Origin of the sequence: Paenibacillus sp. FSL R10-2748, from assembly GCF_038005565.1 — a bacterium.
Classification (GTDB): Bacteria; Bacillota; Bacilli; order Paenibacillales; family Paenibacillaceae; genus Paenibacillus; species Paenibacillus polymyxa_B.
In genome coordinates, this window is sequence record NZ_JBBOTK010000009.1 from 57672 (window position 1) to 173014 (window position 115343).

Genomic DNA, 115343 nt, shown 5'->3' on the forward strand with positions numbered 1-115343 from the left:
TTTCTGATGCATGGGATGAGAGGAAACAGGTTCACTACGCTCGATCGCTTCCGATCGGTGCACTAGGATCAGCATTTCCAGCAGTAGATGCTGTACGCAACGGTCATGCAGAGGCTGCTTATTCCTGCATTCGGTATTCATCTGTAGGAATAAACGTTCAACCTCCACTTGCTCTCTCGCAGGTAAGCGAAGCAACGCGGATTGCTGATACGGCGGCAGGTCAAGAATGTCATGATCCTGCTGTGGGAGAAACGTCGGAGAAAAATGAATCAAGATGCGCTCTGTTTCCTGCAATTGCGTACTGGCGGTAGAGTGCAAGTCATGAGGAAGGATGAATATCAGATCTCCCTTGCGAGCGGTGTATACCTTGCCATTCATAAAATAGATGCGTTCGCCTCGCAGTAAGAGATACAGCTCATAGTTCTCGTGGACATGAGGCCGGGGCATAACTGTGAAACCGGTACGATAGATGTGATGAATGGAGAATTGTTGTTCGCCAATGACATATTTATCTTCTTTCATTTCATTCATGTGCTTCTTCCTTTACAAATTAAGATAAGTAAGCGCATTCATATACCAACAGTATATATGACAACCTGCCAATGATAAAAGCAGAAAAGATTGATGAAAGGAGGTGAAGGCGCTTCTGAACGTCTCGGATCGTGTTTTTATAAAAATATGCGCTGATGTGGAAGAAAATCTTAGGGAGGAAACAGAATATGAGCAAGCAGCGTACATGGAAAAAGGTGCTATGTAATGTGGTTGTGGGTTCATTGTTGTTGACCTTGTGCCCACCACTAATCCAAGCGGAGACTGCGGTAGGAACAGAGATCGCAAAGGTGGCAAAAGTGGCGACGGATATTCCGGCGTTTCCGGGGGCTGAGGGTGGCGGTAAATATGTTACTGGTGGACGCGGAGGTGAAGTGTATGAGGTCACCACGCTGGCAGACTACGGCAAAGGGGAACAGATAATACCCGGATCTCTTCGCGCAGCGGTCAGCTCCGATAATCGGACGGTCGTATTCCGGGTGGGTGGAACGATTCATCTCAAGGAGCCACTTAAAATCTTGGGAAACAACCTGACGGTTGCTGGTCAGACAGCTCCTGGCGACGGTATAACTGTAAGCGATTACACAACAGGGATTGATGCAGATAACGTCATTCTCCGTTACCTGCGTTTCCGATTGACCGACCGTTACCCCAGTGAGGATGACGCGTTAGGGGCCAGATACCATAAAAACATAATGATTGATCACTGTTCCTTTAGCTGGTCGGTGGATGAGGTACTGAGCCTGTATGACAACGTCAATACAACGGTACAATGGTCCATTGCGTCCGAAAGTATGCTAATGACCACTCACCAGAAAGGTCGCCACGGCTATGGCGGCATATGGGGCGGACGAAATTCCACCTATCATCATAACTTGTTGGCTCACAATGCAAGCCGTAATCCGCGTTTTCCAACCGATAAAAAACAAATCGACGCTGTGGAAATGACCAATAATGTCATTTATAACTGGGGATTTTTCTCTTCGTACGGCGGCGGTGAAGGATCGTATAATGTGCTAAATAACTATTATAAGTATGGCCCCAACACATATCAGGACGTTCGCGGTCAAATCTTTGTGGACGTGGGTAGTAAAAAATATAAAACACGCATCTTTATTGGTGGTAACTACATGTACGGCAATGACTCGGTTACGAAAGACAACTGGCAGCTTGGAACATCCATTGGGTCAATTATTGATCCTTCCACCCGTTTGGCGGAGCCGATTGAAGTTAGAGGGGAATACGACAACGGAATCTCACCAGATGCGTATGGTCCATATCAAGCGACAGATGCACAAACCGCATATACTGAGGTGCTTGCCGGCTCAGGAGCCACGCTGCCAAGAAGAGATGCGGTGGACGCCCGAATTATGAATGATGTGAAGAATGGAACGGGTGCGTTTATTAACTCTCCGCGTGAAGCAGGGTGGATTTATGACGATTATAACGTAACGACGACGGAGCTTTCTGACAGTGACCATGATGGAATGCCGGATGAATGGGAACGTGCCAATGGGCTGGACCCCAATAATGCAGATGACCGTAACGGTCAGGGGCTTGCCGGTACAGGGGCGTATGCTCATTTTGCCAAGGGTTATACGAATCTTGAGGTCTATTTAAATGATCTTATTGAGAAGCTAGCGAATGGAAATGAGGTGGATAATCCAGAGGCCGTCGTTCAGGTGTCGGATGCAAACGGACGTTCACTAAAGCATAACGATATTTTGGAAGCAGGCCGGGATGCGACCATAACAGCAACAGCCAAGGATAAAGATGGTATTGCTCACGTTGAATTTATCATTGATGGCAAACTTGTTGGTAAAGTAGAGACCGCACCTTATCATCTCGATTGGAATCATGTAACAGACGGTACCCACAATATTATTGTACGGGTGACCGACCGCAAGGGGACTGCTGTATTTTCCAATCCTGTTACCATTCACGTCAATACGACTGCGCCATCGGGAAGTTGGCTCAGCGAAGAGATTGGCTCTGAGGGCAACGATGGTTATATAAAAGGGCATACTCAGGTCTTAAAAGAAGATGCAAGCGGTAGGAGCATACGACTGAAGTCAGCGGGAGACGTTGACGGTAAGGCAGATATTTTCCATTATGCTTATCAAAAATGGGAAGGTGACACTGAGATCACAGCCCGTGTGGAACAAATTACCCCGGTGGATGATAATGCCGAAGCGGGTGTAATGATTCGTGAATCGCTGAAGCCTGGATCAAAAATGGCTTTTATGTCTTTAGCATTTGTTAAATATGGCAAACAGGGTATTCTTATCAGTCGTGATCAAACGGATGGTAAGACGAAACGTGCGTCAATGGAGGCTTTTATTACAACGCCATATTCGGTTCGTCTTGTACGACAAGGACAAAAGGTTACCGGCTGGGTATCCGCAGATGGTGTGGCGAACTGGGAGAAGGTTGGTGAAACTGTTATAGATGTGCCGGATAATCAGCCGCTATTGATCGGGTTGGCTACCGATGCATCCAAACAACAAAACGATGTATGGAATTACAATACTTCGGAATTCAGCAATGTCACCATCCGCAACCTGACAGACTCAGGAGGAACTCATCCCACTAGTGTGGTGGTAGCAACCTATGGCCCTGCTGACTTTAGATCTCTTCAGGCAGCTATTGACGCAGTCCCTGACGACAGCAACACAAGGACAGTTATCCATCTCAAAAACGGTACGTATCGTGAAAAAATAAAGGTGAATTCCTCCAAAAAAAATCTGAGCATTATCGGAGAAGATCGCGACAAAACGATCATTTCTTTTGATGATACGGCCAAAACCGTGGTGGACGGAAAAGAATTAGGAACAAGCAACAGCTATACAATGCGTGTGCAAAGTCCCGATTTTGTGTTGGAGAATGTCACGGTTGCCAATACAGAAGGAACTGGGCAGGTGCAGGCTGTAGCGTTATATGCCGAAGGCGATCGTGGTAAGTATCACAATGTCAAAATTACCGGCCTACAGGATACGTTGCTTGTGAACCGTGGCAGACAGTATTTCAAGGACAGCTACATCAGTGGCAGTGTAGATTTTATATTTGGCAATGCACCTGCCGTGTTTGATAATTCGATCATACACAGCCTGCGTGCTGGATATGTGACAGCAGCTTCAACAGAAGAGAACAAGCCGGGCTTTGTATTTATTCAATGTCGGCTGACAACAGAAAATGGCTTGACAGGCAAGGTGGATCTCGGACGGCCATGGCGCCCTTACGCTCATGTTACTTTTTTGAAGACCTATATGGATGACCATATCAAGCCGGGCGGCTGGAACAATTGGGGCAAGGAATCCAATGAGCAGACCGCAAGATTTGGAGAGTTTGACAACTTTGGGCCAGGTGCGGAAAGTAGCGGGCGTGTACCTTGGGCCAAACAGCTTACCGCCGATGAAGCAAGCCAGTACACCGTTGAAGCTGTTCTGAGCGGGACAGACCATTGGGATTGGCGTCTTTAAATTTGATGTTCAATGGTTAAGCGGGGCAAGCGCTTCTAGCGTTCAGCCTCGCTTATTTCTATAGTTTGAGTAGAGGATACATACTTAATTTTCGGTGTTGAAAATACTTGTTTATATGGTAAATGTTTGCTATGTTAAAAGTGCATTTATTTCAAATTGTAATTTATTATTGATTTGGAGGTGTAAGGTATGGCACGTGTGTTAGTAGTGATCACGCCTGCTGAAGGCCATGTTAATCCGACACTAGGATTAGTGAAAAGGTTGGTAGACAGTGGGGAGGATGTTGACTATGTGTGTACGGAAGAATATCGTACGAGAATTCAACAGACAGGAGCACAGATGATCACCTACCCTTTTGTTGATGATGCTTTTTCTAAAGACTCTGATTTAAAGCCAGCAGAATACAAACATCATTATCAATTTGTGTACATGATGGTAAAAGGTATGATTCTTCCGATTATTCCAGAGGTTTTGAGAGTTATTGAAAACAGAACCTATGATTATTTAATCTATGATTCTTTGATGGGCTGGGGAGGCACGATTATTGCAGAGAAGCTAGGAATCCCTGCTGTGTGCTCCATCGCTTCTTTTGCTTTCGTAGAGCCATTGGGATCGGGGCAAGGCATGAATGACAATGATCCGGAGGTAAAAAAGTTGTACACGGCTACGATGCAAATAACGCATCAACTAGCTAATGAGCTTCAGGTTGACGCTCCGGCTATAGAAGAGATTGCTCCTCATGGCGGGCGCTTAAGAATAGTTTATACAAGCCGCTATTTTCAACCGCAAGCCGAAAAACTGGATCACAGTTTTATTTTTACAGGTCCTTCTATTGTACCGCGGAAAGATGCTCCATCTTTCCCGTTCGAACAACTTCGTGTTCTGCATCCACAGGCGGTTTACATTTCAATGGGTACTATTTTGAATAAAGACTTGGAATTTTATAAGCTTTGTTTTGCAGCATTTCGCGATTTGCCTGTGCAGTTTGTGCTGTCTTCAGGCAATTATACAGACATGGAGCCATTGGCCCCGTGTATCCCTGACAATTTTATAATCAAGCCTTATATTCCGCAATTGGAAATGCTTCAGCATGTGGACGCTTTTGTTACACATGCGGGGATGAACAGTACAAGTGAAGCCCTATATTACAATGTACCGCAGGTCATGATTCCTTTAACATCGGATCAGCCGATCGTAGCCAGTCGGGTGCAGGAACTGGGAGCGGGTGTTGTTGTGGATAAAAATGAGCTTACACCCGCTAGTTTGAGAGCTGCCTTATTAGAGGTATTGAGTCATCCAACCTATAAAGAACAGGCTCATGTGATCGGCGAATCATTACGCCAGGCTGGTGGGTATAGACATGCTGCAGATACAATTATGAGTCATTTCTCCACCATAGAAAAATAAGCGCAGTCTATATACTGTGATTCCTTTCTTTTAAAGCAGCAGATTTTTCAAACTCTAATTTCTTCGAAATTGCCAGGAGACCAAGGGAGCAGATGATTAGGGCCAAACATACCCAATAGGTGTTTCGGTAACCAATCCATTGAGCGGTTAATCCGCCCATCAAGCTCCCTACCAGTCTTCCGATGGTTGTCGCATTGGAATATAGCGTCGATGCGTACCCTGGAAGAGAGGGCAACAAATCCTGCATGTAACTAATGCCAATGGCAGAAATCACTGCAACAAAGAAGGCTAGAAGAAGTTGCCCCACGAATAGCTGCCACATCTCCGTAGACATAATAACAAGGATATAATAGACAACTCCTGTTAATGCCCCTAAAAATACAAGCAAACGGTTGGAGTATTTAGCTGCTAGTACGCCTAGCATGAGCATCAATGGGATTTCCAAAATCGCACAAATACTGGATACTAGAGCAACGTCACTCGTGTCACCTTTTAAATTGTGAATGATGAACAAAGAAATATTTAAACTGTTCATCCAGTGAGACGTATAGAGCAGAGTAAGAACTAAAAAGGGGATCAGAATCTCAATATTTTTATGTAATGTAATGTTATGAAGTGAAAGTTGATTCTTATGTTTAAGCTGAGCGGGAGGCTGCTGGATAAAAAAGAATAAAAGAACAGCAATAAGAACAAAAATAGAGGTCGTTCCCATAAAGATACCCTTAAAGCCCGTATGTGCAATCAAAAAGGAACCAAAAAGCGGCCCGGTAATAAAGCCAAGAGAAAACATAGACCGAAGCGTTGAATTAGCAAAGGCGTGATCCGCAGATTTACTGCGATCTACTGCTTCACGTGCACTGGCAAATAACTGCGGCATCCCAGGAGCACCAATGGCCGTAAAGATCGTCATATAAACAAAAAGTACATAAAAATTTTGGATTACAAGATATCCTGCAAATGCTACGGCATTAAATAACGTACAAATCACCAAAATTTGTTTACGATCTAATCCGGTATCAGAACGTTTGGCAATCAGAGAGCTTATCCATATGCCACAAATCAAAGTCACCGCTGTAAACACACCAAAGGTTCCCACAGATACGCCAAGTGTACTTGTAAAATATACAGCTAAAAAAGGTGCGCTGATGGATATAGCCATGCCTTGCAATAACATGCAGATCATGAACAATGGGTAGTTAGGGATAACGAAAAGATTTTGAATACGCTTTAGCATTTCTTTTTTACACCCCTTCGGATTTAGTAGCAGAAACATTTCTATCCTTCCTAAACTATATATGATTTTAGTATAAAATGTATATTCACATGGGATAAAACTATATTTTTAGAGTGGATGCATAGGTGTATATGGATTTATTCGTAGGGTTGGCCTCAGTGGTTAAAAGCGATCTACGAACTGCTTGATCAGTTCATTCAATAATCCGGCGGCCTTCGTAGGAAGGCGATGATCAGCTTTCTTAAGGAAAACCAGCTCACTATTTGGTAATTGTTGATGCAATATTTTGGCATAGGGATGAAAGTGCTTATCTTCTTCACCATAAACGAGCAGGACAGGAAGCTGGATTTCCTTGAGCCGAGAGGTGCAGTTGTACTTCAAGCTGTAACGGTAATATTGTTCGACATTCCTGGGATTTCCCTGCTTCGCATCGTTGAATAACTTACGGAACAAAGATAGCTGTTTCGTTTGTGACCAAGCAATAGAAAGGGCAAGCGTACCGACTGCGCCGATTTTGGAAAGAGCAAGGCCCAAAGAAATTTTGTTTCTTAGTCGCCATTCGTTTACTTCCGACATTCCACTGATAACAATGCCTCCCCATGCCCGATCTGGATAAGTCAAGAGGAACTCAAGTACTATCGAGCCTCCGGTAGAATATCCACACAAAAATACTTTATCTAAGCTCATCCGGTCCATCAAATGTTTAATATCCAGGGCGATGAGAGGATAAGTAACCGTTTGTTCGGAAGGCTGACTTTTACCGTGTCCTCTGATATCAAAAGCTATAGTTCGAAAATCGGATGATAATCCTTGGAATTGGTATGTAAAATTTAAGCTTGTGAGTACTGGAGGGTGAATGAATAGGATGGCCATTCCTTCACCAGAATCCATGTAATGCATAGAGTATTCGTTTATGTTTGTAGTAGCCATGGTTATGCTCCCTCCCTGAATGGTTTGATCTTAAATTTGGCCTATTAGATCCAAAAAATTCATGGAGGCGTAACTTTAATTGCTTGTATGAAATACCTTTGTCCCGATGATCCAATACAGGAATAATATTTTTAGTACAAGAAAAAAATAAGAGGATCAAGTTTTTCTAAGAAAGGGACACATACATGGGCATGAAAAATAAAGTTACCATAGCACTAGTGCTAAGTTTATTGTTGATGATCTTGGGCTGTAGAGCGGACTCCAGTCAACAGCTAAAACAACAAAGTGTGAAGTCACCTATCATAGTAAATCAAATGGGCAAAAAACCTGTCATTGTGATCTTGATTGATTCATTAATGGATAAGCCTTTGCAAGATGCGATTCAAGAAGGCCGTGCACCCGCAATGCAATATCTCCTTCATCAAGGGCAATATTTCCCGCAAGTAGTGAGTTCATTTCCCACGATGTCTGTGACAATCGACAGTACATTATTAACGGGAACGTATGCAGACCAACATCATGTGCCCGGACTCGTTTGGTACAGCGACCAAAAGAAACGCATGATTCTCTACGGCAATGGTGCCAAAGAAGCCTTGAAGATAGACCAACTGCAAGTATTCTTAGACGCAATTTACCAATTAAACCAAGTTCATTTGAATAAAAAAACGAAAACCATACATGAGGAATTGGCTGACAAAGGAAAAGAATCCGCGTCCATCAATGCTATTGTCTTCAGAGGGAAAACGAAACATGCCTTAAAAGTGCCTGACTTCATAGCGAATAGCAGCAGGGTGCCAGAAAAAATGATAGTAACAGGGCCTAAATGGTTATCTTATGCAGCTTTGGCACAATTGAATCCGAAAAATAGCTGGAATACTCCTTTGTGGAAAAAATTTGGGATGAACGACGAATTTTCCGCAAAAGATACCGCTTTTCTAATAAGCCAGAAGAAACTTCCAGACGTAACCATCACATACTTTCCAGAGAATGATAATTTAGCGCATAGAAAGGGCCCGACTCAACTGGAGGGAATCGAAAAAGCAGATCAAGCACTGCAAACTGTGTTGAATGCATATGGTTCGTGGGAACAAGCTGTAAACAATGCGATATGGGTTGTCATGGGTGACAGTGCGCAAAGCGCTGTTTATGATGATCGACAGGTTGCCGCTGTTGATTTAAAGTCGCTTTTGAATCATTACCGTATTGCAAAATTAAATCAACCTGTAAGAAGTGATGACCAAATCGTGATTGCCGCTAATGAACGGATGGCCTATATCTATGCGATAAACGATAACGTAGAGCTGTCCAACGTGGCGAAGCTTTTACAGCATGAGGACAAGCTCGACATTATCGCTATGAAAGATGGTAAAAACAATATTCATGTTACAAAGGGAAAAAAGGGTAAGCTGTTTTCTTATCATCCCGGTGGAAAATTCATCGATGAATATGGGCAATCGTGGACCTTGTCGGGCGAAGAGGACCTTGTGGATATTACGGTGAATAACAACCGGATCCAATATGGAAAATATCCAGACGTTTTGGCGAGGCTACACGGGGCAATGAATTCACATGAAGGAAGATATGTTGTCGTCACGGTCCAACCTGGATATGAACTCGTCGGCGAAAGTTCCCCTACTCACATCGGAGGGGGAGCTCATGGATCGCTGCATGAAAAAGATTCCCTTGTCCCATTAATTATTTCCGGAACGAATACACGTCCCAAAACACTGCGAATCGTGGATATAAAAGACTGGATTATGCAATTGGTGAACGAATAAGTATTATTCGTGCTTGATATTAAAACCGTACTCCATTAGTATATAAGCATATAGTTATATAAATGGAAGGGGGGCACACCTTGGATCAACTTGGTTATGTAGCCGATCATTTAAAGCTATTGGGGGATAAAACTCGGCTGGCCATGCTTTCCCTGCTAAGAGAGAGAGAATGGTGTGTTTGCGAATTTGTAGATATCTTTGATATGTCGCAGCCAGCCATTAGCCAACATTTGAGAAAATTAAAGTCGCAAGGGATTGTAAAAGAAGAACGACGAAGTCAGTGGGTATACTATTCCTTAAATGTAGACGACAAGCCGCATATTCAAGCTGTTCTTGAGAGTATGCCAGACTCTAAGCAGATTTTAAAATGGCTGAATAAAGAGGAGCCGATCGCATCTTGTGGACCGGATTCATCGGCTTGCTGCTCATCCTAAAGGCTGCTCCGTTTAACTCCTTGCAGGGATAAAGATGTTTTTAATATAAGTATATGTTTATAAGGTGATGTAATGGAGGTTTAAAACATTGATTTTGTTGGCATGCATTATATTCTTAGCCACTTTAGTGTTGGTGATCTGGCAGCCTAAAAATTTGTCCATAGGATGGTCTGCCTGCGGCGGTGCCATACTCGCCTTGCTGGTGGGTGTCGTCGATTTGCATGATGTTTGGGAAGTTACTCATATTGTCTGGAATGCGACACTGGCTTTTGTAGCCATTATTCTGATTTCGTTGGTGCTTGATAAAATAGGCTTCTTCGAATGGGCGGCGCTTCACATGGCACGAGCTGCGCGAGGAAGCGGAACCCGGATGTTTGTTTATGTGACCATTCTTGGCGCCGTTGTTGCTGCTTTTTTTGCGAATGACGGTGCGGCCTTAATACTGACACCGATTGTACTGGCGATGGTTCGGGCACTTAAATTGGATGAGAAAATGGTTTTTCCTTTTATCATAGCGAGCGGTTTTATTTCAGACACGACGTCGCTTCCGCTTGTGGTCAGCAACTTGGTTAATATTGTGTCAGCCGATTTCTTTGGTATCACCTTTATGGAATATGCGAGTCGCATGATTATACCTAATTTATTTTCTTTAGCAGCCAGTATAGGAGTACTGTATCTCTTTTTTCGTAAAAGGATTCCGAAAACGTTTGATGCGACACAATTAATCAGGCCTGCGGAAGCGATTAAAGATCCAAAGATGTTCCGTATGTCCTGGATCGTTCTCGCGGTTTTGTTCATTGGCTACTTTGCATGCGAATTTTTTAATATTCCCGTTTCGGTGGTGGCCGGTATTATTGCTATCTTTTTCTTATTGATGGCGCGTAGAAGCCCTGCAGTGCCGATGAAAGAAGTCATCAAGGGCGCTCCATGGGCTATCGTATTTTTCTCCATCGGAATGTATGTTGTGGTGTATGGTCTGCGTAATGCCGGTTTGACGGATCTGCTGGCCCATGTGATTCAAGCGGCTGCCGATCAAGGTATGTTTGTGGCCACCATGGGCATGGGTTTTATTGCGGCGATTATCTCGTCGGTCATGAATAACATGCCTACGGTCATGATTAATGCGCTTGCCATTGATGCCACCCATGCAACCGGTATAGTCAAAGAGGCGCTGATTTATGCTAACGTCATTGGGTCGGATCTCGGGCCGAAGATAACTCCGATTGGTTCATTAGCCACGTTGTTGTGGCTGCATGTGCTTCGTTCGAAAAACGTGAAAATTTCTTGGGGGGCTTATTTTAAGACAGGCATTGTCTTAACCATTCCTACACTTTTTATGACCCTACTCGGCTTATACCTGTGGTTAGTCATTTCATAGGGCTATAGTATTTCAAACAAGCACGCTTCCTTAAAGAGGTGGTGCTTGTTTGGCGTTTTTTTCCTTCACAGTATACTCTTCCAGCACCTTTGTTTTATCTCCATAGATCCTATCCAAATGATCTTCTCCCCATAAGCAAAAACGATCAAGCAGATCTTTAAAATCCCATCCATATTCACTAAGCTCGTACTCCACTTTGGGTGGAACCTGGTTATAAATGATACGGTGGATGATTCCATCCTTTTCAAGCTCTCTAAGCTGTTGGGTGAGCACTTTTTGGGTGATTTTGGGAATGAGTTGACGAAGTTCGTATGTACGTTTTCTGCCGCTGATTAAATGGTGTAGGATGATGCCTTTCCACTTTCCACTGATGACCTCCAAAGTTGCCTCGATCCCGAGCATATAGGTTTTGGCGTTGTCTTCCATAAACTTTCCCCCTCCAATTTGTAGTTCTAAAAGCACTAAGGAACCTTAAAGTACCTACGGTACAATGAAGTGCGTACTTCACACTTTCACATATATCAACCATAATAGCATCTGTAAACAGGGTACACCAATCACGAGGAGAAAGAAGGTTACGGATACATGAAAGTTCTATTGGTCGTCACGCATCCTAGAGAAGATTCACTTACCCTTGCGGTCATGAATCGTTTTGTAGAGGGATTGAAAGAGAATAAGCACGAGGTAGATATTTTGGACTTGTATCGGGATGGGTTTAATCCGGTATATAGCGCGGCAGATGAGCTGGATTGGAATACGCCTCATAAACAATATGCTCCTGAAACACGGAGAGAGATGGACAGAATTGCTGCTGCGGATGCTCTGGTCTTTGTGTTTCCTCTATGGTGGTACAGTGTTCCTTCCATGCTAAAAGGGTACCTGGATAAAGTGTGGAACATAGGTTTACTTGAGGAGTTCAAGACAAAACAGGTCTTGTGGCTGTGCTTGGCGGGAGGAACGAAAGAACATCTGATCAAGTATGAATATCACGATTTAGTTACTAATTATTTGAATAAAGCCATTGCTGGTTACGCAAGAGTAAGAGAGTCCAAGGTGGAGTTCTTCTATGATACTTTGTCCGAATCGAAAGAATACATTGAAGGTTTACTGGAGCACGCTTATCAATTAGGTCGGGCATATAAGTGAATTTTATTCTGATAACAATGACAATTTAATATTATTGAGAATTTTGCAAAATCCTGATTATTGAAAAAGGGTTAAGGCTCGTTAGACGGCACTTAACCCTTTTTTATTTTATAGACGAGACTCTATCCTTTTATAGGCTCATGCATAGGTGCTGATGGTGCCCCTTGCATAGATAACCCGCCGCCAGTTGAGCTTGCTGGAACAACGGGATGTGGTGATCCCTTTTCAGAAGCATTGCCAGCAGTTTGCTTGGCCAGCTTTTGTTTTTCCCACAGTGCTCTGGCGATAACCAGCATGGAGAGTACACCCACATATAGTAACAGAGAACCGAGTTCGGGAAGCATCTCTTGCAAAGGTGCACCACGCAGACCCATGGTACGAAGGAATTTGTACATCCATACAAAGGGGAAGAAATCACCGATTTGAATCGCTAAAGGTGGAAACAGTGATCTGGAAAGAACAGCCCCTGATAAAACAAAAGCAGGCATGAGTATCATCACCATTCTGCCGATGGCTATTCCTGGATGTGCAGCGCCCCATGCAACCAGGACATTGATACAAACGGTACCGAATACATACAGGACAACCGGAATTATAAAGAGAATCGGATTGGCCTCGAAACGGCCTCCTCCAAACACTTTAAGCATCCCGAGAGAGAAGATTAAGCCAGCCGTCGAAAACAGCGTATAAGGAAGCACACGCAGTAGTATGTTGAACGGATTTTGCAGCTCAGCAGCCAGCCTCTTGGAAACCCGGAGTCTAGCGACCAGAGGTAAGCTATTTATATTGAGTATCATAAAAGAGAACATACAAGTGAATGCAAGTATCGTCGTATTCTGATAGTCATTCGTTGGATTAAACAGGGAACGCACTTCCAAGGCGATACCATTGAGGGCCCCTTGGGCCTGTTCTGCGTTCATCCCGGTTTTCAACATAGCTGGAACAGACAGTTCCATATTCTCGGAAACGCTAATTTCCTGCATAGCTGTACGAATCGAAGTAATAGATTGAACATTGGTATTATCGAGAATGAGACCCACGCGGCTGGAAAGGGAACGATTGTGATTATCCTCTAAACCATGCGGCAGGGAAATAACAGCCAAATATTGCTCATGATAAAAATACTGTTCAGGGTTGTCCGTATACGAAACAATCTCAGCTACGTTCATATACGGGGAAGCATCTATTTTCTGAATGAACTCACGGCTGTAAGCTGTGTTATCTTGATCCACCACTACCACGTTAGCGTCGTTAATTTGGCTGCTTGGGAGCAACAGTGAATACCCCAGTACGGCAATCAACGGGAAGATGATAGCTATGATCGGATACTTGGAGTGAACCAGATACGACCATTCATCACGAAGAGATTTCATTTGTATTCACCTCAACTGTCATGCCTGGTAGCAAAGCTGCTTCTCTTGTTACATATACACGTACCTGGAATGTAGCGGTATCTGCTTCTCCTTTTTCACGGGACATCTTCACATTAGCGAATTGTGGTGCGGCAGTTACATAGCGTACCGTACCTTTCAGGTCCTTATTGAGACCAGAGATATGAGTTTTAATTTCTTGATTGGCCTTGAATTTCCCCGCTTGTTCTTCATTCACATAGAGATCGTAATATAAATCATTGGTTTCCAGGGTAATCACAGGAGCCCCTTGCGCCACATTTTCGCCGACTTTGGTACTAATCGAAGTAACCTTGCCATCCTGTGGTGCTTTTAACACCAGGCGTTCTTTTTTGAGCAGCAACGTTTTAAGCTGAACTTCCTGTGTGTCTTTTTGTTGCTTTAAGAGGTCAATAGCCAGCTTCTGATCTGCCAACTGTTGACGACTCTGCTGAATGGTTTCCAGTTGGGTCTTGGAACGATCGACGGACAATTGGGCACCGCGAATTTCTTCCTCGGCTTGTTTTACCGAAACGGCTGCTTGTGTCGTCTGTTCACTGGCCTGCATACGTTCTTCAGAAGTGGCACCATGAAGTAGCTTTTGAAGAGACTCTTTTTGCTGGCTCAACTGATTTGTCGCTAAAGTCAAAGAGGATTCGGCATCATCCAACGCTGCTTTGGATGCACTTCCTGCATCATAGAGTGCTTTATTACGCTTATAGTTGGTTTGCGCTGTCTGAACGTTTTTGGTGGCTGAGGCTACGGCAATTCGTTGCTGCTGAACATCTTCATCCCGAGTCCCGTTATTGACCTGTTGTTCCGCAGCAGTGGCTTGACGCTCAGCCGCTTGTGCCCGCTGCAATGCGGCCTGACTTTTACTCTCAGTCACTTGAGCTTGCGCGATATCTAGCTGTGCCTGTTTTTCCTGAGTTGCTGCTCGTGTATACCCTAAATGGATGGATTGTTGCTGTTGGCTGATCTGCGTATTGAACTGGGCGATTTGTGTCCGCAGCTGCTCAATTTGCAGATCCACATCTTTGGAATCCAAAGTCATAAGGACAGTTCCTTTTTTCACCTTAGTTTCTTCTGTTACCGGGATGTTCAGGATTTTGCCGCCTACTTGTTCAAACGATACATGAATGCTATCCGCATTTAGTGTTGTGCCTTTAACAGATCGAGAAGCATTGACTTGATCTTGTCCGTTGGTCTGAAGCAGGAACCCCCCGCCGATAAGGCAGGCAATAGAAATGACAGGGATGATGAGGCTGGCGACTTGTGTGCGATTCATGAGTAATACGCTCCTTACATTCATAAAATGAGTTAAACATAGACTCGAATAAATATCCTGATATGTACATTTTATTTATTCTTTTATTTAATAATTAAAAAGTTAGTCGGCTAACTAAAACACAAAATTAAAACTTATTCTGGCTTTGCTGCTTTATATATCTCTTTTGCTTGAGGGATGCCGCTTTCTATTTTTTGGAGTAATGTCAGGAGCAGCTCTTTTTCATCGGTGGATAGGTGGCTCATCAGTGTGGAAGTGCTTGTGAAATGTGTAGGCAGCAGTCTTTCCATCATTTCTGTTCCTTGTTCGGTCAGTTTAACAATGCTCATACGGCGGTCGGAAGGGTGTACGGATCTCATAGTAAGCCCATCGCGTTCCAGGCGGTCAAGCAGACCGGTAACGGTAGGCTTGCTAACTCCTACTTTCTCCGCAAGCTCTGTAGCCAGCAATCCTGTTTGGATGTTGCGGTACAGGAGAATTAATATTGAAAATTTTCCATGAGATATACCGAACTTCTCAAAGCCCTCAAAACTGACTTTAAAAACACTGGAAGATACTCGCATAAAAAATAGCATAGCTTCTGTCGCTCTTACATCAATCTCGGGGATACGCTTAGAAAATTCTTGCAGCGCCTCACGAGTGGGCAAGTCCCGTAAATCAAAATCCATAGGGTTCTCCTTTCTTCTTACAGTATGTTCCAATCAACAAATTAGTTAGCCGACTAATCTTAATCTATTCAAAAATGAATTTCAAGCTAAAATTTGTTAATCGTCATGTATATTTTTCACTATATGGAGGTTGTTGTAAAAAGAAAATAAAGTATTAGACTGAAAAATAAAGTGTTAGACTGACGATGCTTCATTAAGCTAACTGGCAGATTAGTTACATAGAAGTCAGAATTTTGCATAGGAGTGTAGTCCACCATCCCATACTAATTGTATGGAAAAGAGTCTAGATAAACAGTATACTAGCTATAATTGTTTTTTGTTGAGGTGCATATCAAATGGATGAAATCGATGAATCAAAACAAATTGTATTACAAATCGGCGGTGTCTTGAAAAAGTACAGAAAAGATAAAAACATGAGCTTAGACGACTTAGCGGAATTAACGGGTGTAAGCAAACTTACTCTGGGGAATATCGAACGTGGCGATACAAATCCAACTTTGGCGATTATATGGAAAATTTCAAGAGGCATATCTTTACCGCTATTAGCTTTGTTGAAATCAGAAGACCCTGTTAGTTTGTATCGAGCAGGCGAAGGACTGCGGTTTTCTAATGATCAAAAAAATTGGATCATTGAACCGGTCTTTAAAAACGCAAGCAACGATATTGAAATGTGTCGGGCTTACTTACAGCCGAATAGCTCGTATCACCCTGAAGGTCATCATGTGAATACAACTGAAATTGCGACAGTAATGACTGGTTCCATTGAAATTCAAGTCAATGGAGAGATTTACACATTGAATCAATATGATACGATCAGTTTTCGTGCAGATTGTCCTCACTCTTATACCAATCGTACGAATAGCGAAACAGTGCTCCATATATCCTTAAAGTATGGTTTCTAAAAGTCGAAAATTCCACTTATTAAATACAACTCCGAATTCCATGACGGGAATTCAGAGTTGTATTTTTGTTTTTAGATGAGTTAATGTGTGTTATAAAATACTTATTGTTAAAAATAATATATTACAAAATAATTATTGTTAAAAATAATATATTATAATATACTTTTATTGTTCGCGCGGATGTTATTTCATAGTTTTTCAATCAGCAGGAAACAAATTTTACGTATGAATTTAGTAAGGAGAAATGAAGAATGTCGAACAAACAAAATATAAAAGCCGTACCATCCTCTATAGGACTGATAATTCTCGGCATTATTATTATTGCAGCTAATTTACGTGCTCCCTTAACCTCAGTCGGTCCTTTAGTGAGTCTCATAAGGGATGACGTTCGTATTTCAAATACAGTAGCAGGCCTGATAACAACGCTACCTTTGCTTGCCTTTGCTTTATTATCACCTCTAGTACCCAAATTTGGACGAAGGTATGGGATTGAACGTATCATTTTGATTGCCCTAATCGTTCTGACTGTTGGCATTGTAATACGTTCTTTATCTGGCGCAGCTAATCTATATATTGGGACAGCAATTCTTGGATTCGCAATTGCCGTATGTAATGTATTATTGCCAAGTTTAATCAAAAGGGATATCCCAAATAAAATTGGCTCCATGACAGGTGTTTACTCAATTTCAATGAGTTTATTTGGAGCAATCGCATCGGGAATCAGTGTACCGCTAGCCGTGAACGCAGGTCTAAAATGGCAGGGAGCATTGGGAATATGGGGGATTCTAAGCTTTGTATCGATTCTCTGTTGGTTACCCCAATTAAGAAATCAAACGAAGCAAACAACCACGACGAGTCAACAGATGGCCAGCAACGATGTGAATGTTTGGCGATCCCCTCTTGCCTGGCAAGTAACCTTGTTTATGGGTATACAGTCCATGGTTTTCTATGTGTTGATCGCATGGTTGCCTGAAATTTTAAAGCAGCAAGGAATTGGCTCAAACCAATCAGGATGGTACCTCTCGATAATGCAGTTAGCTCTGCTTCCATTTACCTTTATTGTCCCCGTTATTGCTGGGCGCATGTCTAGCCAACGTTTGTTAGTGGTCATCACAATCATTTTGCTTTTAACGGGAACGCTCGGACTTCTATACGGAAGCTCCAATATCATTCTGTTGTGGATTATAATACTCGGAATTGGTGGAGGCTGCGCCTTTAGTTTGTCCATGATGTTTTTCGGTTTACGTACTGAAAATGCGCATCAAGCAGCGGAACTGTCTGGCATGGCGCAATCGATCGGATATCTTCTTGCCGCAATCGGTCCTGCCCTTATAGGATTTCTGCATGATGCGACAAATAGTTGGAATCTGCCACTTTTCATTCTGCTTGGCGCTTCGGTCTTACTCTTTTTAGTCGGTATAGGAGCAGCAAGAAACCGTTTTGTAGGTAGCCGAAATAGTTACGAGCTGCCACGGAAAGGACGATAAATATGTTTGACAAAATTATTGTGGCAATTGATAAAGCTGAAATAACGAACAAACTCCTCGATGCAACCGTTGAAATAGCTCGAAACAAACAAACTCAAGTTACCTTGGTTAATGTCAGCCAGGAATATGTATCGAATGGCATGACATATTTACCAGGGCATTTCTTGGAAGAAATATTGAACGAAATGGAGAAAGCGAGTTTGGAACAGTTGCAACAAGCCAAATCCAAATTAGAATCTGCGGGGATTAACCCGGAAACACTTCATCTTAAGGGAGATCCTGCACATGAAATATTAAATTATGCAAGAGATTCCAAGCAGCAACTCATTATTATTGGAAGCCGTGGGCTAAGTGGCATAAAAGAAATGATGCTTGGAAGTGTCAGCCACAAGGTTTCACAGCTATCAAGTTGCCCAGTCCTCATTGTGCATTAACTCCTTCGGGAACCGTAAAGATGATGCATTGTTATACTAACGGAGAACTTTAGTTCAATAAAACAGCGACAGTCTAGGACTTTATTTTCTCGTCCACGGCTGCCGCTGTTTTTATAGCTGGGGCCAGTCTAATACTTTTTTTACGAGATCTGACGGTTTTATAATTCGAAATGTCGCGTGGGACCAACATATCCAGTCTAGTACTTTATTTTCTTTCTACAGTTGTTCGTGCCATGGTTCAAGCTTTTCCCTACATTGATATTTACAATGAAGTGCTTGATAATAAGTGGATATCCTACGAGACAAAGAACCTAAAAGTGAGGAATCTGGAATGACGACAAAATTATACTACACTGCTCCAAATCTTACGGAGTGGGACACTCATATTACACAGAGCATGGAAAGAGACGGAAAATATTTGGTTATGCTGGAGGAAACGGCCTTTTATCCGCATGGCGGAGGCCAGCCTTGTGATACAGGAACAATTCAGGGCGTCCGTGTATTAGATGTTGTTCTCGAGGATGGGGATATTTGGCATCAGGTAGAGCATTTGCCGGAGGATAGGAAAGTAGCCTGCCAATTGGATTGGGAGCGCAGATTTGATCATATGCAGCAGCATAGCGGGCAGCATTTGCTGTCAGCGGTTTGTCTGGAGTTGTTGGGTGCGCGTACTGAAAGCTTTCATCTGGGACAAGAATATGCCACGATTGATGTGAACTGTTCGGATGTAACACCTGCGCAGCTATCGGCAATCGAACAGGAAGTAAATCAGCAAATCTATAGTAATCGCAACATAAAAAGTTTTTTTGTAACCAGTGAGCAATTGAAGGATATTCCGCTGGTGAAAACGCCCAAAGTGACGGAAAATATTCGGATTGTCGAGATCGAGGGCATTGAATATAATGCTTGCGGCGGTACACATGTAGCTCAGACCGGGGAAATTGGAATGATTAAATGCTTGAAATGGGAAAAGCAAAAAGGGATGGCGAGAATCCATTTCAAATGTGGTGCTCGCGCACTCCAGGACTTTAATGAGAGTGTTCGGATTTTGGACGTGTTATCTACGAAGTTCAATACTGGACGAAAGGATATTTTGACTCGATTCGAAAAGTGGGAGCAGGAGCATAAGCAGCTCAAGGCGCAAGTGGAGTTCTTGCAAGAGGAAAATGCATCGTACCAGGCGAAAGAGTTGCTGTCTGCTGTACAGGGGCATGTTCTTGCTCATGTATTTGAACAAAAATCCATTCAGGAGATGCAGCAATTGGCTGCCAAGCTGACCGCTGAGCATGATCTGCTTGTTTTATTTGCCACAACAGCCGAAAACAAAATCATTCTGGCACATAATGGTACCCATTCCATTAGCTGCGGAGCGTATTTAAAGGAAAATCTGGGCGCGTTTCAGGGCAAAGGGGGCGGTAGCAACCAATCTGCGCAGGCAGCATTTTCGTCCCGCAATGACCTCTTGAATTTCTTCGAAACGGCCCAGCGGCAGTTCATTCAGGGCTGATGTAATGGAGGATTAGTGACGAAGCGGCAGCTTCCACTTTTCCTCTTCTGTAAATAAAATAAAAGAAAAAATAAGTGCAACAACAGCGCCCCAAACGGCTTTATCCCCAATCGTCAAAGTCAGAAATCCCCCCAGCAAGGCTCCTACCAAGAAGGCAGCCAGGATGACACCATAACGCATCGCTCGAATGGCAGCGTTCGTGTCCTTGGTCGTTACAGCGACATACACAGCCTCGATAGCTGATCGAAGGTTACCGGTGCTGACCGTGGAGGTGTACGGCACATCAATGAGCTTGCGGAAGGAAGTCATTTGCACGGAAGCGACGAATGAGACGATCACCACTACTACCGTATTGGGAACTCCTTGCGGAATCAATCCCACGATGAAAAAAATCGCGATTTCCAGTAAAAGAATTGCGCGGGTCCAGTCTGGAGTTAAACGGTGGGTTGATTTGCGTTTAATCCCTTCAGCAACAAAAACCCCCAGTGAAAAGGCGATCAGAGGCGGGATATAGGATAATGCCTGAATCCAGTGCCCCTGAATGACTTTAACAGCCAGCAGCACGATATTGCCTGTCTGTGCGTTGGCGAAAACACCGCCTCTTCCAACAAAGGTATATGTGTCCAAAAAGCCCCCTACTAATGATAGTAAGGCGCCCAGTCGCAACGATTCGGACGTTACCTGATGTAAATGGATTTTGCCTTTCATAAACACGGCATATAAGCCTCCTATACTAAACGTCGATTCTTTAAAGCTAACACGAAAATCCAGGACCATACAATTAAATTAATCACTTAAGCATGAAAATGGCACAAAGAAGCCGCATCGGGTCCCATACAAAAGAAAGGACGCGATGCGGCTTTTTGGAGTGCTGTTTAAAGTGCCCACCTAGAACCTCAAAGATGTGCTTATTGCAGGGCTTTGACAAGTGCTGCGCCGAAGTCCTGTGCACCATCTGGACCGTCGGCTGTAATAATGTCGCTATGCTCAACGACATGCTGTGCCACATATTCGGCTTGATGCGATTGGAGCTGGTCCTTTTGTACATCCACAGGATAACATGTAGCCGTTCTGCCGGAGAGCAGTCCAGTTTGAGCCACGGCTACAGAACCTGCGCAGATGCCAGCCAATAGTTTCTTTTGCTCATGAGTTTGTTTCAGCAGAGCTTGGAGATCCGCGTTATTCCAAAGATAGTCATTCGTTCCTGATCCGCCGATCACAGATACCACATCATAATCAGCCAGCACAGCGTCAGTAAAAACAAGATCAGCTGTCGCTTTACCGTTGTAGTCACCCGTGATTTCGCCGGTTTTTGTACTAGCTAGCGTAACAGTAACGCCTGCTTGCTCCAGCGCTTCCTTCGGTTTAAATAATTCATCCTCATTAAAGCGCTCTGGGGGTATAATAAAAAGGGCTTTTTTACTCATACTTCATTCCTCCTTGAATGTGTAACGTTACCTACTATTGTAGGATGGCATCGTCAGGCTGTGAAGAATGCACTTTCAAGTACGGAGGTTACCTGCAGGTTACTATTAGAGTGCAAGACCATGATGATTTAGAAGGAGTTAATTGATATATGTCCGATACGCTAAGAGAAGAAATACGGGAGAAGATCGTCAACGGAGACTATAACTGCGAAAAGGAACTGACCCTTTCGGTCTTAAGCGGAAAGTGGAAGGTCGTCATTTTATGGCATCTGGGTGTAGAAGGGGCGCACCGTTTCAGTGACCTGCAAAGGCTGTTTCCGAAGCTGTCGCATAAAGTGCTGACCAATCAGCTGCGGGAGTTGATGGAGGACGGTATTGTGCACCGGGAAGTGTATCCCGAGGTACCTCCAAAGGTGGAGTATTCGATGACTGAACTGGGGATGACGATTTTGCCCATTGTGGAGATGATGTATGACTGGGGGAAAAAACGGGTGCAATCCATTCGTGAGGAAATGCAACGCAGCGGTGAGGGAAACGTTTAAATAATGGAATCGATATGTAGGTGAATCAATAAAGTTCCTTCATATGAAAAATAGAACGCCTTGCACTATGAGTACAAATTGTACTTAGAGCAAAGGCGTTCTTTGGCATGTTAGCAGTCTGTGTGTTTTTATCATGTTAGTTTAGGAAAAATAGCTGTAGCCCATATGGATCATTGCTTTTCAAGTGCTGGTAGAACCTCAATCCAGCGTGTAGCCCAAGTACCGATATGGTCAAACAAAGGAGCTAAATCGCGTCCCTTATCTGTAAGAGAGTATTCAATCCGTACAGGTTTCTCAGGATAAACCATACGTTGTATGATTCCTTCTTCCTCCAGCTCTTTTAGACGGTCGGAAAGGACCTTTCCACTTAAATTAGGGATTGAATTCTCAATAGCGACGAAACGTTGCGGACCATTGGTTAGTTGAAATACGATCAACACCGTCCAACGCTTACTCAGTAGCTCCATAGCTTTTTCAAACCGTGGGCACATCTGCGGAATGTTCATGTGATCACCTCATGCTCCTATTATTAACGATCCACTGTTAAAAGTAAATGATTTTACTTTACATAAATTTATTACTTGACGAAATGGTGTGATATAAATATACTTTGTTACATAAAGTAACTTGTTGGCTTTGATACGGAGCTTGAGATATGAATACTTAAAATTTGAACTTAATTTGATATTATTTTTGATATTATTAATGATGTAATTAAATGAACAGATACGAACTAATCGTTATGGTGATGGTTTGGGCGTAGGGGGAAGTCAGATGAAGTTGGAATGTGAAGTGTGCGTAGTTGGAGGGGGACCCGCAGGAACTTTGTTGTCCTGTCTACTGGCGGCGCAGGGTGTATCCACGATATTGATTGAGCAGCAGAGCATAGCGGGAAAGGCTTTCCGCGGTGAAATCTTGAATGATGAGGGTCAGGAAGTGATCCAAAAGCATAAGCTGTTCGAACAAATTCATAAGGACTATGTTCTCGCCTCTACAAGAATCGAATATTGGGAGCATCAGCAGCAAGTGAAGACGGTCAAGCCAGCATCAGTAGATGGTAATGTGGGGGTTCATATTCCACAGCCTCGATTTTTGGAGGCTCTGCTCAAGCAGGCGTTAACCTACGAGTCCTTCCGTTACCTGACGGGTACAACTGTGACTACCTTGGAAGGTAACAGCGAGCAGGGGTACACGGGCTTGGCCGCCCGCGATAAGAACGGTCATGAGATCACGATTGACAGTTCGTTGATTGTAGGGGCAGACGGTCGCTATTCGACTGTGCGCAAGCTGGCGCAGATGCCTGTGACAAACATTCGACACGGCTATGATCTGCTATGGGCGAAAATCACAGCACCTGCTGGGTGGGAGCCCGTCACTCGTCTGGCACGAGTCAACGGAGGGCAGTTGGCTTTATTCTCGCAGGCTGAGGGCTATATTCAAATTGGCTGGAATGTGGAGAAGGGTAGCTTTCCAACCCTGTTTAAGCAATCTTTTGAACCATTTATACAACGGTTTACCGAGGCTTTTCCGGATTTGAAGCATAGTGTGCATGATCACATTCGTTCATGGAAGGACTTCGTACCGTTGGATATTTTCAGCAGTCGCAGTGACACCTGGGCGCAGAACGGACTGGTCCTTATTGGAGATGCGGCGCATACCATGACACCTACCGGAGCTTTTGGCTTGAATGCAGCGTTAAAGGATGCCGATGTGCTAGCCAGTGAGCTTCTTCGTTTACGACAGAAGAGCTATACCGCAGGAGACCTAAAGGCGTTCGAAGACGGACGGCGACAGGCTGTCACCGAGCTTCAGGGACGGCAGCTGACGATGGAATCCACGTTTCATGAACATTTCTTACAAGCCGATAATCAAAGGATATAAATCCTGACAACAACATGAATTACCGGAATTTTCATATATAGAGTTTATATAAAGGATGGTGCAGAGAGATGAACCAAAAAGATGTAGCTACGCTACTTAACGATAAAATTCAAACCGTTCGCGGAGAGCAATCTTCGACGATTTTAGTAGGACCGATCAAGCTACCAGTTAATTTGGAAGGAGAAACGGTTGTTTTTCAGTGGTACTGCTGGTTGCCTGTACGGGATGAGGAAGATCGTCAGGACTTACTGAATGCCACCGCTGAGACGATTGTGAAGCGATTGTCCACACTGGATTTGGCAGAGGGACAACAGTCAAGCGTTTTGGTGTATGGCGATCTTCAACAGTCGGAAAATGCATTAGTTCGCATGCATAGTATTTGCCATACTGGAGATATTTTTGGTAGCAAGCGTTGTGATTGCGGATTTCAACTCCATCAGTCCATGAAAATGATTGTGGAACATGGAACGGGTGCATTGTTCTATCTGGCTAACCATGAAGGCCGCGGAATCGGTTTGTTTAGTAAAGCAATGGCTTATATTCTGCAGGAAGAAGGCATGGATACTGTAGAAGCCAACCACCAATTGGGTTTTGAAGATGATACCCGCAACTATGCAGACGCCATTAGTGTGCTCCGTCACCTGAGACAAAAACCGGTAACCCTGATCACAAATAATCCCAAAAAACTGGATGCCTTGAAGAAATCGGGTATGAATGTGGCGGGTCGCATGCCGCTCTGGGGCGATGTGTCGCAATATAATGAACGGTATTTGAATACAAAAGTGGAACGATCCGGCCATTTGCGGGATTCCGATCTCAGGGAGGTTCTATGACCACTCACGAAAAATATATGCGCCTGGCACTGGAAAATGCCAGAAGTGCTAAAGGGCAAACAGAACCGAATCCGCTCGTCGGATCAGTCATTGTCAACAACGGTCGTATCGTTGGGATCGGCGCTCATCTGAAGCCCGGCGAGCCACATGCCGAGATTCATGCGTTGCGTATGGCGGGTGAACACGCTCAGGGAGCGACAATTTACGTAACGCTGGAGCCGTGTTCTCATCACGGTCGGACAGGCCCGTGCGCGGAAGCCATTGTGAAGGCAGGCATTCGTCGGGTGGTGGTTGCAGCGCTGGACCCGAACCCGCTGGTTTCCGGCAGAGGGGTACAGATTTTGAAAGATGCGGGCATTGAGGTCATTGTCGGAGTATGTGAGCAGGAATCCATCCGCATGAATGAAGTGTTCAATCAATATATTGTGAGCAAGCGTCCTTTTATTACGATCAAATCGGCAGTAACACTGGACGGTAAAATTGCAACCCGGACCTCGGAAAGCAAATGGATTACATCTGAGGCTGCACGGGAGGATGTGCATCGTCTTCGTAACGAGCATGTGGGAATCCTGGTCGGTGTACAGACGGTGATTCACGATAATCCTCAGCTTACGACTCGTCTACCAGAAGGACGGAATCCGATTCGTATCATTTTGGATAGCAAGCTTCGAATTCCATTGGATGCCCGTGTCATTACAGATGGGGAGGCGCCTACCTGGATATTCACAGGACGCGCTTATGATGAAGGCAAGCGTAGCCAGTTGGAACAGCTAGGTGTAAAGATATTTCCGACTCAGGATGAAAACAGCGATCGGGTTAACCTGCCGCAAATGCTGGATATTCTGGGGGCAGCGGAGGTGTCATCAGTGTTCGTAGAAGGCGGAGCCGAGGTGAACGCTTCCTTCGTGCAGCAAGGGCTGGCAGACAAGCTGGTGCTGTACATGGCACCAAAGCTGGTTGGAGGACGCGCAGCCCCGGGATTTCTCGGGGGAGAGGGCGTGTCTGCGATGAGCGATGCGGTGGCATTGCATGATTTGAGCGTGACACAGGTTGGTGTAGACTGGAAACTAGAAGGGTATTTTGAGCGGGAAAAATGAGTGTTGTTTGCGGGGGAGAAGGCACTCCACTAAGGGGTTGATCTTCCGATCGCTGTTGCAGTGGGATTCTTCGGATTGTATAAGACATTTAAAGGTAAGAATCCCACTGCAAAGAACGCTTACGCTTCTCCAGATTCAACCCCTTCGCTCCGCTACTGCCCACCGCAAAGTCACTCATTTTTTCGAAATGGTGTGGAGCATGGGAAAGGCAAAAGGACTCAAAAGCTCAAAAGCTCAAAAGCTCAAAAGCTCAAAAGCTCAAAAGCTCAAAAGCTCAAAAGCTCAAAAGCTTATATACTTAAAAGAACAGAGAATCTGAAGGGCTACAAGGCCTGGAGGATTCTTTTTTTATATACTAAACGTTTATTAGGGTGAATGATTAATGGGGTGAATAACTCATAGGGTAAATGTCTAATGGGGTGAATTCGAGATAACATAATTACACATGCTTGGGTTTTTCGTCCTGGTTTCTTATGTATTTTTAGAGACTTTAGCCTCGTTTAGTTAGAATATAGAAATAAAAGGATTGACCTGGAAATTGAGATCAAGCACAATGAAGTTGAAATCAACTTGGAAGAGAAGGGAAAAGCCTTGCAGTGAAAGGGATTATAGAATTCAAAGGAGGATGTAGGTTGTGAAAAAAACGTTATTATGCTTGTTAAGTGCCAGTCTGATATTTTTAGCTGCACCGGTTTCTACTAAAGCCTTTTCGGGTGAGGTCACACAAGGCGCTGGCTCATATTCAACCACACTACCTGCCGGAGCAGCAACACCGCAAAACGAGATTTACAAAACAGCGAATGTAAACAGCCCAATGCCTACCAATGACTGGTGGAGCAGCCTCGCCTGGGTACCGTACTCCGAGGCTCAATATCCGCATCCCCTTGCCTTGAAAAATCAGCAAAACGGTTTACGCATCTTTAACCCGAGTGGGAAAATTACGGTAAATCCGGGATACATCGCAGGTTGGATGGATGATGTGAACGATTTTTCCGTCGGTCATTCTGTAAGCGCTTCATTTCCTGATGCCAAGGTGGACGGTTTCAGCGACTGGTTTGTCAAATCATTATTTCAAAGCGGCAGCAATAAAATGAGTGCTACCTATGGACACGGCTCCCCCTATGTTTTTTTTGAGTTTGGCGGTGGCAATCCCAAGCTTTCATTTAATGGGGTGCCAGAGGTTTGGTCTGGGTCAGCTAGTTCCCCTGTGCTTGGCATTACGGTTAATGGCTCACATTATGGTCTGTTTGGTCCTTCCGGCAGCACCTGGTCTGGCCTCGGAACGAGTACTCTGATCAATCAATTGAACGGGAAAAACTATTTTACAGTGGCCGCTTTGCCTGACAAAGCAACCGCGACATTGGACAAATTTCAGCAATACGCCTATTCTTTCGTTACAAACTCCAAAGCACAGTACAGCTATAACGAAGCCTCTTCCGAAGTGACGACCACCTTTACTGTTGCGACAACAGCGAAGGAAGGCACGCAAAGCGGTACTATTTTTGCCTTATACCCGCATCAGTGGAAAAATTCATCACAACCCCTGCTAGGCTATACGTACAATTCTGTACGCGGTCTGATGAAAACAGCAGAAGGTGCTTCTTTTCAAACGAAAATGAAGTTTACAGGGGTACTGCCTTCCCTGCCCGACTTGGGGTCCTACGATAAAAATACGCTCAACAGTTATATAGACGAAGCGAAAGCGGAAGTCTACTCCGGCGATAGAGACACGTACTGGACTGGAAAACGTCTGGGCAAGCTAGCAGCGCTGGCGCCGATTGCCGACCAGGCTGGCAATACCGCAGCAGCGACCCAGTTCCGCAATGAGATCAAAAGCCGGCTGCAGGACTGGTTTAAGGCCAGTGACAGCTCGGGTAATCTGAAAAGCTCCAGTCTATTTGTGTATAACAACAATTGGGGGACGTTGATCGGTTATCCCGACAGCTTTGGCAGTGCGGTAGAATTAAATGACCATCACTTCCATTATGGATACTTTATCAAGGCCGCGGCCGAAATTGCACGTGTGGACAAGAGCTGGGCATCCAATTCCCAATGGGGGCAGATGGTACAGTTGCTCATTCGTGACATCGCCAATACCGACAGGTCTGATTCGAAATTTCCGTATTTGCGTAATTTTGATCCCTATGCCGGGCACACCTGGGCTTCCGGCCATGCCAAATTTGGTGATGGCAACAACAATGAATCCTCCTCGGAAGCGATGAATGCTTGGGCAGGTCTTATTTTATGGGGCGAGGCGACGGGAAATACTCAAACTCGTGATCTGGGCATCTATCTATACACAACGGAAATGAATGCGATTAACGAATACTGGTTTGATGTGCATGGCACAAACACCCCTGCAGGGATGCAAAGCGCGACGGCAAGCATGATCTGGGGTGGTAAAACCGTAGGGAATGCAACATGGTGGACCAATAATGCCGCAGAGGTGCATGGTATCAACTGGCTACCGATCACCTCGGCTTCCTTGTATCTGACGCAGTATTCAGATTATGCAGCTAAAAATTATAACGATCTGCTGCGAAAAAGCGGTGGGAATTTCAGTCCATGGGAAGATATTGTGTATATGTACAGAGCGATCTCGGACCCGTCCGATGCCAAGGCCAAATTCAGTGCACGCGTAGCGGCCATGACACCGGAAGCGGGGAATTCCAAGGCGAATGCCTACCACTGGATCTACAATTTGGATGCTTTAGGCAACATCGACCGCAGCATCACTGCTAATTCACCTATTTATGCCTTATTTCATAAAAACGGTGTAAAAACTTATGTGGCCTACAATTTTACAAACCAAGTCAAAACAGTAACCTTCTCAGATGGGCACAGTATTACCGTGCAGCCGAATAGCTTTAATACCGGAAATGGGAGCGGCGGTGGCAATCCGCAACCTGATACAGAGGCTCCATCCATCCCGGCGAATGTTCGAGCTACGACCAAAACGGCTTCGGTAGTCACTCTGGAGTGGGATGCAGCTACAGACAATGTTGGCGTTACGGGTTATATCGTTTATAAGAACGGGGCTCAGGCAGCAGAGATAAGCGGTACTTCCGCTTCAATTACAGGGCTGAATGCAGCTTCCACTTACAGCTTTACCGTTAAGGCTCGCGATGAAGCTGGTAACCTATCTGCAGCAAGCAATGCGGTAGGGGTAACGACAGACCCAGCATCTGGCGGTAATGAGGGTGGTGGAGAAACGGAGGATTATAAAGTAGGAGCTCGCTTTGTCAGCGATCATGAAGCATTGCTTCAATTTACACCCAAAACAGCCTCGGCCTATGTTGACGTGCATTATACTTTAACGGGTGGACAACAGCTCAATTACCGAATGACAAACAACGGCGGTGTCTGGGAGCAGCGGGTTACAGACCTCGATATTGGGAAGGCTGTCAGCTATTGGTTTACCTATGAAAAGGCGGGATTGCAATACGAGACCCCTTCATTCAGCTATACACACCAGCAGACCGCTTCTACAACGACAGACGTTCCACAACTTCCACTACCGAGCGTTGATCCCGTTTTCGAAAAAACATCCTAGTGGATCAGGCCTAAGATACGAACGCGACAGTTAACTATAGAAAGAAAGACACAAGGGAAGCAAATACGCTTCTCCTGTGTCTTTTTTTGTTTTTTTATAGGGTCGTAATACTTTCGCCATGTTCGTGAGTTCCAGGTTGCGCGATAATGATAAAGGCTGATACAGGAAGATATTACCGAGGCGAGGATTTCCAAAGGTCCCGCAGTGCCTGCCCTGATGGGGTCAGGTATCCTGTAATTCTGATGTATCCACCAACATTAGGGTTCAATTCCCAATCGCCTTCCACGCGACTTCTGGTAGAGTATTCGAATGATCGAATAAAAACAATGAAAAGACCCGGATAAGAGCATCCCATGTCTGGTCTCGATGACAGGTACCGGGGCGATGGCTATGCGGCCAGCGGATACCGGAGAGAGCAAGCGCCGACAGGGTTCGAGGCTTCGGGGATACAGATTCACAATCGATGTTGGGCTGATGAATTCCATCCCTAGAACACGGAAACAGGCGGTATCTTTCTTTTTCCTTAAGCTTGACCCCGCCGTCCACACCGAAGGGATGCTCTGCAAGGGTCACTAACCCTACTACAACAAATAAAAATAAAAAATCCTCATTTTAAAAATGTGTGTTTACTATAACATGCGAATCAGCGGAGCGGACCATTTGAATCTGAAGAAGCGAAGCGTTCGCCTTTCCCACTGAATTTAACCCTTTAACGGGTTTATCCATTCTAAAAATTCAGTAGCAACAGCGATCGGAAGATCAAATGGACCGTGAAGCCGCTACACGCGGAAATGTACATTTTTAAGTTGAGGATTTTAAATACTAGGAGTGATACGATGTTTAAAAAGATAACGATTAAATCTGATGAGCGCGGGCTGCTGTTCAAAAAAGGAAGCTACCACAAGTTGTTGCACCCAGGAACTTACCTATTGAAGACATTTCAGCAGGAAGCAGTTGAAATTTTGAATGTAGCCGAACCATTTTTTGTACCTGATCATGACATTCGTTTGTTTTTGACAGATCCCCTATTGCTTGAGCAATTGAATGTCATTGATGTAGAGGACCATGAATATGTGTTGCATTATGAGGATAATCGATTTGTGGAGCTACTGACGGCAGGGAAATATGCTTTTTGGAACATGCTCAAGAAACATCGTTTTGTTCGTGCAGATACTCGGCAGCCTGCGATTGATAAGGCATTGGGGCAAGCATTCTTGTCCAAGACACCGGGCTTCTGGAAGGCACTTCAGGTGGGCAGCTATGAATTGGGATTTTTATATTACGATAATGTGTTGCAGGGTGAGCTGAAACCAGGAAAATATTATTTCTGGATGTCCACAGTGAATACAGAGATCAAAACGATAGATATGCGACAACAGCAGATGGACCTGATGGGACAGGAAATCATGACAGAGGACAAAATCACGCTGCGCCTCAACTTCGTCTGTCAGTACCGTATCATCGACCCGTTGCGGGCGTTGGAATTCCGGGCATACGAGGAACAAATGTATATTATGCTTCAACTGCTGCTACGCGAATACGTTGGCACGATGAAGCTGGATGATTTGCTGAAAATGAAGCAAGAGATTGCGGAATATGTTTTGACTCGACTGAATGAGCAGAGTGGCGAATATGGAGTGACTTTTACGTCAGCTGGGGTGAAGGATATTATTTTGCCGGGGGATATTAAGGATATTCTGAATACCGTGCTGTTGGCAGAGAAGAAGGCACAGGCCAACCTCATCACACGACGTGAAGAGACGGCATCCACTCGTAGTCTGCTCAATACGGCCAAGCTGATGGACGAGAATGCCACCCTCTATCGTCTTAAAGAACTGGAATTCATGGAAAAAATCTGCGAGAAGATTGGCACGATTTCGCTGACTGGCGGAAATACGTTACTGGAGCAGCTGAACACGCTGGTTCACATGAAAGAGGGGCAGGGACTCCAATAACTGAAAATACTCCCGAACGATGAGTGCAAGCCGGCTCAAGGTTTGGGAGTATTTTGCGTTTTAGTTCGTCTTGGTGGATGCAAGAAAAGCGTCCATATCGATCACCGGAATGAGGGTACCCTGATGCTCCATCACAGTAGGGAACAACTCGCGCTGCCACTCTTCCTCATTGCTTTGTAGCTGACTGTCCTCGGCAGAAGCCGTGTCCTCTACCTGATCGACAAGCAGAGCAATCTTCGCACGGCTGAGCAAAATCATTTTGTCCTCGGCGGAATCGCTTGATGCAGGAAGAAACAGCTTTTTGCGTAAATTAAGGATCGTAAATACGTTGCCGCGAATAGTCACCATTCCTTCATGCCACGCCTCGGAAAAGGGAAGAGGCGTTCCTTTTTTGGCATTCATGACTTCTTCTACTTCCACAAAGTTTAACGCGAACTTTTTGTCCGCCAGACTGCACACAATAAATTCAGACATAGCAATTCTCCTTACATATTCAGATAAGCCATCACAGGTTGTGAATGAGCGGTAAAATGGGTTAACTATTGCGTTTTGACAGATGGAACGATAAAGTTGAGGATGCGGTAAAGTAGTTGTAGTTAATCACAGAATATCACAAACGAGCAGTTAAATCTTCCAAATTAACAACTATACGGCCAAGGCGTGGCTTCAAGTTTCCCTTCATATATAATGTTTGGGACTAAAGCTGTGTCCGCTGGCACTACATTTTAAGATAAGCGGGTTGAGGTAGAATGGATCATGAAAAGCAGCGATTAAGTATCGAGGCAGCCAGATTATACTATCTAAACGACTACAGTCAGCAAGATATCGCGGTCAGACTCGGGGTTTCGCGTCCTACGGTATCGCGGTTACTGCAGGCTGCCAAGGAACAGGGATACGTGCGGATCAGTATTGTGGACCCGATGGAGGATATGGACGCGCTCGGAGAGCAGGTGAAGAAGAAGTACGGACTGGATACCGTGTTAGTCTGTTATTCGCCGTTAAATGAATATCAGGAGATCAAGAAGCATATTAGCAAAAAAGCAGCCGATTATTTGCATGAAACGGTACAGGATGCTGATATTATTGGAGTGACATGGGGAACAACGATGCATGCCGTAGCGCTTCATCTCCAGCAAAAGCAGGTCAAGGGAGTTGAGGTGGTTCAGCTCAAAGGAGGCGTGAGCCATTCGCATGTCAACACATATGCCGTGGAAACCGTGAATTTGTTCGCAGAAGCCTTTCATACCATAGCACGGTATTTGCCGCTGCCTGTGATTTTCGACAGTCACGCCGTTAAGAAAATGGTCGAGGAGGATCGGCATATCCAGCGTATCATTGAACTTGGCAAGCAGGCGAACATCGCTGTGTTTACGGTGGGTACGGTCAAGGAGGATGCATTGCTGTTCCGATTGGGCTATTTTAACGGAGAAGAGCAGAAGCTACTGCAAAGAATCGGCAAGGGCGATATTTGCTCGCGCTTTTTTGACGCTGAGGGCAACATATGCAGTCAGGAAATCAATAGCCGTACCGTCGGGATTGATTTGCCTGATTTGCGAAAGAAGGAGAAGTCCATTCTCGTCGCTGGAGGCCAGCGTAAAGTGGAGGCCATTCGGGCATCGCTGCGTGGCAAGTATGCGAATATTTTGGTGACAGATCAGTTTACGGCACAAGCACTTTTACAATAGAGCAAGTCTTTCTCAATCCAGCAAAATACACGGTTATGGCGTTTCCCTACAGGGTAATATGAATTGTGGGTGACGCCTTGCGCATAAGCTTGAACATAATTTCAAAATGTGTTTTACATATGTTCAAAGGCGTGCTATGATGGTCTCATCACAGAGAAATAAAGGACTTTTGTCTTCACACTATTTATCTAATGAAGGAGCTTTTAGATATGAACATTGCAGCATTAATCGACCATACATTGTTGCGTGCAGATGCGACGAAGGATGAATTTACGAAATTGACTGCCGAGGCAAAAAAATATCAGTTTGCTTCTGTATGTGTGAACCCGACATGGGTAGCTTATGCAGCAGAACAGCTCGCAGGCACAGGAGTAGCTATCTGTACAGTTATCGGTTTCCCGCTGGGAGCGAGCACGTCCGCAACGAAAGCATTTGAAACGAAAGATGCTATTGCTAACGGTGCGACTGAAATCGATATGGTTATTAACATAGGCGCTTTGAAGGCACGTGATGTACAGCTCGTCGAGCAGGACATCCGTGCGGTCGTGGAGGCAGCTGCCGGTACACTGGTAAAAGTGATTATCGAAACATGCCTGCTAACAGACGAAGAGAAGGTACTGGCATGTGAGCTGTCCGTCAAAGCGGGAGCGAATTTTGTGAAAACCTCGACAGGCTTCTCAACAGGTGGAGCTACTGCGGAAGATGTGGCTTTGATGCGCAAAACGGTAGGACCTGAGATTGGTGTCAAGGCTTCAGGCGGTGTACGCAGCCTGGAAGACGTGCAAAAATTAGTAGAAGCTGGCGCAAGTCGGATCGGTGCAAGTTCCGGTGTGAAGATCATCGAGGGCGAGCAGTCTACATCTTCCTACTAAGTTTATTTTAAAGTCATGGAGGGATTCGCGATGAAGGATCAATTGATTCAGAAAGCGCTTGAGGCGCGTAAACAGGCATACGTTCCGTATTCGAATTTTCAGGTGGGTGCTGCGGTTCTCGGAAGCGATGGCACGATTTATCACGGATGTAATGTGGAAAATGCCTCCTACGGCTTATGCAATTGTGCAGAGCGGACAGCGATTTTCAAAATGGTATCCGAAGGCTGCCGTCAAATTGATTCGATTGCGATAGTAGCTGATACGGAAGGGCCTGTGTCTCCATGTGGGGCCTGTCGTCAGGTTATTTCCGAATTTGCTCATCAAGATACCAAAATTTATCTGACAAACCTTCATGGCAACACGGAAGAGTGGACGGTGGATCAATTACTGCCGGGTGCTTTTCGACCTGCGGATCTGGGGAAATAAAAAAAAGAATGCCTCTTTGGAGCGCATTCTTTTTACGGGGAATGTAAGCGCTTAATGTAATGAGGGGGAAATTAAATGAAATATGTAATCGCTCTGGTGGGACTGCTCGTTGTATTTGCACTTACTTACGTTGCCAGCAGTGACAAGCGTAAAATCAGGTATCGTCCGCTGATAGTTATGGTTGTTTTGCAAGCAGCGCTTGCTTTCGTATTGCTGAATACAGGAATTGGCGAATTTCTGGTCAAAGGCTTTGCAAAAGGTTTTAATAGTCTTTTGGCATATGCAACTGAAGGGATTAACTTTGTTTTTGGCGGAATTGCGAATGAAGGAGCAGCACCGTTCTTTATCGGTGTACTGCTGCCAATCGTGTTCATATCTGCGCTGATTGGTATATTGCAATATGTAAAAGTGTTACCTTTTATTATTAAATATATCGGGCTTGTCTTGAGCAAAGTAAACGGAATGGGTAAACTGGAATCCTACAACGCTGTAGCTTCGGCTATCTTGGGTCAATCCGAGGTGTTTATTTCCGTTAAGAAGCAAATTGGTCTGCTGCCAAAACATCGGTTGTATACACTGTGTGCGTCTGCGATGTCTACGGTGTCCATGTCGATTGTGGGAGCTTACATGCAAATGTTAAATCCCAAATATGTGGTCACAGCTTTGGTATTGAACCTATTCGGCGGCTTTATTATCGCTTCCATTATTAATCCGTACAAGATTGAGAAGGAAGACGATTTACTGGAGGTTCAGGAGGAAGAGAAGCAGTCCTTCTTCGAAATGCTCGGGGAATATATTATGGACGGTTTCAAGGTTGCTATTACGGTAGCTGCAATGCTGATCGGTTTTGTGGCGCTGATTGCCATGGTTAACGGGATTTTCTCTTGGTTGTTTGGAATCAGCTTTCAGGCGCTGCTTGGATATGTGTTTGCGCCTTTCGCTTTTGTCATGGGTATTCCGTGGAACGAAGCCGTTCAGGCGGGCAGCATTATGGCTACCAAACTCGTGTCCAACGAATTCGTGGCCATGCTTGATCTGACCAAGCAAACAGGCTTGTCGGAGCGCACGGTCGGGATCGTATCGGTATTCCTCGTATCCTTTGCTAACTTCTCATCCATCGGTATCATTTCCGGGGCTGTGAAGGGTTTGCATGAAAAACAAGGAAATGTGGTGGCCCGCTTTGGTCTGAAGCTGTTGTACGGGGCAACGCTGGTTAGCGTGCTGTCGGCAACGATTGCAGGGTTGTTTTTGTAAAAAAAACAGCGAGTTAGGAAAGGATTTTTATGATGTCTAAATTCAAACGAATTCACTTGGTGGTTATGGACTCGGTTGGTATCGGCGAAGCGCCGGATGCTGCCCAGTTTGATGATTACGATGTAGATACACTCGGTCATATTGCCCGCGAACGCGGTGGTCTAAAGATGCCGAATATGGGTAAGCTCGGTCTATCCAATATTCGTTCCATAGAAGGTGTGGCAGCGGCCGACAAGCCGCTTGCGTATTACACTAAGATGCAGGAAGCGTCCAATGGCAAGGATACGATGACGGGTCATTGGGAAATCATGGGCTTGAATATTGCTGTTCCTTTCCGTGTATTTCCTGATGGGTTCCCGGATGAGCTGATTCAGCGCATTGAGGAGCACACAGGCCGCAAAGTTATTGGCAATAAGCCGGCCAGCGGAACGGAAATCATGGATGAGCTGGGCGAAGAACACGTGAAAACTGGAGCGCTCATCATCTATACCTCGGCGGACTCTGTGCTGCAAATTGCGGCGCATGAGGAAGTTGTACCTTTGAAAGAGCTCTATGAGATTTGCGAGTTCTGCCGTAAAATCACGCTGGAAGATCCGTACATGCTGGGTCGCATTATTGCACGTCCGTTCGTAGGCGAGGCAGGGAACTTCTCTCGTACCTCCAACCGACATGATTATGCGCTCAAACCGTTTGGTCGCACCACCATGAACGAGCTGAAGGATGCAGGTCTAGATGTGATCGCCTTGGGTAAAATCTCCGACATTTATGACGGTGAGGGTGTGACGAAGGCGGTGCGTACGGTGTCCAATATGGACGGCATGGATAAGCTGGTGGCTACGCTCGATGAGGATTTCACCGGATTAAGTTTTCTGAATTTGGTGGACTTTGACGCTGTATACGGTCACCGTCGTGATCCGCAGGGGTATGGTCAAGCCTTGGACGATTACGATGCGCGTCTGCCAGAGGTTTTTGCCAAAATGACCGATGACGATCTGCTAATCATCACTGCGGACCATGGGAATGACCCGACGTATCGGGGAACGGATCACACCCGCGAATATGTACCTTTGCTGGCATATTCCCCGCGTTTTACAGCTGGGGGCAAGGAGCTTGCGGTTCGTAAAACCTTTGCTGATATTGGAGCGACCGTGGCGGATAACTTTGGTGTGAAACTGCCTGAACACGGAACGAGCTTTTTGGCAGACCTTCAGTAATCAAGGACCAGCAAGAGTACAAGCAGGATTACTAGTAACGATATAAATAACGATACAAGCATGGACAAATGGGACGGAGGAATAAAAAAACATGAGTGTACACATTGGAGCCAAACCCGGAGAAATTGCAGAAACGATTTTGCTGCCAGGAGACCCGTTACGGGCTAAGTTTATTGCTGAAACGTATCTGGAGGACGTGACCTGCTACAACGAGGTTCGCGGAATGCTCGGATTCACGGGGACGTACCAAGGCAAACGCCTATCTGTACAGGGAACCGGGATGGGGCTGCCATCTATCAGTATTTATGTCAACGAACTGATTAGCGAATATGGTGTGAAAAACCTGTTCCGCGTGGGTACATGCGGCGGAATGAAGGAGCATGTGCACGTTCGTGACGTCATTTTGGCACAGGCATCCTGTACGGATTCCGGCATGAACCGCCATATCTTTGGCGGCTACGATTACTCGCCGATTGCCAGCTTCAATCTATTGAAGGGCGCTTATGATCGCGGTGTTGCCAAAGGCTTGAACATGCATGTCGGCAATGTATTCAGCTCAGACAGCTTCTACCGTGATGACAAATCAGTGGTACAAAAGCTGATGGAATACGGCGTGCTGGGTGTAGAAATGGAAACTTCGGCTTTATACACGTTGGCAGCCAAGTTTGGTGTAAACGCACTGACGATTCTGACGGTAAGCGATCATTTGCTGACGGGGGAAGAAACGACCGCAGAAGAACGGCAAACAACTTTTAAAGAAATGATGGAAGTTGCACTGGATACAGCAGTATCTCTGTAAACGATCATACGCACAGTGAGGAGAAATGACATATGAGAATGGTAGACTTGATTGAGAAAAAACGTGACGGAAAAGAACTGAGTACAGAGGAAATTAATTTTATTATCCAAGGCTACACTCAGGGTGAAATTCCTGATTATCAAGTCAGTGCATTGGCGATGTCCATTTTCTTCAAAGATATGACTGAACGCGAACGCGCTGATCTGACGATGGCGATGGTTCATTCGGGTGATACCATTGATCTGTCCGCGATTGAAGGTGTAAAGGTCGATAAGCATTCCACTGGCGGTGTGGGTGATACGACAACGCTGGTACTGGCTCCGCTCGTAGCGGCCTTGGATATTCCGGTAGCCAAAATGTCAGGCCGCGGCCTCGGACATACCGGAGGAACGATCGACAAGCTGGAAGCTATTGCAGGCTTCCACGTCGAAATCAGCAAGGACGAATTTGTGGATTTGGTGAATCGCAGCAAAATTGCGGTCATCGGACAAAGCGGCAACCTGACACCTGCGGACAAAAAGCTGTATGCCTTGCGTGACGTTACAGCGACGGTCAACTCGATTCCGCTGATTGCCAGCTCGATTATGAGTAAGAAAATCGCTGCCGGCTCCGATGCCATCGTGCTTGATGTAAAAACAGGTGCAGGCGCATTTATGAAAACCGTAGATGATGCCAAAGCACTGGCACATGCTATGGTGAGCATCGGTAACAATGTGGGTCGCAAAACGATGGCAGTCATTTCCGATATGAGTCAACCGCTGGGTCTGGCCATCGGTAATTCGCTGGAAGTGAAAGAAGCGATTGATACGCTGCGTGGCGAAGGACCAAAAGATCTGGAAGAGCTGTGTATGGCTTTGGGCAGTCAGATGGTGTTTTTGGCAGGGAAAGCAGAATCTCTCGAAAACGCCAAAGAGAAGCTCAAAGAAGTCATTCGCAATGGCAAAGCACTTGAGAAATTCAAAGAGTTTATTGCGAATCAGGGCGGTGACGCTTCTGTAGTGGATCATCCTGAACGCTTGCCGCAAGCACAGTATCTTATTGAGGTGCCAGCGAAGCAGGACGGTGTGGTAGCTGAAATCGTGGCTGACGAAATCGGTACCGCAGCGATGTTGCTTGGAGCAGGACGTGCGACCAAAGAATCCGAGATTGATCTGGCTGTAGGCTTGATGCTGAACAAAAAGGTCGGGGATGCTGTTCAAAAAGGCGATTCACTGGTTACTATCCATGCGAACCGTGAAGATGTAGCCCAAGTGCTGGAGAAAATCTACGCCAACATCCGTATTGCGGATCACGCGGAAGCGCCAGTACTAATCTACGGAACAGTGACAGAGTAAGCGATAAGCCATATTTATAAAGTCGTGTTGAGTGTCTTTGATCAAGTTTGAAAAATATGACAGCCGGACTCATAATAGATATGAGTTCGGCTTTTTTTATTGTAAGGCCGAGGGTTGCACAGAGGGGGAGAGACATGTTCAGATTATACAGCGATGTCCGGGGAGCAGCCTATGAAAGACTGATTGATTATGCTATGGAACGGGCAGACACGTTTATGCTGGGCATACATAAATGGGCGACAGAGGATGAGAATGGAGTGATCGACCAGGATGTCCTGTTCAAGGAATTGTTACAGCAATTGAATCCTTTTATGCTGTCCACACACTCCTATGAGGAAATTAGGGGCATCCATTCCATTGCCTACACACAAGGAACATTTTACCGATACCAGTGTGCGCCCGAGGCAGGGGGATTATTAAAGCAGGCGGCGTCTAGTTTGTTTTCCTGGGTACATCCCCAATTACCTGAGGATTTGTGCTTCCAGAATGCGGAGGGAAGGGATTGGATCATTAACATAGCTCACGAACGAATAGGTGGACTAAACATGGCTACAGAAGAAGCGGATGAATTGGAGAAGCTTATACCTGGTGTGTTTATTCACAAACCTGAATATCATCAGAATATAGATATTTTTCTGGACGATGCTATTCGGCATCAACCGGATCGAGTAGAGCTTATGGGGTTTGGCTTGAGGGAGATACCGGAACGGATTAGAGAATTGTATTCCCTGAAGCATCTGACTATTTTCGAGCAGGATATACGAACACTACCGCACGCTTTGTTCGAATTGGAATCGTTGGAGTCACTGACGATACAAGTAGCGGATTTGGAAGAGCTACCCGCTGACATTGCCAAGCTGACCCATCTCAAAAACCTGAGGATCAGCTGTGGATGCTATGATCGTCCGGCCCCAGATTTCAAAGTGATTCCCAAGGCGGAGCTGGTATTTCGGCATTTGCCTCCTGAAATCGGAGAGCTGCAACAACTGGAGTATCTGGATATCCAGTATAGCGGAATCCGTACGTTGCCTCCTGAATTACAAAACCTGAAAAATCTACGCTCCTTGAACATTGTGAATGGATTCATCGAATCGGCACCCGATTTTATATATAAAATGACCTGGCTGAATCGCTTCCTTATAGAAGATAAGCCGTTCCATCTGTGCAATCACGGTGACGACTGAAGGAAAGATAAGAAGAGGAGGAAATCAAATGGTGGAGAGGAACGCAAGTTATACATCAGTATCAAGAATACAGGTAAGCAACCCATACAATACAAGCTCAATAGTGCGAATGGATTAGACTTGCAAGGTACAACGAGCGGGTTTTCCAGCCGAACGTTGCAGCCGGGAGAACGCCACGATCTGGTGTTTGTAAAGCCAGAGGGACAGGATGAAGCTGCAAATGACTCCTTAAAAGAGATGATTTTAAAAGTAAGTACGGACGATGGATCGCAAGGAAACGTTAAAACCTTCGCATATATTACACTGTAAGCTCCTTCCAGAAAGGGCACGACATGCGGTCATTAGTCTACTTATGTTACAATAGAACGGTTGAAGACTTAATGAACAGAATAGGTCAGAGCAGAAAGCAGAAAGGATGACCCGTTGTGCCCAAAAACCATGAATTCGGTAATCAAAAGATGTCACGGAGGCTGTCACTCACAGCCATTTTACTTACACTTACCTTTGTAGCACTTACTGGCTGTGGTCAGGATAAGAATGCTGAAACCATTGATACTGGAAGCAGTACAAGCGTGATCGAGAACGGAGCCGGTGGTAGTCGTAGCGGTTCAGCCCAAAGTGACAAAACAGCGAAAGAGAGCAAGAGTGCAGAAAACAGCGGTACTGATGCACAAAAATCAACTCCTTCGGCTCCATCTGCTTCATCAGATACATCTTCTTCTCCGGCAACCTCCAATCCATCGCAAAATCCATTTGAGGTAGCAGGTATTCAAGATCCTAAAGCGTTTTTGAACACGTTCAAAGCGCTGCAGAAGGCAGTTGCCGACAATGACAAGGAAAAAGTGGCCAATTATATTTTGTACCCTCTGCGTGTTAATGATAGTGAAAAGTCGCTAACGATTCCGAATAAGAAAGATTTTATGGCCAAGTATGATCAGATTTTTACGGACGCAATTCGCGAGGCGCTGGTGAATCAAAAGACAGATGATTTGTTTGTTAATTATCAGGGAGTCATGGTGGGATCGGGTGAACTGTGGTTGAGAAGAGCTACGGACAATCCGAAGCTTTTTGGAGTCTTTTCGATTAATCTTGAAACGGTTGCCAACTAAGTCGTACTTCGTGTGTAAATGACCTCTAAACGGTCGGAAACATATATAATGTTTCTGACTGCCCCCCCTTAAAGAAAGAAAAGTCCAGATGATACATACCAAAAAAAGGTTTGACATCACTCCTAAACTCTCGTATTATATCCATATAACTCATTAAACAGGTAGGAATTAAAGAATTAATGTATGATCTCGCCATTTTGGCGGAGAACCTCTAGGAACAGCAGGCAGACACTGTCCACGTGACAGGTTTGACCTATCAGGGCTGCATCAGGGAATTCTCCGCTCTTTTTTTGATTATGTCTGTCAATAACAGGCGTAAATGAATACAAATTACATAGAATTCGGGGTGTCTTGATGAAGAGGCAATGGAAAAGTGGACTTATTCTCGGACTATCTTTGGTTTTAACGATTATGCTAAGCGCTTGCGGGGCAAGCAAGGGAGGGACGCAGGCGGATGGTAGCTCTGCTGCCGGTTCCAAGGACGTGGAGTTACTCAATGTTTCTTATGATCCGACCCGTGAGCTGTATGAGGCATATAATAAAGCATTTGCCGCCCATTGGGAGAAGGAGAAAGGGCAGAAGGTTACGATCAAGCAATCTCACGGAGGATCTGGCAAGCAAAGTCGTTCTGTGCAGGACGGACTGGACGCGGACGTGGTAACTCTGGCCCTGGGTTATGATATTGATGCGCTACAGGAAAAAGGACTCGTTAAAGAGGGGTGGCAAAGTAAATATGAGCATAACAGCGCCCCGTACACTTCAACCATCGTGTTACTGGTACGCAAAGGGAACCCGAAAGGGATTAAGGACTGGGACGATTTAATCCGTGGCGATGTGCAAGTTATTACACCGAATCCTAAAACTTCGGGTGGAGCACGTTGGAACTATCTTGCAGCCTGGGCCTATGCGCTCAAGAAGAACAATAACGATGAAGCCAAGGCCCAGCAGTTTGTACAGGAGCTGTATAAGCATGTGCCGGTACTGGATAGCGGAGCACGTGGAGCGACAACGACTTTCGTAGAGCGTGGAATTGGCGATGTACTGATCGCTTGGGAAAATGAAGCACTGCTCTCGGTGAAGGAGCTGGGTGCGGACAAATTCGATATCGTGTATCCGTCGATCAGTATTTTGGCGGAACCACCGGTAGCGGTAGTTGATAAGGTGGTAGATAAAAAAGGTACACGCGAGGTGGCGGACGCATACCTGAAATATTTGTACAGTGAAGAAGGGCAGACCATTGCTGCCGAAAATTATTATCGCCCAACACTGGAGAGCGTGACGGCAAAGTTCAAGGATCAATTTCCTAAATTGGAGCTCGTGACCTTGAAGGATGTATTCGGGACATGGAAGGAGACGCAGCAGAAGCATTTCAGCGACAAGGGCATTTTTGACCAGATTTATGTACCCGGCAGTTCATAAAATAGGTGGACTGTGTAGGGATTGGGTCGGTAGCCGCAAGTGTCATAGTGAATGGATTCAGAGAGGGATGGACAGAACATGAGTCAAGTGCAAGCCACTCGAAAACGCGTACTTCCCGGGTTCGGGTTAACAATGGGTTATAGTGTGCTGTATCTCAGTCTGGTGGTGCTGGTGCCTTTATCGGCACTGCTTCTGAATTCAACTGGACTGACGTGGGAGAAATTTTGGGACGTGGCGACTGATGTCAGGGTGCTGGCTTCCTACAAGGTAAGCTTTTTGTGTGCTGCGGCTGCGGCGCTGATCGACCTGTTTCTCGGTTTATTGATAGCTTGGGTGCTGGTGCGTTATGAGTTTCCGGGAAAACGACTTTTTGATGCGGTGATTGATCTGCCCTTTGCTTTGCCTACTGCGGTAGCAGGGGTTGCTTTGACTGCTCTGTATGCACAGAACGGCTGGATCGGTTCATTGTTTGAACCGCTTGGATGGAGGATGGCGTACTCACAGACGGGGATTACGCTAGCATTGATGTTTATTGGCATTCCGTTCGTTGTACGGACAGTGCAGCCGGTGCTGGAGGAGCTGGACAAGGATGAGGAGGAGGTCGCTGCTACGCTGGGAGCTGGCAGATGGCGTATCTTCTGCAGCGTTATTGTACCGGAGCTGGTGCCACCGCTGCTGACGGGTTTTGCGCTCGCCTTTGCCCGTGGCATTGGCGAGTATGGTTCTGTCGTCTTCATCTCTGGCAATATGCCGATGAAGACGGAAATTGCTCCACTGCTCATAATGTCCAAGCTGGAGCAAAATGACTATGCAGGAGCTACGGCAGTAGCGTTGATGCTGTTGGTAATTTCATTCTTGCTGTTACTCGTGATTAACAGCATTCAGCGCTGGTCACGACGGCGTACTGCCTAAACGCAACTGTCTAATGTGACTATCTAATGTTAACATGCAGGGCTGCGCATGATATCCACGTTCTAAGGAGGGATAGATTATGTCACAAGCGATAACTGGGCAGGAGCTTGCTTCTGCACCAGTGCCTTCATCTGCACCGCCCAACAGGGTCACGACCGAGGCCGCTTGGGTGAAGTGGACGCTGATTGGTGCTGCTTTTTTAGCTTTGCTCTGGGTGCTGGTATTGCCGCTAATCGTCGTGCTTACCGAAGCACTCAAGCAAGGATGGGGCGTATACGTCGAAGCGTTACGGGACCCGGATGCCATGTCCGCATTGCGGTTGACGCTGCTGGTGGCAGCGATAACGGTACCGCTGAATACGGTATTTGGTGTAGCTGCCGCTTGGCTGATCACGAAATTTCAATTTCGCGGCAAAGGCTTGCTGGTCACCTTAATTGATTTACCCTTTGCCATCTCTCCTGTCGTCGGAGGGCTGATGTATGTATTAGTGTTCGGCGCACAGGGCTGGCTTGGACCGTGGTTGGACGAGCATGATATTAAAATTATATTTGCTTTGCCTGGTATTATTTTAGCGACGCTGTTCATCACCTTTCCATTTGTGGCGCGAGAACTCATTCCAATGATGGAAGATCAGGGACAGCAGGAGGAAGAAGCGGCGGTCATGCTGGGCGCGCGCGGCTGGCGCATTTTCTGGAAAGTGACGCTGCCAAACATCAAGTGGGGTCTGCTGTATGGCATCATTTTGTGTAATGCGCGAGCCATGGGTGAGTTCGGTGCAGTGTCCGTCGTTTCTGGACATATCCGTGGAGAGACGAATACACTGCCGCTGCATGTAGAAATTTTGTATAACGAATATCAGTTCTCGGCATCTTTTGCGGTGGCCTCGTTGTTGTTGTTACTTGCTCTGGCAACCTTGGTACTTAAAAGCTGGTTTGGACGCAAACGCGTGCATTAATTTATGATTTTGTATATGATCCCTCAGGGCCTCTCTTTGCGTCTATCGTCTGTTAACGGCGAGAAGATGGGAAGAGAGGCCCTTGTTCTAAGGTGGCTTATATGGATAATAAAATGATCATATCAAGGCACGTTGGTGTGCCCAGGAGGAGCGAAGGGAAAAATGAAACATCCGTTTCAGTCCTACCGTCAGCTGTTTCCAGTGCTATCCTCACATATCCATGTAGGAAGCTGTTCCCAGGGGGCCGTATCGAGGCCGGTTTCCGCTGCCATTGAGGAATATCATCGAAGTTTGCTGCAACACGGTCATAACGGCGATCTATCTATGGCACGTTTGGAGGAGGCCAGAGGGCATTTTGCCAAGCTCATCGGGGCGGAGTCTGACGAAATTGCGGTCCTGTCCTCAGCCTCTGAGGCGATTGCTGGGGTGGCTACAGCCCTTCCTTATGTACCGGGAAAAGAAGGCATTGTGTATGCGGACACCGACTTTCCGACGGTGGGACACATCTGGCAGGCACAGGAGATGTTCCATGATCACATCTGCTGTATCCCCTCCATCGAGGGAGAAGTGACGATAGAGCAGTATGAGGAGCATGTTACGGAGAAAACTGCGCTCGTTATGGTGTCACAAGTGAACTATACCAACGGATTTCAGCAGGATTTAAAATCCATTGCAGATATAGCTCACCGAAATCAGGCGTTGCTGTTTGTGGATGCTTATCAGTCTGCAGGGATCGTTCCAGTGGACGTTAAGGCAATGGGCGTAGATATTTTGGTCGCGGGAGCCCGCAAATATATGCTGGGAATTCCGGGCGTGGCTTTTCTTTATGTAAGCAAGGACCGAATAGACCGCTTCAAGCCCCGTCTTACAGGCTGGCTTGGGCAGGAGCCTGCTTCCCGGTTTGATATTGCTCACCCGTTTCCGGCGGCGGGAGCCCGACGCTTTGAGACGGGATTGCCTTCTTTTATTAGCATTTTTGCCGCCAATGCGGCTTTAAAGCTGCTGCTAGAGATTGGAGTCACGAATATTCAGGCCTATATGAGTGAGTTGTTGGATTTTTCCGTTGAATATGGACGGCGCAAAGGGCTACACATACGTGTACCTTACAGGGGAGGCACATTACCAAGCTTGCTCGCTGTTGAAGTAGCCGACGTGTCGGCTGTGGAGAGGAATTTGAGAAGCCAAAATATGATCGTTTCAGCACGAAAGGATGTTATCCGTGTGGCTCCTCATTTTTACAATACGGCTGAGGAAGTCCGACGGGTCATAGATGAATTGGCAGGGAGACGTTGAACGACAAAAGCCTCTTCCGAGTGAATGGGAGCATGACATGTCCCTTTTTACACAGGAGAGGCTTTTTGGGCGTTTAGAGTTCTAATTATACGATCCGTTTGCGCAGCCAGCCGGAAATCAGATCCGTCAAAATGATCAGAACCACAATGCCTAGCAAAATAACGCCTACACGGTTCCAGTTGCGCATTTGGAGTGCAAATAGTAGCGGAGTACCGATACCACCTGCACCGACCAGACCGAGCGTGGTAGCAGAACGGATATTAATTTCAAAACGGTAAAGCGAATACGAAAGAAACTGTGGAATCACCTGTGGTAGCACGGCGAAGAAGATCACCTGCCAACGATTGGCACCGCACGCGATCAAAGCTTCCTGTGGCCCGTGATCGACACTTTCGATCGTTTCCGAGAAAAGCTTCGCCAGCATGCCGATGGAGTGAATGCCGAGGGCAAGCACACCCGCAAACGAGCCGGGTCCAACGGCTTTGATAAACAAGATGGCGACGATCATTTCGGGAAATACCCGGATGACACTAAGCACAAATTTCCCGCTACCCGATAAGGGACGCAGACGGGTCATATTGCTGGACGCCCAAAAGGCGAACGGAAGGCAGACAAATGCGGATACGAAGGTTCCGAGCACTGAAATGACCAGCGTATCCAGCAACCCGCGCAGCAAATCCTCTCCTTCAGGGATGTAGACGAACGACCAGTCGGGATGAAGGAAGCCGTCCAATATAGCGACAGAGACACTTTTAGCCGTCCCCTGTAATCCTTCAAACTGCATCCCGCGAAAAGCCCAAATATAAATGATGATTAGCAGAATAGCTATCGCCCATAGGCGCAGGCGGGAGCCAATAGGTCTGCGAAGCGTAGGATCATTCATAATAATTTCCTCCGTAGCAGGTTACTGCCGTAATCAATCGCAAGGACGATGACGAGGGTCAGTAGAATAATGATGCTTGCCCGATCATATCGGAACAGCCCCAGAGAACGGTCAAGCAACAGACCGATACCGCCAGCCCCGACCAGGCCCAGAACGGAAGCTGCGCGTACATTAACCTCAAAGGTATACAGCAAGTACGACACAAAATAAGGAAGAGCCTGCGGAACCACACCAAAGGCGATGACTTGAATGCGGCTCGCGCCAACAGCGGTCATGGCTTCCAGCGGCCCGGGATCAATGGCTTCAATCGCCTCAAAGGTCAGCTTGGCTATGATGCCAAAGGAGAAGAAGAGCAGGGCGAGCATCCCTGCAAACGGCCCGATGCCGAACACCGCCACAAAGATCGAAGCAAACAGCAAATCGGGAATCGTCCGTACTAGATTCAGGATCGTGCGCATCGGCAGCGAAATCAGCTTGCGCGGCATCACATTATAGGCACACAGCAACGCGACAGGGATCGCCAATATGGCTCCCAGTGTCGTGCCAACAATGGCGATCTGGATCGTTTCCAGCATCGGTTTCCAGATGGTAGGCAAGTAGCTCCAGTCGGGTGGAAACATTTCACCCAACAATTTGCCCATCTCCGGCAAGCCGACGATCAACTGGTACGGTGTGGCATCCGTATGAATGGAGCAGGCTACCAGCACCACGATAAAAATCATCCAGGTGGCATAACGCTTGTAACGTCCTGGCAAAGGTGGCCCTGCGGGCGTCTTGCCAGGCTGCGGCGGTCCAGCATGCGGTGACGGTTGCGTCGAAGAGAGCGGCTGGGCAGTAGAGTCGGGCTTCATGATCCCACTCCCAGCAGCTCATCATGCTTGATGGCCCGGCCGTAGATCTCCGCAAAGGCCTCATCCGTAGCCTCCTCCGGTGTGCCGTCAAAGACCACTTCCCCGGCGCGCAATCCGATGATCCGCGTTGCATATTCGCGCGCGAGATCAATGAAATGCAGATTGACGATGGTCGTAATCTGCATTTCACGGTTGATCCGCTGAAGGTCATCCATGACCTGGCGGGTGGTCAGCGGATCCAGCGATGCGACAGGCTCGTCCGCCAGAATGATTTTAGCCTCCTGCGCCAGAGCACGGGCGATGGATACGCGCTGCTGTTGGCCACCAGACAGCTCATCTGCCCGGCTGTAGGCCTTTTCGCGGATGTTCACGCGCTCCAGCGCTGTTAGTGCCAGTTCGATATCTTCCTTCGGAAAGAGGCCGAGAATGGTTCGCAGCGTTGAATGATAGCCGACGCGGCCGGAAAGTACATTGCGGAGCACCGTCGAACGCTTAACCAGATTGAAACTTTGAAAGATCATGCCGATATCACGGCGAATGCGCCGCAGCTCGCTGCTTCCAGCAGACGTGACGGACCTGCCACCCACGACAATGTCGCCGGACGTAATGTCATGCAGTCGGTTAATGGAACGCAGCAGGGTAGACTTACCTGCACCGGATAAGCCGACAATGACGACCATTTCTCCCTCCTGAATCGTCAAATTAATATTGTTCAACCCTTTGGTGCCATTCGGGTATGTTTTCGATACGTTACGGAATTCGATCATATGCTCCCAACTTTCTCCCCCGATGGGGTGGAATGAAAACAACACCGCCATGAATACATGGACGGTGCTGCCCTGTCATTCGTAAAGCCTGTTTCGTAGCTGTTACTTCATTAAAGTACCTTGTTTGTTCCGATTACTTAACCGCTTGACCAACGGCTTCGGCGTATTCACGCACAGAGTCGAAGTTTTTATCGTCGCCCTTTTCATAACCTACATGGGTGTAAATCTCTTTAATGATTTCGCCGCCTGCAGGATCTTTGGCGATGTCAATAAAGGCTTGGCTGATCTTGTCTCTCCACGCTTGATCCATATCAGAACGTACGCTGACGGTATCATTTGGAATTTTAGCTGTGTAATGAATGACGCGAGTTTTTTCAAATACATCCGGGATTTCCTTCTTCACCGTGTTACGTGCATCCTGGAAAACAGCTACCGCATCAACTTGACCGTTCAGCAACGCCAGAATAGCAGCATCGTGGCCTTTGATTGTCACACCCTGCACATCCGTATCCGGGTCCACGCCAGCTTTTTTCAGCTCTGCTGCAGGGTACACGTAGCCTGCGGAGGAGGTTACATTTTGCCAGCCAACCTTCTTGCCTTTCAGATCAGCTAGACTTTGAATCGGAGAATCCTTTTTCACCACGATCATTGCTTTATAAAAGTTTACTTTTTCAGTCGTGTCCTTACCTGTAGCATCTTCAATTCCGTAGCGTTGAGCTTGCAACAGCAAGTCGGCTGCTTTACGGTTATCGTGGGCCAGTACATAAGCATTCGGCGGAAGGAATCCTACATCTACCTGTTTGGAAGACATGGCTTCCACAATCGTATTGTAGTCAGGAGATACCGTTACTTTCACCGGGATTCCAAGCTTGTCACCCAGTAGATTTTCGAGCGGTTTGGCTTTGGCTTCGAGCGTATCTGCATTTTGAGAAGGAACGAACTGTACCTTTAACTCCTTAGGAACATAGGCTGTGCTTTCGTTTTTAGAGCCATCTGTACCCGGAGTGGACGCGCTGTTGTTATTGCTTGCATTGGAGCCACAAGCGGCTAGACCCGCTGCCAGTGTGAAGGTCATGCACAAGGTCAGTGCTTTTTTGAACAAAATAATTTCCCCCTAAACATAGTGATAACGATAATAAAAAACCTGTAAATGCTGTGACAAACCAAATCTTAACAGCTAGTCCCGTAGCTAGGGTAAAAACCACTCCTGACTTTGGTAAAAATGATGTAAAATTTATCGTATGCTTAAAACCATTTTCTGGATTTATGCAAAATACTTATTTTAACATTCTCTTAACAGTGCTCTGTTAGACTTGTTCAAGCTCTATGACCGAAGCTGAGGGAGAGAACAAGATTGGATATTTTGGATATTAACGAAAAGGCAGACCAGGACAATGTAAGCCTTGTGAGAGTGAAATTCCGCATTATGGTTACAACCGATTTGCATGTCAGCTTGTGGAATTACGATTATTATACGGATCAGGAGACGCTGCATTACGGTCTGGCGCAAACAGCCAGCTTGATTCAAATAGCCCGGGCGGAGGTACCCAATCACCTGCTGCTGGATAACGGAGATGTGATTCAGGGGAATCCGATGGGAGATTATGCTGTACAGCGAATCCAACAGGACCCAGGCGCGGTGCATCCCGCCTATAAAGCTATGAATCTGCTTGGGTATGAGGCAGGCAATATCGGGAATCATGAATTTAACTATGGACTGGAATACTTGCAGACTTGCCTTCGAGGAGCGCAATTTCCTTATGTGAATGCCAACATTTATATAGCGGGAGAACAAGAACGAAATTACTTTACACCTTATCTATTGCTGGATAAGACGGTAGAGGATGAAGCAGGTGGTAAGCATCTGTTGAAGGTGGGAGTCATCGGCTTTGTCCCTCCGCAAATTATGCAATGGGACAAGGCGTGGCTGGAGGGGAAAATCATCGTCAAAGATATGCTGGAAACGGCAAGACGGTTTATTCCACAAATGAAGGCGGCGGGAGCCGATCTCATCATTGCTATGCCCCATGCAGGCTTTGAGGATATTCCCGAAACGCTTGATATGGAAAATGGGGTGCTGCATCTGAGCAGGGTGGAAGGGATCGATGCCATTGTGTTTGGTCATGCACATAAAGTATTTCCCGGACCTTCGTTTATGGGGAAAACAGGTGTTGATGTAGAGCGAGGTACCATCCACGATATCCCAGCAGTGGAGCCGGGCTTTTGGGGGGATCATCTGGGTATCATTGATCTGGAGCTGACCTTTAGTGGAGAGAAGTGGCAAGTGGCTGCATCTGCTGCCGAGGTACGCCCGGTGTATGATCCGATACGCAAGGAAGCGCTGGTACAACCGGATACTGCCATTCAGCTGGCGGTAGCAGAAGAGCACGCCGGAACACTGGAGTATATTCGTGCACCTGTAGGTCAGACGACGGTGGCGGTGAACAGCTTTTTTGCTCAGGTGATGGATGATGCTTCGGTTCAGCTCGTGAATGATGCGCAAATGTGGTATGTGAAGCAGCAGATGCAAGGGAGCGAGCACGAAGGATTGCCCGTTCTGTCGGCAGCAGCTCCTTTTAAAACAGGTGGCAGATATGGCCCATCGTACTATACCCATATTCCGGCGGGGACGTTGGCGATCAAGCATATCGCCGATCTGTACAATTTTCCGAATACGTTGCATGTCGTTCGGCTGAGCGGAACGGAAATCCGGGAATGGCTGGAGTGGTCTGCTGGACAATTCCGGCAAATTGATCCTTCAGCAGAACAAGAGCAAGAGCTGATTAATTCTGATTTTCCAAGCTTTAATTTCGATATCATCGACGGCATCAGGTATCAGATTGATGTAACACAGCCAGCCAGATATGATGCTGACGGGGGCCTAAAGGACCCAGATGCACACAGAATCATTCAGATGTCTTTTGATGACGAACCGATGGATATGCAGCGAAATTATCTGGTTGTTACGAATAACTATCGCGCGTTTTCCTCTGCGCTGGTCAATCCGGGTGGAGAGCGAATCATACTTGCTTCACCGGATGAGAACCGTCATGTGCTGACTGAATACGTGCGGCATATGAAGACGTTGACGCCAAAAGCTGATGGCCATTGGTCCCTCGCCCCATGGTCAGGGCGTCCGCATGTGACCTTCCTGACCTCACCGCAAGCAACGGATGCCGCTAATGCCTATTCGGAGTTGCTTTATGAAGGGTTAACGGTAGAGGGATACGCTAAGTTTGCCCTCGATTTCGGACGTTCACGGTAAAACTGCTAACTTGTTTTTGTCCTATAAGTCCACAGCATCAAAATAATAGAAAAAGACTGTCCCACAGAGGACGGTCTTTTTTCATAAAACAGTTTTAAAATCGTACAAAATTCGTGATTTTATATGTCCTGAGTCGTATTTAAAGTTATTGACCTCTCGTATAAATAGACATATACTTTGATTAAACAAATTTTGGTTTAAAAGGTAATGAAAAAGTCACCATCATTCGTTTGAGGGGGTGTCCCTTTGGAAAAAAACACCACGATCCGCGCAGAAATAGAAAAGTATATTCAAAGTGAAGGCATTTCAATGCAATGTTTTGCAGATGCTTCCAAGGTAAATCCGGGTACACTTAGCGGTATACTTAACCGGAACCCACCACGGCCGATCTCAGTCAATCAGCTGGATTTGATTACCGAGGCCATGGGATTGGAAGAAGGATCTTTGTTCGAGATGTATGTTGATGAATGTTTTATTCATTCCTTACCACACTGGAGAAGGTTGCGTCCGTTTCTCCTGCGTTGCTCAGAGTTGAACAAGCTGGAGTGTATACGCAGTGTACTTGGCTATTTGATGGACGATTTATCGAACGTTCCTGCTATTTTTGAGACCGCAGAAGCGATGTTTGAGGATGGCAGACATGAAGCTTCCATGCTTCTGTATGATTGTGTCATCGAGAGTGAAAAGTATACCCACTCTGAACGATTGGCGATCAGCTATTTCCGTATATTCCAGATTCAGATTAAGGATAACCAACGGAACTTGAAGGCTGCTGTACAATTCCATTTGTACCGTAGTCGTCTACCGGAAATTTACGCACTGGAAGGCTTACATATGCTATCTCAAGTGTTTGCTTTAAAAATGCAATGGTCCGAGATGGAAATGTATGCGGACGAGCTAAGAGAGCTGGCGCAGGCATTGTATCGCAATCGGAACCGTTTTGGAGATGAGCACCTGGAGCTGCTTAAGCCGCTCGTTTATTACTATGCTCAGGGGCATCTGCTCAAGGCCAGTTGCTATGAGTTTCAGGGTAGATATGAGGAATCCAAGCAATGGATTGAAGGTTATGCAGATTTGAGCTGGTTTGAGGGTTTAGACGAGGAAGGCTGGAAAGTGGTCAACCTACATCGTGTATATGCACAGGGCAACCGACTTTGTATTGAAATTAAAATGGGCAACACTTCTGCAATCTATGATTATATTACTTACCTGCGTGAGCATCCGGATGAGACACTGGAGGGCTTGAACACCTTGCTCGAATCAGCGAACCGGTTTGGTTATTTCGTGGATGCCGAACTGGGACTATTTAGTCAGCAACTCAAAAGCTTTTGGCAGCTTGCACCGGAACGATGGGACACTCATTATCGCAAGCACTTTAACGCATTTCGCTTTGCATCCTTTTGTAAGGTGTATGCGGAATACTATTTCCGAAAAGGCGATTACCCCGAGGGAGTGGGACAAACACTGCATTGCTTGCAACTGTCTGTCGATAATAGCTATACAGAACATATCATTGGTTGTATGGCTTTATTTGAGCAGCATCGGAATTTTGCTACACTGGAACAGCAGCAGTTGTATCAGAGTCTGTGCTTAGGCGTACGTGCAAATGAAAAGAATCATGCCTATGATCATAGTACCGGTGGGTATTTATAATTCTAAATTTCATTCGAATTCTTCATATAACACGTTATTGCGAGGATGTTCCTGTTTCAAAAGGGGATGTTCTCGTTTTTTAGCTACTGTCGTCGCCTGTGACTTTTAGCATAGAGAGGACCGTTTTGCGCGTTGACAAGTTTCGCGAGCGGGATTAGGATAAATGCAGCACAGAAAGTGAAGGAGAGCATGTACAAATGACGATTCCCAAAACATTAACGATAGCCGGCTCCGACACAAGCGGTGGAGCGGGTATTCAGGCAGACCTGAAAACCTTTCAGGAGCTTGGCGTATATGGCATGACCGTATTGACAACCGTAGTAGCGATGGGTCCTAAAACCTGGGATCATCTTGTATATCCTGTTGCGTTGGATGTGGTAGAAGCGCAGCTGCGTACTGTATTGGAAGGTATCGGTTTTGATGCGATGAAAACAGGTATGCTTGGTTCCGTTGAAATTATCGAGCTGGTAGCCAGTCATTTGAAAAAGCATGATCTGAAGCGGATCGTAATTGACCCGGTCATGGTCTGCAAAGGCACGGATGAAGTGCTCCAGCCGGAAAATACAGAGGCGATGCTGGAATTGTTGATTCCTGGCGCTGACCTGGTAACACCGAACTTGTTCGAGGCTTCGCAACTGGCGAAGAATGGACCGATCACGACACTGGAGCAGATGCAGGAAGCAGCTGCAACTATCCATGAGCGTGGAGCTAAGCATGTACTGATCAAGGACCGTGGCAAAATTCGCGCAGGTAAAGCGATGGATCTGCTATATGACGGAATCACTTTTGACTGGTTTGAAGCCGATGTTGTAAAAACAAACTTTACCCACGGTGCAGGCTGCACCACTTCGGCAGCGGTAACGGCTGGTTTGGCTCAAGGGCTGACTGTACGTGAAGCAGTGGATCAGGCCAAGAGATTCATTACACAGGCCATTGAAGGTAGCTTCAAGCTGAATGAATTCGTCGGTCCGACTTTGCATGCGGCACATCGTTTGCAAAATCAATAAAGCATAAAGGTCTGCGATCTTAGAAAGACTTATAAATCTCCATCAGGCTGAATATATATTAGATTGTTTTAGACCATGACTTTTTTGATATATAGAGTTAGATGAGGCTCAAGAGCCGCAATACATGGTATTGCGGCTCTTGAGGTTGTATTTTTTTGGAATTATAGCTTCCAGTTTGGTCTAAGCGTACTGTATAATAGGCATCAGATTTATTATATTTAAGGAGGAACCGAAGCAATGACATTATTCAGCCAAATGGCTTACAGCCGACCAGAGCAACCTGAAATTGAACAGCGGTTTAAAACGCTGTTGCAGCAGTTTCGTGAAGCGGACAGCGTAGAACGTCAAAATGAAGTGATTCATGCGATTAACAAGCTGCGCAGTAACGTGGAAACGCAATTGCAATTGGTGGAAGTTCGGCACTCCATTAATACGGAGGACGCCTTTTACAAAGCGGAGCAAGAGTACGCTGATGATTTCATGCCGGTTATTCAGGAGTATGTAACCGATTACTACCGTGCATTGGTGGATTCTCCATTCCGAACCGAGTTGGAGAGTCAATGGGGCAGTCAGCTTTTCAGTATTGCCGAAGTAGCACTCAAGTCGTTCCATCCGGATATTATTGAGGATTTGCAGCAGGAAAATAAGCTGACCTCGGAGTATGCTCAATTGATTGCTTCAGCGAAGATCCCGTTCGAGGGAGAAGAACGCACATTGTCGCAGCTCCTGCCTTTTGAAATGGCTACCAACCGGGAGACGCGCAAACAAGCCTCCGAGGCTAAATATCAATTTATGAGTGAGCATGAGGACGAGCTGGACCGGATTTATGATGAACTGGTGAAGGTGCGCACGCGCATGGCACACAAGCTGGGCTATGACAACTTCGTAGAATTGGGCTATGCTCGCTTGGGACGTACAGATTACAATGCCAAAATGGTAGCCAATTTCCGCGAGCAGGTGCTGAAGCACATCGTTCCTCTGGCAACCAAGCTGAAGGAACGCCAGCGCGAACGGATCGGAGTAGATCAGCTTCGCTATTATGACGAGGGCTTCAACTTCCTGTCAGGCAATCCTACGCCTAAAGGTGACCCGGAGTGGATCATTCGCAATGGAGCACGTATGTATGAGGAACTTTCAGCGGAAACACATGAATTTTTCAGCTTTATGATTGAACGTGGATTGATGGATTTGATCAGCAAAAAAGGCAAGCAAAGCGGAGGCTATTGTACATTTTTGAGCGAATATGGCACGCCGTTTATTTTCTCCAATTTCAATGGTACATCCGGGGATATCGACGTATTGACGCATGAAGCAGGTCATGCCTTCCAGGTCTATGAAAGCCGACATTTTGAAATTCCTGAGTACCATTGGCCAACTATGGAGGCGGCTGAGATCCACTCTATGAGCATGGAGTTTTTCGCATGGCCTTGGATGAATCTGTTCTTCGAAGAAGATACGGACAAATATCACTTTGAACATCTATCTTCATCGTTGCTGTTCGTGCCTTACGGCGTAGCCGTGGACGAATTCCAGCATGCCGTATACGAACATCCAGACTGGACCCCAGCCGAACGTAAAAGCGCATGGCGCTCCATTGAACGTAAGTATAAACCGCATCTGGATTATGAAGGCAACGAGTATCTGGAGCAGGGCGGGTTTTGGCACAAACAGGGTCATATTTTTCAATCCCCGTTCTACTATATTGACTATACACTCGCGCAACTGTGCGCGTTCCAATTCTGGAAACGCATGAGTATCGACCGGACAGCTGCGTGGGAAGATTATTTGAAGCTATGCCGTGCCGGGGGAAGTCGCTCTTTTACCGGATTGGTTGAGTTGGCTGGACTAATCTCGCCTTTCCAAGATGGCTGTATCGCCTCTGTAATCGGAGAAATCGAAGCATGGCTGAACAGTGTGGATGATAAAAAGCTGTAAGCATAACTAAAAAGGGCATTTCGCTTACCTGTCAAAGCTGAAAAGCTTGCAGATGAGATCCTTTTTAGAATGAAAATAGAACAGTTGCACGAAAAAAGCCGGGAACCTCTACATGATGTAGAAGTCCCGGCTTTGCGTGATTTTAGAGCAAATATAACTCTATTCATGTTTGGTGTTAAGCGGTTTGAGATTGGCTTCAATAGAGGCACGGCGTGATTCCAAAAATGGCGGTAACGCCAGCGATTCACCCAGAAACTCCAGTTCCTCATCCGTATCAAAGCCGGGTCCATCGGTCGCCAATTCAAACAGAATGCCGTTCGGCTCACGGAAATACAATGAACGGAAGTAAAAGCGATCTACAAAGCCTGAGTTGGAAATTTGCAGCTGCCCAATACGGTCTACCCACTGTTTGAGCTCTTCCTCAGTTTCAACACGGAAGGCTACGTGATGCACACTGCCACGTCCTGGTCGTTCTTGTGGCAGATCGTTGCGCTCTTCCAGATGAACTTCAGTTCCCGTACCGCCTTCACCTGTTTCATAGATGACCACATCTGGTTGTCCGGCAACGGGGGAAGGGTAAGAGCCTTTTTTGCGGAAGCCCATAACCTGTTCAAGAATGAGAATGGTATTCTCCGCTTTAGGAATGGTCAGATGAACCGGCCCAAGTCCTACAATGCCGTACTCGGCAGGGACAGGGCTTTTCTCCCAAGGCGTGCCGCCGCGCATTCCGTTATCATGTTCATCTGAAACGAGGAAGAAGCGTTGTCCTTCAAAATCCTCAAACGAAAGCGCCAAGCGTCCTGCTTGATCCGTAATTTCACCATGCTTTACATCCAGCTGCTCGAAGCGGTTTTTCCAGTAATCCAGTGCCTTGTCATTCGGTACCCGTAGGGAGAGCGCTGAAATGCTGTTATTCCCTGTACGAGTTTGTCCAGCATGTGGAATTTCAAAGAATGTGACTTCCGTACCCGCAGTTCCACGCTCATCTCCGTAAAAAAGGTGATACACACTAACATCGTCCTGGTTCACCGTTTTCTTGATCAACCGAAGTCCCAATACCTGAGTATAAAAATCAACATTTTTAGCCGCCGCCGCTGTAATCGCCGAAACGTGATGCAATCCTAATAGTTTCATGTCATTATCCTCCTTGGTTTTTATATGATTAGGTTTTTCTAAACAAAATAAACAGTCGAAAAACTTTTCTTTATATTTATTATCTTGATATTAAGATATATGTTTTTTGATTGTTTGTCAACTTAAATTACGATCTTGCTTGGAAGACTGACAAAAATAGAATTTCAAAATAATGCAAAAGCAGATACAATAAAGCCCAAAAATAGCCCAATGTAGCTAGAATGATTTTTATTATAAAAGGAGTGTGCTCCATGTATACGGATAAGGATTTGACGATTAGGCCTGTTACAGAAGAAGACCTACACGCCCTTTGGACGTTAACTTTTAAGGAAGAAGCACCGGAATGGAAGCAATGGGATGCACCTTATTATGAACATAAGCCACTTTCTTTTGATGATTATTTAAAAGAAAAGGAAAAACGAATCGGACAAGATGACTTTTGGATCATTGAAGTGGAAGGCAAGGTCATTGGATCAGTGAGCTACTACTGGGAGCATCAGCCTTCACAATGGCTTGAAATGGGGATAGGTATTTATGATTCGCGGTATTGGATCGGTGGGTATGGTACGAGGGCACTTCGACTATGGATCACACATTTGTTTAATACACTACCTCTAGTGAGAGTGGGCTTAACAACCTGGTCAGGAAACCATCGGATGATGAAGGTGGGGGAGAAGCTGGGCATGACCCTAGAAGCCAGGCTTCGAAAGTGCAGATATTATAATGGAGAGTATTATGATTCGATCCGAATGGGGCTTTTACGGGAAGAGTGGAAACTGTAGTTGTTCATACAAAGATACCTTTCTAAGCATAAAAAGATGACCTCTGAATTGATCGAGGCCACTGAAAAACTGTTGATTTCCGAAAATACAAAGATTTTAGGGGTACAAATATGTCTCCCTGAACGCGAAACGAGCCTTAGAAGCGATTCTAGAGGCTCGTTTTTCTTTGGATATTCTCTTACTCTCAACAATGGGGGACTTTTTCAGTACCTCGATATCCCCGGGATTGTCTTTATGCTCTCTTAGGTCCAAAAATCATAAAACTGATCGCGGCTAGAAGCCAGACACCAATACCGCCGTAGAGCATTATCAAGCCAAAGCCGTGCATAAGCGCCGCATGGACGACGGCTCCAGACGCATCCAGGGAGGAGAGTTCTGGCAAACTCTGCCTGAGAGATACAGTATTTCCGGCGGCTACTTTTTCGGCTACAGACCGCAATTGCACTGCACTGAGAGTCCCGGAAAGGGCACTCTTCAAATAAGACAAAATACCTGCCTGCAGGATGAATCCCATCACAGCGATATTGATGGCTAGACTGATCAATCTAGCACTCATATCTATACCGGAAGCCATGCCTGCACGGGCACTTGGAACAGAGCCGGTGGTCGTGTTGGTCACAGGCGTGTTCGTTAAGCCAAGCCCAATACCAGCCAACAAGGAGCCAGGGAGCATGGTCAACCAACTGGCGTGATCGCTGCCGCTGCCATATTTCATCAAAATGAAGCCCATACCGAGGATGAACAGACCTGATGGAATGACTATGCGCGGCTGGTAGCGGAGCGAAAAACGCTCTGCCAGAGGTGGAATTACCAAGGTGGGCAGCGCATAAGCCAAGAGAGACAGCCCGGCGGCTACGATGCCGTAACCCAGGCCACTCTGGAAATAGATCGGCAGATAGATCATGAACGGCCAGAAACTGAAGTTCATGCCGATGGAGCCAAGGAGAGCGCCGGAGAAATTACGTATCTTGAATACGGAAAAGTCAAACATCGGATGGGCGCTGAGCTTTTCCGCAAATAGAAAAATAATGAAACTTATTGCTACTGCAACAAGGATGCTGATGGATGCTCTGCTGGTAAAGCCGAGTTCCGGCCCTTGCGTGATAAAGTATGCAAGGCCAAAAACTGTCAATGAAAGCGTGACGATGCCGATAATGTCCAGCTTTTTCACCTGCGGATCTCTGGACTCTTCTATGCCACCAAAAACAAGAATCAAAGTGAGGATGGTCAACGGAACGTGGACCAGGAAAACCCAATGCCAGTTCAACACGGCCACGATTATGCCGCCGATGATAGGTCCAAAACCGAGGCCGATACCGAACACAATCCCCCATATGCCAAAGGCTTTGCTGCGTTCTTGTCCTTCCTGAAACCGATGTGAAAGAATTGCTATCTGGCAAATCTGCATCGCACCAGCACCCACCCCTTGAAGAAACCGACTGATGATCAGAACCGATGTGCTTTGCGCCAAGCCACAAATCAAGGATGTAACACCGAACAAGACGAGGCTGATAATAAAAATACGCCTCCTTCCATACCGGTCAGCCAGCGTTCCAACAGCCATCAGAACTGTGGCACATGCAATGGTATAAGCGTTCATAATCCACTGCATATCCTTAAGATCGCCATGCAATACTTTCTCCAGAGTTGGCAGTATCACTGGCACACTGGAAATTTCGAGGCCGAACATCAATGCGGACAAACATATAGCAGCCAATGCAATTATATTTTTGCGGGAGAGGGAGAGGCTCACTGAGAGGTCCCTCCAGACTTTTGTTCACGGTCTGGACATCCGGCAGCGCAACTATAATATTGCGCCTCATTAAGCGTAACTCGTATACCAGCACCAACCAGCCTTTTTTCGACAATTGTACGATCAATAGCCTCTTCAATATGTACTTCTAAATCTGCTACTGTTCCTACCTTATTAAAAACGTATTTGCTCAAGGGCAGCCATCCTCTCTATCTTTTCATGTTTGGTTCACCTTATCGATATGAGTTTTATTATATAATCTAAATCATTCATTTTACATAACGCAATCAATCCATTATGATGATTATACAAAGTAATTAAATGAATTTCTCATAAAAACGTTAAATTTAAAGGAGGGAATTCAAAGTGGATCATGTAGACAAACAAATCCTCTTTTATCTTCAAAGTCAGGCGAGAATTTCAATGACAGAGCTAGGGAAATGCGTGGGTTTATCCCAACCTGCTGTAACAGAACGAGTTAAAAGAATGGAAGAAAAAGGGATTATCAAGGGGTATCGCACTATCATCTCTCCTGAAAAAATAGGAAAGGATACGGCAGCCTATATATTGTTTCGGACTAGAGATTGCCATGCATTTCTTGATTTTGTTCATACATCTCCACATGTTGCCGAGTGCCATCGTATAAGCGGAGAACACAGTTATTTATTAAAAGTAGTGACCAGCTCGACGCGCACCCTCGAAGAGTTTAGCAACCAGTGCGATAAGTATGGAACCTACACGAGCCTGCTTGTCATGTCGTCACCGATCGATCATAGACTTCTCATTCATTCTCTGGAAGAAGCAAGTGGAGCTGCTCATTCAGAAAAAGATTAAGGATGAAAAAAAGACAACCCCGGATATCCCGAGGCCACTGAAAAAGTCCTAAACTCTAAAGCGAGACAGTTCCTCCATAACAGAGGTTACTGTCTCGCTTTTTCGGTATAATTAAAATATCCAAATAAAGGCGGGTGGTTCCGGTGCTTCCGAAACAGCAAAGCATGGTCCTAAGTCCATATATTGAACTATACAATCTGTTGATTCCCAAAGACCATCTGTTACGGAAGAATGGACGAATTGGTGGACTTTAGCTTTATTTATGAGGAACTGAACGAAACCTATTGTCACGACAAGACGAGTTCGAGTTTAACAAAGATGCGGGAATGTACGTATGTAAAGCTGGACATCTGGCGATCCGCAGAGCGCGTGAAGGCAAAAAAGTATAAAAAGCCATGAGCATTTGAAGAAGTTACGTTTCAAGAAAGCGAAAGCTTTAAAGCCAAGGCCAAAGAACGATACAAAATTGAGGAGAAGAATAGTGAACTGAAGCACAGACACGGGTACGATGTAGCTTCCTCCTCGGGTCTGATAGGTATGGAAATCCAGGGGGCTATGGCGATATTCACTGTCAATTTAAAACGAATATTGAAACTGATGGAGTAAACAAGGGCCACATGAGGCGGAGAGCAAGAGAAAAGACGACGGTTCATTCTGTGAATTCAGAATAAACCGTCGTCTTTTTGATTCGTGTTCTTGTTTTTTTCACGAAAGGCTGGTTTTTCGGTGGCCTCGAATTGATCAGGAGTCATCTTTTTATTATTCACACTGGTATTATGGACTTTCTCGGTAAATCTACTCTGATTCTCGAAGTCGTTCCACAATACTTTGTTTGTCGTTCATAGAATAGACCGCTACTGGAATAAGTATCCCAAGCAATAACAGTAAAGGCAATAAGGCTAGAAGTGGCCAGATTATAAAGTGATAGCTCAAAAGCCATAGCAAGTTGCAAAAAGGTTTCACAATCAAAATAGAAAATAGGACTGCCAATAGAATAGAGGTTAGGCTAGTAGCCCAAACATAATATAACCCTTCATAAATCAGCATTCCCCGCAGTTGTTTTTTAGTCATGCCTATGCTCTGCAGCATAGCAAATTCATTGCGTCGGGTCAGTATGCTGGTTAAAATCGCATTTATAAAATTTAAAATACCAATTAGGCCAATAATCAAGCTAAGCAGGCCGCCGATCATTATAATAGTAGTTTGCATACCTGATAAAGCGTCCCTTGATGTGATTTTGGATTCGTAGTTCATCATCGGTTCGATGGTTTCAGTGTAGCGCTTCAAAAAGTTCTGCATGGACGCTTCCTGAAATGAGGATACATTAAAGGCATAACTCATTACAACGGGCTGTTTTACAAGTGACTTGTATATATCCGCAGGGAGGTAGAAGTTATAGCCAGTATAAAGGCGATTCGAATTGGTAGATTTGATACCCACATGGCCAAGCACTGTAAAATTATGCGTTATATACTCTCTATCCAGTGGAGCATCTGCTGTTCCCACAGAACTATGCAGAGTAACGTTTTCTCCCACATTATGATGAATGCTTTCCATGTAAGGCTTGTCGTTGTCGTTCAGTTCGACTCCCTCCAGGATATACTTACCAGAAGCCAGTTTCTTAAAATCAAGCTCACCATCAATCAATTGCAGCCGATGTAGTGGTAAATCTTCCAGTCCATACACTTCTACAAGGAAGTTGCCGCGAGCGTCAGTGTTTTGGGTATCATCTATGATTCCTTTTGTATTCTCAGCAGTGAGAGCTGTTAGATCACCGTACAATCGGCCGCCTTCTTCAAAGCCCGGTTGTGCCTGTACAGCCTTAATAAAACTTTCAGTGGTCTCATTTTCATGGCCGCTGAAACTACTGGGAACCTGGAAATATTCAGCATGAGCAATGAGAAAATCGGTATCATTAAATTTGGATAAAAATTTATCCATATCAAAGCTCTGAGATAGTGTGAATACTGTATTCAGAAGAACCAAACTTAAAGAAAGACTCATAACCACTAAAACGGTGCGTTTTTTATTGCGTCCCAAATTGGAACGAGCCATGAGGTGGATTTTTGCACCTCCGGTTGATTTTTTCAGCTTACCATTGCTCTTATTTACTCCACCTGTATATCTGACTGCTTCTACCGGCGATACGGATGACGCAACTCTGCCGGGTTTGAAAGTGCTAATCATTACAGTAATGAGAGCGAACAGAGCAGATCCGACAAAAATCCATGGGTTAGGGGATACCGATATCTCGGTACCGTTAAACACACTCATATTTATGATAAAAGGCACGAGCGATTTACCAATAAAAAAACCTGCTATCAATCCGATCGGGATTCCAAGCGCTGATAGAATCAGCGCTTGTCTGCGAATAATCCGGCGGATCTGCTTGCCGCTTATGCCGATCGTCTTTAAAAGACCATAAAAACGAATATCTCGCATTACCGATATTTGAAAAATGTTATAGATGATCAAATAACCGGTAAACATGATCAGTAACAAGGCAGAAGTTAACGCTATGATTGTCTCTGTATCCATACTGAAATTGGTCGAGATGTATGACCAGTTTACATTATTCGCGATATAGTTCGGTGCATCTTCGTCAAGCGAATACCCGCTTTCGGTAATCACTTTACTGAGCTTTCCCCGCAAATCAAGGCTATTGTCGAACATCATATATGCACTAATGGTTCCTGTATAGAAGTGATCCTTTTTATAGTTGCTTTGTAATTCCTGAGCATGAGCATCGACATAGGCTTTAGAAGCGAATATTTGTCCTACGTTAACCACAGGATCGCTTTTCCACCAGCCGGATAGGATAAAATTACGCTGTACTTCTTTACCTCGTATGTCAAGCTTTAGCCTCAAAGGTGCTCCAACCTCCAGTGGAACACCCAATAGCTGCAACGTCTTGGAGTCTGCGATTACTTCATTTTCCACCGCAGGCTTACGCCCCTCTTTAAGCTCAATAAAACCAAGCTTCATCCCTACATCGTCGTAATACCAGAACTCCGTATGGCGTTTTAGAAATTTATCGTTCATAACTCGATCGCTTAATATACGGTTATAAGCTATTTCCTTGATCAATGGATGATTCTTGACATGATTAAATTCGTCATCCGTTATATACTTAAGTACGGCATGTCCATCTCCACCGACCTGTCGCATGGTCGCCCGTTGTAAGTTTTCCACAGCGCCAATCCCCATAGTGAACAGTGTTGTAAATAGCAATGAGGTTAGTGCTATGGCAACAATGGCAATAATGTTACGGGTTTTGTTCACTTTGAAACTCTTATCAGCCAGATTGCGGATTACTTTTTTGTTCTTTACCTTGATCATTTGCCTTCACCGCCAACTATTTTACCGTCCTCAATCCGGATGATCCGGTCTGCCATTTGCGCGATTTCCTCGTTGTGGGTAATCATCACTATCGTTTGGCGGAACTGTTGGCTGGATACTTTGATCAACCCCATCACATCCAGACTGGTTTTACTGTCCAGGTTTCCGGTGGGTTCATCTGCTAAGACAATTGCGGGCTTGGCTGCCAGTGCTCTGGCAATGGCTACACGTTGCTGTTGTCCACCGGAAAGATTGTTTGGCAGATTATTCATTTTGTGGTCAAGGCCCAAGGTATGTACAATTTTATCTATGTAAGTTTCGTCCGGTTCTTTACCGTCCAGTTCAATGGGCAGTACAATATTTTCGTAGACATTCAAGACAGGCACCAGGTTGTAATTTTGAAACACGAAGCCAATCTTTCGTCTGCGAAAAACGGTCAATTCTTCGTCTTTCAATGAAAAAATATCTTTGCCGTCAATCGTAACGCTTCCGCTTGTCGGACGATCAAGTCCACCCAGCATATGAAGAAGAGTAGATTTGCCGCTCCCGGACGTACCGACAATGGCGACAAATTCACCGCTTTCCACCTCCAGATTCACGCCGTCTAAGGCATGAACAGCAGTATCCCCATTACCATAATGCTTTTTTAGTGCCTGAGTTTTTAATAGAGCCATATACGTTCTCCTCCACAAAAAAATGTCTGGATCGTAGTCATCTACAGTACAGACATTAACACACTAATCTTTCTACAATCTTTCTGAAATCTAACGGTATTGAAAGAATTAAGTATCCATAGAAAGGAAAATAGAAAAGGTGGAGCCACTGCCGTAGCGTGACCGTACCTTGATGTAACCACTCTCCGCAGCGATGATTTCTCTAGCTAAGAACAGTCCAATACCGACACCTTCCTGCGTGTTTACAGTAGGGGAGCGATAGAAGCGGGTAAAGATATTCCCTTGTTCATCTTCTGCAATCCCTATGCCGTTGTCGGTAATATCAATTCGGCAAAACAAATCGTATGCCATTACTTTTATATTCATGCTTCCGCCTGTCTCTGTATATTTTATGGCGTTATCCATAATGTTATAGACAGCTTCACTCGTCCACTTTAGGTCAAAATAAGCATGGGTAACTGTGTCCTCCATAACAACTGAAATCCCTTTGGCGTCTGCTTTTGGCATCATTTGCTCCAGTGCAGCATCAAGGAGCTTTTGAACAGATTCTCGCCTTGGCGATACCGTGATAATCCCCGTTTCAAGCCGCGATGTTTTCAACAATGCCTGGATAAGAAAGTTAAGCTTTTCGGCCTGTGCAGATAGAGCTTTCACACAAGTGGAGGTATCCTGCGATAGTTCGTATTCGCTAAGTAGTTGGGAATAAAGCAGGATGTTAGCCAATGGTGTTTTCGTTTGGTGTGAAATATCGGAAATCAGCTCATTTATTTTATTCTTTTCGGCAAGCAGATTTTTGGAGGACACGGAACAAATGGAAAGAAACTTCGCAAATTTAGCTTCTATTGCAGAGAGAACGGATTCATCAAAGACATCCTCCGAGAAGCTGCCATTTATCGCGGCATCCAGCATGTTCTCAATGGTTTTCATTGTTTTATGGATGCTCCTGCGATAAAGCATAATAGCACACACAGCGGTGCATACAGCAACAACGGCAATTCCAATACATATATAGAGGAGTGTTGTCATTTCAACGCCCATGTGTAGCCCAGCCCATAAACCGTCTTAATGTATAGAGGAGAAGAGGGGGAATCCTCTAATTTATCCCGTAGCCTTTTTACTGTAACAGACAATGCGTTTTCACCTACATACTCAGCTCCATCAGTCCAGATGCTATCTATCAAATGATCGCGCGAAACGGTGTTGCCTCGATTATCGACTAGGATACGCAACAATTTTTGCTCAGTTTTACTTAGTTCAATAGGTGTACCATTCTTAATAAATTCCATTCTCTCGAATGAAAAAGAAAAATTGTCTAGCTGAATGGAGTCTGCAAGCGAGTATCTGGATTTCTTTAGCTGAACGCCAACTCTTGCTCTCAGTACCATAAGACTGAAAGGCTTGGTTATATAATCGTCAGCACCCAGCTCAAAACCAGTGACGACATCTGTTTCCATATCATTCGCAGTCAGAACGATGACTGGTAAAGTTGTTCTTTTTCGTATATGGGTTAACAGATCGAGTCCACTTCCATCCGGCAAATTTACATCAAGAATCACTAGGTCAAAGGCGGTAACGTTCAATTGTTCTTTTGCAGTAGCTATGTCATACATTTGCGTAAATACGTTGTTAGGTTCTTTAAGGGCAAGAACAATACCGTTACTCAAGGCGATATCGTCCTCGATGATTAATATGTGATTCATCATTCTCCTCCTATTTTTTTACTAACCAAAGTTAATGAACTCGGTTTCCAGAACTGCTCACCATAAACATAAAAAAGGGCTCCCAAACTCTCTATTTCCAGTTTACCGGATTTTACTCTTATTTGCTCCTTGGGTTGTCCAGGTGGGGTGTCGAGAAAGTTCTCTGCAGCTTTTTTGTCCAGCTTTAAAACCTCATCACATTGACAGATACGGTATGACTGATATAATTTATGCTAGTTGATTTTGATAATCATTATCATTATTGGAGGGGAGGACAGGGCCGAAGCTTGGTACAGGTTGTTGGAGAACAGGCTCCCTTGGTTAGAACATGAAATTGCGTTATTTAATACTGGCTTTTCTGGTACTGGCCTTCGCCTCGGTTTTTATCGGTGTTCATGATGTAACTCCACTTGATGTGTTCCACTTAACCAACGATCAGGCGCAGGTACTCCTGATTAGCAGATTCCCACGATTGATCAGTATCATTATCGCAGGGGCGAGTATGAGTATCTGTGGGCTCATTATGCAGCAGCTTACCCGGAACCGATTTGTATCTCCCACCACTGCAGGGACGATGGATGCGGCACGATTGGGTGTGCTGATGGCTATTATGGTGTTTGGAGCAGCAGGATTTTGGACGAAGATGCTGACGGCTTTCGGATTTTCTCTAGGGGGAACACTGATTTTCATGAAAATACTGGATAAAATCCGTTTCAAGGACCCGGTATTTATCCCGCTTGTCGGTTTGATGTTTGGAGGCATTTTAAATTCGGTAACGACCTTTTTTGCTTACAAATACAATCTGATCCAGGGCATTTCTTCGTGGATGCAGGGAGACTTTTCTCTAATCATGAGTGGTCGCTACGAGATGCTATATCTTAGTATTCCTTTGGTTGCGTTGGCGTACATATATGCGAATCGTTTTACAATTGCAGGCATGGGTGAGGATTTTGCGGCCAACTTGGGTGTACATTACAAGCGCACCGTCAATGTCGGTTTGGTGATCGTGGCTTTGGTTTCTTCTGTTGTCATCTTAACGGTCGGAACGATTCCCTTTTTGGGGCTGGTTGTACCCAATCTGGTCAGCATGTATATGGGGGATAATCTGAAAAAAAGCCTGGCCCATACAGCGATCTTGGGCGCCGTCTTTGTGCTGTTTTGCGATATTTTGGGACGGGTGATCATTTATCCGTATGAAATTTCTGTAGGGCTTACGGTTGGTGTGATCGGGAGCGCGTTGTTTTTGTATTTGCTGCTGAGGAGAAGGGCTTATGAATCCTAAATTAAAAATCGGAATATTAGCCGCTGCCGCGCTTGTGTTGATTGCTGCTTTCGTGTTTATAGATCTTCCGCATACCTGGCATTACGCGCTGCCACGACGATTGAAAAAGATCGCAGCCTTCATTCTGACAGGTGGCTCCATTGCTTTTGCAACAGTTATTTTCCAGACGGTAACGAATAATAAGATTTTGACTCCGGGTATTATCGGTCTGGATTCACTGTATATGCTGATTCAGACGACGATTATTTTTGCATTTGGTTCCGTACCTTTCATTTCGACCAGCAAAGAATTGAACTTTTTGATATCGGTGGGGCTGATGGTGCTGTTCGCAGGACTGCTATACAAATTAATTTTCCGCAAAGATGGACGCGGGATTTATGTACTTTTGCTGATCGGTCTGGTGTTCGGCACACTATTCAACAGTCTGTCTACCTTTATGGAGGTACTGATTGATCCGAATGAATTTGCGAAAATCCAGGACAAGAGCTTTGCCAGCTTCAGTAATGTAAACACTGAGCTGCTGTGGCTTTCTGTATTCATTCTTGTGCTCGTATTTGCTTATGCGTGGAGATTCATCAAGTATCTGGACGTGCTGTCGCTCGGACGAGAGCATGCGATTAATTTAGGTCTCCCTTATGGTTTTATTATCAAAAGGCTGCTAATTATCGTAGCGATTCTTATCTCCATATCCACGGCACTGGTCGGGCCGATTACGTTTCTAGGGTTAATTGTGGCCAATGTGGCTTATCAGGTGATGAAAACCTATCAGCATCGTTATATTATTCCGGCCTCTATTTGTGTCAGTGTCATTGCGTTGGCAGGATGCCAACTGCTGGCAGAAAGAGTATTCGACTTATCGACAACGGTCAGCGTCATTATTAACTTTATCGGGGGGGTGTACTTCCTGTACCTTTTGCTACGGGAGAATAAATCATGGTAGAAGTCAAAAACGTATTCAAACGCTATGGGAATAAAAATGTGGTGGATCAGGTATCCGTCACTGTACCTAAAGGCACCATTACCTCCTTTATTGGACCTAACGGCGCTGGAAAAAGCACCTTGTTGTCGATGATCAGTCGCCTGACTGACAGTGATGAGGGAGAAATCCTCATCGACGGGCAGGCCGTGAGCCTGACGAAAAGTGAGGAGCTAGCCCGGAAGATATCTATTTTAAAACAGACGAACGATGTCAATATCCGCTTAACCGTGAAGGAGCTGGTTAGCTTCGGCCGTTTTCCGTATTCCAAGGGCAGATTGAACAGCGAGGATCGCAAAATGGTGGAGCAGTCTATGGCTTACATGGGACTGGAGGACATGAAAGATAAGCATATTGATTTGCTTAGTGGGGGACAGCGACAGCGGGCTTTTATTGCCATGATTTTGGCTCAGGACACAGAATACATCCTGCTGGATGAGCCGCTGAACAATCTGGATATGAAGCATTCGGTTCAGATTATGAAGACGTTGCGCGGTTTGGTGGATGATCTGGGCAAAACGATTCTGGTCGTGTTGCATGACATTAATTTCGCCTCCTGCTATTCAGACTATATTGTAGGGATGAAGGATGGCAGGTTGCTAAAACAAGGAACGGCTGACGAGATGATTGATAGTCAGGTATTAAAGGACTTGTACGACATGGATATTCCGATTCAACAGATCGGTGACCATAAAATTTGCGTTTATTTCACTTAGGGGGAATGTTAAATGAAGAAAAATATGATGTTTTTAACGCTGATGCTTGCAATGGTACTGATTGTGTCGGCCTGTGGCAAAGCAGCTCCGGCAACACCGGAAGCGACTGGAAACGGCTCCTCTGCTGCAACAACGGAATCCAAAACCATCTCGGTCAAACACGCACTGGATGAAAACCCGGTCCAAGTCAAAGTTAATCCCAAAAATGTCGTTGTCTTTGATTTTGGTTCATTGGATACGTTGGATAAGCTGGGCGTTGACGTTGCGGCAGTAGCGCAGCAGGATCTTCCTACGTATTTGAGCAAATATAAAGATTCCAAATATGCAAGCGCGGGCACGCTGTTTGAACCGGATTACGAGAAAATCAGTGATCTGTCTCCTGAACTCATCATCATCGGCGGCAGACAAGCTGATGCATATAAAGAGTTGAGTAAAATTGCACCGACCATTTCGATGGCTGTAGACACCAAGGATTATATCAATTCCTTTAAGAAAAACGTTGAAACATTGGGTCAAATCTTCGACAAAGAGGATGTTGCCAAGCAGGAACTGGCTGCGATTGATAGCTCCATCAAGGCCGTACATGACAAGGCTGTAGCGAGCAAAGCTAAAGGACTGATCGTGCTGACGAATGAAGGAAGCCTGAGCGCATATGGCTCACAATCCCGTTTCGGTATCATTCATGATGCTTTTGGCGTAACCCCTGTAGATCCTGGTATTAAAGTATCCACGCATGGACAAAAGGTTTCTTTTGAATATGTACAGCAAAAAAATCCGGATTATATTTTTGTTGTTGACCGTGGGGCTGTGGTGGTCGAGGAAGGCAAGGAACAGGTTACAGGTAAACAAACCATTGAGAATGAACTGGTGAAGAAAACCAATGCATTTAAAAACGGTCATATTGTATACCTTGATCCTAACTACTGGTACCTGTCAGGTAATGGTCTGGAATCCGTATCTGAAATGATCAAGGAAATGGATGCTGCACTGTAATGAATACATTCACATCATGGGGGACTGTGTAGGATGAAAGGTCATGTAGATGAAATTCCATTAGATGGGTACCTTGTGCACGTCTATACACCTCCCGTCTCCGTGAGTCATAATGAGCTGTATCCTGTGCTGTATGTGCAGGATGGCAGCTCTTTATTTCTAAGCGGGTTGGATGAGCTGGAAAGAGGTTTTTCTACGGGAGAGTTGCCCCGTGTCGTGCTGGTAGGTATTCAGCCCGTAAATCGGCTGGATGATTATACGCCTTGGAAGGCAGATGCTTTAGTAGAAGGAAGACCTGCTTTTGGTGGTGACGGAGATGCCTATCTGGCGTTTGTGGTTACAAAAGTAATGCCGTACGTCGAGGGGAGATATCCGGTAAAAACCGGACCGGAGCATACGGGAATCATCGGCGCCTCATTGGGCGGATTAATTTCCATGTATGCCGTCTTCAAGTATAAGGACATATTCGGACGCGTCGGTTCCATCTCAGGCTCGTATTGGTATCCGGGTATGATTGGTTATATGCAATCTGCATCTTGTGCAACTGTGAGGGATGGGATACATCGCTTTTATATATCTGTCGGGACCCGTGAAGGTGAAGGGAAGACGAATGTACAAAAAGATATGGTTCCGCTGACCCTCCAGGCACACGAGGTGCTGCGGACACAGGGACTGGATGCAAAAGATATGCTCCTTGAGTTGGATCAGGATGCGGTGCATCGTGTGGATTGTTTTCAGCGTCAATTTCCTAAGGCCGTCCGATGGCTGTTCGGATAGCATGAATGGAATACGAATTTCATACAACAACCTCAAAGGATTGGAGAGCGTGGAGTCTCTATGCCTTTGGGGTTGTTTTTTTTGTATATTTTTTTTCGTATAATAGAATCAATTTCATAATACCTTGAGTAGCTTTAATAAAGAGTACATATAGATCAAAATGGTTTAATTTGTCTATATGAGGTTTACATTTCGTTAGTTTAATCATTTATGAAATTGATTCAATAGAGAAATATTAAAAATTTAAAATTATACGTTATTGGAAGTGAGGGGAGCATAAATGAAAAAAAACCGCCTGGGATCATCGGATTTGCTGGTAGGTGAGATTGGCTTGGGATGTATGTCGGTCGGTACGGAGGAGCAGCAAGGTGTTTACTTGATTCATGAAGCGCTAGACAGGGGCGTAAACCTGTTGGATACGGCAGATTTGTACCAGCACGGACGCAATGAAGAAATTGTGGGGACAGCAATCCGTGGACGACGGCAGGAGGTCATCCTGGCGACCAAGGTCGGCAACCGGCGTATACCGGGGCAGGAGGGCTGGGGATGGGATCCGTCCAAGGAATATATCCTGTCTGCTGTTAAAGAGAGCCTGCGACGCCTTGGAACGGACTACATCGACCTGTATCAGCTGCACGGAGGGACAATTGACGATCCGATAGACGAAACGATAGAGGCCTTTGAGCAACTACAGCGGGAGGGCGTCATCCGTTATTATGGTATTTCCTCAATTCGCCCTCATGTCATCCGTGAATATGTCAAACGCTCGAATATCGTTAGTGTTATGAATCAGTATAGTTTGCTGGATCGGCGTGCAGAGGAAGAGGTACTGCCTTTGCTTCAGGAGCGGGGAATTAGCGTGATTGCACGTGGGCCAGTGGCCAGTGGTGTATTGGCTGACGAAGGGGAAGGGAAGATAGCCAAGGGATATCTAGACTACAATGAAGCAGAGCTGCTGGACGTGCGTAAGCAATTAAAGGCATTTGCAGGTGCGGACCGGAGTATGGGTCAGACAGCGATCCGTTATAGCCTGTCTCATCCGACTGTCGCTGCTGTTATTCCGGGTGCAAGCTCTTTGGGACAATTGGAGCATAATATTTCTGCTGCGGATATTGCACCGCTAACCAGGCAAGAGCGGCAGACGCTACAGCAAATCAGCCGAGCCAATCGTTATGATGCGCAATACCGCTAATCAAAGCAATAATAGGACAAGTGTCAAACATGTACCCGTCCCAGTTGCAATTTATAAAAGAATCATTACAATATAGGAATAAGCCTCGGTTTATAATTCATATGTGAATATGGAGACGTTATAAATACACTCTAGGAGGGACCAACGAATGGAACGCATCGAATCTCAGCAGCAATATCAGGATTTAATTAACGGTGACGGTCTGACTGTCGTGAAATTTGATACAACCTGGTGTCCGGATTGCAAGACACTGGATAAATTTATGGACGGAATTATTGAGGAAAACGCGGATAAGCGTTTCTTTGCCCTTGATGCAGAGAAATTCCAGCCGATTGCCGAAGACAATCAAGTGCGTGGCATTCCGAGTCTGCTCGTTTTCCGTAATGGCGAAAAAATTGCTCATTTGCACAGCAAATACGCCAAAACGCCAGCTCAAATCTCGGAATATTTGACTACGCTGGAATCCAAACAATAATCAGAACGCATGATAGGGATAGTTCCAGACTATCTTTCCTTTCAGCAAAATAGTAAAAGGGATATCCAAGGCTGATCATTCAGACCCTATGGATATCCCTTTTTTTATTTATTGGTACCAAACGATGGCTTATAAAATAATGAAAAAGAACACAGCCGCCAGCACGAAGCGGTAAATGGCGAACGTAGTCAGGCTCAAGCGTTTGAGCAGACCGAGGAATGTTTTGATCGCCAGCATCCCGACGATAAAGGCAGTAATAAAGCCGGCCGCGAACACTGGGAAATCACTCATAGACAGATGATCCATACTTTTGATCATATCAATACCCGATGCACCCAGCATGACCGGAACAGATACGAGGAATGTAAATTCCGCGGCTGCCGTATGGCTTACACGTGCGAATAGGCCCCCAGACATGGTTGAGCCTGAACGGGAGAATCCTGGCCATAGGGCTAGGACTTGGAACAAACCGATCGTAAAAGCTTGTTTGTACGTGATCTCATCCAGCGTATGTGATCTAATAGGCGGATGAAATTTTTCAGCCGCGATCATGAGCAGGCCCCCGATCACCAAACTGTATAAAACCGTTTCAGGACCAAACAGGTATTGCTTAATTACATCACGGAACAGTACGCCAATTAGCCCCGCTGGGATCATGGCTAAAATAATATGTAATAGGTTTAGACGTGGCTGACTCGAGATTTTGCGTCTGAAATCAAACAGGCTCAGGAATCTGCGCCAGTATAATACGACGACTGCCAGCACAGCACCTAATTGTACGATAACCTCAAACGTTTTGACCGTATCATTCTCTGTGTTTAATCCTAGAAGATTAGCCGTAAGGATCATGTGACCCGTCGAAGAGACCGGCAAAAACTCTGTCAGTCCTTCAATAATTCCCATAATAATAGAAGATAAAATATCCACTTTACTAGCTCCTCCTTACACGCGTGCAGGGCAAACGACCTAAGCCGTTTGCCCTGGGAATATGTCATTTCAGTAGGAGTGAACACAAGTGTCAAGTGCAAAGATAAACGCTCAGGTCACACGGTTCACTCCCGGGAAGAAGTGTCCGATTCTGCTTCCAATTCAGATGCGGGGGATGTGTGGTGTAAAATAATCTCCACCCGACGAATACGATTTTTACCCATTTCACGAATGATAAATTTCACATTCTCTTCTATGAATTCCTTGCCCTGTCTAGGTTCCGGAACCCGGCTATACACCCACCCTCCGACAGTATCCACGTCTTCATCGTCCAATGTCAAGCCCGTCAGATCACTCAGATCGGAAAGCATCACTTTACCATCCATCAAATAACTGTTCTCCGTCAGTTTCTCGATTTCCTTCCGTTCATCCTTATCAAATTCGTCCCGAATTTCGCCAACAATCTCCTCCAAAATGTCCTCAATGGTAATGAGGCCGGAGGTTCCACCGTATTCATCGACCAGGAGAGCGATATGAACCTGCTCCTTCTGCATACGTTTCAGCAGTGTGTTGACGGGGATAACTTCCGGAACGGTCAAGATCGGTTGAATCAGACTGTCGAAAACAAGCTCTGGATTGCGATCATACTCAAGGAATAGCTGTTTGGTATTAATCATACCAATGATCTGATCCTTGCTGTCTGTCGCCACCGGAAAACGGGTATACTGCTCTTCGTGAATAGTCAGCATGTTTTCTTGTAGCGAGCGATTCGTAAACAAGCATACCATATCTGTACGTGGTACCATAATTTCTTTGGCAACGGTCTCGTCAAAAGCAAAGATACGATTTACGTAGCCATATTCGGTGTTATTGATCTTACCACTTTCCACGCTTTCGGACAAAATGATCTGAATTTCTTCCTGAGAGTGCGCTTCTTCATGCTCACTAGCCGGTTGAAGACCAAACAGACGAACCAGACGATTGGCCGAGCCGTTAAGGAGCCAAATAAACGGATACATAATCCGATTAAACCACACGATGACTGGGGAGGTTAACAGACTGACAGCTTCCGCTTTGCGGATCGCCAATGTTTTGGGAGCCAGTTCGCCGATCACCACGTGCAGGTAAGTTACAATGACGAATGAAATAATAAAGGCCAGGATATGTGAAAAATCCCCATTGATGTTGAGCTGTTGAAAGAGAGGCTCCAGCAATTTGACTACGGTCGGTTCACCGAGCCAGCCGAGTCCCAACGCTGTAATCGTAATACCAAGCTGACAGGCGGACAGGTAGCCGTCCAGATTATTGACGACTTTTTGTAGCGCCAGTGCGTTTTTACGGTTCTCCACGACCAGCTGATCGACCCGGCTGGAACGGATTTTAATAATCGCAAACTCGGTAGCCACGAAAAAAGCACTAAATAAAATCAACACCGCAAACAAAAATAGACTGACACCTATACCCATATAATTTTCACTCATCCCTTTTTCGTTCAATTTTTTAAGGAACCCCATTTTAAGTTCACTTGAACTTATTTTAAGAACTTAAAAGGAAATATACAAGGTTCATATGGAATCATAGCAGGTCACCTACCTCCAATTTACACGGAAAATAAGGCATAATAGAACCCGCACGGCTCATTGCTTCACTTTACAAGCCTAGTTTGAGGGCGTATGATGAGTTCAAATGAACTTGAAATGTAATAAAGGGAGGAAAGCAGATGGAGTCTTTTACCCTTACTCGTCGTGATATGGCCCATTTGCTGCTGGCCATGGAAGGTCGCCGCGAATTGCAGCCTTTGGCCGTTCTACAGGACGCCTGGAGGCGCACTCATAGCCATCTCGCCCGTTCCGGGAGCACGATGCCGACATTTTTATACACCGACGTGACACCTGTGCTAGATAAAATCATCAAGGGTAAGCACAGCGCAGCCTTTTCGCTGCAGGAGATCGTTTCCCTGGGTCAACTGGTCGAATACAGTCATGTCTCACTGGCATCTATGCAAAATTGGGTCAAACGCGACTTCAAGGAATTTCTCGGCGCTCCGAAGATCGGCAAAAAATACTCGGTCAACCAGGCAGCTATATTGCTCATTGTGGAAGATTTAAAATCATGTCTTGATTTTGAATCCATTCGTCAGCTATTTCATATCCTGTTCCAACAACCCGAAGATGATACGGACGATCTGATTCAGCCGGTCGATTTGTACGCCGCCTATTCAACTTTGTTTGAGGAGCTGGATGCGAACGGAGACCAACTGCTCGATGTTGCTGGAGCAGGCTATGCAAAGGACAACGGAAATTCCGTTACAGGACAGCAGCGCCAGGAAGCTGCGACAGAGGAGCTGCTGGTTCAGGCGGCCGATCAATACATCAGCCGTTTACAGCATTTGACCCCTAACCAGTGTGAAGCAGTGCGTAATACTTTGCTGGTGGCAGCGGTAGCGGTGCAAAATAGTTATTTTTTGTCCATGGCACGTCGGTATGTGAATGCGACGTTGTTTCTGGACTTCCAGGGGTAAATCAGGATTGGCACTAGAAGCCAATCCTATTTTTTTGCTCTTTTTAGAGGATTGTCTACCCTTTTGGAGACTGAAAAAGTATACAAAAGAGGTATATACACTAAAACGCTGTCAAAGATACAATAAACATATATAATCCAGCAATTGGAAAAACTTAGAATATCTCTTCCAAAGCATCTGGATACACACACAGGAGGTAATGGCATGTCCGATGTCTCCATCATCATTTGTACCCGCAACCGGATCGAAGACCTGACACGCTGTATACAATCTATTGCAGTACAGCAGCAATTGGAGCATACGGCTGTAGAACTGCTGATTGTTGATGACGGCGATATTTCCGACCAACAGATCGAGCAGTACCGTCACATGGTATCCGGATTGCCTCAAAGCGTTTTGAAATATTATAAAAAAAGTCGTCCCGGCGTTTGGTTGTCCCGCTATGAGGCCTTGTCTCTTGTGCGGTATGATATTGTGCTGTATTTTGACGATGATGCAGAACTGGACGATAAACTCTATATCCGGCGCTTGCTCGATACCTATGATCAGGATGAAACGATTGTGGGTGTTGGAGGGATTGCAAAGGGATTACATTCGAGCCGGGCAGGAAAGCTGCTGGGCGTTTTGACATTTCAGATGTCTTCATCCCTCGGCAAGCTCTCGCCTAGTAGTCTGGCAGGTTCTTTGCTGCGTTGGGGCGAAGCGACTGAGGTTTTCGATACAGAATTTTTCCATGGCTGCAATATGTCATTTCGGAGGGATGCGCTTCGGGACATGAAGCCGTATCCGTGGATGACCAGTTATGCCGTTGCTGACGATTTGTACATGTGCCAGTTGGCGAGCCGTTACGGCAAATTGGTTATCAATCCTGACTTAACCATCATTCATCATGAATCTCCAAGCTCGCGCGATAAGGCGGGCAAAGTAGCCAAGGCTACAGCGATTAACCACTATTATTTTCTTGCCTTGAAAAAGGCTGGAGTGATTCAGTATGGAGCCCTTTTATGGACCTTATCCTACTTGATGCTCAAAGAAATGCTGCGCCGCAATTTTAATGCCGCAGATGGATACAAGCAGGGGGTGTTGTTCATTCTGAACCCGCGCAAGCAAAAATATAACGAATATTTAGGCCCGGCGGTTCAGTAAACTGTTTTTTTAACACACTGACAGGATAAAGGGGGAGTATGATGTTAAGCTTGTCCATTGCTCTGTGCACCCGAAATCGGGTTGATGATCTGACCCGATGCATTAATTCAATTGCCATTGGGGGAGCACCGGAGGCATGTGAAACCGAGCTATGGATTATTGACGACGGAGAACTGCCGAAGCATGTGCTGGAACGTTATGAGCGTCAGTTGGGCAGAGCGGGAATTACCTACCGATATCATCGCAAGGAGCAGCCGGGATTATGGTTATCTCGTGTAAAGACAGCTGAACTTGCGCAGGGTGACATCATTTTGTTCCTTGACGATGACGTTGAGCTGCCGAGCAACTATTTGAATGAGTTGATGCGTACCTATGAGGCTTACCCGCAGGCCGCTGGTGTTGGCGGTATTGCACAGGGAATGAGTAACAGCTTCATGGGAACGATTCGATGCTTGCTGTCATTCCAGCAGTCTTTGTCCAAAGGGAGGTTGTCCCTCAGCGGTCAGTCCGGCTCGATGTATAACTGGCATAAGGCCAAGAAGACGTTTAGAACCCAGTTTTTTCATGGCTGCAATATGTCATTTCGCCGTGAGGCGATTCGCAGTCTGGAGCCGGTACCTTGGTTGCAAAGCTATAGCGTAGGCGAGGATTTATTACTTTCACGCATCGCAATGAAAAGCGGTCCGTTATACATTAACCCGGCGCTTACGCTGCTTCATCACGAATCGCCGTCCTCGCGCGACAATATGGAGCAGGTTACTTATATGCGGGTGATGAATCATATTCATCTCCTGCGTGAAGAGGGATCTGGGCCGATTGGTTATGCAGCACTATACTGGACGACGTTGTATCAGATTTTGAGAGAAAAGCCCAAGAAAAATCATACTGCCATTCAAGGCTATAGAAGAGCGTTGAAAGCAATCTTTTCAAGTCCAAAGGAGCCTGTTGGCGGGGGACAGTTGCCTGAACGCAATTCCAAAAAAACGGTAGGCTGATGGAGGTGCGTCAAAAGACGCAATGTGAGCATAGAGACGAGAGGCTTAATAAGGAACAGGAGTTGGACGTAACATGAGCACATGGACAGCAGCAAGGAAAGTATTCACGGGTGACAGTCTCGCCAAAACGATCATGCGCACGAGTTTTAACAATTTTTTTGTGCTAATCGTCACGACCCTGACTTCCATCCTGACCGCACGTATGCTCGGAGTAGAGGGGAAAGGAGAACTGGCGGCAGTTCTGTTCTGGCCTACGTTGATCGGCAGTGTGTTGAGCTTCGGATTACCAACGTCGTTAATTTATAACATCAAGAAGAAAACAGGCACGACGGAAGAACTGCTGGCGTTGTCGCTCTGGATTCAGTTGCCTGCCAGCTTGTTGGCGGGAGCGGTGGCCTGGATATGCATGCCGCTGTGGCTGAATGGTTATGGTGCGGATATCATCCAGCTGTCCCAGCTTTATTGTGCGGCAGCCATACCGCTGGCAGTGCTTACAGCGCTGACGACAGCATTGTCGCAAGGGCTGGATCGATTTAGCGTATATAACGGTCTGTTGTTTTACTACCCGTTACTGAATTTCATCGGTCTGGTGACACTGTGGCTGATGGGCCTGCTCAATGTGCAGCTGGCAGGAGCAGTGAATTTTGCCGCGAGTTTCCTTGCGCTAGTATGGGCGTTCCTCCGTTTGCGCAAGTATATGAATTTGCGTGCTTTCCGTCCATTTACCAGCCGCCAAGTGCTTCGTCCTTATTATAGCTATGGAGCGAGGGTTTACGGGATGGAGCTGATGGGGACGCTGTCCACACAAACGGACAAAATCGTTATTGTGGCGCTGCTATCACCCAAAGCGTTCGGTCTGTACTCTGTCGTCTACGCCTTGTCTCGTGTGTTCAATGTGGTGCAAAATGCCGTCACTAACGTTACTTTTCCTAAGGTGACGGGGATGGAGCACAGCAAGATTGTCGAAACAGTAGGTCGTGCTTTTCGCATCTCTATGGCTGCGATGCTAATCGTCATTGTGCCTGCTCTCTTCATTGGACGCTATATGCTGGGTTTGCTGTACGGCCCCGCTTTTCTGGAAGCATCGCTAACGTTCTACCTGCTGTCACTGGAATGTATCATTGGTGGCGGCTCATGGATTCTGGCTTCGGCCTTTAACGCGCTGGGACGTCCGGGACTGGTATTGTTCCGGCAAATTGTAGCCTATGCGATCACCGTCGGTCTATTTTTTATTTGTACACCGATCTTTGGTCTGGACGGCATTGCGATTGCTTTGCTTGTAGGCGCTTGTGTACGATTGGCGTTCTCACTGTTCTCATTCCCGATGTTTTTCAATGTTCCGCTATCACGGATCATTTTTGATAAAAGTGACATTACATTTGTCATTCAGACTATACAAAAGAAGCGCAGGAAGGGAGAACTGAAAGATGCCGAATTTGCATCCCATGGCTAAACTGAAAAATAAGCTGAGCGTCATTCTCGACGTAGTCCCCCAAGGTTCGAATATCATTTATGTCGACTATCCCGTCTATAATAACGGTGGGGATGTACTCATCATGAAAGGCACCGAGGCGTTCTTCAAGGATAATGGCATCCGTGTCCGTGCCCGTTATAGCGCCATGGATATTCCCGATCAGCTTCAAATTCCGGGTGACTGGATTATCGTGTGCCACGGCGGCGGCAACTTCGGCGATCTCTATTCAAATCACCAAAATTTGCGAGAACGCATCGTTCGCGATTTCCCTAACCACCGAATTGTGATTATGCCGCAGACGATCCACTTTCAATCTGAACAGAAGGCTAATGAAGTCGCTGCCTTGTTCAATGCTCATCCGGATCTACATATGTTTGTGCGGGATACACGCTCTTATCAGTGGGCTAAGGACAAGCTGAACCAGTGCAGTATCACACTATGCCCTGATATGGCGCACCAGCTCTGGCCATTGAAGCCGACTACGGAAACAGTGAAGGATGTATTGTATTTCCTGCGGACTGATATTGAAACGGTGGGTGGACAAAAGAAGTTCGATGACGAGGCAGATGCCGCTCACCGGCTGGACTGGGATACTTTGTTTACTCCGCTGGAAGTGAAGGGAATTGTCTATTTCCAGAAGTTTTATCGACTGGATAAGAAAATCGGTGGACCGTTGCCTACACGTACGTTCTGGTACAAGTATACAGACCATCTTATGAACAAAGCGGTTACGCTGTTCAGCTCTTACCGCGAGGTTCGCACTTCACGGCTGCACGGTCACATTCTGGCCTGTCTGCTTGATATGCCGCACGTTGTCATTGACAATTCCTACGGCAAGAACTCGCAATATTATAATACCTGGACACAGCCGAATCCAAAGGCGCAGCTGTTTAGTGAAGCTCCAAGTGCGTTGGAGCAGCCATCTTAATAGTAAGAAAAGATACGTATGATTAATTTCAAAGGTATGATAACGGCAAAAAATCTCCTGACCATTTCATTGGTATAGGAGATTTTTGCTTGTGTTAAATTAATAAGGATAGTTAAGAGTTAAGCTTGTGAACTATTAAGGCTATTCATATTTAATGGGATGATCGCTCGTTCTTTCTTGGCTTCTATTGATTATTGACAGTTACCTCATATTTTGATGCGTTCCAGTTTACCTTTGCACCCAAGGTTTGAGAAATGAATCTGATCGGTACCAAAATACTCCCGTTTATATATTTTGGAGGAGCAGCGAGACTTACTTTTTTTCCATTAACCAATGCGAATTTTTGGTTTACAACTAGTTCTATAGTCAGTTTACCTTTTGTGATGGTGACATGATCCCTTTGGCTACTATTCCAAATGACTTTAGCTCCTGATTTTTCAAATATTCCTCTGAAAGGAACATAGACTGAGCCGTTCAGTAATTTGGGAGTGGTAGTCAGATCCATGATAGAGCCATCTACGGTCAATTGAATAGGCTTCACTACAATAGTCGGTTGCTTTACATTTTTCAATGTCGAGTCAATTCCAAGTTGACCGTTAACGTTGCTCCCCCAACTCCATAATTTATTGTTTTCCGTTCTTACGATTGTAAAGTCGTTTCCAGAGTTTACTTCCGATATATTAGCAAGCCCCTTTACTTTCTCTGGATTGGAATTACCAGCAGAAATCCAGACATCGCCAGTAGTTGTTACAAATGAAACAGTGTGGTCGAATTGAGCAGAGATATCTTTTAACTTCTGTGGAATTTTAAACTGTTTAGTTTTGCTCTCTAGCGGATTATATGTCCACCCGTTGCCATTCATATCAATTGCACTTATAGCAAAATCTCCACTTTTAATCATTTTAATTTTTTTAAGTTGTTTAAGCAGCTGTGGTTCTTTAATATTCGCATCTTCATTGTCGCCGCCCCAATAGAGCAATGTTCCATCCTTGGAAAGTGCAAAGGAACCCTGATTCGTAGCTGCTATACCCACAATATTCATGGGTAGATCTTTTATTAAAGTTGGTTCATTGATGAAAGATGACTTAAAGTTGGCTAATTGTCCCCGAGAATTATCACCCCAGCCCCAAACCTGCCCGCTTTGATCTAATGCTAAAAAGTGATCTCCTCCGGCGGCAATTTTTACAACATTTTTTAGGCTTGAGAAGGTTTTAGGGGCAACACTACGACCTTGATTTTTTTTACTTTGCCAACTAACAACGGTACCATCTGTTTTTATGGCTAGAGAACCAAAGCGACCCGTGGTGACCTGTTTAAAAGTATCAGATGACATAGAAACCACAGGAGAGGGTACGGAACGATTTATGCCGTCTTCTGAGCCTAATTCCCCATCTTCATTACGCCCCCATGCAAGTAGCTTTCCTTGATTGTCAATAGCGTAAGTATGTTCACCACTGCTTGAAAATTGAACTATATCTGGAGATGGTTTTACATATTCGTTTGAATATGCTTCTTTTGAAACTAAGCAAGAGGAGAAAATTAATAAAATAACTGATAAAGCTATGAAACATTGCTTTAAATTTTGATTTTTCAAGATATGCTCTCTCCTTTTTTGAAATAACTTCTAATATCATATAACCATAAACAAGAAAGAAATTGCAAATAAATCCAGCTAATATGTATTTGTTTCCATAAAAAATGTAGACAAATGAATAATGAAATACTATTATATGTTTTGGGTGAAAATTTTTACAATATTAGGGAAGGGGAATAGCAAAAATTTTTCTCAAAAATTAGGATGAGGTGAGAGTGAATGAAAAAGGTAAAGTTCTCAATAATTATCTTTCTGTTATTCTCTTCAATTGGTGTTACTGCTTCGGCTAATAACGAAGATATTACGGAAAAAGTTAGCGATTCAGTAACGCAATCAACTTATGGATTAGAACATTCTAAAAATGTTACAGTAAAAAATGATGCTGAGGTTAGCCAGGAAAAGATAAACAACTTTATTATTCAAGCCAAAAAAGTTGTTAGAGAAGAAAAAGCAAATAGTCAATCATTGAATGCATCTATTGAATCTTCTACATATGAAACTGTTGACTACTGTTATTTGGACGATACTAACCTCTTTTTTTATGAGGATTCTTCAATTAAAGATCCAGAGTTGATTATTTTACCAGTTGAAAATGGTAGAGAGGAAACACACTTTATTAAACCACAAGCAATACAAGGAGGATTTGGAGGAAGGGTATTGGTCAATAGTACGACAGGTAACTACATTGAGACTAGGGCCATTACTACATCAAGTAACTCTACTTTGCTGGCTACAAATGGAACCCCGTATATGTATACAGGGTTTACAGCAAGGGGATTGGAAGTTGATGCAGGATTGGCTTATAGTAAAGGAGATGCTCCGGGAGTTTGGCAGCCTTATCTTAAAATAGGTGGGGACGATCCACTGTCAACTTCATATCTACTTGATGGTTATAATCAGGTACAATATAAAAATGGGTATATTACTGGACAGCCAGTTCAGATGGACTTATGGAGGAACTATACTAGTGGTGTTGAACATAACGCTGTAAGATTAAAACTTGCGGGAACTGCTATATGTGCGGATCTTGGATGTTCAAGACATGGTGATACTAAGCTGACCACTATCTTTTCTAAATCAAATATTGGAGTGAACAGTGTAGTTAATTATAAGTTGTTAGCAACTATTGCTGGTTCCGGAGCAAGCGGGCAGATGAATTCTACTCTAAGTGAAATATCAATTGACGGGATAGCCAAAACACCAGTTAAAGATGAAGTAGCCAATACTCAAGTCACAATTAGTGGAAATAGTACATCTTTTAAGCTTTCAAAATAGTATATTAATATAGTTTATAAAACCGTTCTAAGGAGCGGTTTTATTTTTTTATTAAAAGCCATGTTGTTTGCTTACACTCCACTACCGCTTCATTTTGACAATTCATTTCATGAATAGATATAATTTATGGGATAAAACTTGTAGGAATATTGGGAACTCCCCTAACTTTTGCAGAATAACATGAAAGTATATTTATTTTAATGAATCGAGGCTGACGAATGAGTAATCAATCGATGGACATGCTTCTCACGAAGGATATCGTGCGTGAAGGGGAGTCTATTTTGCGTACGAAGGTGGATCCGGTATGCTTGCCACTGTCTGAAGAGGATCTTCAACAGATGCAATGGATGCTGGATTATCTGAAAAATAGCCAAAATGAAGAGCTGGCTACCCGCTATGAACTGCGCCCGGGTGTGGGATTATCTGCGAACCAGGTAGGTTTGAACAAAAGAATGTGCGCTATTTATTATGAAGATGGGGACAAAACGGTAGAGTATGCGTTGTTTAATCCGAAGCTGGTCAGCCACTCCACGTCCATGATTTATTTGGAACAAGGTGAGGGGTGCTTGTCTGTAGATCGGTACGTAGCCGGATATGTACCTCGTTATGAAAAAATTCGTATTAAGGCCAATTTGCCAGACGGAACACAGGAGCTATTGACTTTCAAAGGTTATGCAGCGATTGTAGTACAGCATGAAATGGACCATTTGGACGGTATTATGTTCTATGACCGTATCAATCCGGAAGATCCGCACAAGCTGCCGCAGGGAGTGCATATCGAACCTTTTGTACGTAAATAGCTCATGATCCGTAAAGTGTGGTGACTCCGTTCGCCACATTTTTTTAATTTTGCAAAAAAATATGGATATAGAGGTTACGAAGCTTTAAACTGGAAACATGTAGCTCGTGATAGAGGATGTGAAAATACACAAAAATGTAAGCGCTTATCTTATGGGAGGGATGACATGAATCGTGGAGTACGGCTTCTGATGAATAATATGCGTATGCGGAATAAGCTGCTGTTCTCCTATGTACTGATTGTCATGATCCCGGTGCTGGTGGTAGGCGGCTGCGTTACTTTTTATTTGCGAGAGCAGGCATTGAATAGTGCAATTGCCCAGACAGTAAACAATGTGGAAAAGATCAAGAGCCAGACGGCAAATTTACTGCGTGTGCCAACGGATATTTCAAATGGGCTCATGTTCGATAAGAGGTTGAGGGAGATGGCGAACAGACGGTATCCGGGTATGGTGGAGCTGATGAATGCGTATCATCAATACAAGGATTTTAATGAGTATACTCAGCAATATAGAGAGATTGCTACCATCCGGTTCTATTCGTACAATCCGACGCTTGTCAATAATCTGGAGTTTATTCCAGTGGACTCTAACATTGAGCGGCAGCAGTGGTTCCAAACGGCTTTGAAGGGGACGGCGATTAACTGGTTTTACATTCAGGATAAGGAAGATAACCCGGTTAATCGCCTGAGCCTGGTACGGCAAATTCCATTTCCCGAATACAATACCAAGGGAGTTCTGATGATATCGCTGAGTCAGACCGAGTTGAATCATATGCTGAGCAAGGAGCCCTTTGAAACATTGATTGCAGATCGTAATGGTATTGTGGTCGCAGCTACTCGTCCGCAGTCGGTGGGTCAGACGTTGGGAGATTTACATTTGGGCTTTGATGTTCAGCGTGCGGGTAAGGGAATATATGAAGCGAAAATCAACGGAAAGTCCTCCAACATCATCGTGGATGAGCTGCTGCCCGCCTCCAGTGTGAGCGGATTTACGATTATTTCAGTGTTTTCGACGGAGCATATTGTACAGGGAGCCAACCGAATTAGCTTGATTGGTGCTCTATGTGTTCTTGCGGTGCTGGTTATGGCACTGATTCTGATCACCATCATTTCCTGGCTGATTACCAAACGCCTACAGCGGTTGAGCTATGAACTGGGTAAGGTAGCCGCGGGCGATTTTCATGTGGTATCGAGTGTGGAGGGAAGGGACGAGATCGGGGATTTATCCCGCCGTTTCAACTATATGGTGAACAGTATTCGCCAACTCATGGCGCAGGTCTATGAGACGAGTGAGCATAACAACAGACTGGAATTGGCACAAAAGGATATCAAGCTAAAAATGATGGCTAGCCAAATTAATCCGCATTTTCTGTTTAATGCGTTAGAATCCATTCGAATGAAAGCACATCTGAATGGGGAAGCGGAAATTGCAACGACGGTGCGTTTGCTTGGCAGGCTGATGCGCCGGAATCTGGAGATTGGCAGTGGTAAAACGACGGTACTACAGGAGCTGGATATGGTGCGGTCCTATTTGCAAATTCAGCAGTTCAGATTTGGAAATCGTTTGATCTATGAAGTGAATTTGGAAGAAAGCGCGACGGGCCTGTCGATTCCTCCCTTAATCATACAACCGCTGGTGGAAAATGCAGTCATTCATGGCCTGGAAAATAAGGAAGAGCCAGTTACCGTGAAGGTAGATATTGCAATAGAACGAAGAGAGCTGAAAATCAAAGTGGAAGATGATGGAATCGGCATGGAAGCTGGGCAACTGACCCGTCTGCTAGCTCGGATCAGGGGGACGGATGAGCCAGAAGGGAGCAGTATTGGCCTGCGTAATGTACATCAACGTCTAACATTGATGTACGGCGAACGTTATGGACTGCATATTGAAAGCGCATTACAAGAAGGAACAACCGTATACTTTTCCATACCAAGGGAGGAAGAGTCGAATGTACAAAGCAATGATTGTAGATGATGAGCCTGCGATTCGTGAAGGATTGTCCTCCATTATTGACTGGGGGAATTGTGGCTTCCGTATTGTCGACACGGCAGGGAACGGGCGCGAGGCACTGGATAAGTTCGGAGAGCATCGGCCGGAGCTGGTCATTGTAGATATTCGTATGCCCGGGATGAGTGGGCTGGAGGTCATACGAAGCATACGTGAAAAGAACGGAGAGCCGTTTCATTTTCTCATATTAAGCGGATATGCAGACTTTGATTATGCACGGCAAGCCATGGGCTTCGGGGTGGATGGCTATCTACTGAAGCCAGTTGATGAGGAAGAAATGACGACAGAGTTGAAACGGGTATGGCAAAACATTGAGGACGAGAAAGAAGACGGCAAATGGGGAAGTCCGCCTTCCCATGAGCGTAATTGGATCGAAGCACTATTGTTTCCGGATCATCGAGAGCATGCTCGTAATGCTGTGGAAAGCAGTGATTCTCTTCACAGAGCATCCAAGCAAGCTGAACATCAAAGCGGTAACGGAAAACATGGACAACAGCCCGTGTTACCAGCGTTGGACTGGAGTAGCTATCAGGTTATTCTGCTGGATTTACGTATACCTGACTGGGATCGGCAAGCCCGGCAGTCGGCAGCAAAGCAGCGGCTAACAGAATTGTGCCATGAGCAGGGCAGAGGTATCGTGTTTGAGGCTGGAATATATATGGGTCTTTTGCTTCCCGCCACGTTAAAAACGGAGAAAGATGCTGTTCAGTTACTGGCTGCTTGGCGACAGGAGCTAAAGCCGTGGGCTACGGAAATTTATGTGGCTGCCGGTGATTCTGTAGCCATTCTTAACGACATTCCCAGATCTTTTGAGCAGGCACTACGATTATTGGAGCGTACGTTTTTGTTCCGGGCAGAAAGAGTCATGCTTTCCGGAGACCTACACGAATTGGAGACAGTCGAGACTGAAAGGAGTGGAGCGTCTGATAGTGCCACAGATGATCCCATACGTTATGCAGAAAAGCTGTACTATGCGCTAGATATGGCTAATAGTGAAGCTGCAACCCGTGTCATTAAGGATATGGAAGGCCAATTTCCACGGATTTATCGCACAGAATCTGCAATCAAGGCGGCGTTCGCCCAAACATTCACACTGGCGTTGAACAAGTATGCAGCTGGACAGGATCACAGCCGAACCGTGCTGGAGGAGCACTCCAGCTTTATAACCGATGTATATGCTTATTCCACATTGGGCGAGCTGGTGGATCACTCGCTGGAGCATGTGTTGCAATGGATTGGCCAGACTGAATCTGGTGGCAAGGGCATCATCATGAAACAAATGATTGACTTTATACATAGTCATTATGATGAAAATTTGCGACTGGAGTTACTGGCAGATATGTTCAATTACAATAGTGGCTATTTGGGCAAACTGTTCAAAAGTCATACTGGCGAGGCCTTTAATGCCTACCTGGATAAGGTGAGGATTGAGCGAGCAAGAGAATTGCTTGCTCAAGGAATTAAGGTGCACCAGGTGGCGGAACGCGTAGGATATGCGAATGCAGATTATTTTCATAGTAAATTTAAAAAGTATGTTGGAATGTCACCTTCCTCCTACCGTAATCGGGTTCAAAAGAACGGAGGAACAGATGGCTGTTGATAGAATCCCTAGGTTTAACGCTATGAAGTCTCTCTTACAGATGTCGGAGGTACGACCTCCGAACGAAGAGAGGCTCTTTTTTTATGGCGGATAAATGGATAGATCAATCGAAAATGTCACATTTATTATGTAGTTTAGGCCGTTTTCATCAAATCGCCATCGTTATGACACAGATTTGACACGATGTTCACATTTTCGATTCTATTTCATTTAAATTTATTCTATATAATGGGGATAATCTGAAGCCGGATCATGACAACCATGGTGAAGGTAGTTGAGTGAGTCATTTTCTAAAAAGTGACCGCTGCATATGTAAGAATGTGAATACTATCACAAATGTAGAAGACTTCAGATTACAGACACTATAAATCAATGTTAAGAGAAGTGCAGGGGGAGGAGCAACATCATGGACGTATTGGATTTGGCACGGTTGCAGTTTGCAACTACAACGATTCTTCACTTTGTTTATGTGCCGATCTCCATTGGATTGTCGTTATTGGTGGCAATTATGGAGACTATGTATGTTATCAAAAAAAATGACTTGTACAAAAAAATGGCTCAATTCTGGGGAACGTTTCTGCTGATTAACTTTGCATTGGGCGTAGTCACCGGGATTTTGCAAGAATTCCAGTTCGGGATGAATTGGTCGGACTTTTCCCGTTTTGTCGGTGATGTATTCGGTACGCCGCTGGCGATTGAAGCGCTGCTTGCATTTTTCCTGGAATCGACCTTTATCGGATTATGGGTATTCGGTTGGGAAAGATTGTCCAAAACGGTCCATTTAATTTGTATGTGGTTGGTATCTATCGGTACGATGCTATCGGCATTGTGGATTCTAGCTGCTAATTCATTCATGCAGCGTCCAGTAGGATATGAGATTCAAAATGGACGTGCAGAAATGAAAGATTTTGCTGCTCTGTTAACGAATGAACAACTGTTATGGGAATTTCCGCATACGTTGTTTGCTGCTTTTGCAACGGGGGCATTTCTTATCGCGGGTATCAGTGCATGGAAGCTGATGCACAAAAAGAATATGGACTTTTTTAAACCTTCTTTTAAATTGAGCATTATTGTTGCCTTAATCAGTGCCATTGCTATTCCTTTGTTTGGTCATGGTCAGGCTCAATATTTAGTGAAAACACAACCGATGAAGATGGCTGCCAGTGAGGGCTTATGGGAGAACAGCGGTGACCCCGCTCCTTGGACAGTTATCGCGGGTATTGATCCTGAAAAGAAGGAAAATACCTTTGAAATTAAAGTTCCTTTTGCTCTGAGTTTTCTATCTTATAGTAAATTTTCCGGCTCTGTGCCTGGTATGAATGAGCTTCAAGCAGAATATGAAAAAACCTATGGTCCGGGTGATTATATCCCGCCAGTACGTACCACGTTCTGGAGTTTCCGTATTATGATTGCGGCGGGATGTGGCATGATTGCACTCGCTTTATACGGTGCTTACCTGACGTTCCGTAAAAAGCTGGAAGGTTCACATCGCTGGTTCTTCCGTCTTATGATATGGGGGATATCCCTTCCATTCATTGGGAATACTGCTGGTTGGATCATGACCGAAATAGGTCGCCAACCGTGGACTGTATTTGGTTTGCTTCAAACAAAAGATTCTGTTTCGCCTACGGTTGTGGCAGGAGAAGTGCTGTTCTCGTTCGTCTCATTTACCACATTGTATTTAATTTTAACAGGTGTGCTGGCATTTCTGTTTTACCGTACGGCTCGCAAAGGTCCAGATATCGAGCCACATCAGCAAACGGTAATTCATGATCCATTTGCCCAAGGGGGTGACAATAATGACGCTAAATGATTTATGGTTCTTATTGATCGCAGTGTTGTTTACCGGTTTCTTTTTTCTGGAGGGCTTTGATTTTGGCGTGGGGATGGCCACGGGATTGGTACCGCGCAATGACCAACAAAAACGTTTGATGATCAATACGATTGGTCCATTTTGGGATGCCAACGAAGTGTGGCTGATTACAGCAGCAGGTGCGATGTTTGCCGCTTTCCCGCATTTTTATGCAACTATGTTCAGCGGATATTATCTGGTATTTGTCTTTATTTTGCTAGGTTTGATCTTGCGTGGAGTTTCTTTTGAGTTCCGCGGCAAGGCTGAAGGGAAATGGTGGACAGGAACGTGGGATGCCTGCATTCTGATTGGTAGCTTTCTACCGCCGATGCTGTTCGGTATGGCTTTTGCGGCTTTGGTGAAAGGTGTACCTATTCAGCAAAACATGGATTTGAAAGCTGGATTTTCCGATGTGTTCAATGGATACACCGTATGGATTGGACTGACAGTGGTCGGAATGTGCCTAATGCATGGGCTGACGTTCATTTCCCTGCGGACGATTGGAGAAGTACGGGATCGTGCTCGCGTGATTGCGTCCAAATTTCTTCCGGTATTGGGCATTTTACTCGCTGGCATGGTGGTATGGACTTATTTTGCAACGGATTTATTTGCACGTCGCGGTCCCTTTATGTATGCTGCGGTAGCAGTGGGAATTGTCGCCTATGTGCTGACGTGGTACTTCCTGAAGCAGAGCCGCGAAGGATGGGCCTTCGGGATGACAGGTGCATTGATTTTGCTGACCTTCGTTTCGTTATTCGTTGGTTTGTTCCCAAGATTTATGGTGAGCTCGATTAACAGTGCTTTTGATTTGACGATTTATAATGCAAGCTCCAGTCATTACACACTGAAAGCCATGACGATTGTTGCAGCAACGCTTTTACCCTTTGTGCTGGCTTATCAGGCGTGGAGCTATTTTGTTTTCCATAAGCGTCTCAGTGAGAAGGATCATTTGGAATACTAATGGATAAGGCATGGTTAGAATTAAAGGGCATTCGGCCAGTAATGCTGCTACTGGCTGCCCTTTCCCTGCTCCAGGGGGCTGCTGTGATTGCACAAGCAGTCTTCTTGGCAAAGGCTGTTACGATTTTGTTTGATAAAAATCCGCTGGTGATGGCTTGGCCGTCGCTGGCGTTGTTTTTCGCAGCTTTTGCAATGAGGCATACGATGATCTGGCTGCAACGTCGGACAGCCGGCCGTTTTGCCGAAGCTTCAGGCGCTTCCTTACGGGAGCGTCTGCTTGCACGTTTGTTCGAACGGGGGCCGGGTTTTGCAGCGCAGGAAGGCAGTGGCAAGTTGGTGACGCTAGCACTGGACGGCATGGATCGTTTTCGCACGTATTTGGAACTGTCCATTCCTCGAATGATTGACATGATGGCTGTAACTATACTTGTGCTTGTGTATGTTTTCACATTGGATGTCATTTCAGGTGTAATTTTGACGACTACGATGCCGATTCTGGTGGGCTTCTTTATTTTGCTCGGCTTGGCAGCGCGGAAGCAGGCAGACAAGCAATGGCGTTCCTATCGTTTGTTATCTCACCATTTCACGGATTCGCTACGTGGACTTCAGACACTAAGGTTTTTGGGTCGTAGCCAAGAGCATGGGGAAACGGTTGGGAAGGTCAGCGACCAATACCGCACAGCAACGATGCGCACGCTGCGGGTAGCGTTTCTTTCCTCATTTGCCCTCGATTTTTTTAGTATGCTATCGGTCGCTTTTGTCGCGGTAGGCTTGGGGCTGCGCCTGATTAGTGGCTCGGTAGGTTTGGAGGCAGCGCTTGCGGTGCTTATTCTGGCACCAGAATATTTTATGCCCATACGCCAGTTGGGATCAGACTATCATGCTTCACTGGATGGTAAGGAGGCTTGGGGAGCAATACGCTCCATTCTCAGTACAGAAGATAATGCGACCGAGCCGAATAAACAGGCAGCTAGCGATAAAAGATTGGACATCACGGGACAGGATAGTCTCGAGCTATCTGATGTGTGCCTCCTTAATGAAGACGGTTCGGCTCGGCTCGAACATGTGTCTGCAAATGTTGAACCGCTCATGAACATGATCGGCATCGTTGGCGCTAGCGGTGCAGGTAAAACGACGCTGCTCAGTCTGCTTGGCGGCTTTGCTGATCCCACTTCGGGTGAGCTGCTCCTGAATGGATGCGGATTGGCTGGGGTTGCCAAAGCTGAATGGCAACGGCATATTGCCTATATTCCACAGCATCCATACCTGTTTAGCGCTTCTCTGGCAGATAATATCCGCTTTTATGAACCGGAGGCATCCAACCAGCAGGTAGAGTGGGCGATTGACGCGGTTGGACTGCGTGAACTGGTAGACGGTCTTCCGGGTGGATTGAATGAGCCTATTGGTGAAGCAGGTCGGACACTGAGCGGAGGGCAGGCGCAACGGATTGCGTTGGCGCGGGCATTGCTCAGTAATCGTCCGGTCGTTTTATTGGATGAGCCTACGGCCCATCTGGATATTGAGACAGAATGGGAGCTAAAACAGACGATTTTATCGGTTTTGAAACATAAGAGAATGTTTCTTGCCACCCATCGGCTTCATTGGATGTCAGATATGGACTGTGTCTGGATGATGGATCAAGGGCGTCTGGAAGAAGTAGGCTCTCATCAGCAATTGATTGCCCGTAAGGGGGCATATTACCGATTGCTGACGGGGATGTGGGAAGGAGGGAACGGACGATATGAGAGTAACGGACAATAGCAGTCAAGGCTGGTTTGTGACGTATCTGAGAAAATATTTTTGGGCCTTTCTGATAGCTGCTCTTTTGGGCGCGCTGGCCATTGGATGTGCGGGCGCGTTGCTCTTTACGTCCGGTCATCTGATTACCCGTTCGGCCTTAAAACCGGAAAATATATTAATGGTGTACGTTCCAATTGTGCTTGTGCGAACATTTGGCTTTAGTAAAGCGGTTATTCAGTACCTGGAGCGCTTGGTAGGGCATGATGCCGCACTGCGTCTGGTGTCCCGTATGCGGGTACGCTTATATCGGGCAGTAGAACCGCAGGCGCTGATGATTCGCAGCAAATTCCGTACAGGGGATCTATTAGGATTGCTGGCAGAGGATATTGAGCAGCTTCAAAACATCTATCTGAAGCTAGTTCTGCCTGCGCTATCGGCTTTGCTGATTTATGCAGCAGGCATCTCGGCGCTCGGACGGATGGACGGAACCTTTGCCTTGCTCATGGCGCTATATGGCGGATTTTTGCTTTTTATTGCCCCAGCTATCTCACTATGGACCTCACTCGCCAAACGGCGAATGTTCAAGCAGGAACGGAGTAAAGCCTATCAGGAGCTGACGGATGCTCTGTTCGGCATGAGTGACCTGGTGCTGAGCGGACGGACTGGGCATTTCCTGAGTACCTTTACACAACGGCACAATAGGGCTGCCGTGATGGAGAATTCACTTCGCCGGAGCGAGTGGCGTTCTCATTGGATCGCACAATGCGTTGTAGGCGGCGGGATTGTGATTATGACTGTGTGGGCCGGGGGACTGGTAGCACAGAATCGTATAGAAGCCACATGGCTGGCATCCTTTGCCCTTGTGGCTTTTCCATTGCTGGATGCCTTCGTTCGCGCTGGAGAAGCGGTGGTTCATGCACCGGAGTATCAGGATTCACTTCGGCGGTTAAAGGATTCGGAGAAAGACACACCTACACCGGGAGCAGGCGGAACAGCAGACATTCTAGAGGAACAGGCTACCGCTATGCGATTGGGCCTCGGAGGAGACCTGCTGCTGAACAACGTAAGCTACCGCTATGCGGCAACGCAGGAATGGAGCGTGCGTAATATCTCCCTGCACGTACCGCAGGGGGGCAAGGTTGCATTGCTTGGCCGCAGTGGTGCGGGCAAGTCTACGCTGCTGAACCTGATTCAGGGAGCATTGCAGCCTGATGAAGGGAGCGTCACTGTCGCAGGGATTCCCGTATATACAGGTGGAGCATACTCCAGTTTATTTGCGGTGCTAAACCAGCAGCCGTATTTATTCGATACAACGGTAGCGAACAATATTCGGCTGGGACGACCCGATGCTACGCTGGATGAGGTTCGTGCAGTAACAGAACAGGTAGGGCTTGGAACCCTAATTGATTCTTTACCGGAGGGCTACGATACCCGAATGCAGGAGACGGGGCTTCGTTTTTCTGGTGGAGAAAAACAGCGAATTGCACTGGCGCGGATTTTGCTGCAAAATCACCCGATTGTTTTGCTGGATGAGCCAACAGTGGGACTTGACCCACTGACAGAGCATGAACTCATGCAGACGATGTTTCGTGTGCTGAAAGGCAAAACATTGATCTGGATCACGCATCATCTGACGGGAATGGAGCATATGGACGAGGTGATCTTTATGGAGCAGGGCACCATTTCCATGCGGGGCAGTCATGAACAGCTTTGGCAGGAGCAGCCCCGATACCGCAACCTGTATGAGCTGGATCATCCGAGTCTATGAAATAGGAATAGAATGACCTAAGCAAACTTATAGCCCTCAACACATTTTGTGCTGGGGGCTATTGTTGTGTCTTGCTCATTTCAATGCTATAAATAATTCAATCTCATTGTCTGAACTTTCCGGATTATATTTCTCACCCCAAATTTCAAAATCGTAATCCTTCGGTTCATTTCCGGTATCTTTAATCCATTGGCCATATATGTAGTCATACGAATGATCAAGCTCCGATTCAAGCCCCTTATGTGTGAAAGTTACATACTTACTTTCATTTACAGTATGACTTATCATATTTAATGGAACCTCACCTAGTTTACTTATTTCATAACAGATTATATTTGTAAACTTATCTACCTGAGGATTAAAATCAGGCTTCATGGGATAAATTTGCATTAAAATTACATTCTCATTTTTCCTGTCCCGAATTTCATCTTTTCTTTCAATTAATGAATGATAGATGCTCTTGCCAAGACCAGACTCAAATTCATTAATATTGGCTTCGATTCTGTAACCTGCAACATGAAAAAGAGGTAATGTTATTACGTTAGTTTCCATAAAGTCTCCTCCATCCAATAAGTTTGTCAAGTTTGATTATAATGTAAACCCCAATACAATTTTAGTCATCTTTCACTATAGGATCGATTTTGTTTGGAATCCGCAAAAAAGTTATGCTTGGAAGGCATAGAGACCCCTCATATATCTAATTTTGAACTGATTTTTCTCCTAATTCGTCGGGTACCCGCTTCCAAGCCAGCAAAGTATGATAATAGTATCTAGAGATGAGGAGGAGCTTGTTATGGAATCTTCAACTGAAACCGCTTCCAACAATGGTGCTGTGATTCCTGAATCCAACCGGGGAAGACCGCGCAAGGCTCGCGGACCGAAGCCTGAACGTGGTAGAAAAGGCTTGTGGGACAGTGTGAAGCAGCAAAAGTATCTTTATTTTATGTCCATTCCTTTCGTCATATGGGTGTTTGTTTTCAGCTATCTGCCGCTCTGGGGCTGGACGATGGCGTTTCAAAATTATAAGCCAGCCAAATCCTTTACGGACCAGAAATGGGTAGGGCTGAATAACTTTATTGAGTTATTTCAGGACGAACGATTTTATCTAGTATTACGTAATACACTGGCGATGAGCCTGATGGGGATTATATTTGGTTTTGTCGTACCGATCTTTTTTGCAATTCTGTTAAACGAGTTGCGGGGAATGCTGTTCAAACGGTTTGTGCAGACGATATCCTACCTCCCGCATTTTGTATCCTGGGTAGTTGTGGCTGGATTGGTCACGAAAATGCTGTCCATTGACGGAGGCATTGTCAACGATATATTGGTAGCGCTTCATATTGTGGATGAGCCGATTCAGTTCATGGCAAAGGGGAGCTGGTTCTGGTACATTGTAACCGCTTCCGACATATGGAAAGAGACAGGTTGGAATACGATTATTTATTTAGCTGCAATCACCGGAATTGATCAAGAGCAGTATGAAGCATCGCGCGTGGATGGAGCGAGCCGCTGGAGACAGATGTGGCATATTACACTGCCGGGTATCCGCTCGACGATTGCCGTTCTGTTCATTATGGCGATTGGGCATCTGGTGAGCAATGGTTTTGAAAAGCAGTTCTTGCTTGGCAATAGTCTCGTGACGGATTATTCCGAGGTGTTGGATCTGTACGCGCTCAATTACGGGATTAATTTGGGTCGCTTCTCTTATGGGACGGCAATTGGTATTTTCAACTCACTGGTTAGCATTTTGCTGTTGTTTACGGCGAACGGTATATTCAAAAAACTGACCAAAGAAAGCATCATGTAGGGAGGGAGAAGCGAAATGACGAATAAGGCATTTAATGCTACCCGGTCTGAGAAGCTGTTTGACCTGTTCAATTATATCCTCATGGCTCTGATCGTGGTGTTGACGCTGTACCCGTTTCTGAACGTACTTGCGATTTCCCTGAACAATTCAACGGACACGGTTCGCGGTGGAATTTATATATGGCCCCGCCAATTTACGCTCGAAAATTACAAAACGATTTTCCAGTACGATGGCCTTCTTCAGGGACTGCAAATATCTATTCTTCGTACTTTGGTCGGAACAGTACTCGGATTGATTTGCGCGTCTATGCTTGCTTTTACATTGAGTCGGGTCGAGTTTCGCGCTCGTAAGTTTATTTCTACGTTTTTGGCGTTGACGATGTATTTTTCTGGCGGGATGGTGCCCGTGTTTATTTTGATGCGTGATCTGCATCTGCTGGGTTCGTTTTGGGTGTACATTTTTCCAGGCTTAATTAGCGCTTTTAACGTGTTTGTTATTCGTTCCTTTATGGATGGTTTGCCATATGCGCTACAGGAGTCTGCCAAACTCGATGGGGCGAATGATTTTACGATTTACTGGAGAATTATTTTGCCGCTGTGCAAACCAGTATTGGCAACGATTGCTCTTTTTCTGGCAGTAGGTCAGTGGAATGCTTGGTTTGATACGTATTTGTATAATGGTGGGGCGCCGCAATGGACGACGCTACAGTATGAGCTGATGAAGATACTGCAAAGTACGCAGCAAGGCGGCTCCAGTATGACGAATAGTAACGATATGGCTAAGCAAATGGCTCAAATTTCACCAGAGTCGATTAAAATGGCAATTACAATTACGGTTACACTTCCCATTCTGATGGTATATCCGTTCCTGCAAAAGTATTTTGTAGGTGGTATGACACTGGGGGCAGTGAAATCATAAAAACCGGGATTCCGGTAGTGAAATAGCAGTTATTTGCAGGAGAAGTCATCATAGGAATATAGGAGGATTTATACATGAAAAAACACTGGTCCAGATTTGCACTGATTCCCTTGCTCGCGGTGTCCCTTACCGCACTCGCAGGTTGTGGAGGAAGCGATAAAGCAGCGAAGGAAGGCACATCCAGCGGCACAGACCCGATTACGTTTAGCTTCTTCGGAGCAGATACAAGCCCACAATGGAACGGAATGAAGGATGAAATAGGCAAGGAAATCACCAAAAAAACAGGTGTAACCTTGAATGCGGAATTTGATGTCAGCGGTGGAGGTGGAGATGACCGAATTGCTTTGATGGCAGCAAGTGGAGAATACCCGGACTTGGTTTCTCCTAAAGCGAATATTAACAAGCTTGTGGATGCGGGGGCTATGATTGATCTGACAGATCTGATCAACGATCATGCACCCAATCTCAAAAAGCTATATGGACCCTATATGGATCGTTTGAAATACAGTAATAAAGATCAATCCATCTATGTCCTTCCTACGTATGCAGGGGTGGGACAGGAGAGTTTTGACGCGACGGGGGGATTTGAAATTCAGCATAAGGTGCTCAAGGAGTTAGGATATCCAAAGGTAAGAACGCTACAGGATTATGAAAACGTACTCAAAACTTATGCAGTCAAGCATCCGACGATCAATGGCAAAAAAACGATCCCACTCACGTTGGATGCAGACGACTGGAGAATTATGATTACCGTAACGAATCCTGCCTTCCAGACGACTGGAGCGCCGGATGATGGTGAATATTTTATTGATCCCAAAACATTTGAAGCGAAGCTTCATTACAAACGTCCGGAAGAAAAGGAATATTTCCGTTGGTTGAACCACATGTACAATGAAGGACTGCTCGATAAAGATTCATTTGTGCAAAAAAGTGATCAATACAAATCCAAAATTGCCAGCGGCCGTGTCCTCGGTCTGATCGACCAGGAGTGGGGTTATCAGGATGCCGAAAATGCGTTAAAAGCGTCAGGTAAATCCGAATCCAGCTACGCGCATTTTCCAGTTACACTTTCGGAGGAATACAAGGATCGTTCCTTTCAGGATACGGGCTTCACGTCCGGTTATGGAGTAGGTATTACAGAGAATTGCAAGGACCCGGTGCGGGCTATTAAATTCCTTGATTATTTAGCTTCCGATGAAGGACAGGTGCTAGTGAACTGGGGGATCGAAGGCAAGCATTATGAAATTAAAGACGGCAAACGTGTCATTCCTGCTGATGTACTGGAACAAAAAACGAACAATACAACCAACTTCAATAAATCTACGGGTATAGATTTGTACACGCTCATCAGCGGACACTATGGTGACGGCGTGAAGGACCCTACAGGTAACTACTATACTGCCAAATTCCCGGAACAAATTATCGCGGCTTATTCGAAGCCGGAGAAAGAATCACTTAAAGCGTATGGCGTAAAAACGTGGAAAGATCTGTTCCCGGACAAGAAAGAATTTGATGTAAAGCCTTGGGGCGCAGCCTATAACCTGACAACAGACAATGAATCCAGCTATAACGTTACATTCAAAAAAACGACAGACATTATCCGCAAACGTATACCGGAAGCTATTTTAGCACCGGCTTCCAATTTTGATACGGTATACGACAACATGATTAAAGAACTGGATGCCGCCGGAGCTGTCCAAATGGAACAGCAATACACGCAACTGGTGAAGGACAGAGTGGAGTTATGGAGTGGCAAGGCTTCTAAATAGCTGACTGCTTTTAACGAAATTTTGAATGCCGGAATGACAGAGCGCTTGTCCTTGTGGTCCATACGGGATTAGCGCTCTGTTTGATCTTGATAGGGGAGGGTTTGATGTGACGAAAAGCGAAAGACGACAGTCCCTGCGTTTATGGTATCGCCAGCCTGCTGAGGTATGGGAGGAAGCATTGCCAGTCGGTAACGGAAGGCTGGGAGCTATGGTATTTGGCGGAATAAGAGAGGAGCATTTGCAATTAAACGAGGATACGCTCTGGTCCGGATTTCCCAGAGACGGCGTTCAGTATGATGCATTGCGATATTTGCAGCCTGTCAGAAAGCTGATTGCAGATGGAAAATACAAGGAAGCGGAACAACTGATTAATGCGAATATGCTAGGTCGCGATACGGAAGCCTATCAGCCTTTGGGAGATTTGTGGATTACGCAGGAGGGCCTAGGGGAAATTGCACATTATGAACGGGAACTGGATTTGCTGACCGGAACGGCAGCGGTCACTTTTCAGAGTGCTGGAGTCTGCTATACCCGTGAAGTTATCGCCAGTGCGCCAGATGGAGTCATGATGGTGTCACTGACTGCGAATAAGCTTGGGAAGATCCATGCATCCGTGCGCATCACTTCCCTCCATCCTTGTGAAGACGAGGTTGGAGAGGATATACATTTTGGTGATTCATCCAAATGGGATAGCGATAAGGAGGACGCTCCATCCGAGGAGCCGTCCGGGGACTTTATTACGTTGACTGGACGAGCGCCCAGTCATGTGGAATCTAATTATCACGGCGATCATCCACAGTCTGTTGTTTATGAAAATGATTTGGGGATGGCTTTTGCAGTTCAGGCGAGGGTTATTCCCGAGGGAGGAACCTTGACGAAGGGTGCTGATGGAGCACTGATCATCTCAGGCGCGGATAAAATCACGGTGTATTTGGCAGCAGCTACCGGATTTCAGGGATTTCACGCTATGCCGAATAGTGATGCAACGGAGTCAGCAGAAGCATGTCAAGTCATTTTAGATGAAGCAATTTCGCTGGGAAGGGAGCAGGTGCGGCAACGCCATGAACAGGATCACCGAAAGCTGTTTGACCGCGTTGTATTAGAACTGAGAGGTGATACTTTAACCGACGACTCCGTTCTACCGACCGATCTGCGATTAGAACGTTATCAGAAAGGTCAGGACGACCCGGGGCTGGAGGTGCTGTTATTTCAGTATGGCCGCTATTTGCTCATGGGCAGCTCGCGTCCGGGGAGTCAGCCTGCCAATCTTCAGGGCATCTGGAATGACCGGGTGCAGCCGCCATGGAACAGTAATTATACAACCAATATTAATACTCAGATGAACTATTGGCACGCAGAGGTATGCAATCTTGCCGAGTGCCATGAACCATTGCTGCACATGATTGGAGAAGTTGCTCGCACGGGACGGAGGGTAGCCTCCAACCATTATGGTGCTCAAGGGTGGGCAGCTCATCACAATGTAGATGTGTGGAGATACGCTGGACCTTCAGGGGGCCATGCCAGTTGGGCGTTTTGGCCGCTTGGGGGTGTATGGCTGACCGCCCATCTATGGGAGCGCTATCTGTTTACCCTGGATACAGCCTATTTGGCAGAACAAGCTTATCCACTCATGAAGGGGGCGGCAGCCTTTTGCATGGACTGGCTCGTGGAAGGCCCGGAGGGTTGGCTTGTGACATCCCCATCCACATCACCTGAAAATAAATTCAAAACACCGGACGGCGAGGAATGCAGTATATCTATGGGCTCCACCATGGATATGACGCTGATTCGGGAGCTGTTGGGTAACTGCATTCAAGCTGCGGACCTGCTGGAATTAGACGATGAGTTCCGCAACCGCTGCGAGGAGATACGGGACAGGTTAATGCCCTATCAAATTGGCCGTCACGGTCAGTTACAGGAATGGTTTGTCGATTTTGAGGAAGCGGAGCCTGGGCATCGGCATGTCTCGCATCTATATGGGTTGTACCCCGGTCGACAAATTCACATCCGTGATACCCCGGAGCTGGCTGAGGCGGCCCGCATATCGCTGCGTCGACGGCTTGATCACGGTGGTGGGCACACCGGATGGAGCTGTGCCTGGTTGATTAACCTGTACGCTCGGCTGGAAGATGGCGATGCCGCACATCGGTATGTTCGCACGTTGCTGTCGCAATCGACCTATCCTAATTTATTCGACGCTCACCCGCCTTTTCAGATCGACGGTAATTTTGGTGCGACGGCGGGGATCGCAGAAATGCTGCTACAAAGCCGTCCGGGAGAGCTGACGTTACTGCCTGCCCTGCCAACGGCATGGGCGGAGGGACGGGTCAGTGGATTGAAGGGGCATGGCGGGATGACGGTCGGCATGGAATGGTCCGGTTCCCGGCTTGCCCGTGCTGAACTGGCCACATCCATCTCAGCAGGAAGCTGCACGATTCGCAGTGCACATCCGTTTAGCGCAGATGCTCGTCAGGCTCTGCCTGATCCTGAGCACGGAGGATTCATTTTGTCATGGATTTTTACCAAAGAGCAGGAAATAACGAACGGACATACGATTATAATTAAAGGAGAGGAAGAGACATAATGACCATTTTTCAATTTCCGCAGGACTTCATGTGGGGGACCGCGACGGCAGCCTATCAAATCGAGGGAGCTTATGAGGAGGATGGGAGAGGTTTGTCGATCTGGGATACCTTTGCCCATACGCCTGGCAAAGTATTCAACGGTGATAACGGCAATGTAGCTTGTGACAGCTATCATCGCTACGAGGAAGATATCCGCCTAATGAAGGAGCTGGGCATTCGTACATACCGTTTTTCAGTGTCCTGGCCGCGTATATTTCCCAATGGTGACGGTGAAGTCAATCAAGAAGGATTGGACTATTATCATCGCGTAGTCGATTTGTTGAACGAAAATGGGATTGAACCGTTTTGTACACTGTACCATTGGGATCTGCCTCAAGCGCTTCAGGATGCTGGAGGCTGGGAGAATCGTCGCACGATTCAAGCATTTGTCCAGTTTGCAGAAACGATGTTCCGCGAATTTCACGGTAAAATACACCATTGGCTAACATTCAATGAACCGTGGTGCATCGCCTTTTTATCCAATATGCTGGGTGTTCATGCCCCGGGTCTGACCAATCTTCAGGCAGCCATTGATGTAGGACATCATTTGCTAGTTGCGCATGGTCTTTCTGTGCGCCGCTTCCGCGAGCTGGGCACCAGTGGCCAGATCGGTATCGCTCCCAATGTCTCCTGGGCTGTTCCTTACAGCACATCTGAGGAAGATAAAGCCGCTTGTGCGCGCACCATTTCCCTGCACAGTGACTGGTTTCTTCAACCTATTTATCAAGGCTCGTATCCTCAGTTTTTGGTAGACTGGTTTGCGGAGCAGGGAGCCACCGTGCCTATTCAGGATGGGGATATGGATATTATCGGCGAGCCTATTGATATGATCGGTATCAATTACTATGCTATGTCAGTTAATCGTTTTAATCCTGAAGCCGGGTTTCTTCAATCTGAAGAAATCAATATGGGGCTACCTGTAACGGATATCGGTTGGCCAGTGGAGTCGCGTGGGCTGTACGAGGTACTGCATTATTTGCAAAAATACGGTAACCTCGATATTTATATCACAGAGAATGGGGCTTGCATCAACGATGATGTCGTGAATGGCAAGGTTCAGGATGACCGTCGTATTTCGTATATGCAGCAGCATTTGGTGCAGGTACACCGGGCTATTCATGACGGCCTTCATGTCAAAGGATATATGGCATGGTCACTTATGGACAATTTTGAGTGGGCAGAGGGATATAATATGAGATTTGGCATGATTCATGTCGATTTCCGCACACAGGTCCGCACCCCGAAGGAAAGTTACTATTGGTATCGAAATGTAGTAAGTAATAACTGGTTGGAGACCCGACGTTAAACGAAGAGATGTTTTGGAAATAAAGCAGATTTACGCCTGTCTCTGCTCCCTTTTGTTTGAATAGGAGGCCCTCTGGGGTAATAATAACCAAGATGAATGCAGGTTGTTTCAAGTATGTAGAGACAGCAGGAATAAAAAAATAAGAAGTGTGCATACTGAAAAAAATACCTGACGAGGGCGTTTTAAACCATTTTAAACCAGAGGGAGTGGAGGGTATGGCTTCGAATGTTAGGAAATCAGGATCAAATGATAACCAAATGAGCCGCACGGTATCTGTTATCGCTTGGATCGCCTGTATTGCAGGAATTATCCTTATTTTGCTTGATATAGGTAATTTAACTGATCGAAATATATATTTAATGACAGGTATTGGCTGCGTTGTTGCCGGGATTTTTATTTTTCTAGTTGGGAAATCATTTGTCATTGCACGCAAGAAAGAAGACCAGGAAAACGGCCGCAGTTAATACAATTTAAAAATGATTAAAGCAATATATACCGAAAACAACAATGTGGGGCTTCGAGCAGTGTAGGATGATAACTGTAAGGAGTCCCCTTTTTTCTTTAATATAACTTCTTTAAGATACACAAATAACGTTTTTATTATGTCATCTTTGTATTAATAAGAAATTTTGAATTTGCAAGAGAAATTTTATTTTTAGAGATGTTTTTCACAAAAAACGGACAAATAATCGACAATTCTGTTAACAATAAAAAAAGTGGCCGCTTTTCTGCTATCTTATATAAGGGCAACATTACAGGAGTTCGTAAGTTTTGAGTAATTTATTATTTAAGGAGAGGGGAACAACATGAACAAAAAACCAAAAGCGATTATTGCGTTGGTTTTGACCGTGCTCACGGTAGCATTGCTCATTTGGACGTGTTTTTATGCTGGCGGAAAATACGTTGTTTTCGATCCAAAAGGACCTATTGGGCAAGCACAAAAAGAGCTGATCATTCTTTCAACGTCTATGGCTGCACTGCTGATTGTACCGGTCATGATTTTGACTTTTTTCATCATTTGGCGATATCGCGACGCACCGGATAACAAAGCCAAGTACCAACCTCATTGGGATGACAGCAAAAAGCTGGAGACCGTATGGTGGGCTATTCCAATCATCGTTATCTGCATTCTTGCGGTTATAACTGCGAGATATACCTATTTGCTGGAGCCTTCCAAGCCGTTGGCAAGTACACAAAAGCCAGTAACCATTCAAGTGACTTCACTGGACTGGAAATGGCTCTTTATGTACCCTGAAGAAGGTATTGCTACAGTCAATGAAATTCACATTCCTAAAGGTGTTCCAGTCCGTTTTGAACTGACTGCCGACGCCCCGATGAACTCGTTCTGGATTCCGCAATTGGGCGGTCAGATCTACACCATGTCAGGCATGGCAATGAAACTGCATTTGCAGGCCGACCACGAAGGAACATACTTTGGTTCGGGTGCAAACTTTAGCGGTGAGCATTTTGGACAAATGCGTTTTGATGTAGAGGTTCAGTCGGATGAAGAGTACAAAAACTGGGTCGCTAACATCAAGAAGCAGTCTAAGCCGCTGACGAAAGACGGCTATTTGGCGCTTGCAAAACCAGGTTTGTCCCAACCTGATGAGTATTCTTCAATTCCAGATGGCTTGTTCCAAGACATTGTAAGCAAGTATGTAGTGGATGGTGCTTCTAACCCGCATGCGGGACATGGCGGACACACATCCACAGAAGGTTCTTCCAAGTCCGATACAGAAGATGAAGCTGCAATGGACATGAGTCATATGAATATGAGCGGACACCATTAAATGATTACAGGGAAGGAGGCCCCCAATGCTTGACAAAATAAAAGAGTTTGCATCCACTTTCTTCGTTACTGGAGACCCGATGATCTATGGAGCGGACGTTTCCATCGCACTAGCAACGATCGGGATCGTGTTTGTGCTCACTTATTTCAAAAAATGGGGCTGGCTTTGGAAAAACTGGTTGACTACCGTTGACCATAAAAAAGTCGGTATTATGTATATTCTTGCGGCCATCTTGATGTTATTCCGCGGAGGCGTGGATGCATTATTGATGCGTGTTCAACTTGCTACACCGGATGTTACACTACTGCATCCTGAGCATTACAACCAGATTTTTACAACACATGGCACGATCATGATCTTGTTTATGGCGATGCCGTTGATGTTTGGTTTGTTTAACATTGCCGTACCACTTCAAATTGGTGCGCGCGACGTTGCGTTCCCTTTCCTGAACGCATTGAGCTTCTGGCTTTTCTTTATGGGAGCGATGTTGTTCAACCTGTCCTTCGTTATCGGCGGTTCGCCAGATGCAGGTTGGTTGAGTTATCCACCGCTTTCAGAAATGCAATTTAGTCCCGGCGTTGGTCAGAACTTCTATATCTGGGGTATTCAGATTTCGGGTATAGGTTCATTGGCTACAGGGATCAACTTTATTGTTACTATCATTAAAATGCGTGCACCTGGTATGACTTGGATGAAGATTCCTGTCTTTACGTGGTCCGTATTTTCATCATGTGTTATTATCATTTTCGCGTTTCCAATTCTGACGGTTACTTTAGCCTTGCTATTCCTTGACCGCTTTGGAGGAGGACACTTCTTTACGCTTGATTTCGGCGGTAACCCGATGATGTATATCAACTTGATCTGGATGTGGGGTCACCCTGAGGTATACATTGTAGTTTTGCCTGCCTTCGGTATTTATTCCGAGGTCATCAGTGTATTCTCCAAAAAGAAATTGTTTGGATACAAGTCCATGGTTTACGCCATGTTCATTATTGCGATCTTGTCCTTCTTCACCTGGGCGCATCACTTCTTCACGATGGGATCAGGCGCAGATGTTAATGCATTCTTTGCGATTTCGACGATGGTTATCGCAATACCAACAGGGGTTAAAGTATTTAACTGGCTGTTCACCATGTATCGGGGTAAGATTACATTCAAGACCCCTATGATGTGGTCAATTGCTTTTATTCCTAACTTCTTGATTGCTGGTTTGACGGGCGTCATGTTGTCTGTAGCGCCTGCTGACTTCCAGTTCCATAACAGTTACTTCCTGATCGCTCACTTTCACTCCGCTCTGATTGGTGGTGTAGTGTTCGGTTACTTGGCAGGTCTGTACTATTGGTGGCCTAAAATGTTCGGTTTCACATTGCCTGAAACGCCTGGTAAATGGGCTTTCTGGTTCTGGAACATCGGTTTCTATGTATGTTTTATTCCGCAATATTCTCTCGGTCTGATGGGTATGACGCGTCGTCTGAGCACTTATGGCTGGGATACCGGCTGGCAGCCGCTTAACCTCGTTTCGACCGTTGGGGCATTCCTGATGGGTATTGGTTTCTTGTTCCAGGTTCTTCAAATTCTTCTGGGCATCAAGAATTATCGTAAGCTGAAGGATACAACAGGCGACCCTTGGGGTGGCCATACGTTGGAATGGTCGATTCCTTCACCTGCACCGGAGTACAATTTTGCTACCATTCCACAAGTAGAAGAACGTGATGACTGGTGGGCAGAAAAAGATAAACGTGCAAAAGGTATTTTCAGAAAGCAACCGCCAATTGAAGCGATTCATATGCCGAAGAACTCGGCGATTCCATTCATTATGTCGGTATTCTTTTTCATTGCAGGTTTCGGGTTCGTATTCGGATGGTCGTTCTTCTATATTCCAGGGTTGATCGGTGTGGCAATTTGTATGATTTGCCGTTCGTTCTTCTCCTATGATGGCGACTACTATATCCCTGCGGATGAAGTAAAACGCACGGAAGCGGCAATAAGGGGGTCTGTATAATGGCACAAGCAGCAGCACACCAAAGCCATGATCATGACCACGGGCATCACGATCCGCAAGAATTGAAGATGCTTGGTTTTTGGATCTTCCTCGTAACGGACGTAATCCTGTTCAGTACCTTGTTCGCAACCTTCGTCGTCCTTCGGAACAACACAGCCGGAGGACCGGGTGGCGCAGAGCTGTTTAACATGACGGGCGTTATTATTGAAACGTTCCTCTTGCTCACGAGCAGCTTCACAAGTGGTCTGGCTGTGTTGGCCATGAACAAAGGAAGCATGAAGGGATTAATTAACTGGTTAATCGTGACGGCGATCCTGGGTCTTGGTTTTATCGGTTTTGAGGTTTACGAGTTTGTTGAGTTGGTACACGAAGGAGCCAATTTTGGAACCAGCGCGTTTTTGTCGGCATTCTTCACTTTAGTCGGAACGCATGGACTTCACGTTTCGTTAGGTCTGGTTTGGATGATTGGACTCATGTTCCAGTTGAAGAAACGCGGGCTTACACCAGAGACGAAGGGCAAAGTTTCGGCATTGAGCTTGTACTGGCACTTTTTGGACGCTGTCTGGATCTTCTTGCTGACAGTCGTCTATTTGATGGGGGTGATGTAGATGGCACAGCATCAAACAGGAGCGGGTTCGCATGGTCATGATGATTCTCACGGTTCAGTGAAATCCTATGTTATCGGGTTTATTCTGTCCATCGTACTGACCATCATTCCTCTCGGTGTGGTTATGAATCATATGTTGAGCCGCACTTCGACCATGGTTGTTATTTTAGCCGCGGCAGTGCTGCAATTTCTGGTTCAGCTTTTCTTCTTCATGCACATTCGTGAAAGCAATGGACCACGCTGGAATGTCATGACTTTGATTTTCGGGGTAGTTATCCTGTTGACCATTGTTGGTGGTTCTGTATGGATTATGGAATACAACATGGTAGCACACTAATAAGTCAGGATTTTTGCAAAATCACTCAAGTAAAAACGAATTAGGAAAGAAGAAGCGGACTTAGAGCCGCTTCTTCTTTTTTTGTGTAGCTTATTAAAAATAAAACTGTGGCTTCTTGAACTCAAGTTTACATATGTGTAAAATGGAATTGTATAACAGTAGAGTGAAAACGATAATACTAGTGGAGAGCGGAGGAAAAATTAATGAACACAGAATTACTGTTTAAACCTTTTAAGGCAGGTAATTTATCTCTTCCCAATCGGATTGTTATGGCGCCTATGACACGGAATTTTTCTCCTCAAGGTATTCCAGGGCCTGAAGTGGCCGCGTATTATCGTCGCCGTGCGGAAAATGCAGTTGGATTGATTATTACGGAGGGCACTGCTATTAATCATCCTGCAGCTGTGGAGCACACAAGCATTCCTAATTTTTATGGAGAGGGATTAGAGGGATGGGCCAAGGTAGTTGAGGAGGTTCATGCGGTAGGTGGCAAGATTATACCGCAGCTCTGGCATGTGGGTACGGCCCGTAAAATAGGTGCAGATAATCAACCGAATCCCGAGGCATTGCCTGTCGGTCCGTCCGGTATTTCTCCCGCTGGTGAAAAGGTAGTCGAGCCATTGACGGAGGCTGAGATTGCGGATATTATCTCCGCTTATGCTCAGGCCGCTGCCGATGCCCAGCGAGTGGGGTTTGACGGTATTGAGCTTCATGGAGCACACGGCTATTTAATCGATCAATTTTTCTGGGACAAAACGAATAAGCGTACCGATCAATATGGAGGCAATTTGGTCCAGCGTACTCGGTTTGCGGTGGAGGTCATTGAGGCTTGCCGTCGTGCAGTGGGGCCGAACTTCCCAATTGTACTGCGATTCTCCCAGTGGAAGATGTATCACTATGAAGAAAAGCTGGCACAGACACCACAGGAACTTGAACAGTTTCTCACTCCATTAGTGAAGGCCGGGGTGGATATATTCCATTGCTCAAGCCGCCGTTTTTGGGAACCGGAATTTGAAGGGTCTGATCTAAATTTGGCAGCTTGGACCAAAAAGATAACAGGCAAGCCAGTGATTACTGTGGGCTCGATTGGTTTGGAGAAGGCCTTTTTGAGTGATTTGGAAAAAAATAATAATCGTCAAACCGATCAATCCAGTAGTGTAGAGGCAAGATTAGAACAACTCGTGGGGCAAGTAGAACGAGAGGAAGCTGATCTGGTTGCGGTTGGGCGTGCTTTGTTGGTTGATCCAGCGTTTGCGGTGAAGTTACGTGATCAACAAATAGAAGAAATTATTCCTTACAGTGATGAAGTATTAAAGACGTTGAATTAAGCTTTATGTCGTGTAAAGCTATAGCGTTAGGCAAGCATTGAAACTTGGAAGTTTTCTGTTACAGGGCAAGCTGTAATATAAGCTATTCGTAAACTCTACGAATTTGCTATAATAGAAGCATCAAGTCGAAATACACGGGGTGAAAAGGATGAATTCTGAAACGGAAGCTTTGGATTGCGAGCCGGCTTGTCACGGTTCAGATCAGGAAATCGAGCGCATAAAATCTTCCCTTGTCGAGGATTCCATCGCATACAAAATGTCGGAGCTGTTTAAAGCACTGGGTGACCCGACACGGATTAAGCTGATTTATGCCCTGGCACAAAAAGAATTGTGTGTTCATGATCTGACCCAGGTGTTGAACATGGGACAATCTGCGGTATCCCACCAGCTTCGCTATTTGCGCAACCTGCGTATTGTCAAACGACGCAAGGAAGGCAAGACGGTGTTTTATTCACTGGATGATAATCATGTGGAGCAGATCTTTTTGCAAACCCATCAGCACATATCACATCAATGATTTTTTGGAATAAAACAACAGTAGGGCGCCAAGTGATTGGCGCTCTTTTGGCGTTTGTCCGTTGAAGTCGATTTTTTTGTTAAAAAGGGGCTAGAGTCATTGACTTTTGACCCTGATCCTGAATATAATGGCCTTAACAAATAATATATGAACAGTTGCTCATATATAGTTAATTGGAGGCCGATGGATTATGGATGCTCTAAAAAGAACGGAACGGCATGAATGGATTTTGGAAGGTTTGGATTGCGCCAACTGTGCTCTAAAGATTGAAAATGGAGTCAGTAAAATAGAAGGGGTCCTGGATTGCTCGGTCAATTTTGTTACGAAAACGTTGACGATGACCACAAGTTCGGATCAAAAAGAAGAGGTTTTTCGCCAGACTGAACGGAAGGTTCACAGACTCGAGCCGCATGTTCGAATGGTTGTAAAAAATGCTCGTGGACGCCTGCGTGAAGACAGCCGAAGCAATGCTGGTGCAGTACAGTCAGACAGCACAGAGGATTGTGCATGCGGTCATGAGCATGATGGTGAAGGTGAAGGGCATACACACGAGGTCGGGCAACATGCGGCTCACAGCCACGCTGGTCATCATCATGGAGCACATGGCAAGCAAGCCCATACGCACGATGGACACAACCACGGCGATCATGGACACGAGCATCACAACCACCATGCAGAGCACGAACATGGTGAAGCCACCCACGCTCATTCACATTCGCATGGAGATGATGGCCACGCTGGACATACGCATGATCACGGTACGGACGGTATGCGCCGCATGATTGCGCGTTTGGCTATTGGTGCGGTCGTTGCGGCTGTTGCCTGGTGGTTACCTGTCGAAGGTGTAGGCAAGCTGGCCCTATTTTTACTGGCATATATCATCGTTGGCGGTGATGTTGTCTTGCAGGCTGCGCGCAGCCTGGTGCGTGGAATGGCCTTTGACGAATACTTCCTAATGACGCTGGCTACTGTGGGTGCATTTGCGATTGGGGAATACCCGGAAGGCGTAGCTGTCATGTTCTTTTATCAAATCGGAGAGCTGTTTCAAGGCATTGCAGTTAACCGTTCACGTAAGTCCATCAGTGATCTGATGGATATTAGACCGGACTATGCCAACCTGAAGACGGCTGAGTCCGTACGGAGAGTGTCCCCAGAAGACGTTCGCATAGGGGATTTGATTGTAATTAAGCCGGGCGAGAAGATCCCGCTGGATGGTAAAGTTATAGATGGTAAATCGCATGTGGATACCTCTGCGTTGACTGGTGAATCGGTGCCTCGTACTGTAGAGCCGGGAAGCAGTGTGTTGAGTGGATTTATCAATACGAACGGACTTCTAACGGTAGAGGTTAGCAAAGAATTTAGTGAATCCGCGGTCTCTAAAATTTTGGAATTAGTGCAAAATGCGAGTGCCAAAAAAGCGCCGACTGAAAAGTTTATCACGAAATTTTCCAGATACTATACTCCAGTAGTGGTTATTGTAGCGCTGTTGTTGGCGGTTGTTCCACCGCTTGTTGTGCCAGGTGCACAATTTGCAGATTGGGTATACCGTGCGCTTGTTTTCCTCGTTATTTCTTGTCCTTGTGCGCTGGTAGTATCCATTCCACTGGGCTTCTTTGGGGGAATCGGGGCAGCCTCCCGTTCAGGTATTCTGATCAAGGGCGGGAACTATCTTGAAGCTCTGAATCATGTGAAATACGCTGTTTTCGATAAAACGGGCACACTCACCAAAGGTGTTTTCCGTGTAACAGGGATTTATCCTGCCGGAGATTTTACAAACGAAAGCTTGCTCGAAACCGCCGCTTTGGCGGAGCTGCATTCCACACACCCTATTGCTGCGTCTTTGCGTGAATCCTACGGTAAAGAACTCAGAGCAGACCGAGTTCAGCAATATAGTGAAATATCGGGTCACGGGATTCAGGCACAAATAGATGGTCGTCTGGTATCGGCCGGGAACGCCAAGCTCATGGAGCGGGAGCATGTGGCTTTTAACGCGGCGCAGCAAGCAGGGACGCTGGATGAAGGAACGGTCGTACATGTGGCTGTAGACGGAACGTATGCTGGGTGCATTCTGATTTCAGATGAGGTTAAGGAAGACGCAGCCCAAACGGTTGCTTCACTGAAAAAGTTGGGTGTGGTGAAAACCATCATGCTGACGGGTGACAATCGGACAGTTGCCGAGGCTGTAGGACGACAGCTGGGTTTGGATGAAGTACGGGCAGAGCTGTTACCTCAGCACAAAGCTGAAGCTATCGAGCAGTTGTCTGCAAGTAAAAAAACGAGCGACAAAATTTTGTTCGTAGGCGATGGGATTAATGATACACCCGTACTGGCACTGGCAGATGTCGGTGTAGCGATGGGCGGTTTGGGATCGGATGCTGCGATTGAGGCGGCAGATATCGTAATCATGAACGACGAGCCTTCAAGGCTAGTTACGGCGATCCATATCGCTAAGCGCACACGTCGTATCGTATGGCAAAACATTATATTTGCGCTAGGCGTCAAAGCTGTGTTTCTTACGCTGGGAGCATTCGGTATTGCTACTATGTGGGAGGCTGTATTTTCCGATGTAGGTGTAACATTGCTAGCCGTATTGAATGTGATGCGTGTATTGAAGGTTCGTTCTTACGAATAAAAATAAACACCCCTGGGTTAGCATTGGATGTATAGGCATCCTGTGAAGACCGGGGGTGTTTATTTTATAGGTTCCTTTTTCGAGTGGTCTTGTGCCAGCAGTATAGAGATTTATTTTGGGATGTAGGGTGGTTGTGCCCAGATGTATAAATGTGTGGCGTGCCTAATACGTTAAGGTAGGGGCTTTACAGGTAAGGCCCATGTAAGATTCGGTTGCTCCATAATGAGTAAGCGTTTTCTTTGTTTGGAGGGGTACTCGAATTCGTGTGTGCCAACTTGCTGACGGAAGAAAGGATGGATTAATAGCATGGAGGCTAAACTGATGCATGTATTCGCAGAGCTGTTGGGTGGTAAAAACAGCCGGGATCTCAAAGTTCCAGAGTCGGGTACGGAGGCTGCTGCACAGAGGTTGGCTATGGAGACGCTAAGGGCAGGCAGCCATGAAGTATCTGCTACGCAGGAGGAAGATCCGTTGGGCTGGCTGGTTGGTTTAGCTGAGCAGGGCGTAATCAGTCGAGCGGAGGCTTTGATGGCTGCGAATCCGGAATTACTTGGGGAAACGATGCTGAATAACAGCAACGATATTGGGCAAGCAATGGGCACACTCCTAAAATGGAGCGATGAATACAGGCGTACCTCCATACGGATTTATGCCGATGCTCCTGCAAGTTTGAGTCGCATCAGTACAGAGACAGCATCAGAAATAGGCAGTTTTGACGGTTATAGTCTTCTGCATGGTCCCTTGTCACAGGCATCTGGCCGCGTGGGGGAATTATGCTATGCCTATCTGGACGTAGCTGAGTCTGGACAGATGATTCATGCCCCTGACGGGGAGCCCGATCCCATCCTTATTCCCGGTTCTCGTGCATCTGACACGTACAAAACCTTTAACCAGGCATCTGGCCTGCCTGGATTGTGTGAGCATTTGTCCCGCCGAATTATCAGTTTGCTGGAAACAGAATATGAAGGCTTATTCGAGTCTTTGAACGGATCACCACTCACTATAGCCCTAATTGAGCAGAACAATGCAGTGGGTCTTGGAAGCCTGCAAGATATGCAGCTGGAGGCATTACTGCGTGCGGCGTTACGGAGCGTGCGGCAGGGGGGAGAACCCAAGCTGGAGATTATGGTGCGCAATCCGGCTGACGTGGACGAATTCCGGGCAACCCGAGACTGGATTGACGGCGTTGCGGAGCAGACCTTATGCGGACGTCTTCGGTGCATTCCATATCGGGTAGGCGTACTTTTGACAGTTGATCCGTCTTTGGTGCCTAACGTAAGCCAAACAGGGAACAGGCCAGCCGCACGGTCGGGGGAGTCAGCCAACCCCAATAACATGTCCGAAGTGGGCGCGCGACAGATCAAGCAGGTGGCTCAAGCTGCAGATCTGGCACGTTTTGCCGATACGGTCATTTTAGAAGTCATACCAACTCCATCCGATGACATTAGGGCTGAGAATCAGTTGATTCCATCCGGTGTCGATGGTCATGTGAATACTAGTGATACGATAAAATGCATAATGGAGGCTGTTCGGCGTGTAAAGCCCGAGCTTCCTTTGTGGGTAGCAATAGATGAAATTAACCAGTCTCTGGAAGGGATTTCGATCTGGGAGAATGAGCTGACGGGGGTCATTTGCCCGGACACAGCAGTTCCCGCTGCACGCCTTGCGGCTGCGCGTTTGGAACTGCAACAGCCCGCAGATCGTCAGCACACTTCAGGAACTGCACACAACCATGCGTGGAAGTTTCCTTTAGCCTGAAGATAACCCGAATTCATGTAATAGAGGATTTTGCAAAAATCCAATAAGCGACTTTCAATGAACAATATATAGATCGAAATGGTCTAGTTCGTCTATATATTGCACTTTGGAGCGACTGGAATCGAATTTTGCAAATCCTGAATAGGATACTTTAAATATGGAGGATACCTGCGGTGTTTGCGCGGGTATCTTTTTTTATTTAGGCTATTACTGGTTTACAAGTGGAAAAGAAAAGGTATATAATAAAACAAAAGTTTCACTAAACCAAAATAATTGTATAGATGCAAAAATGATTATCATTCTCATTGCCAAACATGCTGCTTCGGGCTTCCCGAAGCAGCATGTGCTATTTTAGGGCACTTAACAATGGATATCATTCTCAATGAGATGCTAGTACAAGGAACAAAATATGAAAGGAACGTGACATGATGCAAGCTGCTCAACGATTACAAGATACATTGTCTTCCTCTAACCGAACCCTTTCAAAAAACAGTGGCAGCGGACGACCCGGTCCGAATCGCAAGCCGCAATTTCAGCTTAAAAGCATGCTGAAAAACAAGGAGATGCAAGCTGCTCTAGGTAGTGGATTGCTGATGCTAATGGCATGGGGGATTTCACATTGGTGGCAATGGCTATCGGTCATTCTGTATGTGGTGTCTTACGCCCTTGGGGGCTGGTCCAAAGCCAGAGAAGGGATCGAAACACTGATCCGAGAACATGATCTGGATGTTAATCTGCTCATGATCGCTGCCTCCCTAGGAGCTGCGGCCATTGGCTATTGGAATGAAGGAGCCATGCTGATCTTTATTTTTGCACTCAGCGGTGCGCTGGAGAGCTATACCACCGAGCGTAGTAGTAAGGATATTTCTGAGCTCATGGCGTTGAAGCCGGAAACGGCTTTGCGCTTGTCTCGCGAGGGGACGGAAACGGTCGGCATTGAGCAGCTGTTGCCAGGCGACCTGCTGCTGGTGAAGCCGGGCGAACTGATTCCGGCGGACGGGCGAATCTCCAAGGGCGTTTCGGCAGTGAATCAGGCATCTATTACCGGTGAATCTGTTCCGGTAAATAAGGTGGAAGGTGACGAAGTATATGCCGGCACCATTAATGGAGAAGGCGTGCTATATGTAGAGGTTAGTCAGTCCTCGGAGGACACTTTATTTTCAAAAATCATTCGTATGGTGGAAGAGGCTCAGACCGAAGTTCCTGATTCCCAGCGGTTTATTAAAACGTTCGAATCGGTGTACGCTCGAATTGTTGTTGCTGTCACGCTGATCGTCATTGCCGGTGCACCCATAGCATTAGGCTGGACGTGGGCAGCAGCGTTCTACAAGGCTATGGTGTTCCTCGTCGTGGCCTCACCCTGTGCGCTCGTGTCATCCATTATGCCAGTGATGCTATCGGCCATTTCCAACCGTGCCCGGCGGGGCATCCTGTTCAAAGGTGGCGCACATGTGGAGAATATGGCATTGACTTCTGTTGTTGCTTTTGACAAAACAGGCACGTTAACGATGGGGTCACCTGTCGTCACGGATTGGATTACCGCCGCAGAATACGATGCCGATGAGCTATTGCACATTGTCGCTACAATCGAAAGTTATTCTTTGCATCCGCTGGCGCGAG

Annotated in this window: 99 protein-coding genes and 1 pseudogene (2 of these 100 cut by a window edge); 74 read left to right on the forward strand and 26 right to left on the reverse strand. The window is 45.8% G+C overall.

The genetic code is table 11. The features are described from left to right. Positions 1 to 531, reverse strand: partial view of a helix-turn-helix transcriptional regulator gene (locus NSS66_RS22425; protein WP_023990412.1) — the 5' portion only. The gene continues 309 nt to the left of window position 1, outside the view; 531 of the gene's 840 nt are visible here — the first part of the coding sequence; the start codon lies at positions 529 to 531; its stop codon lies beyond the left edge, outside the window. Between the two features lie 188 nt (positions 532 to 719). Here NSS66_RS22425 and NSS66_RS22430 point away from each other — a divergent pair, with 188 nt between their 5' ends. Then, positions 720 to 4028, forward strand: coding sequence for a pectinesterase family protein (locus NSS66_RS22430; protein ID WP_076264969.1), 3309 nt, complete (start codon positions 720 to 722; stop codon positions 4026 to 4028). A gap of 189 nt (positions 4029 to 4217) precedes the next feature. Then, entirely contained in the window at positions 4218 to 5435 is a 1218-nt protein-coding gene (locus NSS66_RS22435) for a macrolide family glycosyltransferase (protein ID WP_028541772.1), read from the forward strand. 7 nt (positions 5436 to 5442) lie between these two features. On the opposite strand, the gene NSS66_RS22440 is transcribed toward NSS66_RS22435, so the two are convergent. Beyond that, entirely contained in the window at positions 5443 to 6669 is a 1227-nt protein-coding gene (locus NSS66_RS22440) for a sugar efflux transporter (RefSeq protein ID WP_023990409.1), read from the reverse strand. Positions 6670 to 6831: 162 nt separating this feature from the next. Beyond that, positions 6832 to 7599, reverse strand: coding sequence for an alpha/beta fold hydrolase (locus NSS66_RS22445; RefSeq protein ID WP_340959809.1), 768 nt, complete (start codon positions 7597 to 7599; stop codon positions 6832 to 6834). A 185-nt stretch (positions 7600 to 7784) separates the two neighbouring features. Between NSS66_RS22445 and NSS66_RS22450 the strand changes: the two genes are divergently transcribed. The 3 genes from NSS66_RS22450 (at position 7785) to NSS66_RS22460 (ending at position 11189) form a co-directional block, all read left to right on the forward strand. Next, entirely contained in the window at positions 7785 to 9377 is a 1593-nt protein-coding gene (locus tag NSS66_RS22450; protein WP_340959811.1) for an alkaline phosphatase family protein, read from the forward strand. 80 nt (positions 9378 to 9457) lie between these two features. Further along, a complete protein-coding gene (locus NSS66_RS22455; protein ID WP_023990405.1) occupies positions 9458 to 9811 on the forward strand; it encodes an ArsR/SmtB family transcription factor in 354 nt (117 codons plus the stop codon). A gap of 88 nt (positions 9812 to 9899) precedes the next feature. Then, positions 9900 to 11189, forward strand: coding sequence for an arsenical efflux pump membrane protein ArsB (locus NSS66_RS22460; RefSeq protein WP_028541774.1), 1290 nt, complete (start codon positions 9900 to 9902; stop codon positions 11187 to 11189). Between the two features lie 30 nt (positions 11190 to 11219). On the opposite strand, the gene NSS66_RS22465 is transcribed toward NSS66_RS22460, so the two are convergent. Then, the gene (locus NSS66_RS22465) at positions 11220 to 11615 is read right to left on the reverse strand and encodes a winged helix-turn-helix transcriptional regulator (protein WP_075154788.1); all 396 of its coding nucleotides are present in this window, start codon (positions 11613 to 11615) and stop codon (positions 11220 to 11222) included. A gap of 159 nt (positions 11616 to 11774) precedes the next feature. Between NSS66_RS22465 and NSS66_RS22470 the strand changes: the two genes are divergently transcribed. Further along, entirely contained in the window at positions 11775 to 12335 is a 561-nt protein-coding gene (locus NSS66_RS22470; RefSeq protein WP_028541776.1) for an NAD(P)H oxidoreductase, read from the forward strand. 122 nt (positions 12336 to 12457) lie between these two features. On the opposite strand, the gene NSS66_RS22475 is transcribed toward NSS66_RS22470, so the two are convergent. The 3 genes from NSS66_RS22475 to NSS66_RS22485 form a co-directional block, all read right to left on the reverse strand. Further along, positions 12458 to 13708, reverse strand: a complete 1251-nt coding sequence (locus tag NSS66_RS22475; RefSeq protein ID WP_028541777.1) for an ABC transporter permease — start codon at positions 13706 to 13708, stop codon at positions 12458 to 12460. Continuing rightward, positions 13692 to 15011: an HlyD family secretion protein gene (locus NSS66_RS22480; RefSeq protein WP_340959815.1), complete on the reverse strand. Its 1320-nt coding sequence runs from the start codon at positions 15009 to 15011 to the stop codon at positions 13692 to 13694. Before NSS66_RS22480 ends, NSS66_RS22475 begins: the two co-directional genes overlap by 17 nt. A 134-nt stretch (positions 15012 to 15145) precedes the next feature. Next, complete coding sequence (locus NSS66_RS22485) at positions 15146 to 15679, reverse strand: MarR family winged helix-turn-helix transcriptional regulator (RefSeq protein WP_023990399.1); 534 nt, start codon at positions 15677 to 15679, stop codon at positions 15146 to 15148. Between the two features lie 335 nt (positions 15680 to 16014). On the opposite strand from NSS66_RS22485, the gene NSS66_RS22490 reads away from it, so the two are divergent. The 4 genes from NSS66_RS22490 (at position 16015) to NSS66_RS22505 (ending at position 20009) form a co-directional block, all read left to right on the forward strand. Continuing rightward, positions 16015 to 16581, forward strand: a complete 567-nt coding sequence (locus NSS66_RS22490) for a helix-turn-helix domain-containing protein (protein WP_340959816.1) — start codon at positions 16015 to 16017, stop codon at positions 16579 to 16581. A gap of 251 nt (positions 16582 to 16832) precedes the next feature. After that, complete coding sequence (locus tag NSS66_RS22495) at positions 16833 to 18068, forward strand: CynX/NimT family MFS transporter (protein WP_028541778.1); 1236 nt, start codon at positions 16833 to 16835, stop codon at positions 18066 to 18068. Between the two features lie 2 nt (positions 18069 to 18070). After that, a complete protein-coding gene (locus NSS66_RS22500; protein ID WP_023990396.1) occupies positions 18071 to 18502 on the forward strand; it encodes a universal stress protein in 432 nt (143 codons plus the stop codon). Between the two features lie 331 nt (positions 18503 to 18833). Next, a complete protein-coding gene (locus NSS66_RS22505) occupies positions 18834 to 20009 on the forward strand; it encodes an alanyl-tRNA editing protein (RefSeq protein WP_023990395.1) in 1176 nt (391 codons plus the stop codon). A gap of 12 nt (positions 20010 to 20021) precedes the next feature. Here the strand turns inward: NSS66_RS22505 and NSS66_RS22510 are convergent, their stop codons facing one another. Then, the gene (locus NSS66_RS22510) at positions 20022 to 20723 is read right to left on the reverse strand and encodes a YoaK family protein (RefSeq protein ID WP_023990394.1); all 702 of its coding nucleotides are present in this window, start codon (positions 20721 to 20723) and stop codon (positions 20022 to 20024) included. Positions 20724 to 20917: 194 nt separating this feature from the next. Next, positions 20918 to 21436: a DJ-1/PfpI family protein gene (locus NSS66_RS22515; RefSeq protein ID WP_340959817.1), complete on the reverse strand. Its 519-nt coding sequence runs from the start codon at positions 21434 to 21436 to the stop codon at positions 20918 to 20920. 149 nt (positions 21437 to 21585) lie between these two features. On the opposite strand from NSS66_RS22515, the gene NSS66_RS22520 reads away from it, so the two are divergent. Next, positions 21586 to 21978 (forward strand): winged helix-turn-helix transcriptional regulator, encoded by a 393-nt coding sequence (locus NSS66_RS22520; protein WP_013312050.1) that lies wholly within the window; start codon positions 21586 to 21588, stop codon positions 21976 to 21978. A gap of 170 nt (positions 21979 to 22148) precedes the next feature. Here the strand turns inward: NSS66_RS22520 and NSS66_RS22525 are convergent, their stop codons facing one another. Then, on the reverse strand, positions 22149 to 22484 hold the full coding sequence (locus NSS66_RS22525; RefSeq protein WP_023990392.1) for a winged helix-turn-helix transcriptional regulator: 336 nt from the start codon (positions 22482 to 22484) through the stop codon (positions 22149 to 22151). Positions 22485 to 22752: 268 nt separating this feature from the next. On the opposite strand from NSS66_RS22525, the gene NSS66_RS22530 reads away from it, so the two are divergent. The 6 genes from NSS66_RS22530 (at position 22753) to NSS66_RS22555 (ending at position 31297) form a co-directional block, all read left to right on the forward strand. After that, entirely contained in the window at positions 22753 to 23859 is a 1107-nt protein-coding gene (locus NSS66_RS22530) for an FAD-dependent monooxygenase (RefSeq protein ID WP_340959819.1), read from the forward strand. 68 nt (positions 23860 to 23927) lie between these two features. Further along, positions 23928 to 24692, forward strand: a complete 765-nt coding sequence (locus tag NSS66_RS22535; RefSeq protein WP_023990390.1) for a GTP cyclohydrolase II — start codon at positions 23928 to 23930, stop codon at positions 24690 to 24692. Further along, positions 24689 to 25789, forward strand: coding sequence for a bifunctional diaminohydroxyphosphoribosylaminopyrimidine deaminase/5-amino-6-(5-phosphoribosylamino)uracil reductase RibD (ribD, locus tag NSS66_RS22540; RefSeq protein ID WP_068938282.1), 1101 nt, complete (start codon positions 24689 to 24691; stop codon positions 25787 to 25789). Before NSS66_RS22535 ends, ribD begins: the two co-directional genes overlap by 4 nt. A 634-nt stretch (positions 25790 to 26423) precedes the next feature. After that, positions 26424 to 29342, forward strand: a complete 2919-nt coding sequence (locus NSS66_RS22545; protein ID WP_340959821.1) for a glycosyl hydrolase — start codon at positions 26424 to 26426, stop codon at positions 29340 to 29342. A 353-nt stretch (positions 29343 to 29695) separates the two neighbouring features. Further along, entirely contained in the window at positions 29696 to 29833 is a 138-nt protein-coding gene (locus NSS66_RS22550) for a hypothetical protein (RefSeq protein ID WP_155990463.1), read from the forward strand. A 345-nt stretch (positions 29834 to 30178) separates the two neighbouring features. Further along, positions 30179 to 31297, forward strand: coding sequence for a slipin family protein (locus NSS66_RS22555; protein ID WP_104495595.1), 1119 nt, complete (start codon positions 30179 to 30181; stop codon positions 31295 to 31297). Positions 31298 to 31357: 60 nt separating this feature from the next. Here NSS66_RS22555 and NSS66_RS22560 read toward each other — a convergent pair whose 3' ends face one another. After that, a complete protein-coding gene (locus tag NSS66_RS22560) occupies positions 31358 to 31771 on the reverse strand; it encodes a chemotaxis protein CheW (RefSeq protein ID WP_023990387.1) in 414 nt (137 codons plus the stop codon). Positions 31772 to 32046: 275 nt separating this feature from the next. On the opposite strand from NSS66_RS22560, the gene NSS66_RS22565 reads away from it, so the two are divergent. From NSS66_RS22565 to NSS66_RS22630, 14 genes are all read left to right on the forward strand, one after another. Further along, positions 32047 to 32982, forward strand: coding sequence for a sugar-binding transcriptional regulator (locus NSS66_RS22565; protein ID WP_023990386.1), 936 nt, complete (start codon positions 32047 to 32049; stop codon positions 32980 to 32982). Between the two features lie 209 nt (positions 32983 to 33191). Then, positions 33192 to 33854: a deoxyribose-phosphate aldolase gene (deoC, locus tag NSS66_RS22570; protein ID WP_025722509.1), complete on the forward strand. Its 663-nt coding sequence runs from the start codon at positions 33192 to 33194 to the stop codon at positions 33852 to 33854. A 30-nt stretch (positions 33855 to 33884) separates the two neighbouring features. After that, entirely contained in the window at positions 33885 to 34280 is a 396-nt protein-coding gene (locus tag NSS66_RS22575; RefSeq protein WP_023990384.1) for a cytidine deaminase, read from the forward strand. A 75-nt stretch (positions 34281 to 34355) separates the two neighbouring features. Next, positions 34356 to 35534 carry a NupC/NupG family nucleoside CNT transporter gene (locus NSS66_RS22580; RefSeq protein ID WP_023990383.1) on the forward strand — a complete coding sequence of 393 codons (1179 nt, stop codon included), beginning with the start codon at positions 34356 to 34358 and terminating at the stop codon, positions 35532 to 35534. A gap of 29 nt (positions 35535 to 35563) precedes the next feature. After that, entirely contained in the window at positions 35564 to 36748 is a 1185-nt protein-coding gene (gene deoB / locus NSS66_RS22585) for a phosphopentomutase (protein WP_193217090.1), read from the forward strand. A gap of 91 nt (positions 36749 to 36839) precedes the next feature. Further along, positions 36840 to 37547 carry a purine-nucleoside phosphorylase gene (gene deoD, locus NSS66_RS22590; protein ID WP_023990381.1) on the forward strand — a complete coding sequence of 236 codons (708 nt, stop codon included), beginning with the start codon at positions 36840 to 36842 and terminating at the stop codon, positions 37545 to 37547. A gap of 32 nt (positions 37548 to 37579) precedes the next feature. Further along, positions 37580 to 38881, forward strand: a complete 1302-nt coding sequence (locus tag NSS66_RS22595) for a pyrimidine-nucleoside phosphorylase (protein ID WP_028541785.1) — start codon at positions 37580 to 37582, stop codon at positions 38879 to 38881. 134 nt (positions 38882 to 39015) lie between these two features. After that, on the forward strand, positions 39016 to 40065 hold the full coding sequence (locus NSS66_RS22600; protein WP_076295669.1) for a leucine-rich repeat domain-containing protein: 1050 nt from the start codon (positions 39016 to 39018) through the stop codon (positions 40063 to 40065). Positions 40066 to 40185: 120 nt separating this feature from the next. Then, positions 40186 to 40374 carry a hypothetical protein gene (locus tag NSS66_RS22605; protein WP_226887835.1) on the forward strand — a complete coding sequence of 63 codons (189 nt, stop codon included), beginning with the start codon at positions 40186 to 40188 and terminating at the stop codon, positions 40372 to 40374. A gap of 116 nt (positions 40375 to 40490) precedes the next feature. Continuing rightward, entirely contained in the window at positions 40491 to 41174 is a 684-nt protein-coding gene (locus NSS66_RS22610) for a hypothetical protein (protein WP_053326131.1), read from the forward strand. A 354-nt stretch (positions 41175 to 41528) separates the two neighbouring features. After that, positions 41529 to 42593: a sulfate ABC transporter substrate-binding protein gene (locus tag NSS66_RS22615; protein ID WP_023990376.1), complete on the forward strand. Its 1065-nt coding sequence runs from the start codon at positions 41529 to 41531 to the stop codon at positions 42591 to 42593. A 78-nt stretch (positions 42594 to 42671) separates the two neighbouring features. Next, complete coding sequence (gene cysT / locus NSS66_RS22620; protein WP_053326130.1) at positions 42672 to 43505, forward strand: sulfate ABC transporter permease subunit CysT; 834 nt, start codon at positions 42672 to 42674, stop codon at positions 43503 to 43505. Between the two features lie 79 nt (positions 43506 to 43584). Then, the gene (gene cysW, locus NSS66_RS22625; protein ID WP_013312030.1) at positions 43585 to 44460 is read left to right on the forward strand and encodes a sulfate ABC transporter permease subunit CysW; all 876 of its coding nucleotides are present in this window, start codon (positions 43585 to 43587) and stop codon (positions 44458 to 44460) included. A gap of 162 nt (positions 44461 to 44622) precedes the next feature. Continuing rightward, the gene (locus NSS66_RS22630; protein WP_071558218.1) at positions 44623 to 45753 is read left to right on the forward strand and encodes an aminotransferase class V-fold PLP-dependent enzyme; all 1131 of its coding nucleotides are present in this window, start codon (positions 44623 to 44625) and stop codon (positions 45751 to 45753) included. A gap of 85 nt (positions 45754 to 45838) precedes the next feature. On the opposite strand, the gene phnE (NSS66_RS22635) is transcribed toward NSS66_RS22630, so the two are convergent. From phnE (NSS66_RS22635) to NSS66_RS22650, 4 genes are all read right to left on the reverse strand, one after another. Continuing rightward, entirely contained in the window at positions 45839 to 46636 is a 798-nt protein-coding gene (phnE, locus tag NSS66_RS22635) for a phosphonate ABC transporter, permease protein PhnE (protein ID WP_013312028.1), read from the reverse strand. After that, positions 46633 to 47487, reverse strand: coding sequence for a phosphonate ABC transporter, permease protein PhnE (gene phnE, locus NSS66_RS22640; RefSeq protein WP_034095097.1), 855 nt, complete (start codon positions 47485 to 47487; stop codon positions 46633 to 46635). The genes phnE (NSS66_RS22635) and phnE (NSS66_RS22640) overlap by 4 nt, the downstream gene beginning before the upstream one ends. Further along, entirely contained in the window at positions 47484 to 48254 is a 771-nt protein-coding gene (gene phnC / locus NSS66_RS22645) for a phosphonate ABC transporter ATP-binding protein (RefSeq protein WP_023990372.1), read from the reverse strand. The genes phnE (NSS66_RS22640) and phnC overlap by 4 nt, the downstream gene beginning before the upstream one ends. 133 nt (positions 48255 to 48387) lie before the next feature. Next, positions 48388 to 49356, reverse strand: a complete 969-nt coding sequence (locus NSS66_RS22650; protein WP_025722520.1) for a phosphate/phosphite/phosphonate ABC transporter substrate-binding protein — start codon at positions 49354 to 49356, stop codon at positions 48388 to 48390. Positions 49357 to 49608: 252 nt separating this feature from the next. On the opposite strand from NSS66_RS22650, the gene NSS66_RS22655 reads away from it, so the two are divergent. The 4 genes from NSS66_RS22655 (at position 49609) to NSS66_RS22670 (ending at position 56114) form a co-directional block, all read left to right on the forward strand. Continuing rightward, on the forward strand, positions 49609 to 51519 hold the full coding sequence (locus NSS66_RS22655) for a bifunctional 2',3'-cyclic-nucleotide 2'-phosphodiesterase/3'-nucleotidase (protein ID WP_076160685.1): 1911 nt from the start codon (positions 49609 to 49611) through the stop codon (positions 51517 to 51519). 246 nt (positions 51520 to 51765) lie between these two features. Continuing rightward, positions 51766 to 53172, forward strand: coding sequence for a hypothetical protein (locus NSS66_RS22660; protein ID WP_023990369.1), 1407 nt, complete (start codon positions 51766 to 51768; stop codon positions 53170 to 53172). 197 nt (positions 53173 to 53369) lie between these two features. Continuing rightward, positions 53370 to 54179 carry a bifunctional hydroxymethylpyrimidine kinase/phosphomethylpyrimidine kinase gene (thiD, locus tag NSS66_RS22665; protein WP_068938273.1) on the forward strand — a complete coding sequence of 270 codons (810 nt, stop codon included), beginning with the start codon at positions 53370 to 53372 and terminating at the stop codon, positions 54177 to 54179. 237 nt (positions 54180 to 54416) lie between these two features. Beyond that, entirely contained in the window at positions 54417 to 56114 is a 1698-nt protein-coding gene (locus tag NSS66_RS22670; protein ID WP_023990368.1) for a M3 family oligoendopeptidase, read from the forward strand. A gap of 159 nt (positions 56115 to 56273) precedes the next feature. On the opposite strand, the gene NSS66_RS22675 is transcribed toward NSS66_RS22670, so the two are convergent. Beyond that, positions 56274 to 57248: a ring-cleaving dioxygenase gene (locus NSS66_RS22675; RefSeq protein ID WP_160789144.1), complete on the reverse strand. Its 975-nt coding sequence runs from the start codon at positions 57246 to 57248 to the stop codon at positions 56274 to 56276. A gap of 251 nt (positions 57249 to 57499) precedes the next feature. Between NSS66_RS22675 and NSS66_RS22680 the strand changes: the two genes are divergently transcribed. Next, positions 57500 to 58030, forward strand: a complete 531-nt coding sequence (locus tag NSS66_RS22680) for a GNAT family N-acetyltransferase (RefSeq protein WP_340959827.1) — start codon at positions 57500 to 57502, stop codon at positions 58028 to 58030. A 232-nt stretch (positions 58031 to 58262) separates the two neighbouring features. Here NSS66_RS22680 and NSS66_RS22685 read toward each other — a convergent pair whose 3' ends face one another. Continuing rightward, positions 58263 to 59783, reverse strand: coding sequence for an MFS transporter (locus NSS66_RS22685; protein ID WP_340959828.1), 1521 nt, complete (start codon positions 59781 to 59783; stop codon positions 58263 to 58265). Next, complete coding sequence (locus NSS66_RS22690; RefSeq protein WP_023990363.1) at positions 59780 to 59977, reverse strand: hypothetical protein; 198 nt, start codon at positions 59975 to 59977, stop codon at positions 59780 to 59782. Before NSS66_RS22690 ends, NSS66_RS22685 begins: the two co-directional genes overlap by 4 nt. Positions 59978 to 60149: 172 nt before the next feature. Here NSS66_RS22690 and NSS66_RS22695 point away from each other — a divergent pair, with 172 nt between their 5' ends. Beyond that, positions 60150 to 60617, forward strand: a complete 468-nt coding sequence (locus tag NSS66_RS22695) for an Lrp/AsnC family transcriptional regulator (RefSeq protein ID WP_023990362.1) — start codon at positions 60150 to 60152, stop codon at positions 60615 to 60617. 290 nt (positions 60618 to 60907) lie between these two features. Then, positions 60908 to 61223 (forward strand): annotated as a pseudogene (locus NSS66_RS22700) (transposase); the annotation flags it as partial. Between the two features lie 189 nt (positions 61224 to 61412). Here the strand turns inward: NSS66_RS22700 and NSS66_RS22705 are convergent. The 4 genes from NSS66_RS22705 to NSS66_RS22720 all read right to left on the reverse strand — a co-directional run bounded on the left by NSS66_RS22705 (position 61413) and on the right by NSS66_RS22720 (position 66330). Next, the gene (locus NSS66_RS22705; RefSeq protein WP_340959830.1) at positions 61413 to 63956 is read right to left on the reverse strand and encodes an ABC transporter permease; all 2544 of its coding nucleotides are present in this window, start codon (positions 63954 to 63956) and stop codon (positions 61413 to 61415) included. Then, on the reverse strand, positions 63953 to 64630 hold the full coding sequence (locus NSS66_RS22710) for an ABC transporter ATP-binding protein (protein ID WP_340959831.1): 678 nt from the start codon (positions 64628 to 64630) through the stop codon (positions 63953 to 63955). The genes NSS66_RS22705 and NSS66_RS22710 overlap by 4 nt, the downstream gene beginning before the upstream one ends. A 108-nt stretch (positions 64631 to 64738) precedes the next feature. Next, positions 64739 to 65656, reverse strand: a complete 918-nt coding sequence (locus tag NSS66_RS22715) for a sensor histidine kinase (protein WP_340959879.1) — start codon at positions 65654 to 65656, stop codon at positions 64739 to 64741. Further along, entirely contained in the window at positions 65653 to 66330 is a 678-nt protein-coding gene (locus NSS66_RS22720) for a response regulator transcription factor (protein ID WP_023990358.1), read from the reverse strand. The genes NSS66_RS22715 and NSS66_RS22720 overlap by 4 nt, the downstream gene beginning before the upstream one ends. Positions 66331 to 66658: 328 nt before the next feature. Between NSS66_RS22720 and NSS66_RS22725 the strand changes: the two genes are divergently transcribed. The 7 genes from NSS66_RS22725 to NSS66_RS22755 all read left to right on the forward strand — a co-directional run bounded on the left by NSS66_RS22725 (position 66659) and on the right by NSS66_RS22755 (position 72741). Beyond that, positions 66659 to 67612 (forward strand): ABC transporter permease, encoded by a 954-nt coding sequence (locus NSS66_RS22725; RefSeq protein ID WP_340959832.1) that lies wholly within the window; start codon positions 66659 to 66661, stop codon positions 67610 to 67612. Next, positions 67602 to 68552 (forward strand): iron chelate uptake ABC transporter family permease subunit, encoded by a 951-nt coding sequence (locus NSS66_RS22730; RefSeq protein WP_316244224.1) that lies wholly within the window; start codon positions 67602 to 67604, stop codon positions 68550 to 68552. Before NSS66_RS22725 ends, NSS66_RS22730 begins: the two co-directional genes overlap by 11 nt. Continuing rightward, entirely contained in the window at positions 68546 to 69304 is a 759-nt protein-coding gene (locus NSS66_RS22735) for an iron ABC transporter ATP-binding protein (protein WP_023990355.1), read from the forward strand. The genes NSS66_RS22730 and NSS66_RS22735 overlap by 7 nt, the downstream gene beginning before the upstream one ends. A gap of 12 nt (positions 69305 to 69316) precedes the next feature. Then, entirely contained in the window at positions 69317 to 70297 is a 981-nt protein-coding gene (locus tag NSS66_RS22740; protein WP_023990354.1) for a siderophore ABC transporter substrate-binding protein, read from the forward strand. Between the two features lie 33 nt (positions 70298 to 70330). Further along, positions 70331 to 71074, forward strand: coding sequence for an alpha/beta hydrolase (locus NSS66_RS22745; protein ID WP_340959836.1), 744 nt, complete (start codon positions 70331 to 70333; stop codon positions 71072 to 71074). Between the two features lie 280 nt (positions 71075 to 71354). Continuing rightward, positions 71355 to 72266, forward strand: a complete 912-nt coding sequence (locus NSS66_RS22750) for an aldo/keto reductase (protein WP_316244222.1) — start codon at positions 71355 to 71357, stop codon at positions 72264 to 72266. A gap of 148 nt (positions 72267 to 72414) precedes the next feature. Beyond that, positions 72415 to 72741 carry a thioredoxin family protein gene (locus tag NSS66_RS22755; protein WP_023990351.1) on the forward strand — a complete coding sequence of 109 codons (327 nt, stop codon included), beginning with the start codon at positions 72415 to 72417 and terminating at the stop codon, positions 72739 to 72741. A gap of 129 nt (positions 72742 to 72870) precedes the next feature. On the opposite strand, the gene bacA is transcribed toward NSS66_RS22755, so the two are convergent. Both bacA and NSS66_RS22765 read right to left on the reverse strand, forming a co-directional pair. Beyond that, a complete protein-coding gene (bacA, locus tag NSS66_RS22760; protein ID WP_075154762.1) occupies positions 72871 to 73668 on the reverse strand; it encodes an undecaprenyl-diphosphate phosphatase in 798 nt (265 codons plus the stop codon). A 125-nt stretch (positions 73669 to 73793) separates the two neighbouring features. Next, positions 73794 to 75164, reverse strand: coding sequence for a hemolysin family protein (locus NSS66_RS22765; RefSeq protein ID WP_028541809.1), 1371 nt, complete (start codon positions 75162 to 75164; stop codon positions 73794 to 73796). 224 nt (positions 75165 to 75388) lie between these two features. On the opposite strand from NSS66_RS22765, the gene NSS66_RS22770 reads away from it, so the two are divergent. The 5 genes from NSS66_RS22770 (at position 75389) to NSS66_RS22790 (ending at position 80732) form a co-directional block, all read left to right on the forward strand. Continuing rightward, a complete protein-coding gene (locus tag NSS66_RS22770) occupies positions 75389 to 76189 on the forward strand; it encodes a DUF1836 domain-containing protein (protein ID WP_028541810.1) in 801 nt (266 codons plus the stop codon). Between the two features lie 204 nt (positions 76190 to 76393). Next, positions 76394 to 77335, forward strand: coding sequence for a glycosyltransferase family 2 protein (locus tag NSS66_RS22775; RefSeq protein ID WP_028541811.1), 942 nt, complete (start codon positions 76394 to 76396; stop codon positions 77333 to 77335). Between the two features lie 41 nt (positions 77336 to 77376). Then, positions 77377 to 78330, forward strand: a complete 954-nt coding sequence (locus NSS66_RS22780; protein WP_023990347.1) for a glycosyltransferase family 2 protein — start codon at positions 77377 to 77379, stop codon at positions 78328 to 78330. Positions 78331 to 78403: 73 nt separating this feature from the next. After that, positions 78404 to 79783 carry a lipopolysaccharide biosynthesis protein gene (locus tag NSS66_RS22785; RefSeq protein WP_028541812.1) on the forward strand — a complete coding sequence of 460 codons (1380 nt, stop codon included), beginning with the start codon at positions 78404 to 78406 and terminating at the stop codon, positions 79781 to 79783. Continuing rightward, positions 79758 to 80732 (forward strand): polysaccharide pyruvyl transferase family protein, encoded by a 975-nt coding sequence (locus NSS66_RS22790; protein ID WP_013312001.1) that lies wholly within the window; start codon positions 79758 to 79760, stop codon positions 80730 to 80732. Before NSS66_RS22785 ends, NSS66_RS22790 begins: the two co-directional genes overlap by 26 nt. A gap of 184 nt (positions 80733 to 80916) precedes the next feature. Here the strand turns inward: NSS66_RS22790 and NSS66_RS22795 are convergent, their stop codons facing one another. Next, entirely contained in the window at positions 80917 to 82326 is a 1410-nt protein-coding gene (locus NSS66_RS22795; protein ID WP_028541813.1) for an RCC1 domain-containing protein, read from the reverse strand. Between the two features lie 219 nt (positions 82327 to 82545). Between NSS66_RS22795 and NSS66_RS22800 the strand changes: the two genes are divergently transcribed. From NSS66_RS22800 to cydC, 8 genes are all read left to right on the forward strand, one after another. After that, on the forward strand, positions 82546 to 83601 hold the full coding sequence (locus NSS66_RS22800) for a YrpD family protein (RefSeq protein WP_339200935.1): 1056 nt from the start codon (positions 82546 to 82548) through the stop codon (positions 83599 to 83601). A gap of 218 nt (positions 83602 to 83819) precedes the next feature. Then, positions 83820 to 84401, forward strand: coding sequence for a peptide deformylase (gene def / locus NSS66_RS22805; RefSeq protein WP_028541815.1), 582 nt, complete (start codon positions 83820 to 83822; stop codon positions 84399 to 84401). Positions 84402 to 84566: 165 nt separating this feature from the next. Next, positions 84567 to 86375: a cache domain-containing sensor histidine kinase gene (locus NSS66_RS22810; protein ID WP_340959842.1), complete on the forward strand. Its 1809-nt coding sequence runs from the start codon at positions 84567 to 84569 to the stop codon at positions 86373 to 86375. Next, a complete protein-coding gene (locus NSS66_RS22815; protein ID WP_076295648.1) occupies positions 86350 to 88008 on the forward strand; it encodes a response regulator transcription factor in 1659 nt (552 codons plus the stop codon). Before NSS66_RS22810 ends, NSS66_RS22815 begins: the two co-directional genes overlap by 26 nt. A gap of 406 nt (positions 88009 to 88414) precedes the next feature. Next, positions 88415 to 89821: a cytochrome ubiquinol oxidase subunit I gene (locus NSS66_RS22820; protein WP_340959844.1), complete on the forward strand. Its 1407-nt coding sequence runs from the start codon at positions 88415 to 88417 to the stop codon at positions 89819 to 89821. Further along, positions 89808 to 90821, forward strand: a complete 1014-nt coding sequence (cydB, locus tag NSS66_RS22825) for a cytochrome d ubiquinol oxidase subunit II (RefSeq protein ID WP_023990338.1) — start codon at positions 89808 to 89810, stop codon at positions 90819 to 90821. The genes NSS66_RS22820 and cydB overlap by 14 nt, the downstream gene beginning before the upstream one ends. Next, positions 90821 to 92581, forward strand: a complete 1761-nt coding sequence (gene cydD, locus NSS66_RS22830; protein ID WP_340959846.1) for a thiol reductant ABC exporter subunit CydD — start codon at positions 90821 to 90823, stop codon at positions 92579 to 92581. The genes cydB and cydD overlap by 1 nt, the downstream gene beginning before the upstream one ends. Continuing rightward, positions 92562 to 94328 (forward strand): thiol reductant ABC exporter subunit CydC, encoded by a 1767-nt coding sequence (cydC, locus tag NSS66_RS22835; protein WP_340959847.1) that lies wholly within the window; start codon positions 92562 to 92564, stop codon positions 94326 to 94328. The genes cydD and cydC overlap by 20 nt, the downstream gene beginning before the upstream one ends. A 75-nt stretch (positions 94329 to 94403) precedes the next feature. Here cydC and NSS66_RS22840 read toward each other — a convergent pair whose 3' ends face one another. Continuing rightward, complete coding sequence (locus NSS66_RS22840; RefSeq protein WP_023990335.1) at positions 94404 to 94880, reverse strand: GyrI-like domain-containing protein; 477 nt, start codon at positions 94878 to 94880, stop codon at positions 94404 to 94406. A gap of 241 nt (positions 94881 to 95121) precedes the next feature. Between NSS66_RS22840 and NSS66_RS22845 the strand changes: the two genes are divergently transcribed. The 16 genes from NSS66_RS22845 to NSS66_RS22920 form a co-directional block, all read left to right on the forward strand. After that, complete coding sequence (locus tag NSS66_RS22845) at positions 95122 to 96135, forward strand: ABC transporter permease (RefSeq protein WP_023990334.1); 1014 nt, start codon at positions 95122 to 95124, stop codon at positions 96133 to 96135. Positions 96136 to 96150: 15 nt separating this feature from the next. Next, on the forward strand, positions 96151 to 97053 hold the full coding sequence (locus NSS66_RS22850; RefSeq protein WP_023990333.1) for a carbohydrate ABC transporter permease: 903 nt from the start codon (positions 96151 to 96153) through the stop codon (positions 97051 to 97053). A 74-nt stretch (positions 97054 to 97127) separates the two neighbouring features. After that, the gene (locus tag NSS66_RS22855) at positions 97128 to 98822 is read left to right on the forward strand and encodes an ABC transporter substrate-binding protein (RefSeq protein ID WP_340959848.1); all 1695 of its coding nucleotides are present in this window, start codon (positions 97128 to 97130) and stop codon (positions 98820 to 98822) included. 106 nt (positions 98823 to 98928) lie between these two features. Then, the gene (locus NSS66_RS22860; RefSeq protein WP_340959849.1) at positions 98929 to 101406 is read left to right on the forward strand and encodes a glycoside hydrolase family 95 protein; all 2478 of its coding nucleotides are present in this window, start codon (positions 98929 to 98931) and stop codon (positions 101404 to 101406) included. Then, positions 101406 to 102752, forward strand: a complete 1347-nt coding sequence (locus NSS66_RS22865; RefSeq protein WP_068938256.1) for a GH1 family beta-glucosidase — start codon at positions 101406 to 101408, stop codon at positions 102750 to 102752. The genes NSS66_RS22860 and NSS66_RS22865 overlap by 1 nt, the downstream gene beginning before the upstream one ends. Before the next feature lie 215 nt (positions 102753 to 102967). Further along, the gene (locus tag NSS66_RS22870; RefSeq protein WP_013311984.1) at positions 102968 to 103216 is read left to right on the forward strand and encodes a hypothetical protein; all 249 of its coding nucleotides are present in this window, start codon (positions 102968 to 102970) and stop codon (positions 103214 to 103216) included. A gap of 342 nt (positions 103217 to 103558) precedes the next feature. Then, positions 103559 to 104542, forward strand: coding sequence for a ubiquinol oxidase subunit II (gene cyoA, locus NSS66_RS22875; protein WP_023990329.1), 984 nt, complete (start codon positions 103559 to 103561; stop codon positions 104540 to 104542). A 25-nt stretch (positions 104543 to 104567) separates the two neighbouring features. After that, the gene (locus NSS66_RS22880; RefSeq protein ID WP_023990328.1) at positions 104568 to 106544 is read left to right on the forward strand and encodes a cbb3-type cytochrome c oxidase subunit I; all 1977 of its coding nucleotides are present in this window, start codon (positions 104568 to 104570) and stop codon (positions 106542 to 106544) included. Further along, positions 106544 to 107152, forward strand: a complete 609-nt coding sequence (gene cyoC / locus NSS66_RS22885) for a cytochrome o ubiquinol oxidase subunit III (protein ID WP_023990327.1) — start codon at positions 106544 to 106546, stop codon at positions 107150 to 107152. Before NSS66_RS22880 ends, cyoC begins: the two co-directional genes overlap by 1 nt. Then, entirely contained in the window at positions 107153 to 107488 is a 336-nt protein-coding gene (gene cyoD, locus NSS66_RS22890; RefSeq protein ID WP_023990326.1) for a cytochrome o ubiquinol oxidase subunit IV, read from the forward strand. Positions 107489 to 107691: 203 nt separating this feature from the next. Continuing rightward, positions 107692 to 108816 (forward strand): NADH:flavin oxidoreductase, encoded by a 1125-nt coding sequence (locus NSS66_RS22895; protein ID WP_023990325.1) that lies wholly within the window; start codon positions 107692 to 107694, stop codon positions 108814 to 108816. Between the two features lie 148 nt (positions 108817 to 108964). After that, the gene (locus NSS66_RS22900; protein ID WP_007432172.1) at positions 108965 to 109333 is read left to right on the forward strand and encodes an ArsR/SmtB family transcription factor; all 369 of its coding nucleotides are present in this window, start codon (positions 108965 to 108967) and stop codon (positions 109331 to 109333) included. Positions 109334 to 109523: 190 nt separating this feature from the next. Further along, a complete protein-coding gene (locus NSS66_RS22905) occupies positions 109524 to 111965 on the forward strand; it encodes a heavy metal translocating P-type ATPase (RefSeq protein ID WP_053326109.1) in 2442 nt (813 codons plus the stop codon). A gap of 306 nt (positions 111966 to 112271) precedes the next feature. After that, the gene (locus NSS66_RS22910) at positions 112272 to 113723 is read left to right on the forward strand and encodes a PEP-utilizing protein (protein WP_053326108.1); all 1452 of its coding nucleotides are present in this window, start codon (positions 112272 to 112274) and stop codon (positions 113721 to 113723) included. A 157-nt stretch (positions 113724 to 113880) separates the two neighbouring features. Further along, the gene (locus NSS66_RS22915) at positions 113881 to 114078 is read left to right on the forward strand and encodes a hypothetical protein (RefSeq protein ID WP_053326107.1); all 198 of its coding nucleotides are present in this window, start codon (positions 113881 to 113883) and stop codon (positions 114076 to 114078) included. Between the two features lie 73 nt (positions 114079 to 114151). Continuing rightward, on the forward strand, positions 114152 to 115343 hold the 5' portion of the coding sequence (locus NSS66_RS22920) for a heavy metal translocating P-type ATPase (RefSeq protein WP_305728700.1). 791 nt of this gene lie beyond the right edge of the window; 1192 of the gene's 1983 nt are visible here — the first part of the coding sequence; its start codon is at positions 114152 to 114154; its stop codon lies off the right edge, out of view.

Excerpts from the sequence above, each read along its gene's own strand:
- NSS66_RS22745 (WP_340959836.1), top strand. The coding sequence starts at position 70,331 with ATGAAAGGTCATGTAGATGAAATTCCATTAGATGGGTACCTTGTGCAC.
- NSS66_RS22550 (WP_155990463.1), top strand. The coding sequence starts at position 29,696 with ATGTCTGGTCTCGATGACAGGTACCGGGGCGATGGCTATGCGGCCAGC.
- NSS66_RS22855 (WP_340959848.1), top strand. The coding sequence starts at position 97,128 with ATGAAAAAACACTGGTCCAGATTTGCACTGATTCCCTTGCTCGCGGTG.
- ribD (WP_068938282.1), top strand. The coding sequence starts at position 24,689 with ATGACCACTCACGAAAAATATATGCGCCTGGCACTGGAAAATGCCAGA.
- NSS66_RS22910 (WP_053326108.1), top strand. The coding sequence starts at position 112,272 with ATGGAGGCTAAACTGATGCATGTATTCGCAGAGCTGTTGGGTGGTAAA.
- NSS66_RS22755 (WP_023990351.1), top strand. The coding sequence starts at position 72,415 with ATGGAACGCATCGAATCTCAGCAGCAATATCAGGATTTAATTAACGGT.
- deoC (WP_025722509.1), top strand. The coding sequence starts at position 33,192 with ATGAACATTGCAGCATTAATCGACCATACATTGTTGCGTGCAGATGCG.
- phnE (WP_013312028.1), bottom strand. The coding sequence starts at position 46,636 with ATGAATGATCCTACGCTTCGCAGACCTATTGGCTCCCGCCTGCGCCTA.
- NSS66_RS22750 (WP_316244222.1), top strand. The coding sequence starts at position 71,355 with ATGAAAAAAAACCGCCTGGGATCATCGGATTTGCTGGTAGGTGAGATT.
- cyoD (WP_023990326.1), top strand. The coding sequence starts at position 107,153 with ATGGCACAGCATCAAACAGGAGCGGGTTCGCATGGTCATGATGATTCT.
- NSS66_RS22785 (WP_028541812.1), top strand. The coding sequence starts at position 78,404 with ATGAGCACATGGACAGCAGCAAGGAAAGTATTCACGGGTGACAGTCTC.
- NSS66_RS22850 (WP_023990333.1), top strand. The coding sequence starts at position 96,151 with ATGACGAATAAGGCATTTAATGCTACCCGGTCTGAGAAGCTGTTTGAC.
- NSS66_RS22575 (WP_023990384.1), top strand. The coding sequence starts at position 33,885 with ATGAAGGATCAATTGATTCAGAAAGCGCTTGAGGCGCGTAAACAGGCA.
- NSS66_RS22505 (WP_023990395.1), top strand. The coding sequence starts at position 18,834 with ATGACGACAAAATTATACTACACTGCTCCAAATCTTACGGAGTGGGAC.
- NSS66_RS22915 (WP_053326107.1), top strand. The coding sequence starts at position 113,881 with ATGGAGGATACCTGCGGTGTTTGCGCGGGTATCTTTTTTTATTTAGGC.
- cydC (WP_340959847.1), top strand. The coding sequence starts at position 92,562 with ATGAGAGTAACGGACAATAGCAGTCAAGGCTGGTTTGTGACGTATCTG.
- NSS66_RS22895 (WP_023990325.1), top strand. The coding sequence starts at position 107,692 with ATGAACACAGAATTACTGTTTAAACCTTTTAAGGCAGGTAATTTATCT.
- NSS66_RS22490 (WP_340959816.1), top strand. The coding sequence starts at position 16,015 with ATGGATGAAATCGATGAATCAAAACAAATTGTATTACAAATCGGCGGT.
- NSS66_RS22560 (WP_023990387.1), bottom strand. The coding sequence starts at position 31,771 with ATGTCTGAATTTATTGTGTGCAGTCTGGCGGACAAAAAGTTCGCGTTA.
- NSS66_RS22565 (WP_023990386.1), top strand. The coding sequence starts at position 32,047 with ATGGATCATGAAAAGCAGCGATTAAGTATCGAGGCAGCCAGATTATAC.
- cyoA (WP_023990329.1), top strand. The coding sequence starts at position 103,559 with ATGAACAAAAAACCAAAAGCGATTATTGCGTTGGTTTTGACCGTGCTC.
- NSS66_RS22865 (WP_068938256.1), top strand. The coding sequence starts at position 101,406 with ATGACCATTTTTCAATTTCCGCAGGACTTCATGTGGGGGACCGCGACG.
- NSS66_RS22905 (WP_053326109.1), top strand. The coding sequence starts at position 109,524 with ATGGATGCTCTAAAAAGAACGGAACGGCATGAATGGATTTTGGAAGGT.
- NSS66_RS22430 (WP_076264969.1), top strand. The coding sequence starts at position 720 with ATGAGCAAGCAGCGTACATGGAAAAAGGTGCTATGTAATGTGGTTGTG.
- NSS66_RS22630 (WP_071558218.1), top strand. The coding sequence starts at position 44,623 with ATGAAACATCCGTTTCAGTCCTACCGTCAGCTGTTTCCAGTGCTATCC.
- NSS66_RS22730 (WP_316244224.1), top strand. The coding sequence starts at position 67,602 with ATGAATCCTAAATTAAAAATCGGAATATTAGCCGCTGCCGCGCTTGTG.
- NSS66_RS22820 (WP_340959844.1), top strand. The coding sequence starts at position 88,415 with ATGGACGTATTGGATTTGGCACGGTTGCAGTTTGCAACTACAACGATT.
- NSS66_RS22435 (WP_028541772.1), top strand. The coding sequence starts at position 4,218 with ATGGCACGTGTGTTAGTAGTGATCACGCCTGCTGAAGGCCATGTTAAT.
- deoB (WP_193217090.1), top strand. The coding sequence starts at position 35,564 with ATGATGTCTAAATTCAAACGAATTCACTTGGTGGTTATGGACTCGGTT.
- cydD (WP_340959846.1), top strand. The coding sequence starts at position 90,821 with ATGGATAAGGCATGGTTAGAATTAAAGGGCATTCGGCCAGTAATGCTG.
- deoD (WP_023990381.1), top strand. The coding sequence starts at position 36,840 with ATGAGTGTACACATTGGAGCCAAACCCGGAGAAATTGCAGAAACGATT.
- NSS66_RS22815 (WP_076295648.1), top strand. The coding sequence starts at position 86,350 with ATGTACAAAGCAATGATTGTAGATGATGAGCCTGCGATTCGTGAAGGA.
- NSS66_RS22840 (WP_023990335.1), bottom strand. The coding sequence starts at position 94,880 with ATGGAAACTAACGTAATAACATTACCTCTTTTTCATGTTGCAGGTTAC.
- NSS66_RS22480 (WP_340959815.1), bottom strand. The coding sequence starts at position 15,011 with ATGAATCGCACACAAGTCGCCAGCCTCATCATCCCTGTCATTTCTATT.
- def (WP_028541815.1), top strand. The coding sequence starts at position 83,820 with ATGAGTAATCAATCGATGGACATGCTTCTCACGAAGGATATCGTGCGT.
- NSS66_RS22500 (WP_023990396.1), top strand. The coding sequence starts at position 18,071 with ATGTTTGACAAAATTATTGTGGCAATTGATAAAGCTGAAATAACGAAC.
- NSS66_RS22600 (WP_076295669.1), top strand. The coding sequence starts at position 39,016 with ATGTTCAGATTATACAGCGATGTCCGGGGAGCAGCCTATGAAAGACTG.
- NSS66_RS22530 (WP_340959819.1), top strand. The coding sequence starts at position 22,753 with ATGAAGTTGGAATGTGAAGTGTGCGTAGTTGGAGGGGGACCCGCAGGA.
- NSS66_RS22475 (WP_028541777.1), bottom strand. The coding sequence starts at position 13,708 with ATGAAATCTCTTCGTGATGAATGGTCGTATCTGGTTCACTCCAAGTAT.
- NSS66_RS22740 (WP_023990354.1), top strand. The coding sequence starts at position 69,317 with ATGAAGAAAAATATGATGTTTTTAACGCTGATGCTTGCAATGGTACTG.
- cysT (WP_053326130.1), top strand. The coding sequence starts at position 42,672 with ATGAGTCAAGTGCAAGCCACTCGAAAACGCGTACTTCCCGGGTTCGGG.
- NSS66_RS22535 (WP_023990390.1), top strand. The coding sequence starts at position 23,928 with ATGAACCAAAAAGATGTAGCTACGCTACTTAACGATAAAATTCAAACC.
- NSS66_RS22870 (WP_013311984.1), top strand. The coding sequence starts at position 102,968 with ATGGCTTCGAATGTTAGGAAATCAGGATCAAATGATAACCAAATGAGC.
- NSS66_RS22845 (WP_023990334.1), top strand. The coding sequence starts at position 95,122 with ATGGAATCTTCAACTGAAACCGCTTCCAACAATGGTGCTGTGATTCCT.
- phnC (WP_023990372.1), bottom strand. The coding sequence starts at position 48,254 with ATGATCGAATTCCGTAACGTATCGAAAACATACCCGAATGGCACCAAA.
- cyoC (WP_023990327.1), top strand. The coding sequence starts at position 106,544 with ATGGCACAAGCAGCAGCACACCAAAGCCATGATCATGACCACGGGCAT.
- NSS66_RS22520 (WP_013312050.1), top strand. The coding sequence starts at position 21,586 with ATGTCCGATACGCTAAGAGAAGAAATACGGGAGAAGATCGTCAACGGA.
- cydB (WP_023990338.1), top strand. The coding sequence starts at position 89,808 with ATGACGCTAAATGATTTATGGTTCTTATTGATCGCAGTGTTGTTTACC.
- NSS66_RS22450 (WP_340959811.1), top strand. The coding sequence starts at position 7,785 with ATGGGCATGAAAAATAAAGTTACCATAGCACTAGTGCTAAGTTTATTG.
- NSS66_RS22790 (WP_013312001.1), top strand. The coding sequence starts at position 79,758 with ATGCCGAATTTGCATCCCATGGCTAAACTGAAAAATAAGCTGAGCGTC.
- NSS66_RS22675 (WP_160789144.1), bottom strand. The coding sequence starts at position 57,248 with ATGAAACTATTAGGATTGCATCACGTTTCGGCGATTACAGCGGCGGCG.
- NSS66_RS22720 (WP_023990358.1), bottom strand. The coding sequence starts at position 66,330 with ATGAATCACATATTAATCATCGAGGACGATATCGCCTTGAGTAACGGT.
- cysW (WP_013312030.1), top strand. The coding sequence starts at position 43,585 with ATGTCACAAGCGATAACTGGGCAGGAGCTTGCTTCTGCACCAGTGCCT.
- NSS66_RS22725 (WP_340959832.1), top strand. The coding sequence starts at position 66,659 with ATGAAATTGCGTTATTTAATACTGGCTTTTCTGGTACTGGCCTTCGCC.
- NSS66_RS22880 (WP_023990328.1), top strand. The coding sequence starts at position 104,568 with ATGCTTGACAAAATAAAAGAGTTTGCATCCACTTTCTTCGTTACTGGA.
- NSS66_RS22595 (WP_028541785.1), top strand. The coding sequence starts at position 37,580 with ATGAGAATGGTAGACTTGATTGAGAAAAAACGTGACGGAAAAGAACTG.
- NSS66_RS22710 (WP_340959831.1), bottom strand. The coding sequence starts at position 64,630 with ATGGCTCTATTAAAAACTCAGGCACTAAAAAAGCATTATGGTAATGGG.
- NSS66_RS22465 (WP_075154788.1), bottom strand. The coding sequence starts at position 11,615 with ATGGAAGACAACGCCAAAACCTATATGCTCGGGATCGAGGCAACTTTG.
- NSS66_RS22810 (WP_340959842.1), top strand. The coding sequence starts at position 84,567 with ATGAATCGTGGAGTACGGCTTCTGATGAATAATATGCGTATGCGGAAT.
- phnE (WP_034095097.1), bottom strand. The coding sequence starts at position 47,487 with ATGAAGCCCGACTCTACTGCCCAGCCGCTCTCTTCGACGCAACCGTCA.
- thiD (WP_068938273.1), top strand. The coding sequence starts at position 53,370 with ATGACGATTCCCAAAACATTAACGATAGCCGGCTCCGACACAAGCGGT.
- NSS66_RS22445 (WP_340959809.1), bottom strand. The coding sequence starts at position 7,599 with ATGGCTACTACAAACATAAACGAATACTCTATGCATTACATGGATTCT.
- NSS66_RS22555 (WP_104495595.1), top strand. The coding sequence starts at position 30,179 with ATGTTTAAAAAGATAACGATTAAATCTGATGAGCGCGGGCTGCTGTTC.
- NSS66_RS22680 (WP_340959827.1), top strand. The coding sequence starts at position 57,500 with ATGTATACGGATAAGGATTTGACGATTAGGCCTGTTACAGAAGAAGAC.
- NSS66_RS22780 (WP_023990347.1), top strand. The coding sequence starts at position 77,377 with ATGTTAAGCTTGTCCATTGCTCTGTGCACCCGAAATCGGGTTGATGAT.
- NSS66_RS22485 (WP_023990399.1), bottom strand. The coding sequence starts at position 15,679 with ATGGATTTTGATTTACGGGACTTGCCCACTCGTGAGGCGCTGCAAGAA.
- NSS66_RS22615 (WP_023990376.1), top strand. The coding sequence starts at position 41,529 with ATGAAGAGGCAATGGAAAAGTGGACTTATTCTCGGACTATCTTTGGTT.
- NSS66_RS22495 (WP_028541778.1), top strand. The coding sequence starts at position 16,833 with ATGTCGAACAAACAAAATATAAAAGCCGTACCATCCTCTATAGGACTG.
- NSS66_RS22580 (WP_023990383.1), top strand. The coding sequence starts at position 34,356 with ATGAAATATGTAATCGCTCTGGTGGGACTGCTCGTTGTATTTGCACTT.
- NSS66_RS22705 (WP_340959830.1), bottom strand. The coding sequence starts at position 63,956 with ATGATCAAGGTAAAGAACAAAAAAGTAATCCGCAATCTGGCTGATAAG.
- NSS66_RS22515 (WP_340959817.1), bottom strand. The coding sequence starts at position 21,436 with ATGAGTAAAAAAGCCCTTTTTATTATACCCCCAGAGCGCTTTAATGAG.
- NSS66_RS22715 (WP_340959879.1), bottom strand. The coding sequence starts at position 65,656 with ATGACAACACTCCTCTATATATGTATTGGAATTGCCGTTGTTGCTGTA.
- NSS66_RS22525 (WP_023990392.1), bottom strand. The coding sequence starts at position 22,484 with ATGAACATTCCGCAGATGTGCCCACGGTTTGAAAAAGCTATGGAGCTA.
- NSS66_RS22900 (WP_007432172.1), top strand. The coding sequence starts at position 108,965 with ATGAATTCTGAAACGGAAGCTTTGGATTGCGAGCCGGCTTGTCACGGT.
- NSS66_RS22440 (WP_023990409.1), bottom strand. The coding sequence starts at position 6,669 with ATGCTAAAGCGTATTCAAAATCTTTTCGTTATCCCTAACTACCCATTG.
- NSS66_RS22470 (WP_028541776.1), top strand. The coding sequence starts at position 11,775 with ATGAAAGTTCTATTGGTCGTCACGCATCCTAGAGAAGATTCACTTACC.
- NSS66_RS22775 (WP_028541811.1), top strand. The coding sequence starts at position 76,394 with ATGTCCGATGTCTCCATCATCATTTGTACCCGCAACCGGATCGAAGAC.
- NSS66_RS22735 (WP_023990355.1), top strand. The coding sequence starts at position 68,546 with ATGGTAGAAGTCAAAAACGTATTCAAACGCTATGGGAATAAAAATGTG.
- NSS66_RS22800 (WP_339200935.1), top strand. The coding sequence starts at position 82,546 with ATGAAAAAGGTAAAGTTCTCAATAATTATCTTTCTGTTATTCTCTTCA.
- NSS66_RS22770 (WP_028541810.1), top strand. The coding sequence starts at position 75,389 with ATGGAGTCTTTTACCCTTACTCGTCGTGATATGGCCCATTTGCTGCTG.
- NSS66_RS22670 (WP_023990368.1), top strand. The coding sequence starts at position 54,417 with ATGACATTATTCAGCCAAATGGCTTACAGCCGACCAGAGCAACCTGAA.